The organism is Cutibacterium nasicola, assembly GCF_051303185.1.
Lineage (GTDB): Bacteria > Actinomycetota > Actinomycetes > Propionibacteriales > Propionibacteriaceae > Cutibacterium.
On record NZ_JBPPGE010000001.1, the window covers coordinates 401,804 to 517,146 of the forward strand.

The 115,343-nt window shown below is 63.4% G+C and carries 100 protein-coding genes, 2 tRNA genes and 4 pseudogenes (1 of these 106 cut by a window edge); 45 read left to right on the top strand and 61 right to left on the bottom strand.

The annotated features are described in order from the left end of the window. The 3 genes from pyrR to ACSJJT_RS01895 all read right to left on the bottom strand — a co-directional run. Positions 1 to 98 carry the beginning of a bifunctional pyr operon transcriptional regulator/uracil phosphoribosyltransferase PyrR gene (gene pyrR / locus ACSJJT_RS01885; protein WP_435916677.1) on the bottom strand. The gene continues 478 nt to the left of window position 1, outside the view, so the window shows 98 of its 576 coding nt (coding positions 1-98); it begins with the start codon at positions 96 to 98; its stop codon lies off the left edge, out of view. A 156-nt stretch (positions 99 to 254) separates the two neighbouring features. Continuing rightward, positions 255 to 1,268, bottom strand: a complete 1,014-nt coding sequence (gene mgrA / locus ACSJJT_RS01890; RefSeq protein ID WP_435916678.1) for an L-glyceraldehyde 3-phosphate reductase — start codon at positions 1,266 to 1,268, stop codon at positions 255 to 257. A 174-nt stretch (positions 1,269 to 1,442) separates the two neighbouring features. Continuing rightward, entirely contained in the window at positions 1,443 to 3,053 is a 1,611-nt protein-coding gene (locus tag ACSJJT_RS01895) for a glycoside hydrolase family 13 protein (RefSeq protein ID WP_435916679.1), read from the bottom strand. A gap of 156 nt (positions 3,054 to 3,209) precedes the next feature. Between ACSJJT_RS01895 and ACSJJT_RS01900 the strand changes: the two genes are divergently transcribed. Next, the gene (locus tag ACSJJT_RS01900; protein WP_435916681.1) at positions 3,210 to 5,447 is read left to right on the top strand and encodes a glycoside hydrolase family 3 C-terminal domain-containing protein; all 2,238 of its coding nucleotides are present in this window, start codon (positions 3,210 to 3,212) and stop codon (positions 5,445 to 5,447) included. 99 nt (positions 5,448 to 5,546) lie between these two features. On the opposite strand, the gene ACSJJT_RS01905 is transcribed toward ACSJJT_RS01900, so the two are convergent. Continuing rightward, entirely contained in the window at positions 5,547 to 5,951 is a 405-nt protein-coding gene (locus ACSJJT_RS01905) for a DUF3052 domain-containing protein (RefSeq protein WP_435916682.1), read from the bottom strand. A 116-nt stretch (positions 5,952 to 6,067) separates the two neighbouring features. Beyond that, complete coding sequence (aceE, locus tag ACSJJT_RS01910) at positions 6,068 to 8,821, bottom strand: pyruvate dehydrogenase (acetyl-transferring), homodimeric type (protein WP_435916683.1); 2,754 nt, start codon at positions 8,819 to 8,821, stop codon at positions 6,068 to 6,070. 365 nt (positions 8,822 to 9,186) lie between these two features. Here aceE and ACSJJT_RS01915 point away from each other — a divergent pair, with 365 nt between their 5' ends. From ACSJJT_RS01915 to ACSJJT_RS01945, 7 genes are all read left to right on the top strand, one after another. After that, complete coding sequence (locus tag ACSJJT_RS01915; protein ID WP_435916684.1) at positions 9,187 to 10,308, top strand: PucR family transcriptional regulator; 1,122 nt, start codon at positions 9,187 to 9,189, stop codon at positions 10,306 to 10,308. 42 nt (positions 10,309 to 10,350) lie between these two features. Beyond that, a complete protein-coding gene (locus ACSJJT_RS01920) occupies positions 10,351 to 10,716 on the top strand; it encodes a NifB/NifX family molybdenum-iron cluster-binding protein (protein ID WP_435916685.1) in 366 nt (121 codons plus the stop codon). After that, positions 10,713 to 11,627: a 2-dehydropantoate 2-reductase gene (locus ACSJJT_RS01925; RefSeq protein WP_435916686.1), complete on the top strand. Its 915-nt coding sequence runs from the start codon at positions 10,713 to 10,715 to the stop codon at positions 11,625 to 11,627. Before ACSJJT_RS01920 ends, ACSJJT_RS01925 begins: the two co-directional genes overlap by 4 nt. Before the next feature lie 188 nt (positions 11,628 to 11,815). Continuing rightward, positions 11,816 to 12,688 carry an ACP S-malonyltransferase gene (locus tag ACSJJT_RS01930; protein WP_435917023.1) on the top strand — a complete coding sequence of 291 codons (873 nt, stop codon included), beginning with the start codon at positions 11,816 to 11,818 and terminating at the stop codon, positions 12,686 to 12,688. After that, a complete protein-coding gene (locus ACSJJT_RS01935) occupies positions 12,685 to 13,683 on the top strand; it encodes a beta-ketoacyl-ACP synthase III (protein WP_435916687.1) in 999 nt (332 codons plus the stop codon). Before ACSJJT_RS01930 ends, ACSJJT_RS01935 begins: the two co-directional genes overlap by 4 nt. 82 nt (positions 13,684 to 13,765) lie before the next feature. Next, entirely contained in the window at positions 13,766 to 14,011 is a 246-nt protein-coding gene (locus ACSJJT_RS01940; RefSeq protein WP_435916688.1) for an acyl carrier protein, read from the top strand. A 72-nt stretch (positions 14,012 to 14,083) separates the two neighbouring features. Next, positions 14,084 to 15,358: a beta-ketoacyl-[acyl-carrier-protein] synthase family protein gene (locus tag ACSJJT_RS01945; protein ID WP_435916689.1), complete on the top strand. Its 1,275-nt coding sequence runs from the start codon at positions 14,084 to 14,086 to the stop codon at positions 15,356 to 15,358. A 54-nt stretch (positions 15,359 to 15,412) separates the two neighbouring features. Here the strand turns inward: ACSJJT_RS01945 and ACSJJT_RS01950 are convergent, their stop codons facing one another. The 6 genes from ACSJJT_RS01950 to ACSJJT_RS01975 form a co-directional block, all read right to left on the bottom strand. Next, complete coding sequence (locus ACSJJT_RS01950) at positions 15,413 to 15,916, bottom strand: DUF3145 family protein (protein WP_435916690.1); 504 nt, start codon at positions 15,914 to 15,916, stop codon at positions 15,413 to 15,415. A gap of 74 nt (positions 15,917 to 15,990) precedes the next feature. Next, positions 15,991 to 16,710 (bottom strand): YggS family pyridoxal phosphate-dependent enzyme, encoded by a 720-nt coding sequence (locus tag ACSJJT_RS01955; RefSeq protein WP_435916691.1) that lies wholly within the window; start codon positions 16,708 to 16,710, stop codon positions 15,991 to 15,993. Between the two features lie 54 nt (positions 16,711 to 16,764). Continuing rightward, the gene (locus ACSJJT_RS01960) at positions 16,765 to 17,727 is read right to left on the bottom strand and encodes a VWA domain-containing protein (protein ID WP_435916692.1); all 963 of its coding nucleotides are present in this window, start codon (positions 17,725 to 17,727) and stop codon (positions 16,765 to 16,767) included. Beyond that, positions 17,718 to 18,692, bottom strand: coding sequence for a VWA domain-containing protein (locus tag ACSJJT_RS01965; RefSeq protein ID WP_435916693.1), 975 nt, complete (start codon positions 18,690 to 18,692; stop codon positions 17,718 to 17,720). Before ACSJJT_RS01965 ends, ACSJJT_RS01960 begins: the two co-directional genes overlap by 10 nt. Next, positions 18,689 to 19,693, bottom strand: coding sequence for a DUF58 domain-containing protein (locus tag ACSJJT_RS01970; protein ID WP_435917024.1), 1,005 nt, complete (start codon positions 19,691 to 19,693; stop codon positions 18,689 to 18,691). Before ACSJJT_RS01970 ends, ACSJJT_RS01965 begins: the two co-directional genes overlap by 4 nt. Positions 19,694 to 19,741: 48 nt before the next feature. Further along, entirely contained in the window at positions 19,742 to 20,863 is a 1,122-nt protein-coding gene (locus ACSJJT_RS01975) for an AAA family ATPase (RefSeq protein ID WP_435916694.1), read from the bottom strand. 151 nt (positions 20,864 to 21,014) lie between these two features. Here ACSJJT_RS01975 and ACSJJT_RS01980 point away from each other — a divergent pair, with 151 nt between their 5' ends. Together ACSJJT_RS01980 and ACSJJT_RS01985 are read left to right on the top strand one after the other, a co-directional pair. Then, complete coding sequence (locus ACSJJT_RS01980; protein WP_435916695.1) at positions 21,015 to 21,929, top strand: hypothetical protein; 915 nt, start codon at positions 21,015 to 21,017, stop codon at positions 21,927 to 21,929. Next, a complete protein-coding gene (locus ACSJJT_RS01985) occupies positions 21,929 to 22,726 on the top strand; it encodes an HAD family hydrolase (RefSeq protein WP_435916696.1) in 798 nt (265 codons plus the stop codon). Before ACSJJT_RS01980 ends, ACSJJT_RS01985 begins: the two co-directional genes overlap by 1 nt. Positions 22,727 to 22,871: 145 nt before the next feature. Here the strand turns inward: ACSJJT_RS01985 and ACSJJT_RS01990 are convergent, their stop codons facing one another. After that, on the bottom strand, positions 22,872 to 23,840 hold the full coding sequence (locus ACSJJT_RS01990; protein ID WP_435917025.1) for an esterase/lipase family protein: 969 nt from the start codon (positions 23,838 to 23,840) through the stop codon (positions 22,872 to 22,874). A 415-nt stretch (positions 23,841 to 24,255) separates the two neighbouring features. Further along, positions 24,256 to 24,329 (bottom strand) — tRNA-Ile (locus ACSJJT_RS01995). 182 nt (positions 24,330 to 24,511) lie between these two features. On the opposite strand from ACSJJT_RS01995, the gene ACSJJT_RS02000 reads away from it, so the two are divergent. Beyond that, entirely contained in the window at positions 24,512 to 24,709 is a 198-nt protein-coding gene (locus ACSJJT_RS02000; protein ID WP_435916697.1) for a hypothetical protein, read from the top strand. Positions 24,710 to 24,782: 73 nt separating this feature from the next. Further along, a complete protein-coding gene (locus tag ACSJJT_RS02005) occupies positions 24,783 to 25,133 on the top strand; it encodes a hypothetical protein (protein ID WP_435916698.1) in 351 nt (116 codons plus the stop codon). Here the strand turns inward: ACSJJT_RS02005 and ACSJJT_RS02010 are convergent. Genes ACSJJT_RS02010 through pdxS form a run of 5 tightly spaced genes read right to left on the bottom strand, consistent with a single transcriptional unit; the run spans position 25,119 to position 30,101 of the window. Continuing rightward, entirely contained in the window at positions 25,119 to 26,489 is a 1,371-nt protein-coding gene (locus ACSJJT_RS02010; protein ID WP_435916699.1) for an APC family permease, read from the bottom strand. The two genes, ACSJJT_RS02005 and ACSJJT_RS02010, sit on opposite strands and share 15 nt — an antisense overlap. Further along, positions 26,486 to 27,190 (bottom strand): dethiobiotin synthase, encoded by a 705-nt coding sequence (gene bioD / locus ACSJJT_RS02015; RefSeq protein ID WP_435916700.1) that lies wholly within the window; start codon positions 27,188 to 27,190, stop codon positions 26,486 to 26,488. Before bioD ends, ACSJJT_RS02010 begins: the two co-directional genes overlap by 4 nt. Then, positions 27,187 to 28,524: an adenosylmethionine--8-amino-7-oxononanoate transaminase gene (gene bioA / locus ACSJJT_RS02020; RefSeq protein WP_435916701.1), complete on the bottom strand. Its 1,338-nt coding sequence runs from the start codon at positions 28,522 to 28,524 to the stop codon at positions 27,187 to 27,189. Before bioA ends, bioD begins: the two co-directional genes overlap by 4 nt. A 58-nt stretch (positions 28,525 to 28,582) precedes the next feature. Further along, positions 28,583 to 29,200 (bottom strand): pyridoxal 5'-phosphate synthase glutaminase subunit PdxT, encoded by a 618-nt coding sequence (gene pdxT, locus ACSJJT_RS02025; RefSeq protein ID WP_435916703.1) that lies wholly within the window; start codon positions 29,198 to 29,200, stop codon positions 28,583 to 28,585. A 1-nt stretch (position 29,201) separates the two neighbouring features. Next, the gene (gene pdxS, locus ACSJJT_RS02030; protein ID WP_500861876.1) at positions 29,202 to 30,101 is read right to left on the bottom strand and encodes a pyridoxal 5'-phosphate synthase lyase subunit PdxS; all 900 of its coding nucleotides are present in this window, start codon (positions 30,099 to 30,101) and stop codon (positions 29,202 to 29,204) included. A gap of 83 nt (positions 30,102 to 30,184) precedes the next feature. On the opposite strand from pdxS, the gene pdxR reads away from it, so the two are divergent. Then, complete coding sequence (gene pdxR / locus ACSJJT_RS02035) at positions 30,185 to 31,591, top strand: MocR-like pyridoxine biosynthesis transcription factor PdxR (RefSeq protein WP_435916704.1); 1,407 nt, start codon at positions 30,185 to 30,187, stop codon at positions 31,589 to 31,591. Positions 31,592 to 31,642: 51 nt separating this feature from the next. Here the strand turns inward: pdxR and cysK are convergent, their stop codons facing one another. The 4 genes from cysK to otsB all read right to left on the bottom strand — a co-directional run bounded on the left by cysK (position 31,643) and on the right by otsB (position 35,264). Further along, entirely contained in the window at positions 31,643 to 32,578 is a 936-nt protein-coding gene (gene cysK, locus ACSJJT_RS02040) for a cysteine synthase A (protein ID WP_435916705.1), read from the bottom strand. Positions 32,579 to 32,648: 70 nt separating this feature from the next. Beyond that, positions 32,649 to 32,876 carry a sulfurtransferase TusA family protein gene (locus tag ACSJJT_RS02045; RefSeq protein WP_435916706.1) on the bottom strand — a complete coding sequence of 76 codons (228 nt, stop codon included), beginning with the start codon at positions 32,874 to 32,876 and terminating at the stop codon, positions 32,649 to 32,651. After that, the gene (locus tag ACSJJT_RS02050) at positions 32,873 to 33,877 is read right to left on the bottom strand and encodes a YeeE/YedE family protein (protein WP_435916707.1); all 1,005 of its coding nucleotides are present in this window, start codon (positions 33,875 to 33,877) and stop codon (positions 32,873 to 32,875) included. Before ACSJJT_RS02050 ends, ACSJJT_RS02045 begins: the two co-directional genes overlap by 4 nt. 493 nt (positions 33,878 to 34,370) lie before the next feature. Next, positions 34,371 to 35,264, bottom strand: a complete 894-nt coding sequence (gene otsB, locus ACSJJT_RS02055) for a trehalose-phosphatase (RefSeq protein ID WP_435917028.1) — start codon at positions 35,262 to 35,264, stop codon at positions 34,371 to 34,373. Between the two features lie 124 nt (positions 35,265 to 35,388). Here otsB and ACSJJT_RS02060 point away from each other — a divergent pair, with 124 nt between their 5' ends. Beyond that, the gene (locus ACSJJT_RS02060; RefSeq protein ID WP_435916708.1) at positions 35,389 to 36,792 is read left to right on the top strand and encodes an alpha,alpha-trehalose-phosphate synthase (UDP-forming); all 1,404 of its coding nucleotides are present in this window, start codon (positions 35,389 to 35,391) and stop codon (positions 36,790 to 36,792) included. 124 nt (positions 36,793 to 36,916) lie between these two features. Here ACSJJT_RS02060 and ACSJJT_RS02065 read toward each other — a convergent pair. From ACSJJT_RS02065 to dnaG, 4 genes are all read right to left on the bottom strand, one after another. Further along, positions 36,917 to 36,989 (bottom strand) — tRNA-Asn (locus ACSJJT_RS02065). A gap of 103 nt (positions 36,990 to 37,092) precedes the next feature. Then, positions 37,093 to 37,608: a hypothetical protein gene (locus ACSJJT_RS02070; protein ID WP_435916709.1), complete on the bottom strand. Its 516-nt coding sequence runs from the start codon at positions 37,606 to 37,608 to the stop codon at positions 37,093 to 37,095. Positions 37,609 to 37,612: 4 nt separating this feature from the next. Then, positions 37,613 to 38,425 carry a sigma-70 family RNA polymerase sigma factor gene (locus ACSJJT_RS02075; protein ID WP_435916710.1) on the bottom strand — a complete coding sequence of 271 codons (813 nt, stop codon included), beginning with the start codon at positions 38,423 to 38,425 and terminating at the stop codon, positions 37,613 to 37,615. Between the two features lie 87 nt (positions 38,426 to 38,512). Beyond that, the gene (gene dnaG, locus ACSJJT_RS02080) at positions 38,513 to 40,366 is read right to left on the bottom strand and encodes a DNA primase (RefSeq protein WP_500861877.1); all 1,854 of its coding nucleotides are present in this window, start codon (positions 40,364 to 40,366) and stop codon (positions 38,513 to 38,515) included. An 83-nt stretch (positions 40,367 to 40,449) separates the two neighbouring features. On the opposite strand from dnaG, the gene ACSJJT_RS02085 reads away from it, so the two are divergent. Next, entirely contained in the window at positions 40,450 to 41,208 is a 759-nt protein-coding gene (locus ACSJJT_RS02085; protein ID WP_435916711.1) for an ABC transporter permease, read from the top strand. A 21-nt stretch (positions 41,209 to 41,229) separates the two neighbouring features. On the opposite strand, the gene ACSJJT_RS02090 is transcribed toward ACSJJT_RS02085, so the two are convergent. Together ACSJJT_RS02090 and dusB are read right to left on the bottom strand one after the other, a co-directional pair. Beyond that, positions 41,230 to 42,348 (bottom strand): HD domain-containing protein, encoded by a 1,119-nt coding sequence (locus ACSJJT_RS02090; RefSeq protein ID WP_435916712.1) that lies wholly within the window; start codon positions 42,346 to 42,348, stop codon positions 41,230 to 41,232. 48 nt (positions 42,349 to 42,396) lie between these two features. After that, on the bottom strand, positions 42,397 to 43,614 hold the full coding sequence (gene dusB, locus ACSJJT_RS02095) for a tRNA dihydrouridine synthase DusB (RefSeq protein ID WP_435917030.1): 1,218 nt from the start codon (positions 43,612 to 43,614) through the stop codon (positions 42,397 to 42,399). 65 nt (positions 43,615 to 43,679) lie between these two features. Between dusB and bluB the strand changes: the two are divergent. Beyond that, positions 43,680 to 45,414, top strand: a pseudogene (gene bluB, locus ACSJJT_RS02100) (5,6-dimethylbenzimidazole synthase). Between the two features lie 3 nt (positions 45,415 to 45,417). Here bluB and ACSJJT_RS02105 read toward each other — a convergent pair. Next, complete coding sequence (locus ACSJJT_RS02105) at positions 45,418 to 46,164, bottom strand: NUDIX hydrolase (RefSeq protein WP_435917031.1); 747 nt, start codon at positions 46,162 to 46,164, stop codon at positions 45,418 to 45,420. Between the two features lie 98 nt (positions 46,165 to 46,262). Here ACSJJT_RS02105 and nadA point away from each other — a divergent pair, with 98 nt between their 5' ends. The 3 genes from nadA to nadC are packed head-to-tail and all read left to right on the top strand — an operon-like array spanning position 46,263 to position 49,730. Then, complete coding sequence (gene nadA, locus ACSJJT_RS02110; RefSeq protein ID WP_435916713.1) at positions 46,263 to 47,270, top strand: quinolinate synthase NadA; 1,008 nt, start codon at positions 46,263 to 46,265, stop codon at positions 47,268 to 47,270. After that, on the top strand, positions 47,263 to 48,843 hold the full coding sequence (gene nadB, locus ACSJJT_RS02115; protein WP_435916714.1) for an L-aspartate oxidase: 1,581 nt from the start codon (positions 47,263 to 47,265) through the stop codon (positions 48,841 to 48,843). Before nadA ends, nadB begins: the two co-directional genes overlap by 8 nt. Then, positions 48,840 to 49,730 carry a carboxylating nicotinate-nucleotide diphosphorylase gene (gene nadC, locus ACSJJT_RS02120; RefSeq protein ID WP_435916715.1) on the top strand — a complete coding sequence of 297 codons (891 nt, stop codon included), beginning with the start codon at positions 48,840 to 48,842 and terminating at the stop codon, positions 49,728 to 49,730. The genes nadB and nadC overlap by 4 nt, the downstream gene beginning before the upstream one ends. Before the next feature lie 82 nt (positions 49,731 to 49,812). Here nadC and ACSJJT_RS02125 read toward each other — a convergent pair whose 3' ends face one another. The 4 genes from ACSJJT_RS02125 to ACSJJT_RS02140 all read right to left on the bottom strand — a co-directional run bounded on the left by ACSJJT_RS02125 (position 49,813) and on the right by ACSJJT_RS02140 (position 55,021). After that, the gene (locus ACSJJT_RS02125; RefSeq protein WP_435916716.1) at positions 49,813 to 50,571 is read right to left on the bottom strand and encodes a succinate dehydrogenase/fumarate reductase iron-sulfur subunit; all 759 of its coding nucleotides are present in this window, start codon (positions 50,569 to 50,571) and stop codon (positions 49,813 to 49,815) included. After that, the gene (locus ACSJJT_RS02130; protein WP_435916717.1) at positions 50,568 to 52,700 is read right to left on the bottom strand and encodes a fumarate reductase/succinate dehydrogenase flavoprotein subunit; all 2,133 of its coding nucleotides are present in this window, start codon (positions 52,698 to 52,700) and stop codon (positions 50,568 to 50,570) included. Before ACSJJT_RS02130 ends, ACSJJT_RS02125 begins: the two co-directional genes overlap by 4 nt. Then, positions 52,697 to 53,467, bottom strand: coding sequence for a succinate dehydrogenase cytochrome b subunit (locus tag ACSJJT_RS02135; protein WP_435916718.1), 771 nt, complete (start codon positions 53,465 to 53,467; stop codon positions 52,697 to 52,699). The genes ACSJJT_RS02130 and ACSJJT_RS02135 overlap by 4 nt, the downstream gene beginning before the upstream one ends. Before the next feature lie 135 nt (positions 53,468 to 53,602). After that, on the bottom strand, positions 53,603 to 55,021 hold the full coding sequence (locus ACSJJT_RS02140) for a glycine--tRNA ligase (protein WP_435916719.1): 1,419 nt from the start codon (positions 55,019 to 55,021) through the stop codon (positions 53,603 to 53,605). A gap of 213 nt (positions 55,022 to 55,234) precedes the next feature. Between ACSJJT_RS02140 and ACSJJT_RS02145 the strand changes: the two genes are divergently transcribed. Continuing rightward, positions 55,235 to 55,645, top strand: coding sequence for a Fur family transcriptional regulator (locus ACSJJT_RS02145; RefSeq protein WP_435916720.1), 411 nt, complete (start codon positions 55,235 to 55,237; stop codon positions 55,643 to 55,645). On the opposite strand, the gene ACSJJT_RS02150 is transcribed toward ACSJJT_RS02145, so the two are convergent. Continuing rightward, positions 55,646 to 56,320, bottom strand: a complete 675-nt coding sequence (locus tag ACSJJT_RS02150; protein WP_435916721.1) for a response regulator — start codon at positions 56,318 to 56,320, stop codon at positions 55,646 to 55,648. 338 nt (positions 56,321 to 56,658) lie between these two features. Here ACSJJT_RS02150 and ACSJJT_RS02155 point away from each other — a divergent pair, with 338 nt between their 5' ends. Both ACSJJT_RS02155 and ACSJJT_RS02160 read left to right on the top strand, forming a co-directional pair. Continuing rightward, positions 56,659 to 56,847, top strand: a complete 189-nt coding sequence (locus tag ACSJJT_RS02155) for a hypothetical protein (protein ID WP_435916722.1) — start codon at positions 56,659 to 56,661, stop codon at positions 56,845 to 56,847. 52 nt (positions 56,848 to 56,899) lie between these two features. Then, a complete protein-coding gene (locus tag ACSJJT_RS02160) occupies positions 56,900 to 58,063 on the top strand; it encodes a sensor histidine kinase (protein WP_435917032.1) in 1,164 nt (387 codons plus the stop codon). 73 nt (positions 58,064 to 58,136) lie between these two features. Here the strand turns inward: ACSJJT_RS02160 and ACSJJT_RS02165 are convergent, their stop codons facing one another. The 3 genes from ACSJJT_RS02165 to recO all read right to left on the bottom strand — a co-directional run bounded on the left by ACSJJT_RS02165 (position 58,137) and on the right by recO (position 60,305). After that, on the bottom strand, positions 58,137 to 58,724 hold the full coding sequence (locus ACSJJT_RS02165; RefSeq protein ID WP_435916723.1) for a hypothetical protein: 588 nt from the start codon (positions 58,722 to 58,724) through the stop codon (positions 58,137 to 58,139). Beyond that, on the bottom strand, positions 58,724 to 59,386 hold the full coding sequence (locus tag ACSJJT_RS02170) for a hypothetical protein (RefSeq protein ID WP_016667436.1): 663 nt from the start codon (positions 59,384 to 59,386) through the stop codon (positions 58,724 to 58,726). Before ACSJJT_RS02170 ends, ACSJJT_RS02165 begins: the two co-directional genes overlap by 1 nt. A 178-nt stretch (positions 59,387 to 59,564) precedes the next feature. Further along, on the bottom strand, positions 59,565 to 60,305 hold the full coding sequence (gene recO / locus ACSJJT_RS02175) for a DNA repair protein RecO (RefSeq protein WP_279186643.1): 741 nt from the start codon (positions 60,303 to 60,305) through the stop codon (positions 59,565 to 59,567). Positions 60,306 to 60,450: 145 nt separating this feature from the next. Between recO and ACSJJT_RS02180 the strand changes: the two genes are divergently transcribed. Together ACSJJT_RS02180 and ACSJJT_RS02185 are read left to right on the top strand one after the other, a co-directional pair. Continuing rightward, positions 60,451 to 61,116: a hypothetical protein gene (locus ACSJJT_RS02180; RefSeq protein WP_435916724.1), complete on the top strand. Its 666-nt coding sequence runs from the start codon at positions 60,451 to 60,453 to the stop codon at positions 61,114 to 61,116. Positions 61,117 to 61,338: 222 nt separating this feature from the next. Beyond that, positions 61,339 to 62,034, top strand: coding sequence for an isoprenyl transferase (locus tag ACSJJT_RS02185; RefSeq protein WP_435917033.1), 696 nt, complete (start codon positions 61,339 to 61,341; stop codon positions 62,032 to 62,034). A 21-nt stretch (positions 62,035 to 62,055) separates the two neighbouring features. On the opposite strand, the gene leuA is transcribed toward ACSJJT_RS02185, so the two are convergent. After that, complete coding sequence (leuA, locus tag ACSJJT_RS02190) at positions 62,056 to 63,780, bottom strand: 2-isopropylmalate synthase (RefSeq protein ID WP_435916725.1); 1,725 nt, start codon at positions 63,778 to 63,780, stop codon at positions 62,056 to 62,058. A gap of 245 nt (positions 63,781 to 64,025) precedes the next feature. Here leuA and ACSJJT_RS02195 point away from each other — a divergent pair. Then, positions 64,026 to 64,262, top strand: a pseudogene (locus ACSJJT_RS02195) (amidohydrolase); the annotation flags it as partial. Positions 64,263 to 64,407: 145 nt separating this feature from the next. On the opposite strand, the gene era reads toward ACSJJT_RS02195, so the two are convergent. The 4 genes from era to ACSJJT_RS02215 are packed head-to-tail and all read right to left on the bottom strand — an operon-like array spanning position 64,408 to position 68,210. Beyond that, on the bottom strand, positions 64,408 to 65,430 hold the full coding sequence (era, locus tag ACSJJT_RS02200) for a GTPase Era (protein WP_435916726.1): 1,023 nt from the start codon (positions 65,428 to 65,430) through the stop codon (positions 64,408 to 64,410). Further along, positions 65,423 to 66,721, bottom strand: a complete 1,299-nt coding sequence (locus ACSJJT_RS02205) for a hemolysin family protein (RefSeq protein WP_435917034.1) — start codon at positions 66,719 to 66,721, stop codon at positions 65,423 to 65,425. The genes era and ACSJJT_RS02205 overlap by 8 nt, the downstream gene beginning before the upstream one ends. Next, positions 66,718 to 67,185, bottom strand: a complete 468-nt coding sequence (gene ybeY / locus ACSJJT_RS02210) for an rRNA maturation RNase YbeY (protein ID WP_435916727.1) — start codon at positions 67,183 to 67,185, stop codon at positions 66,718 to 66,720. The genes ACSJJT_RS02205 and ybeY overlap by 4 nt, the downstream gene beginning before the upstream one ends. After that, the gene (locus tag ACSJJT_RS02215; RefSeq protein WP_435916728.1) at positions 67,182 to 68,210 is read right to left on the bottom strand and encodes a PhoH family protein; all 1,029 of its coding nucleotides are present in this window, start codon (positions 68,208 to 68,210) and stop codon (positions 67,182 to 67,184) included. Before ACSJJT_RS02215 ends, ybeY begins: the two co-directional genes overlap by 4 nt. Before the next feature lie 36 nt (positions 68,211 to 68,246). On the opposite strand from ACSJJT_RS02215, the gene ACSJJT_RS02220 reads away from it, so the two are divergent. After that, a complete protein-coding gene (locus ACSJJT_RS02220) occupies positions 68,247 to 69,389 on the top strand; it encodes a phosphotransferase family protein (protein ID WP_435916729.1) in 1,143 nt (380 codons plus the stop codon). 191 nt (positions 69,390 to 69,580) lie between these two features. Here the strand turns inward: ACSJJT_RS02220 and pip are convergent, their stop codons facing one another. Further along, entirely contained in the window at positions 69,581 to 70,585 is a 1,005-nt protein-coding gene (gene pip, locus ACSJJT_RS02225) for a prolyl aminopeptidase (RefSeq protein ID WP_435916730.1), read from the bottom strand. A 37-nt stretch (positions 70,586 to 70,622) separates the two neighbouring features. On the opposite strand from pip, the gene ACSJJT_RS02230 reads away from it, so the two are divergent. Further along, positions 70,623 to 71,375, top strand: coding sequence for a queuosine precursor transporter (locus ACSJJT_RS02230; protein WP_036976556.1), 753 nt, complete (start codon positions 70,623 to 70,625; stop codon positions 71,373 to 71,375). Positions 71,376 to 71,501: 126 nt separating this feature from the next. Here ACSJJT_RS02230 and ACSJJT_RS02235 read toward each other — a convergent pair. The 3 genes and pseudogenes from ACSJJT_RS02235 to tgt all read right to left on the bottom strand — a co-directional run. Continuing rightward, positions 71,502 to 71,668, bottom strand: a pseudogene (locus tag ACSJJT_RS02235) (ABC transporter permease); the annotation flags it as partial. A 233-nt stretch (positions 71,669 to 71,901) separates the two neighbouring features. Next, positions 71,902 to 72,017, bottom strand: a pseudogene (locus ACSJJT_RS02240) (sensor histidine kinase); the annotation flags it as partial. A 118-nt stretch (positions 72,018 to 72,135) separates the two neighbouring features. Continuing rightward, positions 72,136 to 73,377 (bottom strand): tRNA guanosine(34) transglycosylase Tgt, encoded by a 1,242-nt coding sequence (gene tgt / locus ACSJJT_RS02245; RefSeq protein ID WP_435916731.1) that lies wholly within the window; start codon positions 73,375 to 73,377, stop codon positions 72,136 to 72,138. A gap of 148 nt (positions 73,378 to 73,525) precedes the next feature. On the opposite strand from tgt, the gene ACSJJT_RS02250 reads away from it, so the two are divergent. The 8 genes from ACSJJT_RS02250 to ACSJJT_RS02285 all read left to right on the top strand — a co-directional run bounded on the left by ACSJJT_RS02250 (position 73,526) and on the right by ACSJJT_RS02285 (position 83,703). Beyond that, positions 73,526 to 74,257 (top strand): hypothetical protein, encoded by a 732-nt coding sequence (locus ACSJJT_RS02250; protein WP_435916732.1) that lies wholly within the window; start codon positions 73,526 to 73,528, stop codon positions 74,255 to 74,257. A gap of 2 nt (positions 74,258 to 74,259) precedes the next feature. Then, a complete protein-coding gene (locus ACSJJT_RS02255) occupies positions 74,260 to 75,489 on the top strand; it encodes a hypothetical protein (protein WP_435916733.1) in 1,230 nt (409 codons plus the stop codon). Between the two features lie 102 nt (positions 75,490 to 75,591). Beyond that, positions 75,592 to 76,443 (top strand): EamA family transporter, encoded by an 852-nt coding sequence (locus tag ACSJJT_RS02260; RefSeq protein WP_435916734.1) that lies wholly within the window; start codon positions 75,592 to 75,594, stop codon positions 76,441 to 76,443. Positions 76,444 to 76,484: 41 nt separating this feature from the next. Next, positions 76,485 to 77,702, top strand: a complete 1,218-nt coding sequence (locus ACSJJT_RS02265) for a UDP-N-acetylglucosamine pyrophosphorylase (protein ID WP_435916735.1) — start codon at positions 76,485 to 76,487, stop codon at positions 77,700 to 77,702. A 61-nt stretch (positions 77,703 to 77,763) separates the two neighbouring features. Next, positions 77,764 to 79,935, top strand: a complete 2,172-nt coding sequence (locus ACSJJT_RS02270) for a RecQ family ATP-dependent DNA helicase (protein WP_435916736.1) — start codon at positions 77,764 to 77,766, stop codon at positions 79,933 to 79,935. A gap of 203 nt (positions 79,936 to 80,138) precedes the next feature. Then, entirely contained in the window at positions 80,139 to 80,540 is a 402-nt protein-coding gene (locus ACSJJT_RS02275) for a DoxX family protein (protein ID WP_435916737.1), read from the top strand. Between the two features lie 181 nt (positions 80,541 to 80,721). Continuing rightward, the gene (locus ACSJJT_RS02280) at positions 80,722 to 82,629 is read left to right on the top strand and encodes a PTS mannitol transporter subunit IICBA (protein WP_435916738.1); all 1,908 of its coding nucleotides are present in this window, start codon (positions 80,722 to 80,724) and stop codon (positions 82,627 to 82,629) included. Positions 82,630 to 82,656: 27 nt separating this feature from the next. Then, positions 82,657 to 83,703 carry a zinc-dependent dehydrogenase gene (locus ACSJJT_RS02285; RefSeq protein ID WP_435916739.1) on the top strand — a complete coding sequence of 349 codons (1,047 nt, stop codon included), beginning with the start codon at positions 82,657 to 82,659 and terminating at the stop codon, positions 83,701 to 83,703. An 18-nt stretch (positions 83,704 to 83,721) separates the two neighbouring features. Here the strand turns inward: ACSJJT_RS02285 and ACSJJT_RS02290 are convergent, their stop codons facing one another. Genes ACSJJT_RS02290 through hrcA form a run of 3 tightly spaced genes read right to left on the bottom strand, consistent with a single transcriptional unit; the run spans position 83,722 to position 86,657 of the window. After that, positions 83,722 to 84,462, bottom strand: coding sequence for a 16S rRNA (uracil(1498)-N(3))-methyltransferase (locus tag ACSJJT_RS02290; protein ID WP_435916740.1), 741 nt, complete (start codon positions 84,460 to 84,462; stop codon positions 83,722 to 83,724). Further along, positions 84,459 to 85,634 carry a molecular chaperone DnaJ gene (gene dnaJ / locus ACSJJT_RS02295; RefSeq protein WP_435916741.1) on the bottom strand — a complete coding sequence of 392 codons (1,176 nt, stop codon included), beginning with the start codon at positions 85,632 to 85,634 and terminating at the stop codon, positions 84,459 to 84,461. The genes ACSJJT_RS02290 and dnaJ overlap by 4 nt, the downstream gene beginning before the upstream one ends. Positions 85,635 to 85,637: 3 nt before the next feature. Next, positions 85,638 to 86,657, bottom strand: a complete 1,020-nt coding sequence (gene hrcA, locus ACSJJT_RS02300; protein ID WP_435916742.1) for a heat-inducible transcriptional repressor HrcA — start codon at positions 86,655 to 86,657, stop codon at positions 85,638 to 85,640. Positions 86,658 to 86,794: 137 nt separating this feature from the next. On the opposite strand from hrcA, the gene ACSJJT_RS02305 reads away from it, so the two are divergent. After that, the gene (locus ACSJJT_RS02305; RefSeq protein WP_435916743.1) at positions 86,795 to 87,523 is read left to right on the top strand and encodes an MBL fold metallo-hydrolase; all 729 of its coding nucleotides are present in this window, start codon (positions 86,795 to 86,797) and stop codon (positions 87,521 to 87,523) included. Here ACSJJT_RS02305 and ACSJJT_RS02310 read toward each other — a convergent pair. The 3 genes from ACSJJT_RS02310 to hemW form a co-directional block, all read right to left on the bottom strand. Further along, positions 87,493 to 88,254 (bottom strand): inositol monophosphatase family protein, encoded by a 762-nt coding sequence (locus ACSJJT_RS02310; RefSeq protein WP_435916744.1) that lies wholly within the window; start codon positions 88,252 to 88,254, stop codon positions 87,493 to 87,495. The two genes, ACSJJT_RS02305 and ACSJJT_RS02310, sit on opposite strands and share 31 nt — an antisense overlap. Next, a complete protein-coding gene (locus ACSJJT_RS02315; RefSeq protein ID WP_435916745.1) occupies positions 88,251 to 89,129 on the bottom strand; it encodes a DUF3097 domain-containing protein in 879 nt (292 codons plus the stop codon). Before ACSJJT_RS02315 ends, ACSJJT_RS02310 begins: the two co-directional genes overlap by 4 nt. Positions 89,130 to 89,213: 84 nt before the next feature. Continuing rightward, positions 89,214 to 90,392 carry a radical SAM family heme chaperone HemW gene (gene hemW, locus ACSJJT_RS02320; RefSeq protein ID WP_435916746.1) on the bottom strand — a complete coding sequence of 393 codons (1,179 nt, stop codon included), beginning with the start codon at positions 90,390 to 90,392 and terminating at the stop codon, positions 89,214 to 89,216. A gap of 151 nt (positions 90,393 to 90,543) precedes the next feature. Between hemW and ACSJJT_RS02325 the strand changes: the two genes are divergently transcribed. From ACSJJT_RS02325 to ACSJJT_RS02355, 7 genes are all read left to right on the top strand, one after another. Continuing rightward, positions 90,544 to 91,836 carry an ABC transporter substrate-binding protein gene (locus ACSJJT_RS02325; protein WP_435916747.1) on the top strand — a complete coding sequence of 431 codons (1,293 nt, stop codon included), beginning with the start codon at positions 90,544 to 90,546 and terminating at the stop codon, positions 91,834 to 91,836. After that, positions 91,833 to 92,837, top strand: a complete 1,005-nt coding sequence (locus ACSJJT_RS02330; RefSeq protein ID WP_435916748.1) for a carbohydrate ABC transporter permease — start codon at positions 91,833 to 91,835, stop codon at positions 92,835 to 92,837. The genes ACSJJT_RS02325 and ACSJJT_RS02330 overlap by 4 nt, the downstream gene beginning before the upstream one ends. Next, positions 92,830 to 93,684, top strand: a complete 855-nt coding sequence (locus ACSJJT_RS02335) for a carbohydrate ABC transporter permease (RefSeq protein WP_435916749.1) — start codon at positions 92,830 to 92,832, stop codon at positions 93,682 to 93,684. Before ACSJJT_RS02330 ends, ACSJJT_RS02335 begins: the two co-directional genes overlap by 8 nt. Before the next feature lie 402 nt (positions 93,685 to 94,086). Further along, the gene (locus ACSJJT_RS02340; RefSeq protein ID WP_435917035.1) at positions 94,087 to 94,608 is read left to right on the top strand and encodes a rhomboid family intramembrane serine protease; all 522 of its coding nucleotides are present in this window, start codon (positions 94,087 to 94,089) and stop codon (positions 94,606 to 94,608) included. Between the two features lie 33 nt (positions 94,609 to 94,641). Further along, a complete protein-coding gene (locus ACSJJT_RS02345) occupies positions 94,642 to 95,631 on the top strand; it encodes a 1,4-dihydroxy-2-naphthoyl-CoA synthase (RefSeq protein WP_435916750.1) in 990 nt (329 codons plus the stop codon). 39 nt (positions 95,632 to 95,670) lie between these two features. After that, complete coding sequence (locus ACSJJT_RS02350) at positions 95,671 to 96,837, top strand: AMP-binding protein (RefSeq protein WP_435916751.1); 1,167 nt, start codon at positions 95,671 to 95,673, stop codon at positions 96,835 to 96,837. A 277-nt stretch (positions 96,838 to 97,114) separates the two neighbouring features. After that, positions 97,115 to 98,305: an isochorismate synthase gene (locus tag ACSJJT_RS02355; protein WP_435916752.1), complete on the top strand. Its 1,191-nt coding sequence runs from the start codon at positions 97,115 to 97,117 to the stop codon at positions 98,303 to 98,305. Between the two features lie 6 nt (positions 98,306 to 98,311). Here ACSJJT_RS02355 and menD read toward each other — a convergent pair whose 3' ends face one another. From menD to lepA, 3 genes are all read right to left on the bottom strand, one after another. Further along, positions 98,312 to 99,862, bottom strand: coding sequence for a 2-succinyl-5-enolpyruvyl-6-hydroxy-3-cyclohexene-1-carboxylic-acid synthase (gene menD, locus ACSJJT_RS02360; protein WP_435916753.1), 1,551 nt, complete (start codon positions 99,860 to 99,862; stop codon positions 98,312 to 98,314). Then, the gene (locus tag ACSJJT_RS02365) at positions 99,859 to 100,800 is read right to left on the bottom strand and encodes an o-succinylbenzoate synthase (RefSeq protein ID WP_435917037.1); all 942 of its coding nucleotides are present in this window, start codon (positions 100,798 to 100,800) and stop codon (positions 99,859 to 99,861) included. Before ACSJJT_RS02365 ends, menD begins: the two co-directional genes overlap by 4 nt. A gap of 65 nt (positions 100,801 to 100,865) precedes the next feature. Further along, positions 100,866 to 102,713 carry a translation elongation factor 4 gene (lepA, locus tag ACSJJT_RS02370; RefSeq protein ID WP_435916754.1) on the bottom strand — a complete coding sequence of 616 codons (1,848 nt, stop codon included), beginning with the start codon at positions 102,711 to 102,713 and terminating at the stop codon, positions 100,866 to 100,868. Between the two features lie 142 nt (positions 102,714 to 102,855). Here lepA and ACSJJT_RS02375 point away from each other — a divergent pair, with 142 nt between their 5' ends. Further along, positions 102,856 to 104,769: an alpha-amylase family protein gene (locus ACSJJT_RS02375; protein ID WP_435916755.1), complete on the top strand. Its 1,914-nt coding sequence runs from the start codon at positions 102,856 to 102,858 to the stop codon at positions 104,767 to 104,769. Positions 104,770 to 104,895: 126 nt separating this feature from the next. Next, positions 104,896 to 105,162 carry a 30S ribosomal protein S20 gene (gene rpsT / locus ACSJJT_RS02380; RefSeq protein WP_435916756.1) on the top strand — a complete coding sequence of 89 codons (267 nt, stop codon included), beginning with the start codon at positions 104,896 to 104,898 and terminating at the stop codon, positions 105,160 to 105,162. 100 nt (positions 105,163 to 105,262) lie between these two features. Here rpsT and holA read toward each other — a convergent pair whose 3' ends face one another. From holA to ACSJJT_RS02410, 6 genes are all read right to left on the bottom strand, one after another. After that, a complete protein-coding gene (gene holA / locus ACSJJT_RS02385) occupies positions 105,263 to 106,276 on the bottom strand; it encodes a DNA polymerase III subunit delta (protein ID WP_435916757.1) in 1,014 nt (337 codons plus the stop codon). Positions 106,277 to 106,314: 38 nt separating this feature from the next. Then, a complete protein-coding gene (locus ACSJJT_RS02390) occupies positions 106,315 to 108,060 on the bottom strand; it encodes a DEAD/DEAH box helicase (protein ID WP_500861878.1) in 1,746 nt (581 codons plus the stop codon). A 112-nt stretch (positions 108,061 to 108,172) separates the two neighbouring features. After that, positions 108,173 to 110,455: a ComEC/Rec2 family competence protein gene (locus ACSJJT_RS02395; RefSeq protein ID WP_435917039.1), complete on the bottom strand. Its 2,283-nt coding sequence runs from the start codon at positions 110,453 to 110,455 to the stop codon at positions 108,173 to 108,175. A gap of 40 nt (positions 110,456 to 110,495) precedes the next feature. After that, entirely contained in the window at positions 110,496 to 111,344 is an 849-nt protein-coding gene (locus tag ACSJJT_RS02400; protein WP_435916758.1) for a helix-hairpin-helix domain-containing protein, read from the bottom strand. A 152-nt stretch (positions 111,345 to 111,496) separates the two neighbouring features. Continuing rightward, complete coding sequence (gene leuS / locus ACSJJT_RS02405; RefSeq protein WP_435916759.1) at positions 111,497 to 113,977, bottom strand: leucine--tRNA ligase; 2,481 nt, start codon at positions 113,975 to 113,977, stop codon at positions 111,497 to 111,499. A 233-nt stretch (positions 113,978 to 114,210) separates the two neighbouring features. Next, entirely contained in the window at positions 114,211 to 115,233 is a 1,023-nt protein-coding gene (locus ACSJJT_RS02410) for a DUF4192 domain-containing protein (RefSeq protein WP_435916760.1), read from the bottom strand. Between the last annotated feature and the right edge of the window lie 110 nt (positions 115,234 to 115,343).

A 115,343-nucleotide genomic window follows, 5' to 3' on the forward strand; every position in this document is an offset into this window, starting at 1 on the left:
TTGCGCTCGACGATTTCGTAACAGATTCTCGTCAGCGCCCGCTCCAACGCCTTGGAGTCGAGGACGGTGACTGGGCCGGATGACTGGGTGAGTTGCATAACAGGCTCCTACCGCTGGACACCGCGGGTGCGAGGGTGGAGCACACCGGATGACGCGCACATGCGCAGTCACCTGTTGGCACGACCTTCGCGACCTCACGGGATCGCCATTAAAGGGCGTCGCTAGGAGCGTAGCACGGTCCAGGCTGAGTTATCTCAGCAGGCGTGATCGGCGAGCACCGACTCGATGTTCACCCTCTCGTCGTCGGTGAACGGCGTCGCTCCCAGCGCGTCAATGTCGGAGTCCAGCTGCGGCACCGAGGAGGCGCCGACGAGGACGCTGGTGATGCGGGAGTCCCGCAGGATCCACGACAGGGCCATCTGAGCGAGGGTCTGGTCGCGGTTCTTGGCGATCTCGTTGAGGGCCGAGACGGCGGCGCGGGTGGCGTCGTCGATCTGCTCGGGGCGCAGAGACACCGCTCCCATGCCGGCACGGGACTGAGCCGGGATGCCCCGGAGGTACTTGTCGGTGAGGATTCCCTGGGCCAACGGGGAGAAACAGATGATGCCCATCCCCTCCTGCTCACAGGTGTCGACGAGGCCGTCCTCGATCCAGCGGTCGAACATGTTGTAGCGCGGTTGGTGGATGAGAAGCGGGGTGCCGAGGTCGCGGGCGATGGCGGCTGCCTTCTCGGTTTGCTCGGGATCGTAGGAGGAGATGCCGACGTAGAGGGCACGTCCGGAGCGGACGATGTGGTCGAGGGCCCCCATGGTCTCCTCGAGCGGGGTGTCCGGGTCGAAGCGGTGGGAGTAGAAGATGTCGACGTAGTCCAGACCCATGCGTTTGAGGGACTGGTCGCAGGAGGCGATGAGGTACTTGCGGGAGCCGCCGCCCTGCCCGTAGGGGCCGGGCCACATGTCGTAACCCGCCTTGGAGCTGATGATGAGTTCGTCACGGTAGGGCTTGAAGTCGGTGGCCATGATACGACCGAAGTTGATCTCTGCCTGTCCGTAGGGCGGGCCGTAGTTGTTGGCAAGGTCGAAGTGGGTGATGCCACGGTCGAAGGCGCGACGCAGTACGGCACGCTGGGTGGCCCCTGGGTGAACATCTCCGAAGTTGTGCCACAGCCCCAGGGAGATGGCAGGCAGCAGCAAGCCGCTAGTCCCACAACCTCGGTATTCCATGGTGTCGTAGCGATCCTGAGCTGCCACATAGGTACTCACTGCCATGGTCTCAGCGTACCGACAGTCAGCCGTGGTGGGAGCAAGTGTCCAGGACCTCGTCACATCGCTGCCCGCCACGATCGTTACGGGATAGTGGTCACGACTCAGGATTGGCACAGTGCAAGGACACCAGTCTCGATGCTCAGCCGCTGGGATTCGAGACGCGGTACCTGACCGATCTCAGCGACGAACCCACACCGTCGTCTCCCCCGGGAGCTCATCCGTGACGATGCCCGAGGCCAGTTCGACGGTACCCCCGGGGAGCGGGCTGGGGTCATCACCGAAATTGGAGACGATGAGCCACTCCCCTCGCCGAAAGGCCAGGACGTCGTTCTCGCCGTGACTGGTCCAGATCAGGTCATCGTTACCAATGATCTCCTTGCGCAGCCGCAGCGCGTCGCGATACATCGTCAGGGTTGAGGCGGGGTCGTTTCTCTGCGTCGAGACGGCGTAGTGGGAGAACCACAGCGGCTGCGGTAGGTGGGGCCCTGCCGGCCCGAATCCGTAGGAAGGCCCGATCGGTTCCCACGGCAGGGGGACGCGGCAACCGTCCCGCCCGACCTCCTCGTCACCGCGACGGAAGAATGTTGGGTCCTGACGCTGGTCGACCGGGATCTCAGCAACCTCCTGCAGACCCAATTCCTCACCTTGATAGAGGTAGGCCGAACCGGGCAAGGCCAGCATCACCAGAGCGGCGGCCCTCGCCCGGCGTAGGCCTTGGGCCGCATCACACATCGCCGGGTCGCCACCGGCCTGTAACCAGTCCCCGCCGTATTTGCGGATGGGCCAGCCGTTCTCACCCAGCCCCGGATAGACCGTGCCGTATCGGCTGGCCGACCTGACGGTGTCGTGGTTGTTGAGCACCCAAGTCACCGACGATCCCGATGCGGCCGTGATGCACCGGTCGATGACGTCGGCAAAGACTTCCGCATCGTACTCGGCGGACAACAGATCAAAGAAGAAGGCCTGGCCCAAGGAGGAGGGGTCGGTGTACCGGGGCAAGCGAGCCGCCGGGACCGTTGCCTCGGCCACCGCAGCGCGAGGCGGGTCGAAGGAATCCAGGAGCCGTCGCCAGGAATGGAAGATCTCGATGGTGGCGTCGCGATCCTGCAGAGGGTGGTCCTCGCCGATGGGCCATGCGTCCAGGTCCGCCTTGGAGGGGAGCGGTTCGTGGAGATCCTTGGCCAACAGGGACGCGGCATCAACACGGAAACCGTCAACCCCTCGGTCGGCCCAGAAGCGCAGGATGTCGAGGAACTCCTGCTGCACCTCGGAGTTGTCCCAGTTGAGATCTGGCTGTTCTGGTGCGAAGGAGTGGTAGTACCACTGCCCGTCAGGAACCTGCGTCCACGTCAAGCCACCAAAAATCGACACCCAGTCACTGGGAGGCTCGTCGCCGTCGTGGAAGTGATATCGCTGCCGTGCCGGTGAGCCGGGTCCGGATGCCAGAGCCTCCCGGAACCACGGATGCCGGTCACTGGTGTGGTTGGCGACGATGTCGATGATGACCTTGATGCCGTGCGCATGCAGATCGGCGATGAGGTCATCAAGGTCATCGAGGGTCCCGAAGACTGGATCGACGTCGCGCAGGTCGATGACGTCGTATCCACCGTCAACGAATCCGGATGGGTAGAAGGGGCTGAGCCACACGGCGTCGACCCCGAGCTCGACAAGGTGATCGATGTGGTCGCGGATACCGGCCAGGTCGCCAATTCCGTCACCATTGGCGTCGGCGAAGCTACGCGGATAAATCTGATAGACGGTTCCGTCGCTCCACCACTGCTGGGACATCGCACCTCCTGTTGCCGAGGGCGCCTAGCCTACTGGTCCAGTTCAATCTGGAGACACTGACCCTATGGTCCTGCCCTGACAAGCCAGAACATCGGCTCTCCCCCATCTGTCACAAACGAGGACAATAATGATCCCAAGGTTGACGAAGGAGCCACCATGATCCCATCTGAGATCCCCGACCTCATCTGCCAGCTCACCCTCGAGGAGAAGGCCTCCTTGTGTTCCGGAGGCGATTCCTGGCACCTCCAGGCCATCGAGAGGCTGGAGATTCCCGGCCCGATGGTGACCGATGGCCCACATGGTCTGCGCAAGGTCACCGATAGCTCCATGGCTGGTTTTCATGACTCCGTCCCAGCCACCTGTTTCCCGACTGCTTCTGGGCTGGCGTCGACCTGGGATCCGCAGCTCGTCCATGATGTCGGCGCGGCTCTGGGTGAGGAGACGCGAGCCGAGGCGGTGTCCGTCCTGCTCGGTCCTGGCATCAACATGAAACGCTCCCCACTGTGCGGACGCAATTTCGAGTATTTCTCGGAGGATCCGGTTCTCGCCGGGATTCTGGCCACCGAGTTGGTGCGCGGCATCCAGTCCCAGGGAGTCGGAACGTCGCTCAAGCACTTCGCCGCGAACAACCAGGAGACCGACCGACTGCGAGTCAGCGCCGGGATTGACGAACGCACTCTACGCGAGATCTACCTGCCTGCCTTCGAGATGGTCGTCAAGCACGCGAAGCCCTGGACGGTGATGTGCTCCTACAACGCCCTCAACGGGGTCTACTGCAGCCAGAATCGCTGGTTGCTGACCCAAGTACTGCGCAACGAATGGGGGTACGACGGTCTCGTCATCTCTGACTGGGGCGCCGTCGTCGATCGGGTCGAAGGGTTACGTGCCGGACTCGATCTCGAAATGCCCGGCGATGCTCCCCGCAACGATGCCCGGATCGTCGAGGCGGTACGCAACGGTGATCTTGACGAGGAGGTCCTCGACACCGCTGTGGCGCGGATTCTCACCCTCGTCGCTCAGGCGTCTGCGGCTATGGCTGATCCTGGCAGCTACGACATCGAGGCCCATCATCAGCTGGCTCGTCGGGCGGCTGCTGCCTCGGCGGTGTTGCTCAAGAATGACGGGGACGCCCTGCCACTGACCGGCCCGGACGACGTCGTCGTCATCGGAGAGTTCGCACGCACGCCACGTTTTCAGGGAGCGGGGTCATCCAAGGTCAATCCGACTCGCGTCGACACCGCGCTGGACAGTCTGCGCCATATCTGGGGCGACGTCCCCTTCGCTCCCGGATTCGCCCTCACCGGCGAGTCTGATCCCCGTCTGGCCGAAGACGCCGAGTCCTTGGCCCGGGGTAAGACAGCCGTCCTCTTCCTTGGTCTGCCTGCCGTCGCCGAGTCCGAGGGCTACGACCGCACGAACACCGATCTACCGGCCGACCAGCTCGATCTTCTGGCCTGTGTGAGCAAGATCGCGTTCCGCACCATCGTCGTCCTTTCCAATGGATCATCGGTGGGCATGGCCGAGTGGGACGACCAGGCCGACGCCATCGTCGAGTGCTGGCTGGGTGGACAGGCCAGCGGATCCGGCGTCGTCGATGTCCTGACCGGCAAGGTCAATCCCTCCGGACACCTCGCCGAGACCATCGCGGTGACGCTGTCCGACATCCCTGCCCAGTTGAACTTTCCTGGAGAGTTTCAGCACGTCACCTACGGCGAGGGCAGATACATCGGCTACCGCGGCCTTGACGTCACCGAGCGCGAGGTTGCCTATCCCTTCGGCCACGGGCTGAGTTACACGACCTTTGACTACTCCGATCTCGATCTGGCCGTCCGGCCCGTCACCGACGAGACCGCCCAGGACGAGTCGGTGCTCACCATCACCTTCACCATCTCCAACACCGGTGACCGCACTGGTTCCGCCGTCCCGCAGGTGTACCTGGGATTCCCCGACGCGACTGTCAACCGCTGTGTACGCGAACTCAAGGCCTTCCGCCGCGTGGAGTTGGCCCCCGGCAAGAGCCGATCGATCACCATTGACCTCACTCGTCGAGACCTGTCCTACTGGGACATCCTGCTGCAGTCATGGGCCGTCGAGCCAGGCACTGTCAGGGTTGAGGTGGGCAGGTCAAGTCGCGATCTTCCGTTGACCGGAGAGGTCATTGTCGGTGCCCCGACAGTTCGCCACCCGTTGCGCCGCGATTCCACCGTGGCTGAGTGGATGGCCGCCGACGAGGAGTTCGCCGCGAAGGTCCGACAGGCCACCGAGCAGATCGGCGTCGACCTTGACAGCGACCCGACAACGGCTGCCTTCATTCTTGCCATGCCGGCCTACAAGATGTTGCAGACAGCGCCGATCATGACGCCGGAGGAACTCGACGAGATGCTCGGCGACTAAGGCGCGAATCGGTGGCCCGTGCGGGGCCACCGATGCATGTCAGTGGAAGCGTGCCACGACACGCCTGTGCCGGATCGTCAGCGACTCGGTCCGAGGAGGCTAACGACGTCCACCGCGGGGCCGCACGACCTTGTGGGCCTGCCAGTCCTCGCCGGCGTCATAACTGGTCGTCAGCACCATGCCAGCGGTGTCGACCCCGTCGGAAAGATCTGCCGGATCGATGGTGCCAGGACGTCCCACCTTCGGGGTGACGAGCACAATGAAACCGTCGTCGGACAGGTCGCGCATGGCGTCCACCAGTCCATCGGCCACATCCCCGTCTTCGGCACGCAACCACAACCAGACGATGTCGACGGCATCGATCGAATCCTCGATCATGTCGCCGTCGATGATGTCCATGACCTCCTGACGGAGGTCCTCGTCAACGTCATCGTCCCAACCGAGCTCCTGGACCACCTGCCCGGCCTCGAGACCGAGCTTGTCCAAATCGGTGCCGCTTCCCACGAATCCTCAGCTTCCTCACGTATGTGCGTCTGGCGCGAAAGACGCCTTGGAACAAGCGTGCCAGATGCGAGACGCGGAGGCCACCTCAGGGGTGACCTCCGCGTCGTCAGATTCGATCAGGCGTCGCCGCCGGCATTGCCGGACGACCCGGCGTTGACGTTGAGAAGGTCGTACTTCTCAGCCGCCTTGGCCGGCCAATCCTGCGGAATCTCACCGCGCTCGGCGAGCATCTGCAGGGCTCGGACGGCCATGGACGGTCCATCGATGTGGAAGAAGCGACGGGCAGCGGCGCGAGTGTCGGAGAACCCGAACCCATCGGCGCCCAGGGACGCATAGTCTCCCGGCACCCACTGAGCGATCTGGTCGGGGACCTGACGCATGTAGTCGGTGGCCGCGACGACCGGGCCCGGGGCATCAGCCAGGCGCTGCACGATGTACGGGGTGCGCTTGTCCTGCTCAGGATGCAGGAAGGCGTGTTCCTCGGTCTCCATGGCGTCACGACGCAGCTTGTTCCACGAGGTGACCGACCAGACGTCAGCGACGACACCGAAGTCGTCCTTGAGGAGATTCTGAGCCTCAAGGGCCCACGGCACCGCAACGCCGGAAGCCAACAGCTGGACGCGACGAGCGTCCTCACCAACACCCTCGAAGGAACCCTTCGACAGCAGGTACATGCCCTTGACGATGCCCTCGGCGTCGACTCCCTCAGGCTCGGCCGGCTGGACGATCGGCTCGTTGTAGACCGTCAGGTAGTACATGACGTTCTCGGCGTTTTCGCCGTACATCTGCTCCAGACCGGCCTGGACGATGTGGGAAATCTCGTAGGAGAAGGCCGGGTCGTAGGAGACGACCGCCGGATTGGTGGCGGCCAAGACCGGCGAGTGGCCGTCCATGTGCTGGGTACCCTCACCAGTCAGGGTGGTGCGGCCAGCGGTGGCGCCGATGAGGAATCCCTTGCACATCTGGTCACCGGCGGCCCAGAAGGAGTCTCCGGTGCGCTGGAATCCGAACATCGAGTAGAACAGGTAGATCGGCACCATCGGCACACCCTGGGTGGAGTAGGCCGAGCCGGCAGCGATGAACGCAGCCGTCGAGCCGGCCTCGTTGATACCGGTGTGCAGGATCTGGCCGTTCTTGGCCTCGCGGTAGCTGAGCATGAGCTCGTGGTCCACCGGGGTGTAGTTCTGGCCGTGCGGGTTGTAGATCTTGATCGTCGGGAAGAACGAGTCCATACCGAAGGTACGGGCCTCGTCGGGGATGATCGGGACGACGTGGGGAGCGAAGTTCTTGTCACGCATGAGGTCCTTGAGCAGACGCACGAAGGCCATGGTGGTGGCGACTTCCTGCTTGCCCGATCCACGCTTGACGCCGTCGAAGGCCTGCTGCTCGGGAATCGGCAGACTGGTGAATGTGGAGCGACGCTCCGGCACGAAACCGCCCAACGCGCGACGACGCTCCATGAGGTACTGGATGCGCTCGTCGTCGGCGCCCGGGTGGAAGTACGGGGGGCGGTACGGGTCGGCTTCCAGAACCTTGTCGGAGATGGGGATCTCGAGACGATCACGAAACTGCTTGAGGTCGTCGAGGGCCAGCTTCTTCATCTGGTGGGTCGCGTTGCGGCCCGCGAAGTGGGTACCGAGGTCGTAGCCCTTGATGGTGCAGGCGAGCACCACGGTCGGGGCTCCCCTGAACTCAGTGGCCGCCTTGTAGGCGTTGTAGATCTTGCGGTAGTCGTGGCCACCACGACGCAGCGCCCAGATTTGCTCGTCGGTCCAGTTCTCGACCATCTTGGCGGTGCGCGGGTCGCGACCGAAGAAATGCTCACGGACGTAGGCTCCGTCGTTGGCCTTGAAGGTCTGGTAGTCGCCGTCACGAGTGTTGTTCATGATGTCGACGAGGGCACCGTCGCGGTCAGCTTTCAGCAGTGGATCCCAGCCGGATCCCCAGATGACCTTGATGACGTTCCAGCCGGCACCCCGGAAGACGGCCTCAAGCTCCTGGACGATCTTGCCATTGCCACGCACCGGGCCGTCCAGACGCTGCAAGTTGCAGTTGATGACGAAGGTGAGGTTGTCGAGCTCCTCGTTGGCAGCCACCTGCAGGAAGCCGCGCGACTCGGGCTCGTCCATCTCCCCGTCACCGAGGAAGGCCCACACGTGCTGGTCGGAGCAGTCCTTGACACCGCGGTTGGTGAAGTACTTGTTCATGGACGCCTGGTAGATGGCGTCCATCGGGCCCAGGCCCATCGACACCGTCGGAAACTGCCAGAAATCAGGCAACATGCGCGGGTGGGGATAGGAGGGCAAGCCCTGCCCACCCTTCGACTTCTCCTGACGGAAACCATCGAGGTCGTCCTCGCTGAGGCGTCCCTCCAGGAAGGCGCGGGCGTACATACCCGGGGCTGCGTGGCCCTGGAAGAAGACCTGGTCGCCACCGCTGGGGGCGTCCTGTCCGCGCCAGAAGTGGTTCTGGCCGACCTCGTAGAGGGTGACTGCCGAGGCATAGGTGGAGATGTGGCCACCGACGCCGACGCCCGGGCGCTGAGCACGATGCACGGTGATGGCGGAGTTCCACCGCAGCAGACGACGGATGTTCCGTTCGATCTCGGCGTCACCGGGGTACTCCTCCTCGTCATCGGCGGCGATGGTGTTGACGTAGTCGGTGGAGGTGAGCGCCGACAGACCGAGATGACCGTGGCTACGCGCCCGCTCCAGCATTTTCAGCAGCACGATCCGGGCACGGTTGGGACCGTCAGCCTCGACCATCTTGTCGAGGGATTCAATCCACTCCTGGGTTTCCTCGGGATCGATGTCAGGCAATGTTGTCGGTAGTCCGTTGAGGACTGGTCCGCGTTCTTCACGTGGGATCACGCTGGGTCCTTTCTCATCGACATTGACGCGCTACCAGCGTCGTCACCGGTGACGGTTCGGGGCGGCAGCCCGAGGGCCCACGGCCAACCCATTGTGTCGCGTTGTGGAAGAAAAGTCACTTGAAGATGCCGTAAATCGCCCCGGGGTGACATTCCTGCCTTGATGGTATCTGCGAGGAAAGGCGTCGTGGCCCAACTGCATCCCCACTAGACTGTCCGGAGTTTCACCAAGGGGAGGCTCAGGTGGCCAGGAACGACATCGTGACGACGTCCGCGCACCGGACGTCGAGTACCGGCCGCACCGTCGTGTCCTCCGACCGCACCCGCCGAGCCATCGCGAAGCGGTTGACTGCTCGCACTTCCGCCATGACGACCGCCACCCTTGAGGAGATGGGCCGTCGCCATTCCTGGTTCCGCGATCTCTCCGCCGAGGAAAGATCGTGGATCTCGATCGTGGCCCGCTCCGGTATCGACGGCTTCGTGCAGTGGTTCGCTGATGACGACGCCGAGCCCTACTCCCCGACCGACGTCTTCGACGTGGCGCCGCGATCCATGACTCGCAAGATTTCCTTGCACCAGACCGTCGAGCTGGTCCGCACCACGATCGACGTCGTCGAGGCCCAGATCGAGACCGAGATGCCACGCGGGGATCGTCAGGTCCTGCGTACCGCTATCGTCCACTACTCCCGAGAGGTCGCCTTCGCAGCCGCCGAGGTGTATGCCCGGGCTGCTGAGCGCCGCGGCACCTGGGACGAGCGACTGGAATCTCTCGTCGTCGATGCCGTCGTTCGCGCCGACGCCGACGAGCAACTCATTTCCCGCGCCTCCACCCTGGGATGGCGTCCCGGCATCAATCTGTGTGTCGTCGTGGGTCGTGCCCCGACCACTGAGCATGAACTGCACGTGCTGCGTCGAGACGGGGAGCGGATGCAGATGACCGTGCTGGCGGCCCTGCAGTCCGACCGCCTCGTCGTCATCCTCGCCAGTCAGAAACTCGTCGACGCCCCCGCTGCGGTGGCTGTCACCGAAAGTCTGGCCGAGCATTTTGCGCCCGGACCCATCGTCGTCGGGCCGGTGGTCGCCGACCTCACCCTGGCACCGTCCTCCGCCCGCGCCGCACTGTCGGGCGCTCGCGCCGCGCGTGCCTGGCCGGAAGGCCCGCGGGTCATGGCTGCCATTGACCTTCTTCCCGAGCAGGTCCTCTCCGGTGACACCGAGGCGGCCGCATGGCTCGTCAATGAGGTCTACACCCCGCTGGCCGCCGCGAGTGGGGACCTCATGGACACCACCGTCTCCTTCCTTGACCACGGCTGCTCGGTGGAGGGCACGGGGCGGGCGATGTTCATTCATCCGAACACGGTGCGCTACCGACTCAAGCGGATCCAGGACGTCACCGGCTACTCCCCCTCCGACCCGCGCGAGGCCTACGTCCTGAGGCTGGCCATCACCGTGGGCAGGTTGGTCTCCGGAGGTTCTCGGGACTCCTGATACACCGATGACGCCACGTGGAATCGGTTCTATGGTGAGCCCATGAACGTCATGATTCCGGTTCGCCCAGATGGCTCGGTGGAGCCCCGATTCGGCAAGGCGCCCATGGTGGCCGTCGCACAGGTCGACGACAACGGTCACGTCACGCAGTGGCAGACCTTCGAGGTGGAATGGGACCGCCTCCACGACGAGGGCACCGAAGGCAGTCATCACGCTCGCATTGTTCGTTTCCTGCGCGAGCACGAGGTCGTGGCGTGTGTGGCCACTCACGCCGGAATGGGGATGCAGCGCACCTTGGCAGCGATGAAGGTTCCGCTGCTGCCAGCAACCCTGCCTGACGCCCGGGAATCGGTCGAATACGCGGTGGTCTCCGCCTGCGCCGCTGCCAAGGGTGAGGAGACGTCATGAGAGCAGCTGTGATCGGCGCCGGAGCCATAGGCGCCTTCTACGGTGGGGTGCTGGCTGACGCCGGGGCCGACGTCTCCTTCGTCGCCCGTGGCAAGACCTTGGATGCCATTCGCGAGCACGGGCTGCGCATCGTCGGCACCACCGAGATGACCCTTGACGTTCCCGCCACGGACAACGCTGCCGAGATCGGTCCTGTCGACGTCGTGCTCATGTGCACCAAGACCTTCCAGGTCACCGATGCCGCTCGTACTCACCTGCCTGCTCTCATGGGGCCTGACACCCTGGTCGTCACGACCCAAAATGGCGTCATTGCACCACATGTGCTGGCAGAGATCATCGGCGCCGAGCACGTGGCCCCCGGCGTCTGCAGGGAATGGGTCAAGATTGTCGAGCCGGGCCTCGTCATGGATCTGGGCGGACCTCGCATGTTGGAGGTCTCGACGATGGACGACTCCCCCCATCCGATCATTGACGAGTTGCGAGCTGCCTGTGCGAAGGCCGGCATCGTCTCCCCCGTCATCGACGACATCACCACCACGCTGTGGGTCAAGATGTGTTCCGTTGTTCCCCATGGAGCCTGTGGAGCTGTCCTCGACGTCGCCCTGGGCGACCTGCTCGGCACCTATCGCGACATCTTCGCTCGGTGTATTGACGAAACGGTGCAGGTCGCTCACCGACATGGCGCCAAGATCTCCGACGACTTCGTCGAGAAGAATCTCAAGTTCCTCACGGGGCAGGATCCGGCTTCGACGACTTCATTCCAACGTGACATCCTTGCCGGGCGTCCCAGCGAGTATGCCGCGCAGGTCGGGGCCGTTCCCGGGCTGGGTGACGAGGTAGGCGTCGACACCCCCGTCAATGACGTCATTGCCGCCGTGCTGGGACGTCGGGAGGCCGCCAACCGGGGCTGATCCGGGACACACACCGGGTTTTGGAGGAACCCCCCTGTCTCTTTGTGGGAACCCCACAAAGGCAACCGTGGGTACTTCGTCGGTTCCATGTCTCGCGTCAGGGCCCGTCAGGGGGGCAAAGTGGGAACGTGCTTGCAATTGTCGCTCCGGGCCAGGGAGCCCAGAAACCAGGATTCCTGTCGCACTGGATGTCCGATCCCACCTTCTCTGACCACCTCGCATGGTTGTCAGCGGTGGCTGACATCGATCTGGTGACCCATGGCACGACCTCCGACGAGGCGACCATCAAGGACACTGCTGTTGCCCAGCCGCTGCTGGTCGCTGCCGCGCTGGCAACCGCGTGGTCGGTCGATCCGGAGATCTCCTCCAAGGCGGATCTGCTGGCCGGCCACTCGGTCGGCGAAATCGCTGCTGGTGCTGCTGCCGGCGCTTTCTCCGCCGAAGCCGCCATGGTTCTCGTGCGTGAGCGTGGCCGCGCCATGGCACGGGCTGCTTCTCGCACCGCGACCTCGATGACCGCCGTCATCGGTGGCCGACCTGACGAGGTGCTCGCCGCCATCGAGGCCGCTGGCCTCACCCCTGCGAACCACAACGGCAAGGGCCAGATCGTCGCCGCCGGCACCGTCGAGCAGCTCGAGGCGTTCGCCGCTGAGCCGCCGACTCGTACCCGCCTGTTCCCGCTGTCGGTTGCCGGCGCCTTCCATACTGTTCACATGGAGCCGGCAGTCGATCACCTGCGCGAGGTCGCCGCAGCCATGCCGACGACCCCCCCTTCAGTGGCTCTGTTGTCGAACCGTGACGGCGCTGTCGTCACTGATGGACGCGAGTTCGCTCATCGTCTCGTCAACCAGGTTGCCCACCCGGTGCGTTGGGATCTGTGCATGGACACGATCGCCGAGCGTGGCATCACCGGCATGCTCGAGCTCACCCCGGCTGGCACCCTGACGGGTATCGCCAAGCGCAACCTCAAGGGGGTCGAGTTGTTCAACCTCAACACCCCCGACCAGATTCCGGCTGCCCGCGAGTTCATCGCGGCTCATGCTGGCAAGGAGAATGCATGACCGCCATCAAGACCCGCCCGATAGACAGGTACTCCACGTTCCTGTCCACCGGGTCAACCCGCGGCTCGCGGGTCGTCACCAACGAGGACATGTGCACCGTGATCGACTCCACCCCGGAGTGGATCGAGCAGCGCACCGGTATCACCGAGCGTCGTTGGGGCACCGAGTCCGAGACCGTCCTGTCGATGGGTACCGAGGCGGCTCGCACCGCGCTGGAGCGCTCCGGCCTGCAGACCTCGCAGATTGACGCCATCATCGTCGCGACCGTCTCGCATCACCGTCCCTCCCCCAGCCTGGCGACCTACATCGCGCGCGAGCTCGGCCTGGGCAACGCTGCGGCCTTCGACCTCAACGGCGCCTGCGCAGGGTTCTGCTACTCGACTGCGCTGGCGGATTCGATGATCCGCACCGGCTCGGCGAATTACGTGCTCGTCGTCGGCGTCGAGAAGCTCTCCGAGATGACCAATATCGACGATCGCTCCACGGCCTTCCTGTTCTCGGACGGTGCCGGAGCCGCGGTCATCGGCGCGAGCGACGAGCCGGGAGTCGGCCCGGTCATCTGGGGATCACGCTCCGATCAGCTCAAGACCATCGAGATCGAGGACTGGGCCAGCGCGAGCGCCGATTCCGAGAAGGTCCACCCCCTCATCCACATGGAGGGTCGCGCGGTCTTCAAGTGGGCCATGACCGACGTTGCCAAGCGTGCTGCCGAGGCGGTCGCCGAGGCCGGGATCACCCCCGCGGACCTGGACGTCTTCATTCCGCACCAGGCCAATGACCGCATCACCGACGTCATCTGCCGTCACCTCAAGCTGCCCGAATCGGTGACCGTCTGCCACGACATCGCTGACATGGGGAATACCTCTGCAGCGTCCGTGCCGATCGCCATCGACCGTATGCTTCAGCGTGGAGAGGCCCACAGCGGTGATCTCGCCCTCATCATCGGATTCGGGGCCGGGCTGGTCTACGCCGGTCAGGTCATCCGACTCCCCTGATCCTCATAACCCACACCGCGGAGAACACCCACATACTTCGGGTCGACGGCCCGGGGACATCACGAGAAAAGGAACAATCATCATGGCTGACAAAGACCAGATCCTCGCCGACATGGCTGACATCGTCAACGACATCACCGGTGTCGACCAGTCCGAGGTCACCCTTGAGAAGTCCTTCGTCGACGACCTCGACGTTGACTCCCTCTCCATGGTCGAGATCATCTACGCCTGTGACGAGAAGTTCGGCGTTGAAATCCCCGACGAGGAGTCCAAGAACATCAAGACCGTTGGCGACGCCGTCACCTACATCGTCGAGCACAAGGGCTGATTCCAGGGTGTCCGGGGCGGACCTGCCCCAGACACCGGCCCATCCCAACCCATCACCGATACTGGAGTACTCATGAGCGACGTCGTCATCACAGGTTTCGGGGCCACCACACCGCTGGGACCCGATGCCCCCACCACCTGGCAGGGGCTACTGGAAGGTCGAAACGGGGTGCACACCCTCGACTTCGACTGGATGGACGACGTCCCCGTCAAGTTCGCCGCCTCGGTGGTGGATGAGCCGACGAATCACATTCCACGCCCGCAGGCTCGCCGCCTGGACCGCTCCAGCCAGTTGGCCCTCGTCGCCGCCAAGGAGGCCTGGGCCGATGCCGGTCTGGAACTTCCCGAGTCCGACGACGAAACCGGTGACTCCAACGGCATCGATCCCGAGCGTCTGGTGGTCTGCTGTGCCACCGGTATCGGCGGTCTGCACTCCCTGCTGGGACAGTGGGACATCCAGAAGGACAAGGGATTCAAGCGGGTTAGCCCGTTCACCGTCCCGATGCTCATGGCCAATGCTCCGGCCGCCAACATCGGCCTGCTGGTGCATGCCAAGGCAGGCGTCCACACCCCGGTGTCGGCCTGCGCCTCCTCGTCGGAGGCCATCTCGCTCGGCCTCGACCAGATTCGTCTGGGCCGAGCTGACATCGCCGTCGTCGGTGGCGCCGAGGCCATCATCCACCCGCTGCCGGTGGCTGCCTTCGCCCAGATGAAGGCGCTGTCGACCCGCAATGACGACCCCGAGCACGCCTCCCGTCCCTGGGATGTCGACCGTGACGGATTCGTCATCGGTGAAGGCGCGGCAATCATGGTCATCGAGACTGAGGAACACGCGAAGGCGCGCGGAGCGAAAATCTACGGCACTCTCGGCGGATCCGGCATTTCCGCCGACTCCCACGACATCGTCCAACCCGATCCGACCGGTTCGGGTCAGGCCTCCGCGATGCGCAAGGCTCTCCACTCGGTGGGCCTCTCTCCCTCTGACGTCAACCATGTCAACGCCCACGCCACCTCCACCCCGCTCGGCGACACCGCTGAGGCTCACTCCATCGCCGCGGTATTGGGGGACGCCACCGATCAGGTGCTCGTCACCGGTACCAAGTCGATGACCGGACACCTGCTCGGTGGAGCCGGTGCTCTGGAGTCCTTCGCCTCTGTGATGGCGTTGCTGGACCGCAAGGTTCCTGGCACCATCAACGCCAACCAGCTCGAGGAGGGACTCGAGGTCAACATCGCCACCAGGACGACGGATCTTCCTGACGGCGACCTCGTCGCCCTCAACAACTCCTTCGGGTTCGGCGGACACAATGTCACCCTGGCGTTCACCAACGCCAACGCCACCCGCTGACTCAACGCGCGAGGCCCCGGTCACCGTCGGTGACCGGGGCCTCGTCGTGTCTCATCAGCCAACCTCGCGGGAGAGCCAGGAAACGGCCAGGGAGGGGTCGCACGCGCGATAGGCCTCCAGCTCGACGTCCCAGGGCTCACCAAGCAGATCGCAGATCTCATCGTCAAGCCGACGCCCGGTCTTTCGTGAAGCCGTCATGGCGGTGCGCAACCTCATCTCGTCGACGAGGACCGATCCGGCTTCATCAGTGTGCGCGGAGAAGATTCCCAGGCTCGGAGTGACGCTCCAACGATGCGGAACGGCCCCGGTTTCGACCGTCATCTCGACGCGAACCCGCAGCCAGGCCGCCACGGTGGAGATGAACTTGCCGGCGTCAACGACGTCGCCACGCCACGAGGTTTCTGCCCGCCAACTTCCGGGCTCCACGGGCTGGCTTGTCCAGCGCAGCGGGGTGGGTATGGCGAAGGCGGCATCGGCGGCCCATTCAATATGGCTGCGCAATGCCGTCGGCGCCGAGTGGATGAAGAGGGTTCCACCGGCCAGCTGTGTTGTCTCCACGGTCGTCCTCCCGGTACCACGTGCCTTCCCCTGCAGTGGTGCGGTACGGACACCTCAACGATAGACGACCGGATTCAGGGACGCCAGATCTCCGCAGCATCGGTTCTGCTTCCGAAGATGTCGGTGCCGATACGCACCTGGGTGGATCCGTGCGCGACGGCGATCTCCAGGTCTCCGGACATCCCCATGGACAGTTCGGTCCAGTCAGAGACCTCGTTGGCTTCCTGGCGCAGCTTCTCCTGCACCCCGACGACGGTGTCGAAGCAGTCAGCCACCGCCTGTGGATCTGGACTGTTGAGGGCCACCGTCATGAGTCCTCGCACGTCCAAGGAGTCGAAGGCGGCCAACTCCCTCGCAAAGTCCACGGCCTCCTCGGGGGCTATACCGGACTTCTGGGGCTCGGCCGACGAGTTCACCTGCACCAGGACGCGCAGTTGTCGTCCCTCCTTGTGAAGCCTCTTGTCGAGCTCGCGAGCCACCTTGAGGGAGTCCAAGGCCTGGAACTCGGTGGCGAATCGAGCGACGTACTTGGCCTTGTTGGTCTGCAGTCCACCGATGATGGCCCACTCCAACCCAGGGTGATCGGCGTCCATGAGCTCCGACTTAGCCAGGGCATCCTGCACCTTGTTCTCCCCGAAGAGTCGGTACCCGGCATGATAGGCCTCCTCCACCATGCTCGGTGGTTTGGTCTTGGACACCGGCAATAGGGACACCTCGGCGGGGTCGCGATCACAGGCCCGGCAGGCGTCATCAAGGCGAGTACGTACAGCCGTCAGATTGTCGGCCACACTCATGAGAACTCCTTCTGCGAAGACGTCGAAGAATCTACTCCTGGTCGGGACGACTGGTCAGGGCCAGCGCGCACACAGGGTGACGACGGAGACCGCCGTCAGCACCATGAGGGCCAGGGCGACGCCGACATATTTGTCGGTGACCTCACCGAAGACCTTCTCGTAACCGACAGACTGAGCAATCGACGTGTAGACGTCAGAGAGCTGACCCAGAGACTCCGCAGAGAACTTCTCGCCTCCGGAAGCCTTCGCCACCGCGGCGAGCTCGTAGTGGTTGACCGGAACGGGCTGGCGCTGACCACCCTCGACGACATACCCGCCTGCAGTCCCATAAGCGATGGTGTACACCGGCACGTTCTCGCGTCCGGCATCCTTGGCGGCCTCCAGGGACGGACGGCCAACGTTGGTGGCGCCGTCCGACAACAAGACGATGGCCGCGGGAGGCTTGTGCCCGGGATGCTTCGGGTCGTCTGGCACCAGTGTCAAGGCGTTGAGGCCGGAGTAGATCCCCTCGCCAATGGCGGTGGACGGCAACACCTGAAGGTTGGATATCGCGGTCGACACAGCGGCCCTGTCAGTGGTGGGAGGGACGACGATCTGGGCCGAGGCGGCGAACTTCACCAGCGAAACGTTGAACCGCGGCGGCAGATTGCCGAGGAACTCCTTGGCTGCGGTCTTGGCCGCTGACAACCGGGAAGGATCGACGTCGGTGGCCACCATGGATCGCGAGACGTCAATGGCGACGACGATCGTGGCTCTGTCCCGTGGCACCTCGTGGTGGGCCTTTGGCTGGGCGAAGGCCAACACCATGGTGGCCATCGACACAACCGACAACCCCATCGCCAGATGCTGCTTCCACGGTCGGGAGCTGGGCAACAACCGCTTGAGTTCGTTGCGGCCCTGACGAGGCTGGCGACGCCACATGACGACGATGAGATAGACCACGAGGAATGCCAGGGGCACCAACAGCCACCACAGCCGTTCGGGACGTCCGAAAGCGATGAGAGTCATCATGGCCACCTCACCGCCACCGACAGTGTCGCCAACCCTGAGACGACGGCGAAGCAGAAGGCGTAGAAGGCCCAGGCCGACGTCACCTCCTTCTTGACCGGTTCATAACCCACCGAGGAGTGCACCTGCTTGTAAACCTCCTGGAGCCTGTCAGCCGAGTCGGCGGCCCAGGACTGACCGTTGGTACGGTCAGCAATGGCCGACAGGACCGTGGTGTCAGGAGCGACCCGTTCGCGGGTCCCATCAACGTCGACATACCCGGTCTCGGTGCCAAAGGCGATGGTATACACCGGCACCTTGGCGATAGCTGCGCGATTGGCGGCCACCAGCGGCGATCCACCTTGGGTGTTGCCGCCGTCGCTGAGCATGACGATCGCTGCCGGTACGGGATCCTTGGAGTCTTTGGCTCCTGGAGCCATCTTGACGGCCTGGAGGGACGTGTCGATGGCTGCTCCCAGGGCGGTGCCGTCCTGCAGGTCAATGCCGTCAACGGCACGAAGGACGGTGGGTCGGTCGGTCGAGGGCGGCATCCGAATCTCGGGATGCTCGGCGATACTGACGACCGCCACGTTGAACCCGCCCGGCAGGCTGTTGATGAAGTCCTTGGCCTTGGACTTGGCAGCTGCAAGACGAGTGGGAGAGACGTCGTCAGCCTTCATGGACAAGGACGCATCGATGGCAACGACGATGGTGGCGCGATCGCGCGGAACCTTCTCGATGCCCATCGGGCGAGCCCTTGCGAAGGTGGTCATCACGAGGCACAGCAGCGCGGCAGCAACGGCGATGTGTCTCTTCCACTGCGGCTGCCTGCTCATGACCGAACCGAGGATCGCGGTGTTGGTGAACCTCATCGCGGTCGAGCGGCTGCGGTGCAGGGCCCAGATGTAGAAACCCAGCAACACCGGGATGATGAGCAAGAGCCACAACACCCACGGGGTCTTGACCTCGGGCAGCCCGAGGACCAATGGCGTCACTTCGTCACCCCCTGCGGAGGCTGGTGCAGAATCGCCGCCGTGCGGCGATATCCGAGGACGAAACGGGCAATGTCGGTGACCCAGTCGGAGTCGGTCCGCAGTTGCAGGTGACCTGCCCCGGCTCGGCGGATCGCAGTCGCCACCCGCTCCCGCTGGGCTCGGGATGCGGCATTCATGCGCTCCCGGGTGGCCTTGTCAGCAGTGTTGACGTAGTGGGCGAAGGAGGTCTCAGGATCTCGGATCATGACATCGCCCACATCGGGGAAGTCAACCTCGGCGGCATCGACGACCTCGATGCACAGCACCTGGTTGCGCACTGACAGACGCCGCAAGGACCGTTCCCAGTCAGGACGGTCATTGGGATCGAGGGTGTTGTCTCCCGGGGAGAGGAAGTCCGAGACGACAACCTTCATGCCTCGTCGCCGCCCCGATGCCGCCAGGTTCTCGATTCCCTTGGCCAGGGTCATGCCACCGGCTGCATTGTCGGCGACGATCGGTTCGGTGAGCATCGAGCGCAACAGACCGTAGAGGGCAGTTCGACCAGAGCGTGCCGGTAGACGACGTACTGAGTCCGGGCGCATGATGAGCCCACCGAATCGATCCCCCATCCGCTGGGACAGGAAACCGATGGTGGCAATCGCCGCGATGCCCAAATCCCGCTTGGTCATGGAGACGGTTCCCCAGTTCATCGACCCGGTGACATCCAGCAGGGCCCACACCTCGAGCTCACGGTCAGCGATTGTCTCCCGAACATGGGGAACGGTGGTACGAGCCGTGACGGCCCAATCCATCATGCGCACGTCGTCCTGACCAGGCTCATAGGGACGGGCGTCGTTGACGTCGGCACCTGCACCCGGGAGCAGACCGAGGTGGTCGCCGTGCAGAAAACCCTCCAGACGGCGCACGATCGTCAGCTCAAGGCGGCGCAGAGCGGCCTCAGGGGCCAACTGGTTGAGCGGCAGGGTCGCCCCGGTGGGCGGACTCACCAAGGTCTGCGCCACCGATGGTGGCTGCGGGTCGCGGAATGTCGGTCGCGTCATGGGGCCGCCTCAGAATTGGGCAGGCGGGATCGTCGGAGCGGGGTACTGGCCCAAGCCGTCGGGATAACTGTGCTGGGCGGAGGCCTGATTCTGCTCCTCGTTCCACACCGGGGTGGGCGGCGGAACCATGGCGACGACCCGCTCGATGACGTCCGAGGCCGAGACGTTGTCGGCGATGGCGTCAAAACTGAGCACCAGACGGTGAGCCATGACGTCAACGGCGACGGCCTGGACGTCGCTGGGAAGGACGTAGTCACGGCCATGAACGAGAGCCAGCGCACGGGCAGCGGCGACCAGACCGAGGGTGGCTCGCGGGGAACAGCCGATCTGGATGACGTTGGCGAGGTCGGGTATCCCGAAGTCGCCGGGATTACGGGTCGCCAGCACCAGCCGGACCACATACTCGGCGACGAGGTTGTGGACGAAAACGTCGGAGGCCATGTCCTGCAGGGCGATGACGGCCTCGGGGGTCAGCACCTGTTGAGGCTCGGGAGCCTTGACGCTCATCCGGCCCAGAATCTCGAACTCCTCGTCGCCTCTCGGGTAAGGAACGTCGATCTTGAGAAGGAAGCGGTCTCGCTGGGCTTCCGGGAGCGGGTAGACGCCCTCGGACTCCACCGGGTTCTGGGTGGCGATGACACTGAAGGGATACGGGGCCGGGAAGGTCTGTCCCGCGATGGACACTTGTTTCTCGGCCATGAGCTCGAGCATGGCCGACTGCACCTTTGCCGGGGCTCGGTTGATCTCGTCGGCCAGCACGAAATTGACGAAGACCGGGCCGAGCTCGATGTCGAAGGTCTCCTTGGAGGCCGAGTAGATGCGGGTGCCGACGATGTCGGAGGGAACGAGGTCCGGGGTGAACTGTACTCGAGCGAAGCTGCCGCCAAGCACCGTCGCGAAGGAGCGCACCGCCAAGGTCTTGGCGACACCGGGAACACCTTCGAGGAGGATGTGGCCCTTGGCCAACACACCGACCATGAGCTGTTCAACCATGCGCTCTTGGCCGACGATGACCCGCTGGACCTGCCCGATGGCCTGGCCGATGAGGCGAGCAGCCTCGTCATTGGACATCGGGGCATCCTGATTGCCCTTACCGATGTCCTGACCATCCGAGTAGTTCTGGGTGCTCACTGACGTCTCCTGCCTGGCTAGTGCAAGACCCGCGACGGGCCCGCACTCACGATACCGTCAGAGTGCCGCAGCCCAAGAACGGTGAGAAATCACCAGGCGCGAACGCTCGTCGTTCGGAGGTCGTGGCCGGAATGTGGTGAGATGGTGGACGATGTCGAGTAACCCGTGGCCCATCAAGGCCCTGCCACTGGAACCGTGCGATCCACCCAGGGTCGACGAGTTCTGGCTCGATGTCCGTGTTCTCGCGATGCCCTCGGGAACTGTGTTCGGAGCCCATGATGACGACGGCCAGGCCGTCCTCATCATCGTGTTGTCCCATGGTGCCGCGAGTGATCCGGCGTCCTGGGACCGGTTGGCAGGGGAGGTCAATCACCTGCACTCCGAGACCGTCATTGCTCGCGGTGGCGCGGGACAGAACTCTGGACGCTTGGGCGGGCTGTACCGCCCCGTGACTGGTCCGGCCAGGGCTGGAGGTGAGCCCCTGGCCCCCTGGGTGGCCTTGATCTTTGACGGGTCGGCAGCAGCGGTGGCCGAGGCCCGACGCATTCTGAAAGCCGTCGACATGTCGGCCCTGTCGGGCTCGTCACCTGCAGGCCCGAATTTTCGGTTGCCCTGGATCGACGACACCCTTCCCGGCCAGGTGCGCGCCTGGCCGCTGCCGTGGCCGGGCCGTCGTGACAGGGCTGGCTGGTCAACGACCGTGGTCGCGTGGATGCTCACGATCTTCATCGCCCTGACCGGCCTGCTCATCGCGGTGCTGCTGTTCCAGAACGTTCCGCCCACTCCCCCTCCACCCCCGGTTCCGACCTCGGCGTCGTCGAGTAGTTCTGCCAACAGTTCCTCGAGCCCGAGCCAGGGTCAGGGTTCAGGTCAGAGTCCGTCGCCATCCAACAGCAGCGGGTCTGGTAGCCCGGCACCCAGCACGTCCCCATCGGCGGGTAACAGCACTTCACCGAGCATGTCGAGCAACCCATCACGGGATCCCTCGCGCACCCCATCGATGCAGTCGCCGGGAGCCGGCACCGGAACGTCGTCAGGATCTCCGACCGGACGAGGAAGGTTGTGATGGTCTCCCTCATTGCCACCGATTTGGACGGCACCTTTCTGGGAGCTGACAAGATGCCCAGCGCCGTGAACACCGAGGCGATACTCACCGCGGCCGAGGCAGGGGTCCACGTCGTCTTCGCCACTGGACGGCCCTACCGCTGGTTGACGGTTCTCGACCCGTTCCGCTCAGTCCACCCGACCCTGTTGGCCTCCAACGGGGCGGTAAACGTCGATGCCGCGACCGGCGAGGTCCTCCATGACGTCTTCATGAACCCCACCAGTGTCGCCGAGATCATTGCCGATGTCCGCGAGGCCCTGCCCGAGGCTCTGTTCTGCACAGAGGAGGCCACTCAGTGGTTCGCCGACGAGGGATTTGATCGCTGGCAGATCGGCGGCCCTCCCGACGGCGAGGGACCGATCGAGAACTTCTTGGGAGCCGATCGCCGCATCGTCAAGCTGTTGGTGCGCACTTTCGACTTGCCCAGTGACAAGCTCTTCGAGGTCGTCAATCCGATCGTGGGAGACCGAGGCACTGCAACATTCTCCGCCACCATGACGAACGGTCTCGTGGAGATCGCGGCTCCTGGCGTCTCGAAGGGTATGGCGCTGGCCCAGGTCTGTCAGGATCTCGGCATTGACCCGTCTGACGCCGCTGCTTTTGGTGACATGCCCAACGATCTCACCATGCTGGAACTGGTGGGGCATCCGTATGTCGTCTCAAACGCCCACCCGATATTGCGTGATCGTGGTTTCCCAATGATCGGTCACCATGACGAGTCTGCGGTAGGACGACGGATACGGATTTTGCTGGGTTGATTCGCGTCATGGCCAATCCAGTGTGGCCCTCATGCCTATGAGCCATGGCACTCGACTACCGCCATGACATCGTTAGCGCTGGCTGCCAGGATGGCAACCAGCGCTAACAGGACTCATCACACCAATGAAGCAACAGCGATAACAATCACTGGATGTATCCAGGCACGTATACGCAGCGGATGGCCTTAGCCTTGTCAGGAAGCAACGTGTTGAAGACGACCTGGAAGGCAACGGGGTCATAGGTGAACCCGAAATGATCCGTGTGGTCCTTGGCGCACACTGATTGCATGGTGATATTCGTTACTCCAGGCTCACGGATAAATGCGTTGGTGTATGGAGTCACCACATCGTCATACTTGGTACTGATGACAGTGTACCGGACACCCTGCGCGGTCATCCCACCGTCATTGAGTTCACCCAGGAAGCGAGAGCCTGCAAGTTGCTGTGGAAGCGACTCATAGTTGTGCTTGTCTGCATAGTCCTGCAAAGCCCGAGCGCTCAGGCTTCCGGGCCGGTCGAGGCCAACGAAAGTAGCCAAACCGTAGACACTGGTGCCTTTGTTGGACGGGACGAGACCAATCAGATGGTTGACGACCCGATCTCCCCCAAACCACTTGATATAGGCACGAGGGAGGGGGCCTCCACCCTGGGAATGCCCCACCAGGTCGACCTTTTCGGCTCCGGTCGCTGCCCGTACTTTCTCAACGTAGTGTGCCAGGAACGCGGCACTGGAACGAATGTCACCAGCGGTGGCAGCCCATTCGCGATCAGGATTCGTTTGAATGTTGTAGTTGAAGGTGAATACGCACAGACCGGCCAGTTTGAGCTCAGGCGCGTAATATGACCACGTGGCGAATGCGTCCTCGCCGGTGCCAGGGATGAGGACGACGGGTCGAGTACCTGGCGCAGGCTTGCACGTGAAATCGTTAGCTCCCTTTGGATTCGTACCCACATGCGCGTGTGAATACTGGGAAGCCACCGGCCAGGTGCGGAACTGTGGCCCCGTGCCACTCGACGGGACGCCATCCGGGCTGTGCGGAGCAGCGACGCCACCGGGATGATCGGGAGTGATTCCCGAATCCGCAGCCCACGATGTACCGGCTGCCATCGTCATCGGTAGCGCAGTAGCTGCCGCAGTGAGGACGGCAAGAACCGACCTACGTAGCTTGATAGATCTCATGAATGACACTCCTTGTTGATCAATAACCTGGCTCCTATGCCAAGGCGATGACCACGCTACCGAGGGGATGGTGCACTTCAGGACACCATTACTAAAACGACCAACCGTGCATCCCCTAAAGCATCTCGATGCACAGTTTTTCGCTTCACGGCAGACTCATACCCGTCATTTAACTGACATCTTAACATCCGATTGATTGATTCCTTTCATCATGCGAATGAATGACCATCCATGGCATGTTCATTCCGGGTTCGACGGACGATTTCACACCTCGACGCCGCAGACCCCATAACCGCAGTGGCGGGGGCTGACCAGGGACTACCCGGACAAATTGCAGGATCGTATGAAGTGGGGCGTGCGGGGCTCGAACCCGCGACCCAGGGATTATGAGTCCCCTGCTCTGACCGGCTGAGCTAACGCCCCGAGACGAGTGATCACCTTACCGGGTAATGCTGATGCCGGCATCCTCCTCGGCCCCGTTATGGCTATGTGATCGTGCTTCGTGCCAGCCGTCGCCAACACTTTTCACCGCCCACCGTCACCTTCCTGGCAGCGGTTTTCGCCCTGTCCGAGCCGAAGGGGTCTTCCGCTACTCCGGCGAGCTCATGGCCACTCACGCGAAATCCTCCTCGAATCGCCTTCCGTTGTGGGTCTTCACCGTCGCGTCGATGACGACGGAGGTTCTCAGCCTCGACGCCACCATCATCCTGCTGACACCGATCGTCCTGACGACGACAAGACGACTCGACGCCCGGCCCGAACCCACCTTCGGACGCCTCACCGCCGTCATGGCCCTGCCATAGCTGGCGTCCATCAGCATCGAATGGTTGGCGATGCATGTCGAGTTCCGCGAGAAACTCTCCGGAAAGGTCACTGATGGTACTGAGGTTCGTCCATCACAACGGGAGCTTCGCAGTCGGGCCGGACGCGCCCTGCGCGCCACCAAGCCCCCTCTTCCTGTCCTTCGTTCTGTGTCTGGGAATCATCGTCGAGGCCATCGTCAGCAACGGGCTGGGAGACCTCATCAACCGTCTCGTCCTCTCCGGCCAGACCTCGCTCGGCCTGCTGGCCGTCGCCGCCATCACGGCTCTGTTATCGAACCCCATCAACAACCTGCCCGCATCGGCAGATTCACCCGGCCAACCCTGCTCACCGTCCCCGCGAACATCCTCTCTCACGGTGTGGGCGATGAGCGGCCTCTTCGGGATGGAATCACGCTTGATGTGAGGTCAATTTCCCAGCCTGACGTGACCTGTGCGTCCGAGCGATGATCGCACCGATGACACCAGCCGCGAGCCAGCTGAGGCCCACGATCCGCGTCATCTCCTCGGTCTTGGCCACGGCGATGAGCAAGGTGATCGCACCCAGGATCGGCACCATGAGGTGACGCACCCATGTGTGTGACCTCTCCTTGAACACGCACTGGACAATGACGTCAGCGTGCAGGAAGACGTAGCTTGACAGCGCACCGAAGGTCACCAGGGTCGTCATCGTCTCGACGTGGGAATCGAAGGCGACAGCCAAGATCGAGGTGACGGCGGCGACGGCGACGATGGCCACCCACGGCACACCCTTGGAATTGGTACGTGAGAGCAACGAGGGCATCACCTTGTCACGAGCCATCGCGAAGACCAGGCGGGCCGTCGAGGAGTGGGCGACGACCAGACAGGCGAAGATGGCGACGAAGGCGTTGACGACGATGAAGACCAGGGTGAACCAACTCGGGCACACCTGATCGACGGCGTGGTAAAAGGCCCGGTTGGTCGCTCCTCCGGCAGCGAAATGGGTGGTGTCGGAAACCAGCCCGGCGGCCAGCACCTGTACCCCGAAGACAACAGCGAGCAAGCCAACGAGGCAGAGAGTCGCGATGCCGACGGCTCGTCCTCCCCCGCGGGCCTCCTCGTTGAGGGTGGCGACGGCGTCGAAACCGAGGTAGCTCAGGGCGGCGATGGACACTGCGGAGGCCACCGACGCCCACGACGTCCCGGGGCGCCACAGGGCATGCCAGCTCCACACCACGTCACCGCTGGCCACCGAGCTACCTACGCACACCAGGAAGATGGCGATCGTCCCCAACTGGATGGCCAGCAAGACGATGCCAACTCGGATGGTGACCGTCATTCCCTGCAAGCTGAGGGCCATGGAGGCCAGCACGAAGACCACGGCGAAGATCCCCCTCGGCACGCTGGGCCAGATGTGGGCCAGGGCGACAGCCGAGAGCACCGTCAGCAGGGCGGGCATGAGGATGTAGTCGAGCAGGATGAGCCATCCGGCGATGAACCCAGGAGTGCGACCCAGGGAGAACCGGGTGTACCCATACACCGATCCAGCGACCGGGAAGCGCAGGGACATCTCCCGGTAGCTGATCGCTGACAGCCCCATCACAGCTGCGGCCACCAGGTACACCAGCACCGGCACCCCGCCTGACCGGTTGACCACCGGGCCGAAGACGGCAACCGGGGCCATCGGGACGAAGAAGAGCAGTCCGTAGACCACCAGCGAACCAAAGGGAAGTTGACGGTTCAGACTGGGCTGGTAGCCCAGGTCCTCCAACTGGGAGTCGGGGGCGAGGGTTGCGCTCACTGAGCGTCTCCAAATGTCAGGGCGGTCTGCTGGACGGCGTCGGGGTCCTCTCCGATGCCAGCAGGAACAACTCCGGCCAGCGGGGCTCCGGCGGCATCCTCGATCTCCTCGAGGTTGCATTTCTCGGCCAGGTCAGGCTCGGCCGGCCAGGAACCGATGATGATGGCGTCGACCTGGTGCCCGCGATCGCGGATGGCGTTGCAGGTCAGTCCGGTGTGGTTGAGGGTGCCCAGCACCGAGCGGGTGGCGACGACGACGTGGGGTGCGTGGCCGCGACGCGCCAGGGAATCCATGAGGTCGAGGACACCGGCCCCGTCGTTGTCCAGACCGACGAGGATTCCCCCGGCTCCCTCAACGAGGGTTACGTCGTGACCGTCGGAGTCAACGAGGACTCGCGCCGCGACCTCCTCGATGGAGGGAATCGTCATCCCGGCGCGGGCAGCCGAGGTCGTCGGTGCCAGTGGCTCAGGACAGCGTACGTACTCCGCCAGATTGTCGGCATCAATACCTGCGAGGCGACCTGCGTCATGGACGTCGCCGGGTTCCTCAGGGGCCAACCCGGTCTGGTAAGGCTTGATGATGAGGACGTCCTTGCCTGCCTGCTTCAGGGCCGAGGCGATGACGGCGGTGGTGACGGTCTTTCCGGCGTCGGTGTCGGTTCCGGTGACGATGACAATTCCGTCGAGATCGGTGATCCTCATGAGTCCTCCTGTGATGTGTTCTCCACCTGATCTGTGACGACCGTCCGTATTCCGGCAGCCATCCTCACGAGATCGTCCTCGGTACAGATGTAGGGCGGCATGGCATAGACGAGATCACGGAAGGGACGCAGCCACACCCCGTTCTCGACCCCGGTACGGGTGGCGCGACGCATGACGATCGGGTTCTCGACCTGTACAGCTGCGATGGCACCGAAGACACGCACGTCGGTGACACCATTGAGGTCACGCAGCGGCACCAGCTCACGGGCCATCACCTTGTTGATCCGGGCGACGTCGTCCTCCCAGCCACCCTGGGCGACGATACCCAGGCTGGCCGCGGTGACTGCGCTGGCCAGCGGATTTCCCATGAAGGTCGGCCCGTGCATGAGGGATCCGCCCGGGCCTCGGCTGACCTCACTGGCCAGCTCGTTCGAGCACAGTACCGCGGACTGGGTCATGTACCCGCCGGTCATGGATTTCCCGACGACCATGATGTCGGGAACGATGTCGGCCCACTCGCAAGCGAAGAGCTTGCCGGTGCGACAGAGTCCGGTGGCGACCTCGTCTGCGATGAGGACGAGGTCAAGGTCATCGGCACGCTGGCGAAGGTGCTTCAGACATGCCGGAGACCACGGCCACATGCCGCCCGCCCCCTGCAGGACCGGCTCGACGATGATGCCGGCCAGCTCGTCGCGGTGCCCATCAAGGATCTCATCAGCCTGGACACACCAGGTCTCGACGGCCTCGGTATCGGCATCGAAGGCGGGCGGACGGGGCAGAAAGAGTTGTTGGGGAATCGAGTCGGAGAACATGGCGTGCATGCCACCAACCGGGTCACACACACTCATGGCGCCGAGGGTGTCGCCGTGGTAAGCACCGCGCAGCGCGGCGATCCGAGTACGGGTGAGGGTGCCACCACGCGCTGCAGTGCGCGCAATCTGCACCTGACGAGCCAGTTTGAGACTCACCTCGACACCCACCGAGCCAGAGTCGGCCAGGAAGACCCGATCCAGTGGCTTCGGGGCGAGATCGACGAGGGCCTTGACGGCGTCAACGGCTGCCTGATGAGTGAGACCACCGAACATCACATGGCTGAACTGGCAGCTCTGACGGTTCAGGGCCTCGTCGAGGACGGGGTTGCGATAACCATGAATCTGGCACCACCACGAGGCCATGCCATCGATGACCTCGTAGCGGCGCTCCCCGTCATGGAGCTGCAACCGAACTCCGTCAGCGGCGGTGACGGTAAGCATCGGGTCGGCCCCGACCGTCGGGGCGTAGGGGTGCCAGACATGGCGCCTGTCGTATTCGAGAAGATGCTGTTCAGGACTCACAGCGCAGAATGCTAGTCGTCTCCCTTGAACAGTGTTCAGGAGGGGTCGGACTTGGCCCTCACACAGCCTGGCGGCCCCTGCCGGACAGCTCATCCAGCCACATTCGGTGTACTCGGTCGTCGGTCGTCTCCTCGGGATGGAAGGAGAGGGCGAGGATGGCTCCCTGTCTGACCCCGACGATGGCTCCGCTGGCCTCACCAGCTTCGTCAGGCAGCCTCGAGATGACATCGACACCGGGCCCGATCCGGGTGACGATAGGGGCGCGAATGAAGGTGGCAGGAATTGCCTTGCCCACACCGTCGATGTCCAGATGTCCCTCGAACGAGTCGAGCTGGGATCCGAAGGCATTGCGCCGCACGGTGACGTCAAGCAGGCCAAGGGTCTGCTGATACGTGGCAGCGTCCTCGAGCTCCTTCGCCAGGACGACGAGACCAGCGCAGGTGGCCAGTACCGGCAGACTCCCGGCGATGGCTTCGCGCAGCGGGTCAGCGAGCCCGAAGGAGCGCATCAGCCTGTCGATGACCGTCGACTCCCCACCGGGAAGGACGATCCCGTCGAGTCCGTCGAGATCAGCCTCCCGACGGACCCGACGAGTCGTCGCGCCAAGCGATTCAAGAACCTCGACGTGCTCGGCGAATCCGCCCTGCAAGGCGACGACCCCGATGAGCGCAGCCACCTCACCAACCCCGCTCGGCGAGACGATGCGGTGCCGGGACGTCGGCAACGTTGATGCCAACCATGGCCTCGCCCAGACCACGGGAGACCTCGGCGATGGTGCCGGGATCGTCGTAGGCCGTGGTGGCCTTGACGATGGCAGCGGCACGGGCAGCAGGATTGCCGGACTTGAAAATGCCTGACCCGACGAAGACGCCCTGGGCACCCATCTGCATGACAAGGGCGGCGTCAGCCGGGGTGGACACACCACCAGCAACGAAGAGCACCACGGGAAGCTCACCGGTACGAGCCACCTCGGCGACGAGGTCATAGGGAGCCTGCAGCTCCTTCGCGGCGACGTAGAGCTCGTCAGGAGACATGCTGCTCAGACGTGCCATCTCGCCTCGAATGGTGCGCAGGTGACGGACAGCTTCGGAGACGTCACCGGTACCAGCCTCACCCTTGGAGCGGATCATGGCAGCACCCTCGGTGATCCGACGCAGAGCCTCGCCGAGAGTGGTCGCGCCACAGACGAAGGGGACGTCGAAGGCCCACTTGTCGATGTGGTTGGCGTAGTCAGCCGGGCTAAGCACCTCGGACTCATCGATGAAGTCCACCTTGAGGGACTCAAGCACCTGAGCCTCGACGAAATGACCGATTCGCGCCTTGGCCATCACGGGGATGGACACGGCGTCGATGATCCCGTCGATGAGGTCAGGATCACTCATCCGGGCCACTCCGCCCTGGGCCCGAATGTCAGCAGGGACGCGCTCGAGGGCCATGACGGCACAGGCTCCGGCGTCCTCGGCGATTCGTGCCTGCTCGGGAGTGACGACGTCCATGATGACGCCGCCCTTGAGCATGTCGGCCAGTCCGCGCTTGACCCGCGTGGTTCCAGTGGTTGCAGTGATGTTCTGAGTCATGAACCCCATCGAATCGGCAATTGTGGTTCATGACAAGATCCATATGTGACCACTTTTGTTGGACCGCTTTGCGGGTGGACGGGATGAGACCAGACCTCGTCGTCGACGTGCCGCTGGATCTTCCTCGAGATCCCCGACCGCTGCCGGTGCGGATCTGCGAAGGAATGCGCGGGCTCATCATGGACGGGGTGCTCGCCCCCGGTGACCACCTGCCGAGCACCAGGGCGTTGTCCGCACAGCTCGGGGTGTCCCGCGGTACCGTCGTCGCCTCCTACGAGCAGCTGGAGGCCGAGGGGTATCTCGTCGCAGCGAGCGGGTCGGGCACCCAGGTCAACCCTGACCTGCGAGGTCTCCACCGACGCACCGCGACGCCGATCCTTCCCCCATCTCCTCACCGTCGTCACGGAATTGACCTCACACCCGGGGCACCTGACACCGCCGGACTGGCGAACTCGGCCTGGCGATCGGCCTGGCATCGAGCCTGTGTCCGACCGCGCCGGATCACTGATCCGTTGGGGTCCCCACGGCTGCGTCATGAAATCGCCGAGCACCTGCGTCAGATGCGAAGCCTGCTCACGGACCCGCGTCAAGTCGTCGTCACCGGCGGAGCCCGCGCCGGGCTGGCCGAGCTCGTCCAGGTGCTCTGCGATGGATCTCGACACCTGACGATCGGGGTCGAGAGCCCTGGGTACCCCAGTTTGAGGAAGGTACCGACGGCACTTGGCCATCACACCGTCGGGCTGCCGACTGATGATGAAGGACTTGACCCCGATGGCCTCCCGACCGGACGTGACGCGACGGATCTGGATGCAGTGCTCATCACGCCGAGCCACCAGTACCCCTGGGGAGGATCCTTGTCGGCGAGTCGTCGTGCTGCCGTCATCGAATGGGCTGAGCGGGCGGATTGTTGGATTGTCGAGGACGACTTCGACTCCGAGCTGCGTCACGTCGGTGCTCCCCTCCCGGCGTTGGCCTCTCTGGACGAGGAACACACCATCTTGTTGGGCACCTTCTCGTCCGTCCTCACACCCACCTTGGGATGTGGCTATCTCGTGGTCCCACCCGACCTTGTTCATTCGTTCGCAGGACAGCGCCTGGCCACCGGCCAACCCGTTCCGGCCATTGTCCAGCAGGCCGTGGCGGACTACCTGTCGACCGGGGCGCTACGGCGTCGTACCCAGCGGATGCGTCAGGTGTACCGACGCCGTCGCCACACCGTCATCGAGACCCTGGGATCGGTGCCAGGAGCGACCTTGCAGCCCATCGACGGCGGACTGCACGCGGTGCTGCTCTTTGCCGGATCGGAGGAGGAGGTCGTCCGGCGGTGTCGTCGCGAGGGGGTTGGCGTCACTCCTCTCTCGACCTATTGGGGCTCGACCGATGCCCACGTGTCTGGGATCGTGCTCGGATTCGGCAGCCATGATGACGACACCTTGTCAACAGCGCTGACGACGATCGCTCGGGTGATCGCCGACCACACTGGCTCGTGACACACATCGGCCGGCACCCCGTGGGGTACCGGCCGATCCGCGAATCAGTCGTCAGCCGACGAGACCCTCGAAGAGAGCGGTCGACAGGTAGCGCTCACCAGTGTCGGCGATGACGACAACGATCGTCTTACCGGCGAACTCCGGACGAGCTGCGACCTGACCAGCGGCCTGCAAAGCGCCACCACCGGAAATACCCGTGATGACGCCCTCCTCCGCTGCGGCGCGACGAGCCAGCGCGATGGCCTCATCACCGGGGACCAACAAGATCTCGTCAATGACGGACTTGTCGAGGTTTTCCGGCACGAAGCCCGGCCCCCAGCCCTGGATCTTGTGCGGGGCCTTCTCACCCTTGGTGATGACCGGGGACTCGGCGGGCTCGGCGCCGAAGGTCTTCACCTCAGGGTTCTTCTCTTTGAGGTACTTGCCGACGCCGGTGATGGTGCCGCCAGTGCCGATGCCGGCGACGATGGCGTCAACCTTGCCCTCGGTGTCGTTCCAGATCTCCTCGCCGGTGGCGTCGTGATGGATCTGAGGGTTGGCCGGATTGTCGAACTGGCTGGCCAGGATGGCGCCAGGGGTCTCCTTGACGATCTCGGCGGCCTTGGCGTTGGCACCCGGAACGCCGTCAGCGCCCGGGGTGAGCACGAGCTCGGCACCCAGCAGACGGATGATGGCGCGACGCTCCTTGGACATCGTCTCGGGCATGGTGATGATGACCTTGTAGCCGCGAGCTGCGCCGACGAGAGCCAGACCGACGCCGGTGTTACCGGACGTGGCCTCGACGATGGTTCCACCGGCCTTGAGCTGTCCGGAGGCCTCCGCCGCGTCGATGATGGACTTGGCGATGCGGTCCTTCACGCTGGAAGCCGGGTTGAAGAACTCCAGCTTGGCCAGCACGGTGGCCTTCGACTCCGGGAAGAGTGTGTTGATCTTGACCAACGGGGTGTCGCCGATGAGTTCGGTGACGTCGTGAGCAATCTTCGCCATGGTGTCAGTCCTTTCGATTGAGGTTTGAGTCAGTCAGTGTGCGATTCTGATGTGCACAGATTCGTGTGAGTCATGCCTTTTCGACGGTGATCGTCCAGCCGGCATCACCCACCTTTCGGAAATCGGTGACCGGGTACCCGGCCGTGGCAGCCCATTCCGGGATGGACTCGGTGGCCTGAGTGCAGTCGAAGTTGATCGTCAGCCGGTCTCCGACAGGCAGTTCAGCGATAGCTTTCTGAGCCTCGACCAGCGGGAACGGGCACACCTGCCCACCGGTCTCGAGAACATGGGTGGTCATGACACTCCTTCAGTGACGGTGGCGGTTGGCAGCGTCCCCAGTCCGGGGCCGCGTCGGGTGAAGCCGAGCACGAAGACCTTCGTGCCGAGACCCACACCCAGGAACATGAAGAGGAAGGCGATCCATCCCTGGAAGCTGAACTGAGCGGTCTCGACCATCGCGTTACCGATGGTGCAGCCTCCGGCCCAGCTGGCCCCGACTCCCATTCCAAGACCTCCGACGATCGACTTGACGACCTGGGTGGAGTCAGGAACCCGGACCCGAAACTCGCCGGATACCTTGGCGGCGATGAAGGAGCCGACGAGGATGCCAAGCACGAGCAACACTCCCCAGTCGACGTAGGAGGCATCGCCGGTCACCGCCCACTCCAGCAGGTTGCCGGTCGGGGTGGTGATCCCCAGCCCGGCGTGACGACCCGCAGCCTCGCTGAGCGGGTAGGTGATGATCGCGATCACCGAGATGAGGGCCGCGGTGAGGAACGGATGCCACTTGGCCTCGAAGAGCCAGTGCGCGACACCTGTCTTCTCCGGCGGAAGGGTGGCGACCTTTCGGGTCGGCTTGCGCAGCTGACGCCACACCAGGACGCCGACGACAAGGGCCAGGACGATGGTGGGAATCCAGGGAGAGATTCCCAGAGCAGGGATCGTCGTCACCGGAGCCGTGAAGGACCGCACCGACTGGTTGAGCCCCGACAGGGCGCCATACTTCATGGCCGCCGCGCCAACTGCGTAGAACACCAGGGCAATCCAGGATCCGACAAGACCCTCACCGCTACGGAACCAGGTTCCGGTGGCGCACCCGCCGGCCAGCACGATCGACACGCCGAAAAGCAGCCCTCCAACGATGACGCCGAGCCATGGCAGCGCCTTCCAGGCGAGGTGAATGACGCCGAGTTGGGTCAACGTCGTGACACCGATGGCCTGGAGGGCGATCACGAGCAGAAAAGCTGTGATCCACGTGGTGCTCCTGGCAACCCACACCTGACGAAAGGCGTTCGTCACACAGAAGCGACCGCGTTGCATAACAAAGCCGAAAGCAATTCCAACGAGTAAGCCGGTAAGGATCATGGGGTAATTCCGTTCAGAACAATCCTGCGACATCATTGCGATCTTTTCAAAAGCACGCAGATGGGAGCGGATTCAAGGATGGACATGGTGTGCGCTGGCGTGGACACGAGGGACGTGACGTCTCTTGCCCGGGTCTCTGCGATCAACCTAAGATCAGCAACAACACCGACACATCGAACACATCATCATGATGGAGCTCATGACCGATCGACCGGCACGATGACCCCAGACACGGTGTGTGTTCACCTTTTCGTCCTTCCATTCATGAACCATGATCGATGATTTCGTCGTGACGTCCATCAGCTTTCCCGGGACTGCCCCGCAGCCGCGCCACAACGTTCATCAATGGCGTCTGAAATCAGATAATCACAGTTGACTTGAGGTTTCAAAAAAAGGGCGATTTTGTCTTATATTTCAAGACTGTGTATCACTTTGTGGGACGCACCCGGTCTGCGAGTGCTGACAGGAAGGCCGAGACCCCTTCGGTCTGGTCACAGATGATGTCGGCGTGATCGGCCATGGACGGCTGCTCGTCAGAGTAGCTCACGACGCGGGCACCAGGGTGACCCTGCGCGATCCACTCCGAGATGGCCTTAAGGGCAGGAACGTCCCCCAGGTCGTCACCACACATGATGACGACCCGCGGCGTCACCTCGTCAATGAGCTCGCGCAGGGCCTGGGCCTTGGTGACCATGGCGGACTTGAGCTCGATGATGTTGCGTCCGTCCTCGCAGTGGAGATCCAGTTCCTCGGCGATCTCACGGGCTCTCGGCACTGCGGCGGCCAAGGCGTGAGCCGGATCAGCGGCTCGGCGAGTGTGCAGGGCGACAGCACGACCCTTGTCCTCGATCCGACAGCCACGATCACGCGAATCCTGCTGGCCAAGTTCCTCGGCGAGCTGCTCGAGACGCCTCTTGGCGATGCGCACCGACTTCGGCACCTCCGGGTCCCGCAGCGCCCCGGATGCGGCGTCGTAACGCTCGACCCCGTACTGTCCCAGCACCACCAGGTGCTCCAGACCCGGAGCCTCGTCGACGGCGGTCATACGCCGCACTGCGGCCACGTCGCGTCCGGTGACGATCGCCATGGTGGCCAGCTTGCCGTCCATCCGTGACATCGCCTCTCGGGACTGTTCGGCCATGGCCGAGTCGGCGGGATCGTCGACGATGGGGGCGAGAGTACCGTCGAAGTCCAGGGCAAGCAGCACTGAGCCCGGGTCGGCGGCGACGGCGTCAAGAAGCCCCCTTCCGGCATCCGTGAGAGGGGCCCACGACTTTTCTGCTGGGGCAGGACGGTCAGTCATGGCCCCATCGTCACACACATCGGCCCCTTGGCGGACTCTCAGCCTCCAAATGGCAAGGATCATCCTCGCCGGGAACTCCTGCTTGATAGCGTGAAAGTGGGCCTGCTGTGCGGCAGGAGCTCCATGAGAGGTGTGATCAGAGATGTCGGAGACCGTCCAGGACAAGGTTGATTTCCTTGTCATCGCAAACCGCCTGCCCGTGGACCGAAAAGTCGACGATGAGGGTCACGTCAGCTGGCAGTCCTCCCCCGGTGGTCTGGTGACGGCGCTTGAGCCGGTCATGCAGCGCAAGGGCGGCGCATGGATCGGCTGGCACGGTGCTCCCGACGAGGTCGTCGAGTCCTTCCATCATGATGGCTACGACATCCACCCGATCCCTTTGAGCGCACAAGAGGTCGAGGAGTATTACGAGGGATTCTCCAACGCCACGTTGTGGCCGCTGTATCACGACTGCGTCGTCGAGCCGGTCTTCCACCGCGAGTGGTGGGAGGCCTATCAGAAAGTCAACAGGCGCTTCGCCCAGCAAGCCGCCGAGCAGGCTGCCGAGGGGGCCACGGTGTGGGTGCAGGATTATCAGCTCAACCTCGTCCCCCAGTACCTGCGCGAGATGCGCCCCGATCTGCGCATCGGGTTCTTCCTCCACATTCCATTCCCCCCAATCGAGCTCTACAGCCGTCTGCCTTGGCGCGAGGATCTCGTCGAGGGCCTATTGGGGGCTGACCTGGTCGGATTCCAGACTCCGGGTGCTGCCGCCAACTTCCTGCGTCTGGCCAAGCGTCGTCCTGGTGTCACGGCCTCTCGCGGTCGCGCGCACACCCCCGACGGACGCGACGTCGTCGCCCGTGACTTTCCGATTTCCATCGACTCGCGTGGATTCCACGATCTGGCCACGTCGGAGAAGGTCCAGGTCGAGGCCACCAAGTTGCGCGAGGATCTGGGCAACCCGGAGACGATCATCTTCGGCGTCGATCGTCTGGACTACACCAAGGGTCTTCGTCAACGCATCCGCGCCGTGGGAGAGCTGTTCAAGGAGGGCAGGCTCGATCCACATGAGGTTGTCTTCCTGCAACTGGCCACCCCGTCGCGTGAGCGCGTCGAGGAGTACAAGATCCTGCGTGATGACATCAACCAGCTCGTCGGCCAGATCAACTCCAAGGTGGGCACGATCGCCAATCGTGCGGTGGTCTACCGCAACGAGTCGGTGCCCCGTGAGGTTCTCGCCGCCATGTACCAGGTGGCTGATCTCATGCTCGTCACTCCGGTGCGCGATGGCATGAACCTCGTTGCCAAGGAGTACATCGCATGCCGGTCCAACGACGACTCAGCCCTGGTGCTCTCCGAGTTCGCAGGTGCTGCTCGTGAGCTCAAGCAGGCCTACATGGTCAATCCGTACGACATCGACGGCATGAAGGCCACGATCATGAAGGCCCTCACCGACTCGCCGAAGGTCAAGGCCCGCAAGATGCGCTCGATGCGTCGTCAGGTCTTCGACAAGACGATCGATGTGTGGGCCGATAACTTCCTCACCGAGTTGGAAGGCCGCTGACCGGATGATCAAACCGTTGACGAGGGAGCGGCCGGTCGGTAAACACTCCGCTGGCCACTTTCACGTCCATGAAAAATGGGCATGGAAAATCCCAGATCTGGAATGGGATCTGGGATAACCTGCGCTCCCCCGACTGGACTCGAACCAGTAACCCTCTGATTAACAGTCAGATGCTCTGCCAATTGAGCTACAGGGGATCAACGCCCTGGCGCGAGATAAAACACTAGCATCACCCATTGGCTGATGCCAAATCGATCGCGTCAGCCACACTCTGCGACCGGTCATGTCAGGTCGGCCCCGTCAGCCCCACTCCTTCTTCAGGGCGTCAGTAGCCTCCAACACCTTTTGCCGAGTCTCGGGATCATTGAGATCAGCGGATTCCCTGGCCATCGCCGTCCAGGTGATGGAATCCTCCGCGTCGGCCAGATGGCCGGCTGGAATGCGTCCGGCAATGAGGACATCTCCCCCACGCACCGGGACGCTACGAGTGGCTGCAATGGACTCGGTGACCCGCGCCCGGAACACCTCAGGGATCTTGCCGGGCCTCTCGAGCACCACCGAGGCGCCGGCCCCGTCCAGGAAGTCCCATGTCAACGTCGAGGTGTCACCGTTCCATCCCCCGTGGACGATCTCGTGCCAGGCCACCGCGGAGTCCATGTCGTCGGCGAGGACGACGAGTCCTTCCGTCACCGCGATGACGGTCGTGCCCTCCCCTCGCCCGCAGGCGAGCACCTTGACGTCGTCGAAACCGAGTACGGCTCGCGTCCGGGTCATCTCCTCGGAACTGGGCCCTTTCGTCCACCACATGGTGTCCATCCTGTCACGCCGCCCCAGCCTGCTGCAGACGACGACGCAGGCGACCGAGGGCTCGCTGCTCGATCCGTCTCACGCTGGACGCCGACATCCCCAGTTCCTCGCCAACCGCCTCGTAACTCATGGGATCTCCCTCGAACCCGTGGCGCAGGGACACCACATGCCGTTCTTGCCCTGGTAGAGCGGTGAGCAGATGGGAATCCAGACCCACGGGCTGGTTCTGCGGGGCCGCAACGTGTTCCAAGAGGTTGCTGTCGATTTCCCAGCACTCACCACGTCGCCGCTCAACCCACATGATGTCCTTGCCCATTCGTTCAGCAATGTCCTTACTACTCGGTACCTGATGGGATCGCACGGTCAGCTCTTCCTCGACCCGGGCAACCTCCGCCGACTCCCTCATTGCGGCCCGGGACCTCGCGCCGCGTAGGCGCACCACCTCCTCACCGATACGACGACGGATCCATGTCCAAGCCACCGTCGAGAACCGGGCGCCACGACGCTCGTCATACCTCTCGATGGCCTCCCCCAGCCCGACGCAGCCAGCCTGGACCAAGTCCTCGAGGTTGCACCGATGGGTTGAGGCCGCCTGACGGGCCTGGGTGAGCACCATCGCGAGCATCTGCCGCCAGAGCGCCTGCCTGGCTGCTGCCCCGTCAGCAGAAATCACAGTCAATTCGGTGACGGTGACCGGCGTCGTGGCCAGGAATCGTCCGGACAGGATGGCGTCAGCGATCACTCCGGCATCGAGCCTGCGAAAGAGCTCGTGCTCGTCAGTAGGGTCCAGGGCGACGACACCATCGATGAAATCCGCGTATCTCATGGTCTGACGATGACGCGCACCCGACCACGACGAAAACCTCTCATCTCCCATCTGTGGACACAGAAAAAGTTGTCCACAGATGTCACATCAGGCTGAGGTGGCCCCTCCCGCGACAATGAGGCTCTTACGTATCGCCTCGAGAGTGACGAGATCAGAGAACATGTCGTTATAGAGCTTGCGGTCCTGGTTCGGATTCGTGCGCTGTAGGCGTGATTTGAGGTTCGCGATGTCATCGGTGATCGACAACAACCGCACCCTGGCTGCGTAGGCCTCCGCGTAGTCTCGGCCGGGCTCGTCGCGCAGCACTGGCTCCACAAGCAATGCCACCTCAAGTTGCCTCACCTGCGGATCCGGTGTCGCCTCAGTGACCTTCTCCGCCCATCTGTCCTGCCCACGGGGCACAGCCATGACAGCCTCGAGCACGGCCTGGTAGGCCGGATGGCGCAGATCCTCAACCTCGACCTGGTCCCATTCCTCGTCGAAGAGGTCAGGATGTTGCAATGCGAGCTTGAGGAATCCTCGCTCTGCTGACAAGGAGACGTCTGCCGGATCCGGCCACGGGATACCTGGGCTCTGCTCAGGCTGAGGCTGCGGAACGGCGGTCAGCTGCGGCTCAGAGCGACGCCGCCGTCGGGCGCGCGAAACTTCTCGACGCACCAGGTCGATGTCAGCACCGACCACCTGGGACAGCTCCCGCAAATAGCCGTCGACGAGGGACTGATCGCGAATGCTCGTGACCAGAGGCGCTGCCGCCCTGATCGCGGCAACGCGACCATCTGCGCGGTCAAGATCAAACTGACTGACCGTGTTCTCCATGACATAGCGGTACAGCGGAACCCGACGCGCCACCAGCTCGCGAACGGCTTCTGGACCTCGCTGCATCAGGAGGTCACACGGATCTAGCCCTGTGGGCTCGACGGCAACGTAGGTCTGCGCGGAAAACTGGTTGTCGCCACGAAACACTTTGAGGGCAGCCTTCTGACCGGCGGCGTCACCGTCAAACGTGAAGATCACCTCACCATTGAGGGAGCCGCTGTTGCCCATCAGCCGCTGTATGAGTCGGGCATGGTCCTCGCCGAATGCCGTTCCACACGCTGCGACAGCTGTGTCGATGCCAGAAAGGTGTGCCGCCATGACGTCGGTGTATCCCTCGACGATGACGACCTGGCTCTTCTTGCCAATATTGGCGCGAGCCATGTCCAGGCCATAGAGAACGTGGGACTTCTTGTAGACCGGAGTCTCGGGGGTGTTGACGTACTTGGCCGGCAGTCGGTCGTCGTCATAAACCCGTCTGGCTCCGAAGCCGAGCACGGATTTACCGGAGTCCTTGATCGGCCACAGTACGCGTCCCTGGAAGAAGTCCCAGCCCTGGGAGCGCACCAAGCCGGATTCGATGAGGGCCTTGGGCGTGAATCCCTTGGCCAACAGGTGGTCACGCAGCACGTGACCACCGCGCGGTGCGTATCCCATCCCAAATTGCACCGCGGCATCGTGGGAGAATCCACGACCCGCGACGAAGTCTCGCGCGATCTGGCCCTCCTTCGTCGACATTTGGGCCTGGAAGAACTCCGCGGCCGCTTCGTTGGCGGCCAGGATCTGCATACGCAGACCTGGTTCCAGCCCGGGACGACCGTCATCAACGATGCGCAACTGGACACCGACCTTGTCGGCAAGATGCTGGACCGCCTCGACGAAGGTGAGATTGTCGATCTTCTGAACGAACGAGATGGTGTCGCCGCCCTCGCCGCAGCCGAAACAGTAGAACAGCCCGCGAGAAGGGGTCACCTGGAAACTGGGGGTCTTCTCATCGTGAAAGGGGCACAACCCTTTCAGGGAACCGCCACCAGCATTGCGCAGGGCGACGTACTCTCCAACAACCTCGTCGATCCGCGCCCGTTCCCGGACCAGCGCGATGTCCTCCTCGTTGATCCGGCCAGCCATGTCCACGATCCTACCCACCTGACCTGGCCAGGGCATGCTGCCCATGTGTGCAGCCGGATCCGATTGGTGCCAAACTGGCCGACGTGACCGTAAATCCTACTTGGCAACTCGCGTTGGCGATGGTCCTGCTCGTTGTGCTGGCCGTCGTCGCATCCCTTCTGGGCCGTCTGGGTATTGCCAAAGCCTCCGTCATTGCTTCTGTGCGCGCGGTGGTGCAGCTCGGAATCGTCTCCGTCATTCTTGTTTATGCTTTGGCTCACATGTGGGCGGCATGCCTGTTCACCGTATTCATGTTCGCCATTGCGGTACGTACGACAGTGAATCGTTCCGGAGTCGGCAAGGCCTGGACCTGGGCCACAGTCGCCATGCTCGCCGGCGTCATACCCGTTCTTCTCATCATCTTCGCGACGGGTTGCGCGCCGTTCAGCCCCGCTTCCCTCATTCCGGTGGCCGGCATCATCATCGGTAACATCATGAGCGGTCACACCTTGGCGTGTCGTCGATTCTTTGCCGATCTCCGGGAGGAAATTGGCACCTTTGAAGCAGGTTTGGCCGTCGGTTTTCCGCGCCGTGACGCCATTGCGCTGGTCACTGAACCCAGCGTCACTGAGTCAGTGCTTCCAACTGTCGATCGCACCGCGACTGTCGGCTTGGTGACCTTGCCAGGAGCCTTCGTCGGTGTGCTCCTGGGAGGCGGGTCGGCCCTGCAGGCAGGCGCTGCACAAGCCCTTGTTCTCATCGGTATCCTGGCCGGTCAGGCAGTCACTGTCGTTGTTGCTCATGAACTCGTGAAACGGGCGAAACTCTTGCCTCATGATTTGGCAGACAAACTTCATCCCTGAGGGCGGAAGGGATGGGGGTTCTCAAAAGCCCCTCCCCATACCCCTGGGGAGACGACGTCGATCCCATCCCAACAGATCCGTCGCTTGAGAGAAAGCAAATTGATCTGTCATTCCTCCCACATATGCGACGACTTGACGTATACGGTCACCCTCAGTCTTTAAAAACTCCGTAGGTACCATATTCATATGGCTTTGATAATATGTCACCAACCCATGGAGAACCTCAACGACAGCCTCGGACTGACCCAGTGACTCAGGCCTGGTGTAGATCCGCTCATAGTTAAAAGCTCGCAACGCTGCCAGGGCTTCTGCAACGTCTGCGGCCATCCCTACGTGGCCCGTGGCGCAGGTGGTGTCGATGACGCATCGGATGAAGACCGACAGCTGGGTGCGTCGATCCGTCCCGGCCACCTCGACGACGGCTTCCGGCAGGTCTGCCACGGTGACGATCCCGGCTTTGACGGCATCCTCCAGGTCATGGGCGCAATAGGCGATCCGGTCAGCGAAGGAGACGATCTCCCCCTCGACGGTGCTGGGGGCTGGACGCGACCAGGAGTGGTTCCGGATACCGTCCAGGGTCTCCGCACACAGATTGAGGCTCGCCAGGCTGACGTCGGCTCCCCACGGCCCGTGGTCGAAACCTTCCGGGATGAAGGCGTCAAAGGCCTGCTCCGACGCGTGGCCTCCCGGGCCGTGGCCGCAGTCGTGCCCCAGTGCCATGGCGTCGGCCAGCGTGACATTGGCTCCGACGCCAGCCGCAATGGACCGGGCCACCTGGGCCACCTCGAGGGCATGGGTCAACCGGGTGCGCTGGTGATCTGTGGGATGGACGACGACCTGGGTCTTGCCTGCCAAACGCCGGAAAGACGTCGAGTGGACGATCCGGTCCCGATCACGCTCGAAGCAGGTACGCTCCGGATCCGGCTCCTCCGGGATGGCGCGATTCCCCGCACCGTGCGCACGGGTGGCTCCCGGACGCAGGAGAAGGTTCTCCCTGTCCTCCCGAATCTCCCGTCCGACGACCTCCCCGGTCTCGATTCGGGCACTACCTGACGGATGGGCATGGACGATGTCGTCAAGGCCACGGTGACCCGCCATCGTCAGAGCCCAGGCCCGGGCCCGCTCCCCCACTTCGCACATATCCCCATCTTGTCCTAACCACGGTCGCATAACCAGCTCCAGGTGGAATCAGCCCCCGGACGCATCAATTTCGGCAGCGGACAAGTCATCGTCGTCAAGGGTGCGAGAGTCCAGCCACCCCTGCGGCATGACGACTTTTCGTCGAGGTGCGCCTTGACGACCCCGGGCTTTTCCAAGTTCTTTCACCGGGAAGGGGGCATCGTGGTCAAGGGTGGCCAGCAGGGCATCGAGTTCGTCGAAATTGGATATGTGCCCAAGGGCGTGACGTGTTTCTCCCCCTACCGGGAAGCCCTTGAGGTACCACGCCATGTGTTTGCGCATATCCACGAGGCCATGCATCCCTTGGTACTTCACCAACAGTTCGGCATGGCGACGGATCATGACGCAGACCTGTCCCAGGGTGGGCAGGGTCGTGGTGTCACGCCCGGCAAAGGCATCGGCCAAGTCACGAAATAGCCACGGGCGGCCCAAACACCCGCGACCAACCTCGACGCCGGAGCATCCGGTGCGCTCGACCATTGCCAGCGCGTCACCAGCCTCCCAGATGTCACCATTTCCGATGACGGGGACGTCGACGGCCTCGACGAGGTGGCCGATGGCCTCCCAGTGGGAGTGCCCGGTATAGGCCTCGGCAACGGTGCGGGCGTGCAGGCACACCGCAGCCGCCCCAGCATCGACGGCGACGCGGGCGGAGTCGAGATAGGTGATGTGGTCAGAGTCAATGCCGATGCGGGTCTTGACGGTGACGGGAACGCCAAAGGCGTCGCCGGCCTGGACGGCAGCGGAGACGACGGCTGCGAAACGGCCAAGCTTCCACGGCAAGACTCCCCCGCCGCCCTTGCGGGTAACTTTCGGCACGGGACAGCCGAAGTTGAGATCGACGTGATTGACCCCATATCTCTCACACAGGATCGACGTCGCCTCACCCACCATTCCTGGGTCGACCCCGTAGAGCTGGACTGACCGGATGTCCTCACAGTCGGCGAAGGCAAGCATGTCGTGCGTCTTGTGATCCCCGTACACCAAACCCCGTGACGTGATCATCTCGCAGACATAAAGGCCCGCGCCCTGTTCGGCACAGAGCTGGCGGAACGCCGCATTGGTGACGCCTGCCATGGGCGCCAGCACCACTGGTGTGTTCACCGACACGGTTCCACCGGAAGGCGCAGTCAAGGTCAGGGGATGGGAAAGCACCAGCCCATGGTAAACGTGGCAATCTGGTTCACCAGAAACCGTCGTGCTTGTTCCTGTGGCATGAGGAGCCATCACGACCGAGATGTCCACAGCATCCCGGCGACATGACGCTCTAGGTCGCGCACTACCCTCATGCCGTGACCAACCCTGACGAGAACCCATCCACCAGCCAGCGCTGGAACCGCCCGATTCCCCGAATCGGGGACACGACCTCCTCGGCCACCCGAGCCGCCGACCCCGCCGGTTGGTCTTTGGGCGACGAAGTGCAACGGGGGCTGGAGGCCGCCGTCGACGGGCGGCGAGACATTCGCCGATATCGCCACGATGACGTCCCCGAAGAACTCGTCAACACAGTGTTGTGGGCCGGTCACCGCGCTCCAAGTGTTGGCCACAGTCAGCCGTGGCGGTTCATCGTGGTTCGCGACGCCGACATTCGCGATCGGGCCGCCGTCATGGCCGACCGGGAGCGACTGCACCAAGCTGACGTACTGACCCCGGATCGTCGCGCCCAGCTCCTCGACCTTCAGCTCGAGGGAATCCGGGAAGCGCCAGTCGGCGTCGGGGGTTCTGGGACGCAATACGTTCACCGATGCCGACCTGTGGAGTTGCGCCTGCGCCGTGGAGAACATGTGGCTGACTGCCCGTGCCCACGGACTCGGGATGGGGTGGGTGACCCTTTTCCAGCCCGCCGAGCTTGCCGCCCTGCTTCACCTTCCCGAAAAGGTGGAGACCCTCGGTTGGTTGTGCCTGGGCTGGCCTGACGAACGTCCCCCGGCCCCGGGACTCGAGCGACGCGGCTGGTCCCGACGATTGCCGCTGGCCGACGTCACCCTGGCCGATTGCTGGCCCGACGATGGTCAGCCCAACGCCCCCGTCTCTGCTCTCCGGGAGACCCTGCACTCACCCGAGCGCAACCGGGTGGTGGCAGCCCACGACGACGCCGACGAGCTCCTCACCCCGCCTGGATCCCTCGGCCTGCTCGACCAGACCTTGGACCGTGTCGAGGCGGCGGGTGGAACTGAGATCACCGGCGGCACCCTCGTCCTGGTCGGGGCTGACCACCCGGTCGCCGACCTGGGGGTGACGGCCTTCGATCACACTGTGACCCATAACGTCATGGCTGCCTCGGTTGCCGGAACGGGGCTGGGTGTCTCAACGGCCGCAGCCGCTGGGCTCTCCCATCTCGTTGTTGACGCCGGGGTCGCCCAGCCGGTGGAAGGTGCTCGTTCCATACGCGTTCCCGGCGAGCGCGGCGACCTTCTGCATACTGACGCCATGACCCCAACCCAGGTCGAGGCCCTGCTGTGCGATGGTCGAGCCCTGGGCAAGGAGTCTGCCGAGACCGGCCTGGTGTGTCTGGGAGAGGTCGGTGTCGGCAACACCACCGTCGCCACCGCACTGGCCTGCGCCCTCACCGGTCTGGATCCCGCGGAAGCCGTCAGCCTGGGAGCCAGCAGCGACACCGCCATGGTGGAGCGCAAAGCTGAGGTCATCACAACTGCACTGGCCCGCACCCATGCCAGCCCCGACGACCTCGTGCATCTCTTGGCATCCCTCGGTGGACCGGAGTTCGTCGTCATCGCCGGGGTGTGTCTGGGGGCGGCCCAGGCTGGATCCCCCGTCGTCCTGGACGGGCTGGCCACCAGCGTCGCGGCCCTCATCGCCGCCAAACTGTCGCCAGGCCTCCACGGCTGGCTGGTCTCCTCCCACGCGTCCCGGGAGCACGCCCACCAGACCGTGCTGGCCGAGCTTGGGCTGGAACCCCTCATGGAATTGCGGATGCGAGCCGGTGAAGGCGTTGGCGCCTGTCTTGGAGCCCAGATGATCCTCACCGAATTGCAGGTTCGGCGCACCGCCGCGCGAACCCGCTGATTGTCACGAGGGCCTGTCTCGTGATCCTGGCCTGAGCACCGCAAACGGATCAGTGACCTCGTAGTCGTGCCGGGTGAAGGTCCAGGTTGCCGGTGGACGGCCTCCTCGTTCCCCCGATCCCTCCAGGTGCCCGGTCTTGACGATCTGGCCACGGCGACGCAGCACTCGCGAGAGGTTCGTGACGTCGACATCATGGCCCAGACAGGCGCAATAGATGTCGCGCAACTGGGCCAGGGTGAACTCTGCTGGCGCAAGGGCATGGGCGATGTTGGTGTAGGAGACCTTGCCACGCAGTCTGACGACAGCTTCTTCGACGGCCTGAGCGTGGTCGAACGCCATCGGTGCGGACGCCCGCACCGGTAGCCAGCGCGCTCCCCCGCGAGCTTCGACATCGGGGGCCATCAGACCGAGGTATGTCGTCGCAACCGTCCTCTCGAAGGGGTCACGTCCGGGCTCGGAGCGCGTCGACAACTGCTCGTGGTGACCCAACGACGTGACGTCCACCAGCCCCTTGAGGTGTCGGAGGACAGCCTGCTCCATGGTCTCGTCGACCTCGAGTGGTCCCCCGGGTAGAGCGGGTGTCCCGGTGAACGGTTCACGAGCACGATCCTTGACCAGCACCTCGAGATCAGCACCCGGGACCCTGACGACGACGGCCAGTACCTCGTGACGATACTTCGCCACCCCGCGCCGATCTCGATAGGTCGGACGCGGGGCGGACTCTCCGGTGCCACCGTCAGCCGTTGTCATCACGGGATCAGCTTATCCGGATACCTCGACGATCTAGTTTTCGTCTTTGTGTCGATTAGTTCTAGACTGGGCATCGATTACCTGAAAGGAGTCATTCCGTGACCACCACCTGCGCCACTACCCGCGTTTCCTCAATCTGGGCCGACGATGTCCGTCACCTCGCGAAGGAGCGCGACGCAATCATTCTCGCCCACAACTACCAGGCTCCCGAGATCCAGGATGTGGCTGATCACGTCGGCGACTCCCTGGCCCTCGCACGGCTGGCCGCCACGAGTTCGGCAAGCACCATCGTGCTGGCCGGGGTCCACTTCATGGCCGAGACCGCTGCACTGTTGTGCCCCGACAAGACCGTCCTCATCCCTGACGCCCACGCCGGCTGCTCCCTGGCCGATTCCCTCACCGTCGAGCAGCTGCGGGCCTGGAAGGCCGAGTATCCCGACGCTGCCGTCGTCACCTACGTCAACACCACCGCCGAGGTGAAGGCCGAGTCCGACGTCTGCTGCACCAGCTCCAATGCCGTCGGCGTGGTCAACTCCCTACCTGCCGACCAGGACATCCTCTTCGGTCCTGACCAGTTCCTCGGCGCCCATGTGCGTCGCATGACCGGACGCCACAACATGCACATCTGGATGGGCGAGTGCCACGTGCACGCCGACATCTCCCCCACCGAGTTGTGCGACCAGGTCAAGGCCAATCCCGAGGCCGACCTGTACATCCACCCCGAGTGCGGCTGCACGACCAGCGCCTTGTGGCTGACCAGCAACGGCGACCTTCCCCAGGACCGTACCCAGGTGTTGTCGACCGGCGGAATGCTCGATGCCGCCCGCGCCACCCGCAACAGCCACGTCCTGGTCGCCACCGAGACCGGCATGCTCCACCAGTTACGTCAGGCCAATCCCGACACCACCTTCACCGCGGTCAACCCGGATGCCGTCTGTCCCTTCATGAAGATGATCACCTCGGAGAAACTGCTGCGCTGCCTGGAGACCGGGACCGAGGTCGTCACCGTTGATCCCGCCGTGGCCGAGAATGCTCGCACAGCCGTCGAGCGCATGATCGCCATCGACGCGACGGCCACCACGGTCACGGAGTCGGCCCATGTCTGAGCATCAGTACGACGTCCTCGTCGTCGGCAGCGGGGCCGCGGGCCTATCCTGCGCCCTGGCCGCTGCTGAGGCCGGACGCTCCGTGACAATCATGACTCGCATGGGGATCGACGACTCCTCCACCGATCTGGCCCAAGGTGGCTTGGCTGCAGTCTGGAGCAAGGATGACTCCCTCTCCCTCCATCTCGACGACACCATCACGGCAGGTGCTGGGCTGTGCCAGCGCGACAACGTCGATGACTTGGTTCGACACGCCCCGCAGACCCTGCGTCATCTCATGGACCTCGGAGCTCACTTCGACGCTGGGGCCGATGGCGAGCCGGATCTCCACCTCGAGGGAGGCCACCATGCCCGTCGAGTTCTCCATGCTGAATGCGACCGATCCGGACACGAGGTCCATCGCTGCCTCAGCACTCAGGTGAGGGGAACCGGGATCACCGTCCTGACGAACACCCGTCTCATCGACCTCATCATCGGTGCAAGTGGAACGGTGCGCGGTGTGACGGCTCTGTCTGGCGGACGTACGGTGACGATTCCGGCCCGTTGCGTCGTGCTGGCGACCGGGGGTATCGGTGCGCTGTGGTCGACCACGTCCAACCCCTCGGTGTGTCACGGCGACGGGATGGCGGCTGCCTTGCGCGCCGGGCTGACGATCCGCGACCCCGAGTTCATGCAGTTCCACCCCACCGTTCTCTTCCTCCCCGGGCAGCAGGGCCGGTCTCCCCTTGTCTCGGAGGCGGTGCGCGGCGAGGGTGCCGTCCTCCTGGACATCACCGGTCGTCCCATCATGACCAGGGTCCACCCGCTCGCCGATCTCGCACCCCGCGACGTCGTCTCTGCGGCCGAGCACGAGGCCATGGTCGCCACCGGGTCTGACCACGTGCTCCTCGACGCGACTGGTTTCGGCGAGCAGATGTGGCGGCATCGCTTCCCCACGATTCTGGCGAGCTGTCGAAAACACGGTATCGACCCCTGTACCGAGCCAATCCCGGTCGCTCCTGGAGCGCATTACCACTGCGGTGGCATCGCCGCCGGCATGGACGGACGCACCTCGGTTGCCGGCCTGCTGGCCGTCGGGGAGGCTGCCTGCACAGGGGTTCACGGGGCCAATCGTCTGGCCTCGAACTCCTTGACCGAAGCCCTCATCACCGGCGAGCGCAGCGGGCGCTGCTCCATCAGTCCCACTGGCCCAGTCTCCTCGACGACCCACCTCCCTGAGCACCCGCGTCATCATCGCTGGCTGCCGGGCGAGCAGTTGGAGTCCGTGCGGGCCATCATGGACCGCGACGTCTTCATCAGTCGCAATGCCACCGGTCTGCAACGGGCCCTCCGAAACCTGCACCGGATGACTCCCACCGAGGATCTAGAAGATGCCACCCTCACCGCGACCAATGCCGCTCTGGTAGCGACGGTCTTGGCGACTGCGGCCCTGTGGCGCACGGAATCCCGGGGAGCTCATCGCCGCAGCGATCATCCGCGACAGAACCCGTCCTTCCAGCTGCACACTGACCTGCGCCTCGTTGATGGACGACCCACGGTCATCACGCGCGCGCAGGAGGGGAGGGTCGCATGACTGCGCTGCCCGACAATCTGGCCCGCACCCTCTCGGGACGGGGGCTCGATCCCGACCTCGTCGTCAGAACCATCGAGACCTGTCTGGACGAGGACCTGCGCGGCGGCACTGACGTCACCACCGAGTCGATCTTCGGTACGTCCACCGGACGAGCCGACATCAGATCTCGTCAGAAAGGCTGCCTGGGCGGGGTTCCGGTCGCCGCCGCCGTACTGCACGTCCTGGCCGACCGCACCGGAACTAGTGTCGAGTTCACCACCCACCTCGACGACGGCGCCCGGGTCTCCCTCGGCGACACCGTGGCGACCGTTTCGGGACCGCTGCGCACTGTGTTGGTGGCAGAGCGCACCATGCTCAACCTGGCAAGTCATCTTTCCGGGGTGGCGACGGCCACCTCCCAGTGGGTTGATGCCCTGGCAGGCACCGACACCAAGGTACGCGACACCCGCAAGACCCTCCCCGGTCTGCGTGACCTCGACAAGTACGCGGTGCGCTGCGGAGGTGGGCTCAACCATCGCATGGGATTGTCGGATGCTGCCCTCATCAAGGACAACCACATTGCCGCTGTCGGGTCTGTGACCGCCGCTGTCAACGTGGTGCGCTCCCACCAGCCCGACATCGTCTGCGAAGTGGAGTGTGACACCGTCGACCAGGTGCGCGAGGCCGTCATGGCAGGGGTGACGGCGATCCTGCTCGACAACATGGACGACGCCCGCATGACGGAGTCAGTCGGCATCTGTCGGCCTCGCGGCGTCGTCACCGAGGCGTCCGGTGGCCTGACACTCGAACGAGCCAAGGACGTGGCCGCAACCGGGGTCGATTACATCGCAGTGGGTGCCATCACTCATTCCGCACCGGCGCTTGACCTGGGCCTGGACTTCGACTGAGCCGTATCCGTACGAATCACGCGAGAGGGCTGGTCCCCGTGACGGATACCAGCCCTCTCATCGTCTCAGCTGACTTTTCCACTCAGTTGTCCTTGCTGCGCGCTCCTCGGAACCCAGCACGCCAGCGCTCACGGTTAACCCGGGCGACGGCCACCAGAGGAATGCTCACCGGGCAGGCCTCAACGCACTCCCCGTAGAGGGAGCAGGGCCCGAAGTTCTCGTCGAGGGCGTTGACCATGCGACGGGCTCGCTTCGAGCGTTCCTGACGCCCCTGTGGCATCATCGCCAGGTGCGAAAGTTTCGCGCCCGCGAACAGCATCGCCGCGCCATTCGGGCACGCCGCCACGCACGCTCCACACCCGATACACGACGCGAAGTCGAGAGCCTGCTCAGCCTCGGCATGCGGCTGTGGCACCGAATCAGCATCGGGCGCCGTACCCGTCATGACATCGACCGTTCCACCGGCCTGAATCAGGTGGTCCAGGCTCGTGCGGTCGATGGCGAGGTCACGGATGACCGGGAAAGCCGACGAACGGAATGGCTCAATCTTGAAATGAGTGATGTCGGGGAACGCCCGCAAATGCTGACGGCAGGCCGGAGTATTCGGCAGCGGCCCATGGGGTTTGCCATTGACGACAAACCCACAGCACCCGCACACTCCCTCACGACAATCAGACTCGAAAACAATCGGGTCCCCGCCGTTCTCGACAATCTGATCATTGAGTCGGTCGAGCAACTCGAGGATGCTCCACTCCGGCTCGGCGTCCTCGACGACGTGGTGCTCATAATGTCCCTTGGCGTCCGGGCCGTTCTGACGCCAGATGTCCAGTTCCACCCTCATCGGTAATCCCTCACCTGTAGATCGATCAACGAGAACGACAGCGGCTCGCTGTGGCGCACCTTGGTGCCGTCAGGTCGTGTCTCCCACGCTGAAACCGCACACCAGTCATCGTCATTGCGTTGGGCCTCGCCGCCCTCGGTGGCGTACTCGGTGCGGAAATGCGCACCGGCCGATTCCCGGCGGTCCAGAGCGTCAAGAATCATGACTTCACCAAGCTCGATGAAGTCGGCCACTCGACCAGCCTTCTCGAGTTCTTGGTTGAGCCGATTTCCCGTTCCAACCACCTTGACGTCCCGCCAGAACTCTTCGCGCAAGTCGCGCACCTTCGTCAGGGCGTCAAGCAACCCAGCCTCATCGCGGGAGACCCCGCATCCCTCGTACAGGATGTCACCAAGTTTGCGGTGGAACCACTCCGGCCGATGCGTTCCGCCGCAGTTGAGCAAGGCATCGGTGCGCTTCTGCACCTTCTCGATGGCTGCTTGAACTTCAGGGGCATCGAGGGGAAGCACAGGCTTGCCGACGAATCCGGCCAGGTAGTTCGGCACGGTCAGAGGCAAGGTGAACCACCCGTCGACGCTGGCCGACAGCAGGGAGTTGGCTCCCAGCCGGTTGGCGCCGTGGTAGTTGTTCGAGGCCTCACCACCGACGAACAGACCCGGGATGGTGCTCATCTGGTCGTAATCGACCCACAGGCCACCCATTGTGAAGTGGGCTCCCGGGGCGATACGCATCGGCACCTCGTAGGGGTTCTCCCCGGTGGCATCGAGGTACATGTCGAAGAGGTTTCCGTAACGCTCCGCAATGGTCTTCTTGCCCAGACGCTGGATGGCATCCCGGAAGTCCAGGTACACCGAGTTCTTCAGCGGACCGACGCCGTGCCCGGTGTCGATCTGGGTCCGGGCGTTACGGGAGGCCACGTCACGGGGCGTCAGGTTGCCGAAGGCCGGGTACTTGCGCTCCAGGTAGTAGTCGCGCTCGTCTTCCGGGATGTCATTGGCAGGACGGTCGTCACCGGCCTTCTTCGGCACCCAGATTCGGCCGTCATTGCGCAACGACTCACTCATGAGGGTCGTCTTGGACTGCCAGTACGAGCTGACCGGCAGGGCGGTCGGGTGGAACTGCACGAAGCAGGGGCTGGCGAAGTAGGCCCCCTGACGGTGCGCCCGCCAGGTCGCGGTGGCGTTGGATCCCTTGGCCAGGGTTGACCAGTGGTAGACCGACCCGTATCCGCCGGTGCACAGGATGACGACGTGGGCCGTCCATGCCTTGATCTCACCGGTGAGCAGGTCACGAGTGACGATGCCCTGGGCCTTGCCGTCGGCGACGATGAGGTCGAGCATCTCGGTGCGGTCGTGCATCGCCACCGAACCGGCGTCAATCTGGGCCTGCAGGGCCTGGGAACAGGCAACCTCGAGCTGCTGACCAGTCTCACCGCGGGTGTAGTAGGTACGGGAGACCTGCACGCCGCCAAAGGATCGGGTGGCCAGCTGACCACCGTACTCGCGAGCGAACGGAGCACCGATGGCATACATGTGGTCGATGACCCGGACTGACTCGGTACCGAGTCGAACGACGTCAGCCTCACGTCCTCGGTAGTCCCCACCCTTGACGGTGTCCTTGACGAATCTCTTGAGGGAGTCGCCGTCAACCTTGCGGGAGCGAGCGGCGTTGATACCGCCCTGCGCGGCCACCGAGTGGGCCCGGCGCGGGGAGTCGTGGAAGCAGAAGGCGTCCACGTGGTAGCCAAGCTGGCCCAGGGTCGCGGCGACACCGGAGCCCGACAGCCCCGTTCCCACCACGATGACGTTCATCTTGCGACGGTTGGCGGGGTTGACCAGCTTGTACTCGCTCTGACGACGAGCCCACGCGGTCAGCGGGTCGCCCTCGGGAGCCTTGCCGTCCAGCTCGTCACCGACACGGTATCCGGCCTTCTTCTGAGCCGGTCCGAGCGTGTCACGGGCCTTGGAACCCTTGCGGACCGACCGCTTCGACACACTCACCTCAGCCCGACGCGGCTGGGGCTGCTCAGACGTGGCCAACTCCTTGGTCAGCTCGTCGCCGGCCTCCTCACCGTGGCGACCGACAATCATCCCGAGAGGCTTCTTGATGGCATCAATGACGTTTTTCATGAGATCACCCCGGCGAGAATAAGCATGGGAAGTGCGCCGTTGCACACCACGATGGCCAGTGCGATGAGCAGGCCGATCACCGTCCAAACGGCGCGGAGACGACGACCGGTTCCGCCGAAGTCATTGATGGTGTTGCGCACGCCTTGGCAGATGTGCAACCCGATGATGATCATGACGATGGTGTAGAAAATCGCCATCCACGGACGCGACAGACTGGCAATGAGATTCTGGTACGCGGTGATCTGGATGTCGGGGGTTCCCTCATTGACCGGACCCCGGAAGGATGCGGACGCAACACCCATGCCCAAGGTCAGGTCGAGGATGTGCACCACGATGAAGGCCAGGATGACGATGCCCGACAGCACCATCGTGCGGGCCCCCCATCCCAACGCCTTCATGTTGTGTCGGGAGAACTTTCCGCGGGCTCGTCGACCCCGTGCCCAGATCGTCAGAGCGGCCCACACATGCAGGACCAGACAGACGAGCAGCATGATCCGGAAGCACCACAGCACCCCACCTATGGGGAACAGTGGGTACAGGACCGTGCGGAGGAACTCCGCGTAGGCGTTGTAATCACCTGGGCCCATGAAGGCCTTGAGGTTTCCGACCATGTGCACGAAGACGAACAACGCGAAGATCGTCCCCGTGATGGCCATGATCAATTTCAGTGTGACGTTGGAGGGACGCGCTGCGCTGTGTGCGCGAGTGGACACGGCATCCCCCCTGCGTTCAAGTTCACGTCGCTCTCGAACGTCAGGCACGCTCATGGAGTCATCACCCTTTCGCTGATATTCGATCAGCTTAAAGGACGACGTATTCACCAGGCACACCGGGGTCGGGGTACCCGCAATCGATACCCCGACCCCGATGTCAGAACGTGCCGGATTGGTCCGACCAAGCGATCAGCAGCCAAGCAGCTTTCCGGCGAGGTAGTCCTCGACCTTGTCCACCGCGATACGCTCCTGACCCATGGTGTCACGGTCCCGCACCGTCACAGCATTGTCGTCAAGACTGTCAAAGTCCACAGTGACGCAGAACGGAGTACCAATCTCATCCTGACGACGGTACCGCTTACCAATGGCCTGAGCGTCGTCGAAGTCGACGTTCCAGTGCTGACGCAGGCGAGCCGCCAGATCGCGAGCCTTCGGAGACAAATCAGAGTTACGGCTGAGCGGCAGCACAGCAGCCTTGACCGGCGAGAGACGCGGATCCAGCTTCAGGACAGTACGCTTGTCAACACCACCCTTGGCATTCGGAGCCACATCCTCAGTGTAAGCCTCAACCATGAACGCCATGAGAGAACGCGTAAGACCAGCCGCCGGCTCAATGACGTAAGGCAGGTAGCGCTTGTTGTTGGCCTGGTCGTAGTAGGACAGGTCCTTGCCAGAGTGCCTCGAGTGGGTACCCAGGTCGAAATCGGTGCGATTGGCGATGCCCTCGAGCTCGCCCCAGTCGGAACCGACGAACCCGAACTTGTACTCGATGTCGACGGTACGCTTCGAGTAGTGGGAGAGCTTCTCCTTGGGGTGCTCGTAGTGACGCAGATTGTCCGGGTTGATACCGAGGTCGGTGTACCAGGCAGTGCGGTTGTCAATCCAGTACTGATGCCACTCCTCGTCGGTACCGGGCTCGACGAAGAACTCCATCTCCATCTGCTCAAACTCACGGGTGCGGAAGATGAAATTTCCGGGGGTGATCTCGTTGCGGAAGGACTTACCGGTCTGAGCGATGCCGAACGGTGGCTTCTTACGAGCGCTGGTGAGCACGTTCTGGAAGTTCACGAAGATGCCCTGGGCGGTCTCAGGACGCAGATAGTGCAGACCAGACTCGTCCTCAACCGGGCCGAGGTAAGTCTTGAGCATCATATTGAAGTCGCGAGGCTCGGTCCACTGGCCCCTGTTGCCACAATTAGGACAGTTGATCTCCCCCAGAGAGACGGAATCCGGATCGTCGATCCCGTGCTTGACAGCGTGGCCCTCCTGAAGATGGTCAGCACGCATACGCTTGTGACACGACAGACACTCGGTCAACGGGTCATTGAAAACACCGACATGACCGGACGCGACCCACACCTCGCGAGGCAGGACGACCGACGAGTCAAGGCCGACGACGTCGTCACGACAGGTGACCATGTAACGCCACCACTGCCTCTTGATGTTCTCCTTGAGCTCGACGCCGAACGGGCCGTAATCCCAGGCCGCCCGAGTGCCACCGTAGATCTCACCACAGGGGAACACGAATCCGCGACGCTTGCAAAGGTTGATGACGTTGTCGAGTGTGCTGATGGAGGCCACAGCCGTCCCCTTCTTCCAAGTCCTCATTGGAGTGGACACCCGGATGGCGCCCACGCGGGCAGCGCCACCTACAAATTTGCATATCCAGGCAGCGAGACCGTTGACCAGCCTACCGGTAACCGCACGGCAGCGATGACCACCGGCGCCGCCTCGGAACCGTCCCAGCCGGGTGCACGTGAGGTGATCCACAGGACACTGGGGTAGATTTGGGCCAGTCCCAGACCCAGTAGTGAGGTGATCATGGTGGAGAACCGGCGGCGCACGACAAAACAGCGCCTTGCCATTCGTGCTCTGTTTGACGATGAGTCGTTCTTCCTCACTGCTCAGCAGGTCCACGACCAGCTGAAAGAACGCGGGGATCAGGTCGGCCTGGCCACGGTCTACCGAAACTTGCAGACGATGGCCGAGGACGGCGAGCTCGATGTCCTTCGCTCCGAGGATGGCGAGATGACCTACCGGCGTTGCTCCTCAGCTCACCACCATCACCTGGTGTGCCGCAATTGCGGCAAGGCCGTCGAGATTGACCCGGAGAAGATCCTGGAGGACTGGGCACGCGACCTCGCGGCCAAGCACGGGTTCAGCGAGACCGGACACGAACTGGAGTTGTTCGGGATCTGCTCGGAGTGCTCAGCAAAGCGCGAAAACTCCTGATCAGCGGCGCAACCGCGGGGCGACGAGACCAAGCTCGCAGGCTCGCACCAACACCTCAAGACGGCTGCGCACTCCCAGCTTCTTTGCCAGATGGCCAAGACGCTGTTTGACGGCAGACTCGCTGAGGCACAATTCCTCCGCGATCGCAGCATTCGACAATCCCTCGGCGAGAAGCTTGAGGACATCGTCGTCGGCATCGGAGAGTTCCACCGGTGCCATGTCGACCTGACGAGGTGTCGCTGTGCCCCCGGCTTGGGCCGAGAAGGCCTCAACGACCCCCCGGGCGATCTCCGGCGAGACAGTCACCTGGCCGGCCATGACGGCGCGTACTCCGGCGATGACAGCTTCGGGCTCGGACTCCTTGAGGAGGTACCCGGCCGCACCGGCAAGGATGGCCTCGACGACGATGTCCCGGCGGGCGAACGTGGTCAGGGCGACGACGCGGACACCAGGATGACGGGAAGTGATCACTCGGGTCGCCGTCAGACCGTCCATCTCAGGCATCTTGAGGTCCATGAGGACGACGTCGGGCACCAGTTGATCAACAAGATCGACGGCTTCACGACCGTTGGAGGCCTGACCAACAACCTCCATCTCCTCCACGCGGGAGAAATAGCCCGCGAGGGCCTGCCTCATGATCGGATGATCGTCAGTCACGACGAGTCGAACTGACATCAAACCTCCCTGTGTCTTCGCTGGATGCCATCGTCCCGGGCCCGGGGAATGACCACACGAACGAATGCCTCCAGCGCTCAATCATCTGTCGCCATCAGCGCGAGACCTCCAGGCGGTCGCGCGCAGTCACCATCCTCGCACGTGTGATCGGTTCCACCGCAGTGCGGTACCAGAATCGACCCCACGGTGGTCAAACGTCCACAATCTGAACGCGACCATGCCCATGAGGCCAGGAAAACCCCATCTCACGCGGCTTGTGGCACTCAATACACCCCTATCGTGACATCAGTTGCTGGTCGATCGTTGTAGGTGACCCCGTTCGGGGATAGATTGCTGCCATGAAGAAACTCATCGCCACTGCGTTGGCTGCCCTAGCAGTTAGCTCCTTCTCGATCACCACCATTCCTGCCCAGGCCTCCACCGGGTCCACCCCGGTTCAGAACGCCGTCAATACACAGCCAAAGGCGCATGCCGAGGGAGTCATCGACGGCCTGTGCAGCATCTACCCCAATTGGTGTTGGGACTGATCCAGTACCCGTGCCCAATGTCTAGACCGTCTGGGCCATGGGAACACATCAAATGAATAGTGGTTCGCCTGAACGACGCCTCATTCCCAAAGGGAGTAGTCAGAGTTCTGCTGTCACGGCTACCGTCATCACCGTGCTGGTACTTTCCGGCGTGGACGATCTGCGTGTGGCTGTTGTCACACACCGGTGCAGCAGCGCAATGATCTGGATGATGGCCACTTACATCTTTGTCACGGTGGCCCTGCTGTGCTGGCAGCGTCCTACACTACAGGATTTGCTACTCCTTGCGGGATTGGGCAGTAGTGTCGTCGCAGGAAAGATCGCATTCAGCATTCCCCTGTTGGTCGTGCTTGCATTCTTTGCCAGCCAACACGGCATAAGACGCCATTTCATTCCGATAATTGTCGGGGCCGGTGTCGTCATAGCTCGGGCGACCATTCATGGAACGCGATGGGCTTCCATTTTGTTGGTCACAGGCCTCGCATGCGCAATCGGTGTCGGATTCGGCTCCGCATTTCGCTGGCTCGATCACCGCCGCGAACAGGCGGAGGAACAAGCAGCTGGCGCCCTCGAACAGGCAGCGCATGCCCGTGAGGAGGAGCGTCAACAGCTGGCTGCTGAGCTCCACGACGTCGTGGCCAAGGACCTCACCGTCATCACCATGCTGGCGGGATCCCTTCGTCTCAATACTGCTGATGAAGACGTCATCAGGGCGTCGAAATCGATTGAAACGACGTCCCGAACGGCCCTTGACGACCTTCAGCGCCTGCTCTTGGTGCTACGTAACCAGAATCTTCCGCTAGCTTCCTCCCCCACCCACGAGGAATCTGTCGAGGCCACCGTGGCAGCCGTGGTGACGCGTCTTGAAACCTTGGGATGGCACGTCGATTGGTCGGTTGATTGTGAGCCGATGCCTGTGAGTGTGTCCGACGCCGTCAACCGAATCCTCGATGAGTCGACCGCGAACGCGATCAAACACAATGGCCCAAGCAGGGCAAAGATCATTGTCCACGAAGATGGCGATGACGTCGTCGTCACCGTCTCCAATCCGGTTACCGAATCCGAGATTGAACCCGTCCGTTCCACCGGAATGGGTATTGCACGACTCAAGGAGCGCGTCTCCCTGCTCCGTGGCGAGATCACCATTGGCCTGCGCAATGGTTGGTGGGTCGTCAATGCGCGAATCCCCCGAGCGAAGCCCATTCGCGAAACCTGACAACTACTTTCACACACATGGAAGGGGAGGCCGGTAGGATGCCGGCCTCCTCTTTTTTGTTGTGTCTGGAATCTCAGAAGAGTCCGGCGTTCTGACGGTGATTCATGTCGTTCCAGGTCCACTTCTGGGAATTTATGTCCTGGTCATTCCGCGTGGTGGTATCATTTGGAAGACGACCAACCTGCGAGGTGGTGATCTCCTGGACGATGCGACCCTCGTGGTGCCGGGTCTGGCCATCGGCGAAGTTGAAGTTGGCGACGACCTGGTTCTCGCCCGAGCGAAGTCCGTTGGCGAGGATCACTCGGAAGGTGCGTGTGGAGGTCGACTCGTCGAACCCGAGATCCGTCACGGTGGCACCGTTGTAGCCCTTGGGAGTGATGACACGGTTGACGTCGGTTGGCCCGGAGACGGTGTGGACCTTGACGATGAACTGTACGACCGGCAAGGGGGCGTAGTAGTTCTTCGTACCGACATTGCTCACGTGCAGCGCTACCAGACCGGGATGCCCCGGCTTCTTGAGCGGGGACACGCTGTACATGACGCTGAGGTCGTGGTCAGGACGAGCCGGAGGCTCGGTATCTGCGGCCTGGGCTGCCAGCGGAGCCGATGCCAACAGTCCAGTGGCGACCAAAGACGCACCGAGTGCACGGAACTTCTTCATCAGTTGTCACCTCCGTTGACGAAGCCATCTCCGCCGGGGACGAGCTCGGTCGGATCGTTGTAGACCTTCACCTGAACAGAGGTCGTGCGAGGAGCGTGACCCTTGAAGGTCCAGGCATTTCCCCAGGTGCCATTCATGAGGCAGCGCTGTTGAGTGCCGGAGAACTGGACGACATGGAAGCCGTAGGTGGCACGGGCAGTCTTGTGAGCCGGCACCTTGTACGGGCCGATGGCCTGACCGGTGTGCCAAGACATCTCCCAAGCTATCGTCGAGCTGATCTTGGCCGTCACGCCGGAGAACTGTCCACCGACGTCACCAGTGACGCTGGCCTTGATGCTCTCGTCCTTGCCCACAGTCTGGGTGAGCGTCAACTCCTCGTCCGTGGTGTTCGTCATCTCGAAGGCCCCGTAGGGCTTGAAGGTGTCACTCACCTGCGAGATCACGGTGCGGTAGTCGCCCCGGTTGCACACCGGATGGTTGTTGCGCCGATTGGCCTTCACCGGTCCACTGGTACTGGTGTGGACGATCGGGACGTTGTAATTGATCGTCGAAGTGTCGTCGTTGTAGCCGCTGTGGGCATGAGCTTGGGAAGCAAAGGACCCAGCAAGGGTGATCCCCGCTCCCACGACACCCAGGGCGCGGCGCATCCCGTGACCCATCATGTCCGTCTCCTTCTGGTTCGTTGTATCCAGATCCCCATTGGGATCTGATCCGAACGTTATCCAGAGCGGTGATGTAGTACGCCCCACGAGAGCCAACGGAATACTTCGGTACACAACAGTGTGAACAAAGGTCTGTCCTCGCCACCCCAGATGGCCAAAAGTTGGGCCCCGGGACGGGTCAGCGTTCCAGGAACGGCATCGATCGTAGTCCTCGGTCCATGTGCCAGGACACGAATGCGGCGACAAGCCCCGACCCTTCCCGGATCCTGGGCCACGTCACCTCCCGAGTCGCGGGCCAGTCCCCCACCAGCAGCGCCCGCAGGTAGACGATCGTCTCCTCATGAGGATGCGGGGTGCCAGGGGGCTGACAATTGATGCAGACCACCCCGCCCAGGCTGGGCGAGAACCCAGGATGCGGTCCGGGCTCTCCGCAGCGGACACAATCGACCAGGTCAGGTGCATAACCCGAGGCCGACAAGGATCGCAACAGGTAGGAGTCCAACACCATCTCAGGTGGCCGTGGACCGTCAGCCGTCCCCCACCCAAGGACCCGCAACGCACCTGCAAGCAACCGATACTGGGCCGGAGCCGGCTCCCGATCCACCGGGACCAGGTGATCGGCGGCCTCGACCATGACCTCTGCGGCTGTGAAAAGCCCGTAGTCCTGACGCAGTGGCGCGGAATATGGGTGCAGGCATTCCACTTGGGCGACGACGTCGAGGTTTCGCCCCTGCACGAGCTGCAGATCGACGAGGTTGAAAGGATCCAGCCGGGCCCCGAACTTGCTGGAGGTGCGTCGGACACCTCTGGCCACTGCGCGAATCTTGCCGTGCTCCCGCGACAGCATGGAGACGATGCGATCAGCCTCGCCCAGCTTGTGCGTACGTAGGACGACAGCTTGATCGCGGTAGGTGGGCATGACACCCATTGTCTCCCAGCCGCGGTGCGCAACCGAAAATGCTCTGCGCAAAACTGCCATGCCCCGGCCTTTCAGGGTGTCCGCCTGCCCTGACGATGCTCCCACCCAGTACCGTTGTCGAGAACCCCACACCAGGAGAAGCCCCATGGACACCTTTGTCGCACTGCTCGGCAGCGTGTGGTACTTGGTGCTTGTGGCAGCCGTCAGTCCGGTCATGATCCTCAATGCCAGCGCCGCCGTGCATGGCCAGAAACAGAACCATGGCTGGGCCTTCGTGTCCGGGGCGGGGTTGGTGCTCGGCGCCATTGGCATCACGAGCTTTGGCTTGCTCGGAAGTGCCGCCACAGATTTCGCGTCCCGTCAGCTGGCCTCCCACGCGGTCGACCGCGTACTGGGTATTCTGCTCTTCCTCTTCGGCTGCTATCTGGCGTGGAAGAAATGGGGATCCCATCGAGTCCAGGAATTCCGACGCAAGACATCGTCAGGTCCACGATCCACAGGCGCACACGGCATGTTCACCTGGGGTGCTCTCGGCATGGCCACGAACTTCACCACGATCCCACTGTTCATCTCGTCAAGCCAACGCATCGGAACAGCCGACCTGCCACTCATCGTGCGCATCCTGACCTTCATCGTCTCGTGGTGGATCGTCCTCGTTCCGGCATGGCTGCCGGTCATTGTCGATCGTCTGCGACCCAATTCTTCGGGTATCTCCGGACGAACTCGAGAACGCATCAGCCATTGGACCAGCGTTGCCTCAGTCATCGCCTGCCTCGGCTCGGGAATCATCATCGTCTGGACGACCCTGTGAGGGTCGAAGCACGCTTGCCAGCAGCTGCTGGCCTGCCTGTGCCACTTGGGACGTCGGCTGTACCAAGACTGTCGGATCCCTGACGAGCGCAACGCCACTACGCTGTAACCCATGGCTCACACCACACCGCGCCCCCCGAAGCGCAGCCCGCTGCCGCATCCGTCCGGAGCCCGTCCTCCGGAACTGCCTCCGGAGCTCATCCCCCGACATGTCGCCATCGTCATGGACGGCAACGGGCGGTGGGCCAAGCAGCGCGGCCTCAAGCGAACCGAGGGGCATGCCCGTGGCGAGGACGCTCTGTTCGACGTCATAGAGGGGGCCATCGAGATGGGTATCCCGTATCTGAGCGCCTACGCCTTCTCCACCGAGAACTGGAAGCGCTCCCCCGACGAAGTGCGTTGGCTGATGGGATTCAACCGCGACGTCATCCATCGCCGTCGCGACCAACTCGACGCGATGGGGGTGCGTATCCGCTGGGCAGGACGCCGCCCCAAGCTGTGGAAGTCGGTCATCAAGGAGTTGGAGTCGGCTGAGGAGCAGTCAGCTGGCAACACCGTCCTGACGCTGCAGTTCTGCGTGAACTACGGCGGTCGTGCCGAGATCATCGACGCGGTGCGCGACATCGCCAGGCTTGCGGCTGAGGGCAGGACCGACCCGGGCCACATCACGGAGAAGACTTTCCGCACCCACCTCGACGAGCCGGAGATTCCCGACGTCGACCTGTTCTGGCGCACGTCAGGAGAGCAGCGGACCTCGAATTTCCTGCTGTGGCAGTCGGCCTATGCCGAAATGGTGTTCTCGGACGTGTTGTGGCCCGACGTTGACCGTCGAGACCTGTGGGACGCCATCCTCGAGTACGCCAAGCGGGACCGCAGATTCGGTGGGGCCATCCCCAACGAGGTCAGCCCCACCGCCTGATCTTCTGGTGCCCGGTCCGAGTCAGCGCCGGGAACGATTCACCGCACTGACAACAGCCTTCAAAGACGCCTGAGTGATGTCGGGATCGACTCCGACACCCCAGAGGATCTGCGAGGTCTCGCCGTCTCCGATCTCGCACTCAACGTAGGCGGCTGCCTTCGCGGTGCCGCCAGAGGTCATGGCGTGCTCGGAGTAGTCGAGCACCTGGACGGCGACGTCGAGGGAGGCCAGGGCGTCGATGAATGCCGAGACCGCACCGTTGCCCTCACCATGGACCTGGGTGTCCTCGTCATTGTTTCGCAGGTTGGCGGTGAGCTGGTACGTGCCGGACTCCGTTGAGGTCGTACGGCTGACCAGCTCGATACCGGGCACCTGCAGGTACTCGCGGTTGAACAGGTCCCAGATCTCGTCGTGGGAGATCTCGCGGGCCTGGTCGTCGGTGTAGTTCTGCACCGCGCGGGAGAACTCGATCTGCAGACGACGCGGCAGGTCAACCTGGTGCTCGGTCTTCATGAGGTAGGCCATGCCACCCTTGCCGGACTGGCTGTTGACGCGGATGACGGCCTCGTAGCTGCGGCCCACATCATGCGGGTCGACAGGCAAGTACGGGGCCTCCCAGGCGGTCTCGTTGACGTCAATGCCCTTCTCCTCGGCGCGAAGGGTCAAGTCTTCCAGCCCCTTCTTGATGGCGTCCTGGTGGGAGCCGGAGAACGCGGTGAAGACCAGATCGCCAGAATAGGGCTGGCGAGCTGGAACCGGCAGACCGGTGCAGTACTCGACGGTGCGGCGGATCTTCGGCATGTCGGAGAAATCAATGCCAGCGTCAGCTCCCTGGCTGACGAGGTTCATGCCCAAGGTGACCAGGTCGACGTTGCCGGTGCGCTCACCGTGGCCAAAGAGGCAGCCCTCAACGCGATCGGCACCGGCCATCTGAGCGAACTCGGCGGCCGCGACAGCGGTGCCACGGTCATTGTGCGGGTGCACGGAGACACAGACGTTCTCGCGACCGCGGATGTTGCGGCAGAAGTACTCGATCTGGTCGGCGTAGGTGTTCGGGGTGCTCATCTCGACGGTGGCCGGCAGATTGAGGATGATCTCGCGGTCTGGACCGGGCTGCCAGACGTCCATGACGGAATGGCAGACCTCGATCGCGAAGTCGGTGGGAGTCTGGCTGAAGATCTCCGGGGAGTACTCGTACCCGAACTCGACGTCATCCAGGTACTTCTCGGCGTACCTGACGACCCACTCGGTGCCGCGGTGGGCCAGGTCGATGCACTGCTTCTCGTCGATCTTGAACACGACGCGACGGAAGAGTTCGGCGACCGCGTTGTACATGTGGATGGTGGCGCGGTGAGCGCCGACCAAGCTCTGCGCGGTGCGTTCGATGAGGTCCTCGCGAGCCTGGGTCAGGACAGAGATGGTGACGTCGTCAGGAACGATGCCTGACCCGATGACCTCACGGACGAAGTCGAAGTCGGTCTGGGAGGCTGAGGGGAAACCGATCTCGATCTCCTTGTAGCCCATCTCGACGAGCAGCTCGAACATCCTCATCTTGCGGGCTGGCGTCATGGGGTCGATGAGTGCCTGGTTGCCGTCACGCAGATCGGTGGACAGCCAGCGCGGAGCGTGGTCGAGAGTCTTGTCGGGCCAGGTGCGTTCAGACAGCTTCTGTGGGACGAAGGGCTTGTAGCGACCGATGGGCATGGGGCTGGTCAGCTGGCACGGGCGGGGCTGAATTCGCGTCATCAGTAGTGGTCTCTCCGAAAGTGTGTGACTTCTCGGGCAGCCCGATCACCCGCAGCGAGGAGGCCACCCTTTCAACGGGCCTCGCTGCGGCACACAAGCAGGAACGCGCGCGACCGCGACATGGATCTGAGGGTACACCGCCGTCGCGAAGCCACGGTATCCTTCTCAAATCCGTCCGAAGCGTGACATCGACCGCCGCCGGCCCGAAAGCCTGACAGGGTGCCGCTGATTCCTCGGAGGCGGACAGTACCGAGCCCATCCCGCACGGGTTTGGCTTCCGGTCCTCGGTATGGGGCTCGAGCCCGGATGCCCCACAGCTCGATGCCGTGGCCGGCGACCGTGCGGTCGTCCTCGTCTCGGCTGACCTGTACTCGATGTGGTGCAATACTGCGGCGATGCGCAAACTTGGCGTCCACGGTGAGGGATTCTTCCGTGAGAAGGCCAGCTTCGACGTCCAGACCCCGCTCTCCGACGTCGATCCATGGGGTCCCGTGAGGGTAGCCGTCGAAGGGACCGTAACCCCTCGACCTGCCCGGGGAGGAACTGGCAGGGCTGACCAACGACCTGCCGATCGCCGGCGGTGAGGTGACGGCCTCAGCAATGTGAGACCGTCATCGGCCCCAGACCTCAGAATCCCAGTCGATTGAGATACCTGGGGTCGGACTGCCAGTTCGGCAGCACCTTGACTTGAAGGTCCAAGTGGATCGGCGTGCCCAGCAGAGCAGAGATCTGCTGCCTGGCCTGGGTGCCGACCTCCTTGATGTGGGATCCGTGGTGGCCGATCATGATTCCCTTCTGGGAGTCACGTTCGACGATGAGGGAGGCGTGAACGTCAAGCAGCGGACGGTCCTCCGGTCGTCCCTCACGCAGTCCCATCTCCACGATCTCCACGGCCAGGGAGTGTGGGAGCTCCTCGCGCACACCCTCCAGGGCCGCCTCGCGGATGAGTTCGGCAACGAGGGTCTCGGTCGGCTCATCGGTGACCTCGCCGTCCGGGTAGTAGGCGGGTCCCTCGGGTAGCAGGGAGGCGATGACGTCGTGGACCTCGTCGACCTGCTCACCGGAGACCGCCGAGCAGGGGATGATCTCGGCGAACTCGATGCCGACCTCCTCCTGCAGCTTGTCGATGGCGGTGAGGTGCTCAGCCATCCGCGCCGAGGAGACCAGGTCCGACTTCGTCGCCAGGGCGATGAGTGCGGGCTTCCTGGGAAGGTCAGCGATCTGCTTGACGAGGTAGGTGTCTCCCGGCCCGACCCGCTGATTGGAGGGCAGGCACACGCCGATGACGTCGACCTGGGTCCAGGTGTCGAAGACGAGGTCGTTGAGCCGCTGCCCCAACAGAGTGCGCGGCTTGTGGAGTCCGGGGGTGTCGATGACGACGATCTGGGAGTCCTCGTCGGTGACGACGCCACGGATGACGTGACGAGTCGTCTGCGGCTTCGAGGAAGCAATCGCAATCTTCGAGCCGACCAGAGCATTCGTCAGGGTCGACTTGCCTGCATTCGGACGTCCGACGAAGCACACGAACCCGGAGTGGAACCCGGCCCGGGTGGACTCGGCCACCCGGGCTGCCACGTAGTCGACGTCGGAGATCTCCTCGTCGTCGCTGTCCATGAGATCGGCCAGCGAGGGCATCTCGTCGTCACTCATCGTCGTCCTCCTCCTCTGGAGTTTCCTCGGGGGCCCGCTTCACCAGGCAGGTGTCCACCTGGTGACGTCGACCGGTCGCCTTCTCGGCAGTGATCTCGAGCCCCTCCCAGATGATGACAGATCCGGGGATCGGGACGACGGACAATTCCTTGGCCATCAAGCCACCGACGGTCTCGACATCATCATCGTCAAGCTTGAGGTCGAACAGCTCGCCCAGGTCGTCAACCGGTAGTCGGGAGGAGATTCGGAAGACTCCGTCCTCGATCTCCTCGGTGAGGGCTGGTTCGGCGTCGTACTCGTCAACGATCTCGCCGACGATCTCCTCGACGATGTCCTCGATCGTCACCAGGCCCGCGGTACCACCGAACTCGTCGACGACGACGACGAGATGGTTACGGTCGCGCTGCATCTCGCGCAGCGCCTCGTCGACCGGTTTGGAATCGGGAACGACGACTGCGGGACGCATGATCGACTCGACGGTCTCGGACGCGTAGCCCTCCGGGTTGTCAAGAACTCGACGGGAGAGGTCCTTGAGGTAGACGACGCCCCGAACGTCGTCGAGGCTCTCACCAATGACCGGCACTCGGGAGAATCCGGAACGCAGAGCCAGGGACATGGCCTGACGCAGGTTCTTGGACTGCGGGATGAAGACGACGTCAGTACGCGGGACCATGACCTCCTTGGCGAGGGTGTCGCCCAGTTCGAAGACCGAGTGGATCATCTCGCGCTCGTCGGCCTCGATGAGGTCGGAGGCCTCGGCGTAGTCGACCATCTCACGCAGCTCGGCCTCGGAGGTGAACGGGCCTTCGGCGTATCCCTTGCCAGGGGTCAGCGCATTGCCGATGAGGATGAGCAGGGCCGCGATCGGGCCCAGGACCTGCGCCACCACACCCCACGGACGCGACCAGAAGGTGCAGATCGCGGTGTCATGCTGGCGACCCAGGGTACGTGGGGCCACTCCCCAGGCCAGGAAATCGACGAAAACCATGATGGCCACGACGACGAGTACCTGCTGCCAGGGCAGATCGAAATGACCGAAGATGAGGAGCGCAACGAGAGCCGTCGCAGTCACCTCGGACAGGACTCTCACCAGCATCGCGGTGTTGATGAAGGGAGCTGGATCGGCCACCATGTCCTGCACCCGCAGATGGGGCTTCCGCCCGTCGGCGGCCAACTCCTCGGCCTTGGAATGGGACATGTGCTGAAGGGCCGTCTCCATGGCCACGTTGAGGCTTGCCAACACTGTGAAGATGAAGGCGATCGCCAGAACGACCCACTCCTGCTGCGTCACCGCTGACCTGCCTGACCTCGATGATCGTCCCATGCGGCGATGATCTCGTCGTTGAGCCCGAACATGATGCGCTTCTCCTCTGGCTCGGCGTGGTCGTGGCCGAGCAGATGAAGCAAACCGTGAATGAGGAGGTATTCCGCCTCGCCGTCAGGGGTACGGCCATTCTCGGCAGCCTGACGAGCGGTGACGCTCGGGCACAGAACGATGTCGCCGAGCAGACCGGACGGCGCATCCTCGTCGTCGCCGGGAGCGCGCATCTCGTCCATGGGAAAACTCAGCACGTCGGTCGGCCCGGGCAGGCCCATGAACCTTTCGTGGTAGGCCTCCATCGTGTCCTCGTCGACAAGGATGATCGACAGCTCCGAGGACGGATGGATGCGAAGCCGATCCAGGGCGAAGGTCGCCAGTCCGACCAGCCCCTCCTCATCGGCCGGGGAGCCGGACTCATTGGTGATGTCGATCATCGGGTCTTCCTGTTCTTGCGCGGGTTTCTGGGGCCGTGTGGCTCGACTACGGTGTCGTAACGGTCGTAGGCGGCAACGATCTTGCTGACGAGGCGATGGCGGACAACGTCACGGCTGGTGAGGTTGCAGAAGGCGATGTCGTCGATGCCGTCGAGGATGCCCTGCACCACTCGCAGACCGGAGTTCACCCCGCCGGGAAGGTCGACCTGGGTGATGTCACCGGTGACGACAATCTTGGAGCCGAACCCCAGACGGGTGAGGAACATTTTCATCTGTTGCGGTGAGGTGTTCTGGGCCTCGTCAAGGATGACGAAGGCATCGTTGAGGGTGCGACCACGCATGTAGGCCAGCGGCGCCACCTCGACGGTTCCGGCGCCGATGAGACGCGGGATGGAGTCCGGATCGACCATGTCACGCAGCGCGTCATAGAGCGGGCGCAGGTATGGGTCGATCTTTTCGGACAGTGTGCCCGGGAGGAAGCCGATCTTCTCCCCCGCCTCCACGGCCGGACGGGTGAGGATGATCCGGCTCACTTGCTTGGTCTGCAGGGCCTGAACCGCCTTGGCCATCGCCAGGTAGGTCTTGCCTGTACCAGCGGGGCCTATGCCAAAGGTGACGGTGTTGGCGTCAATGGCGTCGACATAGTGCTTCTGGTTGAGGGTCTTCGGACGAACCGTCTTGCCACGATTGCTGAGGATGTCAGCCGTCATGATTTCGGCTGGCCCCTCTCCGTTGCGGGTCATCGCGACGATCCGGTCGACGTCGTCGACCGACAGCCCCTGCCCAGTACGGATGATGGTGGTCATCTCCGTGAGGATGTCGTTGGCGTCGGCAAGATCGGCGGGATGCCCGGCGAGGTGAATCTCGTTGCCTCGCACCAGGATGTCGGCACCGAGGGCATCCTCGAGATGCTTGAGAAACTCGTCGTTGGGACCGACCAGCGTGACCATGGGAATCGATGCCGGCACCGTCACGACTCGGCGCGCTGGGCCGTGTTTGCCGGTATCGGTGTTGTGGGGGTGCAAGGTGGTGGTCAGGGCTCTCTCCGCTATGACGTGAATGTGTACTCTCTCACTGTAGACGTAGCCAACGACTGTATTGATCGCCGCGGTAGCCAGGAGGTGGAGATGGGACTGGGCTGGCTCGACGACGCCGCGTTCGTCCTGGGCACGGAGTTGTCCCTTGACGAGGTCTTGCGCGACGGGGTGCGCACCAGCGTCGCTCGGTGCTGGGTGGACGGTTCCACCGTGGCCAGCGAGGGAGCCCACACCGTCATTGCCAAGTGTTTTCGCTCCAAAGCCATGGCCCACAACTCCGGCGGTTTCGGGATCGTGCGGGAATGGGCTGGACTGGCGACGATCCCCGAGGCGCCACGGCTGCTGGCCGCTGACCTGGATCTTGGAGTCATCGTCATGGCAGATCTCGCAGCGGTGCGAACTCTCGGCGACGTGCTGTCCGGGTCTGATCCTGATGCCGCTATGGAGGCGGGCCGCGCATGGGGACGCGGTCTGGGGGCGACGATGCGCCACGCCGATGTGGCGACCTTCCGACAGCTCATCAGGAAGGCCGATCCGGAAACGCTGTCCGCAGGTGGCCCGGCCTCCCCTCGGCTATCGGGGCGCGGGGCGGTTAGGCTCGCTGAGCTGTTGGACGACGAGATGCTCAGCCCGGAGGCGTCTGCCGAGGTCAGACTGTTCGCCGAGCTCGCAGGCGGGGATGACGCCGTCCTCACCCAGGCTGATCCGTGTCCGGGAAACGTCGTCATTCCCGCGGATGGGGGTGACGCCACCTTCATCGACTTCGAGGCCAGCAGCGTCCATCACCCCGCAGTCGACGTGGCTCATCTGCAGGTACCGTGGGTCAGTTGTGACGACTCCGGGCAGGTGAATAGGGCCTTCCGAGAAGCTGCCCTGGCCGGGTACGTGGAAATCGGACCCGAGGTCAGTGATGACATGGTCGCCCTCGCTGCAACTGCAGCCACCCTTCAAACCACCGAGTTGTCCGTGGGTCCATTGCAACGTCGAGAGGTTTCCGGACGATTCGGCACTGGGCGTCAACGTCTGGTCTCGCGGTGGCGATGGGTCGCCGAACACCCTGGAAGGACGCCGGAGTTGGCGTCCCTGTGCCGCCGGGCAGCTGATCTGGCCGTCCAGGAGTGGGGTTGGCCCGGGGAATTGGAGACGGTCCCCTGCTTCCGCGGGTGATCAGTCCCGGGACAGGCCCAGGAGCGCTACGTGGTGCGAATGGATCGAGCGTCTTGGCAGGATTCCAGGGCTGTGACGGTCTCAGAATGGGTGGTGTCACCCTTGTCCTCCCGCACGACCGCACTGGTCGACGTCCTCGGACGCGGAAGAGGGCCGACACCTCTCGACGCCGGCCCTCCGAGATCCAGACCTCAGCCGCGAAACTGATCGGTGGCCTTCACCAGCTCGGAGGCGACGAGCGGCTCGAAGGCCGAGTGACCAGCCAGCACGATGCGCAGATCGGCGCTCGGCAGCACCTTGGACAGACAGAGGGCGGTGACGTCTGGGCAGCACATGTCGTAGCGGCCCTGGACGATGATCGTCGGGATGCCGGCAAGCTTGTGGGCATCACGCAACAGCTGTCCTTCCACCATGAACCCGTGATTGACGAAGTAGTGGTTCTCGATGCGGGCGAAGGCCAGCGCGAACTCCGGATCGGAGAACTCCTTGACGTGGGATGGGTCGAAGGAAAGCGAGGTGGTCGCTCCCTCCCAGGTCGTCCAGGCCACGGCCGCAGGACCGTGGACATCGGGGTCGTCGTCCCAGAGCAGGTCGTAGTAGGCGGCGATGTTGTCGCGGGAGAAGTCATGCCCGGCTCGACGCAGCGGCTCGCAGAACTTCTCCCACAGCTCAGGGAAGACCTCGGAAGCACCGAAGTTGTAGTACCAGTTCAGCTCTTGCTCGCGCAGAGTGAAGATGCCGCGCAGCACGAGTTCGGTCACCCGCTCGGGATGACTCTCGGCGTAGGCCAGGGACAGACATGATCCCCAGGACCCGCCGAAGACCTGCCAGCGCTCGATGCCGAGTAGCTCCCGGATGGTCTCGAGATCCTCGACGAGCTTCCAGGTGGTGTTGGTGGTCATCTCCTCCGGAGTGCGAGCCTTGGCAATGTGCGGGGTCGACAGACCGCAACCGCGTTGGTCGAGGACGACGATGCGGTAGGCCTCGGGGTCGAAGAAACGACGGCGCTCGACACCGCCACCGCCGCCAGGGCCACCATGCAGGAAGACCACCGGCTTGCCATTGGGGTTGCCATACTGCTCGACGTAAAGCTGTTGACCATCACCCACATCGACCATCCGGGTGTCATAAGGCTCGATCGGCGGGTAAAGATCTCGCTGTGGGCTGATGCTGAGTTCCGAGCTTGCAAGGGTCACGGAAACCTCCTTTGGTTGTGGTCGTCACCTCGATGGTATTTCTCAACACGGATACCATTTCGCCGTGACATCAGACTCCTCCAGCCGCAGATCATCTGCCACCATCCGCCCGACGTATGCCGATCGCGGGTCTGGGCACTACGACATCCTTCTAACCCTCATGTGTGTCGTGGTCATCCTGTCGAACATCGGCGGATCGAAGGGAGTCCAGCTCGGCCCCATCACCACCGACGGCGGGTTCTTCCTCTTCCCGCTCGCCTACGTCATGGGAGACATCACCACTGAGATCTACGGGATCAAGGCTGCTCGCCGGGCCATCGTCATGGGGTTCATATGTGCAATCCTCTCGGTGCTGTGCTTCTGGGCGATCATTGCCCTTCCGGGGTTCACCGATCCCTACTCTGTGGCTCATGACGCCGCCCTCGAGATGTCGCTGGGACCGCTGTGGCAGATGGTGCTGGCCGGTGCGTGCGGATTCCTCGCCGGGCAGTTCACGAATTCGGTCATCATGGTTCGTCTCAAGGCCAAGTGGTTGGAGCGCGGCCTGGTCGGTCGACTGATGGGGTCCACCGGCGCTGGTGAGGCCGTCGACACCGTCATCTTCTGCGCCATCGCGGCACCAGTCGTCGGAATCACCAGCTTCGGCCAGTGGTGTAACTACGCCTTCTTCGGATTCTTGTGGAAGACCCTCGTTGAGTACGCCTGCATCCCGATCACGACTCGCATCATCGCGTGGATCAAGAAGCGTGAGCCGACCTACCAGGAGAGGCTGGCAGCAGCTCAGCACTGACGCTGTGCCTCGAAATACCGGCGAAATCTGCCAATAAACGCCGATGGTGACGTTGCCATCATGGTGTCGGGCCGATTTTTGGCAGATTTCGCTGACAGTCCCGTACACCAGCACCTTCGAACGTCGCGCCACGAATTCGTTCGGCCTCCAAGCGTTCTCGACGCTGACCCGGCCGTTCGTCCGCAAGATCGAGTGTCGATAGATCCTTTCTCCTGCGAGCACGGAGAACGCCATGAGGACAAGGGCCACCGCCGCGCGCGATGACCGAGCATGCGCAGCGGAATGAAGACCAGCCGTCACCCTGAAACTTGCGATCGGCCTCGGCCTCATCGGCAGCCCGAACCACCTCGATCTTGTCCATTACCTCGCTGACGGCCAGGTCCCACTGGGACACCTCTCGGTAGATCTCGCTCAAGCTCGAGCGAAGATGGTCCAGCTTGATCAGTCCGCCACGGTTCATCGGCTCGGTGACGATGATCTCGAGGAGACGGTCGATCTGAGTGGAACCACGGAATTCGACGAGGGCGATGGTGCCGCCCAGGACCTCGACCCGCTCGGGCATCCCGTCGATCATCACCCTGGTCGAGGGAGCCGATCGAATCGACCGACCATTATCAGTGACCCCACCTCGACGTCGTCATCGACGTCAAGGGCGTCCATCGCCACGAAGGCCACGATCGACTCTCGCGTTCGCGAGCGTCACGAGTGGCGCCTTCAGTCTCTTCCGTCGCGAGGCCGAGGATGAGGGAGAACAGGCATATCAGTTGGCCTTGACCAACCTTCCACCGTTGATATTCCAACGACCCATGAAATCGGTCTCGAGAGCGTCGAGCTCTCCATGCCGCATGGCAGCGCGAATCTGATCGACGAGCCGAACCGTCCAGCGTTCGTTGTGGATCGTCGCCAGGGTGTTGGCTAGCATCTCCCTCGCCTTGAACAGGTGGTGGAGGTAGGCACGGGAGTAATGGGTGCAGGTGTAGCAGTCACAGCCCTCCTCCAACGGACCGAAGTCACGCCGGAATCGGGCGGTGTTGACGTTGTAGCGCCCATCGACGGTGTAGATGGCGGCGTTGCGGGCCACCCGGGAGGGGTTGACGCAGTCGAAGGTGTCGACACCCGCACGGCAGGCGGCGAAGAGGTCGTCAGGCTCGGAGATGCCCAGCAGGTGACGGGGACGATCTTCCGGCAGTTCCTCGGCACACCAGGTGACGATCCGCCCAAGATTGACCTTCTCGATGGCACCTCCCAGGCCAAAGCCGTCGAATCGCTGGCCGTCAATCTCCATCTGCGACAGATCCCGGCAGGCCTTGCGGCGCAGGTCCTCGTACTGAGCACCCTGGACGACCCCGAAGAGGGCTTGGTAGGGCTTGCCGACCCGGGCCTCGGTGAGGCGACGATGCTCGGCCAGGCAGCGTTCGGCCCACCGTCGCGTACGCTCCAACGCCTCCTCCTGGTAGGAGCGGGTGTTCATGAGCGTGGTCAGCTCGTCGAAGGCGAACATGATGTCCGCACCGAGACAGTGCTGAATCCCCATCGACACCTCAGGGGTGAAGCGATGAAGGTCACCGTTGAGGGGGCTGCGGAAGGTGACGCCGTTCTCGTCGACCATGGCCTTACGGTCGGCGTCGGCAGCCATGACGTCATCCTCGGTCAGCTCGGAGATGTCCATCGCCAGAGTCTTCTTGAACCCGGCGCCGAGGCTGAGCACCTGGAAGCCACCGGAATCGGTGAAAGTAGGGCCGCTCCAGTTCATGAACTGGCCCAGTCCTCCGGCCTCATCGACAAGTTCTGGTCCTGGCTGCAGGAAAAGGTGGTAGGCGTTGGCCAGCACGGCCTGAGCCCCCAGTGCCGCCACGGATTCAGGTAGCAGGGACTTGACGGTCGCCTTGGTCCCGACGACAACGAAGGCCGGGGTCTCGACGGAGCCGTGTGGTGTGTGGATGATGCCGGTGCGCCCGCAGGCGTCGTCAAGACGTGAGGTGACCTCGAAGCCGAATGACATGGGCGCCATTGTATTGGCGAGTCCAACCCAGGTACGCCGAACCAGAGGGGACCAATACCCTACCCTGCCCTTCTCCGGTACGGGCCTGTTGCTAGCGTGTAGCTACGCTGTGAGCAATGTGGCTCACCTCCGAGAAGGAAAGATACCCATGAAAGCTGTTCATACTCTGGGGATGGCCGTCGTCGGCGCATTGCTCACCGCGACGACCTCCGTAGCACCAGTACATGCGACTGCGTGGGATAGTGACATCGACACGTTGATGCGGTTCACGCCTGAATCGACGAGAACGGATGTGATCAAAGGCGTTGAGTCCTTGGCTGGTCAACGCAACGAGTCACCGGAACAGACTGCTGAGTTCCTCGTTGCAGAAGTCACTCGCGAAGCCCGCGAGTCGGGTTTCGGCGGCTTCGCGACGAGATCGTCATCGAGCGGTTCCGAAGACTGCCCCGCCCATCCTCTTGAGGCCAAGCATCGTGGTGACATCATGTGGACAGCTGCCGGACCTGCTGGCATATCGACGTGGAATCATGTTGCTCTGTACGCCGATCCTAATCGCCTCGCGGAAGCCCCCGGATTAAGGAAAACTACTCGAACGATTTACGCAAGATCGAAATGTGTATCTCGCAATTGGGGGCGATATGGCCTCAAAGGCATACCCTGGTCGGCGCGAGAAAACGCAAAGACCTGGGCATATGCCCACCTCGGTAGACCATACAAGAAAGAATTCTGGAACAATAAGAAGGTTGAGGACTCCCATTACAATTGTTCCCAGTTCGTGTGGGCAGCATACAAGACCTCCGGATATGACCTTGATTCCGATGGCGGACCAGGTGTTTACCCTGATGACATTCGAGACAGTCATTATCTCGTGCATTACTGAAGATGAAAACCGCATCAACCATCATGAAATCAGCACATGAAGGTCGCAAGCGCACGAGGCTTGCGACCTTCATGGTGGCGGTGATCTGTGTCATCACGACCACCGCCTGCGCAACGGTCCAGACGACGCCCATCGGTGAAACCGATACGCTTCCCGCCGATGTCAGGATCGCGACAGCTTGGAGCCAACCAGATGACCCCATCTTCAATCGTCCGGGGCTCTTGTCCCTCGACGGCGACACCACCCATGCAGTCAAAAAACTGGACAACGCACCCCGATACACTAGCGTCGGCTCCGATACTGACGGGAACGTTGCCTTCATCGACTTCTCCAACATGTACGTCATAGGGAAATCAGGAACCAGGATCATACCCCGGACAGATCCTTACGTATCGGATTCAGCCTTCACCCAGCCTTATCCCCTCAGAGACGGAGAATTCGCATTCTTGTCAAATTGGGGTGACGATCCATCAAATCCCGACAAATACACATTCCTCCTCGAATTCACCGATGGCACATCAATGCACATACCACACTGGGTTTCCGACCTTGCCATGTGCAACAATCAAATCTACGGGATGGCGTGGGACACGAACCGAGATCCCACGAGAGTGCAACTATTCCGCATCGACCAACAACACCGCAAGACAATAGACTTAGGACCCTTTCTGACAACAGAGTGGGGTTTGCACCCCGAAAGCGGCCTCACATGTCGCGGCGGGGAACTCGTCGTGCGACTGGGGGCAACATCATGGAACAAGAAGGCGACATATCCTCAAACCACCCTGGCATTCTTCAACCTGAAAACAGGATCAGCCCGGCAAATCCCGATCACCGATGAACACGGAAAACCCCTCAATACGATCGACGGCGGAGGAGTCCGTGAAGACAGCAGCGGTGGCGGCTCAGACGCGGTCATCATGGGACATGAATTCATCTGGACCCTCCTGTCCGGACAGGTCGTGGCCACTGACCTGACCACTGGAAAATCCCGCCTCATCGTGAACACCCACCTGGCCACAGACCAGGGAAAACCACCTCGAATCCAAGGCAAAACCGTCGGAGTGATCGACACCTCCACCGACACCCCCACCATCCGCCTTTACGATCTGGAAACCGGAGCCATGATCAAAGAAGTGGACTCATCAGCAGCCAAGGAAGCCCACGAACGCTCCGGAGGTGCATTTTCTGACCTAACCCTGTCAGGATTCGCCCTGGTGGTGCCGCGCTGAGGTCAGCCACAGAACCGATACACCGAGTGTGGGGCATCGATCCAGACCCTCCAGGGCGCGACGAGCCGACAGCAGCGCCATGATCGTGGCAGGTGCGCCACTATGGTGGGCCCCGTGCGCGGAGTTCTTTTCATGTTAGGAGCTGTCCTCTCAGTTCAAATCGGGGGAGCTTTGGCTGCCACCCTCATCCCTCAGGTGGGACCGCTGGGAACCGTTGCGTTGCGAATGTCGCTGGCCGCCCTTCTCATGGCCCCTGTCGTCAGACCTCATCTACACGACCACACCCGCGACGACTGGATGAGGGTGCTGGCTCTGGTCATCGCCCTGGGCGGCTTAAACACCGCCTTCTACTTCTCCCTGGAGCGATTGCCGCTGGGTGTGGCAGTGACCGTCGAGTTCCTCGGGCCACTGGGGATGGCCGCCCTGGGAAGCCACTCAGTGCGTGACTGGTTGGCGATCCTGCTCGCTCTGGGCGGTGTCGTCGGGGTCTCCGGGGCCCTCAATGCCGATTGGGCCAGCATCAGCATTCTCGGCCTCCTGCTGGCCTTCACCGCCGGTATCTTCTGGGCCCTCTACGCCAAGTCAGCACAACTCGTCGGGGCGAGTTGGTCGAAGCTCGAGGGGTTGTGGTGGGCCATCGCGCTGAACTCGGTCGTCCTGCTGCCGATCGGATTCGTTGCCCAGGAGGCTGACCTCGTCCAGCCCCGCCACCTCCTCATTGGTCTCGTGGTAGCCCTGATGTCCTCCGCCCTGCCCTACAGCCTGGAGATGTACGCCCTGCGCCACATTGACACCACGGTCTATGGCGTCTTCACCGGTATGGAACCGGCCGTGGCCGCAACCGCAGGATTCTTCATCCTGGGCCAGACCCTCACCCCGGTGCAGATGGTTGGCATGGCTTTCGTCGTCGCAGCGGCCTGGCTCGTCATGGCCCGCGGCCGTCAACACGACTGACTACGCTGGTCGGTACGAACCGCCACCCGAAAGGACCATCGATGGACGTCAACTCCCCTGCGCTGCAACCGCGTGGCCTGGAGAAAGTGGCCACGCTCATCGACAAGGGGGTGCGCATCCCCAATCCGTTGACCGTCGACATTGACGACGACGTCGACGTCGACAACATCAGCGGTGACGGTGTCGTCATTGGCCCCGGATGTCGGATTCGTGGCCGTCGCACGGTCATCTCCGCCGGGTGTGTGCTCGGCGATGAAGCACCCATGACGATCCAGGACTGCCAGCTCGGCACCGGGGTCAAGCTCAAGGGCGGCTTCGCCCAGGACGCCGTCTTCTTGGCTGGTTCGAACATGGGGTCGGGAGCCCACGTCCGAGCGGGCACGATTCTCGAGGAGGAAGCCGGCGGGGCTCACACTGTCGGCCTCAAACAGACCGTCCTCATGCCCTTCGTCACCTTGGGCAGTCTCATCAATTTCTGCGACGTTCTCATGACCGGTGGCACCTCGCGTTCCAACCATTCCGAGGTCGGTTCCTCATATATTCACTTCAACTTCACTCCCGACGGCGACAAGACGACGGCATCCCTCTTCGGTGACGTCCCGCATGGGGTGTTGCTCAATCAGCACCCGATCTTCCTCGGCGGTCAGGGCGGGACGGTCGGGCCGGTGGTGACCGGATTCGGAACAGTGGTCGGGGCTGGGTCTATCCTTCGTGACGACATCACTGACGACGACCAGCTCGTCCTCACTCCTCCGCCCGCCGGTAGGCAGCGTCCGGTGACCCCGGCCAGCTACGCCAAGCTCGATCGCATCATCGCTCATAACGTCACTTATCTGGGCAACCTTTCTGCTCTACAAGCCTGGTACCACCAGATTCGTCGTCTCTTCATGTCCCGTGACCGCCTCTCAGGACTGGTCTGGCAAGGCGCTCTCGACAACCTCACCTCAGCACGAAAGGAGCGAGTCAAGCGGCTCAAGTCCCTCATCGGCAAGGTTCAGCCGACCGATGCCGGGCGTGCTCAGCTGGTCGAGAATGGTGAGGCATTCCTCACGTCCCTCAACGCGGTAGACTCCCCCGCCCCAGCGGAGGTTGTACGCCGCTGCGGCGCGGCTGCCAATGCTGGTGCCGAATACCTCGACGTTGTCCAAGCTCTCGACGAGACCGCCCGAGACCAGGTCGTCGCATGGCTGACGGGAGTCGTCACTGCCCAGCAAGACCAGGCACAAGCAGCCATTGAGCACCTACCTCTGCCGTTCTGACAACGCTGTTCTCCTGTTGCGCCGGAGCTGTCCCACGAAACTGTCATGCGTCCCGGAAAGAATGACGACAGAAGGAGGGGCCATGACGGCAGACACCGAAGCAGTACAGAATACACAGAATTTGCGAGCCCAAGGACTGGCCATCCTTCGCCGTCTCGTCGGTCGCGACGATGCTGATTTCCACCCCGGACAGTGGGAGGCCATCGAAGCTCTCGTCGCCCATCATCGTCGAGCGCTCGTCGTCCAGCGCACCGGCTGGGGAAAGTCGGCGGTTTACTTTGTCGCCACCCTGCTTCAGCGTGCCACGGGTTCAGGGCCAACCCTCATCGTCTCCCCTCTCATCGCTCTTATGCGCGATCAAGTGGCTTCCGCGACACGGGCCGGAGTGCGGGCGGCAGCGATCTCGTCGGCGAATGCCACCGAATGGGCCGAGATCATCCGCCGCCTCGACACCGACGATCTCGATGTCCTCTTGATATCCCCCGAGCGCCTCGTCAATCCCACATTCGCCAGTCGGCAACTGCCCGAGTTGGTGCGGAGAATGGGCATGCTGGTTATTGACGAGGCCCATTGCATCTCAGACTGGGGACACGACTTTCGTCCTGATTATCGACGCATTCGCACACTGGTCTCCGCCTTGTCGCTCACGATCCCCGTACTCGCAACGACGGCAACCGCGAATTCCCGTGTGGTCCAGGATGTGGCCGAGCAGATTGCCCCCAGCGCTGATGATGTGTTCATCCTGCGTGGGCCACTAGCCCGGGCATCATTACGACTCGGGGTCCTCAATTTGTCTGATTCTTCCAGCCGGCTCGGTTGGCTCGTCCAGCACCTCGGTGAGCTCCCCGGGTCGGGAATCATCTACTGCTTGACGGTGCCAACGGCCGAAGATACCGCCCGCGCCCTGGCCATGGCCGGTCACAATGTGAAGGCATACACCGGACGCACCGATGCCGAAGCACGGGGCGAGCTTGAGGAAGCGCTGCGCAATAATCAGGTCAAGGCCTTGGTGGCAACAAGTGCCCTAGGCATGGGCTTCGACAAGCCAGACCTCGGTTTCGTCGTGCACCTGGGAGCACCGAGCTCCCCGATTGCGTATTACCAGCAGGTAGGGCGTGCTGGTCGCGCCACCGACAACGCCGATGTCTTGTTGCTTCCCGGCCCAGAGGATCCCGACATCTGGAGCTACTTCGCCACCGCTTCGATGCCGACCCAGGAACGCGCCGATGGCGTACTCGCAGCACTAGCCGGCGGCCAAGTGCTGTCCATCCCGGCGCTGGAGACGCGAGTCAACATGAGGCGTGGCCAGTTGGGTTTACTGCTGAAGGTCATGGCCGTTGACGGCTCGGTTACGAAAGTTCGAGATGGGTGGCAGGCCACTGGCAAGCCGTGGACGCTCGATACTGAACGTTACGAGCGTATCTTCCTGTCACGTCTTGGGGAGCAGCAGGCCATGCTCGCCTATGAGCGCTCACAGACCTGTCGTATGGCCTTTCTCACTGGGCAGCTTGACGATCCGTTGACGGCCCCATGTGGACGCTGCGACGTTTGCGCTGGGCAGTGGTACCCAACCGGCGTCGATCCGTCAGCCTCTGAAACGGCCATTGAGTCCCTGCGGAGGGTGGGGGTACCGGTAGAGCCACGCACCACCTGGCCATCGGGGATGGAGGCTCTCCAGGTTGGGCTGAAAGGGCGTATCCCTGCCGACGAAATTGCTGAAGAGGGTCGGGGCATTGCCAGGCTCACCGATCTTGGTTGGGGAGAGGCACTGCGCACGCTACTGCGCTCCGACGCCGATGGGGTCCCCATCGATGCCGAGATCACCTCGGCGTTGGCACAGGCGTGCTTACAGGTGTTGGCTGAATGGGACTGGGAGCAGCGCCCAGCCGCGGTCGTGCGCGTCCCGTCACTTACCCGTCCGCGTCTCATTGATTCACTGGCTTCGGGGATCGCCCGGGTTGGCCAGCTGCAAGACCTTGGCTGGCTCGATCTGGCGGACGGAGCTACCCGCCTTCAGTCATCCACCAACTCGGCCTACCGACTCCGTGACGTCCATGACCGCTTTGGTGTCGGGCCGGAACTGATGTCTCGACTATCCCATCTTGGCGGGGCATCGGTCCTCCTTGTCGACGACGTCATCTCTAGCCGATGGACTATGACAGTCGCTGCACGATCGTTGCGACGAGCTGGAGCCGGGCACGTCCTTCCACTGGCTCTCGCCCTGTCTGCTTGACCCTCGTCTCCGCCGCCGCGACCGAATGTTGCCCCCATCGAGGTGTCACGGACGTGAAACGGCAACCCGACGTGAGCTCGACGGTCGAGAGCGGGTTCACGTCACCTACACGCGAACGTCACCGCACCAACAAGCCCCTCACGGCGCACGGCGAGCCGTCATGAGCCACGATAGAAGTAGCGTCAACCTAATCAGGAGGATCAATGTCTTTTGCCAAATTCACCGCCCGTGCCCTGCTGTCGACCATCTTCGTCACCGGCGGCCTTGGGGAATTCAAGAATGCCGATCAGCTTTCCGGGGCCGTCAACGAACGGCTCGCCAAGCTCCCGGGGTCGACCCGCTCCCAGATCCCTGAGGTCGATTCTGAGTTGCTGGTCAAGATCAATGGAGGCACCATGCTGACCGCTGGTTCCTTGCTGGCCCTCGGCATCAAGCCGCGCCTGGCCGCCACCATTCTGGCCGCCCAGCTCGTCCCGGTCACCGCTGCTGGACACGCTTTCTGGGAGAAGGAAGGCGCCGAGAAGCAAGGCGACCAGATCCAGTTCTTCAAGAATCTTGGCCTTGTTGGCGGCCTACTCGCTGTCGCCCTTGATGGCGCCAAGTAATCTCTCGCCCCAACGACGCATACGGGGTCGGACAGATGGCATCTGTCCGACCCCGTTGTTTTTCACCCCGGAAAACCAACACAACGCAACTCCTTGACAACATACACAAACAGATTCAGACTTGTTCACAGATCAATGAGGATCCTGCCGACGATCGGCAGACGAGCACACTGGAGTTGCGATGTCACTACCCGACGCGACGGTCAACAAGGACCTGCAGGGGCACGGCGTACGTGCCTCCGTCCAACGCTTCGGCGGCTTCCTGGCCGGCATGATCATGCCGAATATCGGCGCCTTCATTGCCTGGGGCCTGCTCACGGCTCTCTTCATCGAAACAGGGTGGGCCCCCAACGCGGCCCTCGCCAAGCTCGTCGATCCAACGCTGACCTATCTGCTACCCGTCCTCATCGGCTACACCGGTGGAAAGATCGTCAATGGGACCCGCGGCGGGGTCATCGGCGCGATCGCCACGATGGGCGTCGTCGTCGGCGCCGACATTACGATGTTCCTGGGCGCCATGGTGATGGGCCCGCTTGCCGCATGGCTCCTCAAGCAAGTCGACAAGCTGCTCGAGGGCCGAGTCCATTCCGGATTCGAGATGCTCGTCGACAACTTCGAGGTCGGCATCCTCGGTATGATCCTCGCGATCATTGGACATCTGGGCGTCGAACCTATCGTGTCGACTCTCATGGATTGGATGGCAGCTGGGGTCGGTTTCCTCGTCCACCACAGCTTGCTTCCGCTCGCGTCTGTCCTCGTCGAACCGGCAAAGGTGCTCTTCCTCAACAACGCCGTCAATCATGGTATCTTCACTCCGCTCGGCACCCAGGAGGCTCACACCACCGGGCGTTCAATCCTCTTCATGGTTGAGTCGAATCCCGGTCCCGGATTCGGGCTACTGCTCGCCTACCAATTCTTTGGTTCCCGCCAGATCCGTCAATCCACTCCCGGTGCCATCATCATCCACCTCTTCGGCGGCATCCACGAGATCTTCTTCCCATACGTGCTCATGAAGCCCAAGACGATCCTTGCCACCATTGCTGGTGCCACGAGTGGTCTGGCCGTTGGCATCGCGCTTCATGCCGGCCTCGTCGCTCCAGCCTCCCCAGGATCGATCATCGCGTGGTTCCTGATGTGTCAGCCTGGTCACTATCTGGCCATGATTGCTGACTTCCTCGTCGCAACCGCTGTCTCCTTCATCGTGGCAATGCTGCTCATTCGCACGGATCACGACAAGGACGACGCAGCCGTCGAAGCTGCAGACCACAATGCCACGAGCACTGCTGCCGCGCCCCACGCCGAGGCTCCGCTGACTGACGTTTCCAAGGTCGTCATCGCCTGTGACGCTGGCATGGGCTCGTCGGTGATGGTCGCATCTGCCATGAAGAAGAGGTTGTCCCCTTACGGGGTTGAGGTCGCGCACACAGCAGTCGATCACATCCCCGCAGATGCATCCCTCATCCTCACCCAGGAAGGACTCGTCGACCGCGCCCACAAGCGTGTGCCCGGTGCCCGCATCGTGCCTTTTAGGAACTACATGAACGATCCGGCTTTCGACCAGGTCGAGGCCGAGGTTCGCGCTGCACATGATGGAACCAAGCCTGTCGACGAGGCACTCCCCCACTCGTCGACTACCAACACCACCACTCGCGTGGCCACCAGCGTATTGCCTCGTGACGCCATCCGTTTGGGACAGCGCGCTGCCAGCAAGGAGGAAGCCATCACCATGGCTGGCCAGGTGCTCGTTGATGAAGGTGCCGCAGACGAGGTCTACGTCAAGGGCATGCTCGCCCGGGAACATGAGATTTCCACCTATATGGGCGAGGGGATTGCGATCCCCCACGGTGTCAATGAGGTCCGCACTCACATCAGTAAGGCCACCCTGGGATTCCTCCAATTCCCCGAGGGAGTTGACTGGGACGGGAACACGTGCACCATCGTTATTCCCATCGCGTCGTCCAGCGACGAGCACCTCGACATCATGACGGCCCTCGCAAGAGTCTTGTCCAATCCCGACACCGCTCGACACCTTCGTGAGGCGATGTCCGCCGACCAGGTCCTTGACCTTCTCGGCTCTCAGCAGGCATAACCACCGGATCACAGAAAGGCACACATCATGAAGGCATTGAGGTTCCACGCCCCCGAGGATGTTCGACTGGAGGACGTCCCCGAACCGGAGTGCAAACCCGACGAGATTAAGATCAAGGTTCGCAACTGCTCCACCTGTGGCACTGACGTCAAGATCCTCCACAATGGCCACCAGAACATCACCGGCGTTACGACGATGGGCCACGAGGTTGCCGGTGAGATCGTTGAGATCGGCTCCGAGGCGGCTGGGGACTGGAAGATCGGGGACAGAGTCCAGTCGATCGCGGCCGTCCCATGCGGGGAGTGCCACGAGTGTCGCAAGGGGTGGATGCAGGTCTGTCAGAACCAGACCAGCGTCGGCTACCAGTACGACGGCGGATTCGCCGAATACATGATCGTCCCGCCCCAGGTGCTCAAGGTGGACGGCCTCAATCGGGTCCCCGACGCCGTCGATTTTGACGAAGCGAGCGCTGCTGAGCCCTTCGCGTGCGCCATCAATGCCCAGGAACAGCTCGGTATCGACGACGGTGATGTCGTCGTCATCTTCGGCGCCGGACCGATTGGGTGTATGCACACCCGCATTGCGCGTGGCGTGCATAAGGCCGGCACCATCGTCATGGTCGACATCAACGCCGAGCGCCTCGCGATGTCCGCCGCTGCCGTCAAACCTGACATCACTATCGACGCCTCTCAAGCCGATGCCGTTGCTAAGGTCATGGAGCTTACGAACGGTCGCGGTGCCGACGTCATCATTACCGCAACCCCGGCCAACATCACCCAGGAGCAGGCCTTGGCCATGGCCGCCCGCAATGGCCGTATCTCATTCTTCGGCGGGCTGCCGAAGGCGAATCCGACGATCACGTGCGACTCGAACCTGGTCCACTACCGTCAGCTCCATATTCATGGCGCCAACGGCTCGGCCCCCGAGCACAACAAGCGTGCCCTGCAGTACATCGCGTCGGGGCAGGTGCCGGTCAAGGACCTCATTACGCGCCATGTGAAGCTTGACGACGTCATGACAGTCTTCGACATCGTCGCGAAGGGCGAGGCCATCAAAGTAACGGTCGAGCCCTGATCCCAACCCACGACGTTCTCAACGGCAGGCGGTGAGGTTGGCCATGGCCCGCAACTGGGCTAAGCCAACCACGCCGGCGGTCGAAGTTCTCAACACCCCATCCGATACCGTCACAGGGCATGCACCAGCCGCGACGAGAGCGTCCACTTCTTGGTCGGTGATGCCCCCCTCTGGGCCGACAATGAAGATCACCTCACCGAATGCCGGCAATTCCTGATGCACCAGTGGTTCGGTGGCCGACTCATGCAAAATATAAGCGGCTTCGGCACTGCGAATCCGCTCAACAACCTCACGAGTCTGCGCCAATTCTACCTGCGGTATACGAAAACGTCGAGACTGTTTGGTGGCCTCTCGGGCAGCCGCCTGCCATCTCGCGACACCCTTGGTCTGCTTGTCGCCCTTCCAGCGCACAATGCTCCGATCTGCCTGCCAGGCCAAGATCTCGTGAACTCCCATCTCGGTGAGGGTCGCCACCGCGAGCTCGGCACGGTCTGATTTCGGCAAGGCCTGGACGGCAACCCAGCGGTGGGCAGTGACAGGTGCCTCAAACACCTCGATCACCTTGACGCTCACGGACGCCTTCGTCACCTCGACGGCAGGTCCGCGCACCGCATGGCCCTCACCGTCGGTAACGAGGACGGTCTCCCCCACCCGAATGCGGCGCACCGAACCAGCATGGTGCCCTTCCGCCCCGGTGATCTCGACCACCGACTCGAGGGTGGCCCCAGCAATCTTTCCGAGGAAGCAGGCGTCGCTCATCCGCCGAAGGCTTCCTTGATGCGGGAGAACATGCCGCGTCCACCCGACTTCTCGACGGACGCCGACACCTTGGTCTCTCCGCGGGCCTCGGCCAGCTGGCACAGCAGGTCCTTCTGGTGGGAGTCGAGCTTGGTCGGGGTCTGAACGATGAAGGTGACGCCTAGGTCACCGCGTCCACCACGCCGCAGCCGCGGCACTCCACGCTCGGACACGACGATGCGGGTTCCCGACTGGGTTCCTGCCGGCACCTCGACGTTGACCGACTTCTCGGACTCCTCGAAGTCCTCGCGATCGGCCTCCAGGGTGTGCACCGCGACATTGGTTCCCAGTGCAGCCGCGGTCATCGGGATCGTGACGACCATCTCGAGGTTGTCTCCCTCGCGGGTGAAGACCTCGTGCGGGCTGACCGTCATCTCGATGTACAGGTCTCCGGCCGGGCCGCCACCGGGCCCCACCTCTCCCTGGGAATCCAGGTGGATCCGGTTGCCGTCAGCAACTCCGGCAGGGATCTTGACGTTGATGGTGCGGGTGGTGCGCACCCGCCCCTCACCGGAGCACTCCTGGCACGGATCGGGGATCACCGTGCCGTAGCCACGACAGGTCGGGCAGGGCTGGCTCGTGCGAATGTCACCAAGGAGGGACCGCTGCACCGTGATGACCTCGCCGCGCCCTTGGCAGGTGTGGCAGGTCACCGGCTCCGAGCCGGACTGTGCTCCCTTACCTTGACACTTCGGACACACCACCGCGGTGTCGACGTCCAGCGGTTTGGTGACGCCGAACACCGCCTCAGCCAAGCTCAGGCGCATCCGCACCAAGGCGTCCTGGCCGCGTCGGGTCCGGGAGCGGGGCCCACGTCCGCCACCGCCGAAGGAGGTTCCGCCACCGAACATGGCGTCCACGAGGTTGGTGAAGTCGAATCCGGCAGTGCTGAATCCGCCCTCGCCGAATCCACCCATGCGGGCGTTCGGGTCTCCGCCACGGTCGAAGACGGCGCGCTTCTGCGGGTCCTGGAGCACCTCATAGGCTTCCTGGACCTTCTTGAACTCGTCCTCCGATCCCGGCCCAGCGACATCGGGGTGAAGTTTCATGGCCTTGCGGCGATAAGCCTTCTTGATCTCGTCGGCGCTCGCATCACGGGAAACGCCAAGAATCTCGTAGTAGTCGTTGCTCAAGAATCATCCTTCTGCCAGGAACCGGCCCACATAGCGGGCCACGGCTCGCACAGCTGCCATGGTTGAGGGGTAGTCCATTCGGGTGGGCCCGACGACGCCAAGACCCGACAAGGCGTCCTCAGGACCATAGGTGCTCGCCACCAGCGAGGTCGATTGGAAGGGCACATCAGTGTTCTCAGCGCCAATACGCACCGTGATTTCGCCAGCCTCCCCCGCAGTCGCCTCGCCGAGCAGTCGCATCAGGACAACCTGCTCCTCAAGGGCTTCCAGGACGGGACGCACCGTCGTCTCCCACTGTGCACCGAACGCGGTGAGATTGGGAACTCCAGCAACGACCACCCGGGCGGACGGGTCAATGGCGAGGATCTCGACAATGGCGGCGATCACCGAGGCCGCTTGTCGGCCTTCGCCCGGCCCCAGATCTTCCACGAGCCGAGTAAGGGAGTCGGCCGCCTCAGTAACTGTCAATCCGACGAGAGACTCATTCAGCCGGGTGCGAAGAACGGCGAGATTCTCCTCGTCATGACCAGGAAGCTCGACAACCTGCTGTTCCACCGATCCCGACGACATGATGAGCACGATGAGAACGCGGTCGGTCGACAAGCTCACCAATTCGAGGTGACGGATCGTCGCCGTCGTCGCCACCGGGTACTGCATGATGGCGACCTGGTGGGTGATCTGGGCGAGCAGTCGCACCGTGCGACGCACGATATCGTCGAGGTCGACAGCTCCGGTCATGAAGGCCCGGATGGCTCGACGCTCAGGCTCGGACAGCGGTTTGAGGGTGGCAATCCGGTCGACGAAGAGGCGATACCCCTTGTCAGTCGGAATACGACCGGCGCTGGTGTGGGGGTGGGTGATGTACCCCTCCTCCTCCAGCACGGCCATGTCATTGCGCACGGTTGCCGGGGACACTCGAAGTCCGTGACGTTCCACCAATGCCTTGGAACCCACCGGCTCCTTGCTGGAGACGAAATCGGTGACGATGGCCTTGAGCACGTCGAGCTTGCGGTCGTCGAGCACAATCCCTCCTCACGCGATCCCGTCGGCTACGAGTCCCACTTTGGCACTCTCAGGTGCCGAGTGCCACCTTATCGCGTTCGCCCGTAGTGCTTCGGTCTCTCTCGCTGGTAGCACATTCCCGTGCCACACTGGTGGCCATGTCGACGAACCCCGAGACTCCCCAGTGGTCCGCTCTCACTGCCCGGGTGTGGACGACCGTCGTCGAATCGGAAACCGTCACCTGCGGACTGGTCGCCGGCGACGATCACGTCCTCCTCATCGACACCGGGTCGACTCCCGAGCAGGGACACGCCCTGGCGATGTCGGCGGCACGCATGCTGGGTCGTCCGGTTGATCGGGTCGTCGTCACCCACCACCACTATGACCACAGCGGCGGGCTTCCCGGAATTGACGGGGTTGAGGCCTGGATGCACGAGGCCGCCCTGGCCCACTGTCCTGGTCTCGACGTCGATCACCCCATCTCACTGATGGCCTATGTCGATCTGGGTGGGATCGGCGCTGAGGTCATCCATCCCGGCCCGGCCCACACCGACGGGGACCTCGTCGTCATCATCTGCGACGAGAGGGTGACCTTCGTCGGAGACCTGGTGGAGACCGCTGGCCAGCCACAGTCCGACGAGACGACCGACCTCCGGGGCTGGCCGCGAGCCATCGACTCGGTCATCACCGGTACTGGTGGTGCAGGCATCTACGTGCCTGGCCACGGGCACCCCGTTGACGCCACCGCCGTCATGACACAGAGGGGTGAGCTCGCCGCGAGGATCCCCGTCGACATCCCGCTCACCCCGGTGGGCCGGCACATTCCCCCCAGCTGGCCTGCCGCCAGTCCGACACATCAGCGCAACAGTTCAGCAATCACCCGGTAGGCCTCTTCGTCGGCTGCGACGACGAGTCTCCCCGACATCTCGCGAGGCCCGTACTCGGCCCCGTCCACGGTGCGAACGACTCCGCCGAGCTCGCGCACCATGAGGGCACCAGGCAGGTGATCCCACGGGTAGGAGTGCTGATAGACGGTGACGTCGTTCTCCCCCAGGCAGATCAGGGGGTAGTCGACCGCACAGCACCACTTCGACATCAGCCACTTCACCTGTGGGGAGCCGACCTTGTAGGCCTCGTGGGTGGTCGCGGCACGAATCGGGGTGCGGGCCCCTCCCCGGGTCACCGCCTCACCGTCACAGGTGACCCCGGCACCCTGCTCGGAGCACCACATGTGACCGTGCTGAGGCTGCCAGATCCAGGCCCTCACCGTTTCTCCACGCTTGAGCTGAGCGAGCATGACCCCGTGGTCCACCGACCCGTGGACGAAATTCTTCGTACCGTCGATGGGATCAATGACCCAAGCCAGGTCAGCGTCCGGGACGGCATCAAGGATGGTCGGGTCGGCGAAGGCTGATTCCTCCCCGACGACGACCCCGCCGGCGTGCTCGGTCAACGCCGCACCAAGCGCCTTCTCAGCCTGGCGATCGGCGTCGGTGACGAAGTCTCCGGGCTTCTTCTGGTGGATCTGGTGATCCTGGAGCGACCGGAACCGCGGATCAACGATCCTGGCGCTGACGTCCCGGATGAGGTCGCAGACCGTCTCGACGTCGATGCTCATGCCATCTCCTCATCTTCCAACTCGTCGACGTGGTCGCAGGTGACGAAGTCGATGAGTTTCTCCATCTCGGTGTTGAACCGTGGATCCAGGTCGTGCCAGTCACGCACTCTGCTCAGCATGGCCTGCCAGGCCTTGCCGACATCAGACTGGGTGGAGTGTGGCACACCGAGGCGTTTCAGGGTGCCGAGCTTGAAATCCTCGTCCATCGGGACCTCCGGCCACTCTTGACGACCGATCCGCTCGGGCTTGATGGCCTGCCAGATGTCGATGAAGCGATGTCCGGTGATCATGACGTACTCGCCATATCCGCCACGTCGCACCTCGTCCGCCACGCGAGATTCTTTGGTCCCGGCGACAAGGTGGTCGACGAGAACTCCCAGTCGATGCCCTGGACCTGGCTTGAACTCGGCGACGATCCCGACCAGGTCATCCATGCCGCCCATGTATTCCACGACGACCCCGACATGACGCAGGTCGTCTCCCCAGATCTTCTCGACGAGTTCGGCGTCGTGGCGCCCCTCGACATAGATGCGGCTGGGAAGGGCAACGCGAGCAGGCTCAGCATCTCCGGCGATGGACCCCGACGCGGTGTGCGTGCTGCTCGCACTGCCTTGACGAGGGGGAATACACAGATTGACGGGCTTGCCATCCACCCAGAAACCCGGACCGATGGGGAAGGACTTGCGCTTGCCCATGCGATCCTCGAGCACGACCAGACCGTTCTGCCACGCGACGACGGCCCCGACGTACCCGCTCGACGGATCCTCGACAACCATGTCGAGTTCCAACGGCATGTCGACGCTCTTCTTCATGTGAGAGGTGCGCCAGCCGCTTGCGAGGACGTCGTGGGAGTACCGGTCGATCACAGTAGCCACTGTATTGCCACGCATGACCATGCCGACAAGCCGCGCATCACCAGCTGAAACAACGCACTCGGCATGAGCATCCGCACTATGACCTCACACCAGCAGATCGGTGATGATCCGATCGGCCACCATTCGCCCGGACAGATTGAGCATCAGGCGACCGTTCTGGATCGCCCCGAGCCCTTGCTCCTCGACGTGGTAGGCCCGGTGACGTTCCACCTCCGTCAGCTGGGACAACGGCAACCCGTCAACCAGACGCAGCCGCAACAGCACCGTCTCCTCGTGGCGCTGCCGCGCATTGAGGACCTCGTGGTCCTCAACAGGTAGACGACCCTCGGTCAGCCTGCTCCGGTACGTGGCCGGATGCTTGACGTTCCACCATCTCGTCCCGTTCACGTGCGAGTGGGCTCCAGGACCAATTCCCCACCAGTCATGTCCCAGCCAGTACGCCATGTTGTGGCGACACCGGTGGTCATGACCGTCGCGGGCTCGGCCCCAGTTCGACACCTCGTAGTTGACGTAACCGGCTTCAGTGAGGACCTTCTCGGCGATGAGGTACTTGTCGGCAAGGTCGTCCTCATCGGTCATCGGCAGTTCACCACGCCGGATGCGCGCTGCCAGCCTGGTGCCCTCCTCGACGATGAGGGAGTAGGCGGAAATGTGATCGGGCTCAGCCTCCAGCGCGGCGCCGAGAGTGCGTCGCCAGGAGCCGAGGTCCTCGCCGGGAGCACCGAAGATGAGATCGAGGCTGACGTCGTCGAATCCCACCTGACGGGCCAGCTTCGCCATCTTCACGGCATGACCAGGACGGTGACGACGATCCAGAATCGTCAGGACGGCCTCGTCGGAGGACTGCATCCCCATGGACAACCGGTTGATCCCGGCTTCGAGCAGCCCGGAGAGCACGTCCTCGTCAAGGGTTTCCGGGTTGGCCTCCGTGGTGATCTCGGCGGCATCGTCGACCCCCCACACGGTACGAACGTGATCGACGAGCTCCCCCAGTTGACCTGGGGCGAGCATCGTCGGAGTGCCTCCCCCGAAGAAGATGGTCGACGCCTCCGGACGCCGTCCCAACGTCTGCCCAGCAAGGTCCAACTCGCGATGAGCCGCCTCCAGGTAGCTGGAGATGGCGTCGTGGTCCATGGCTGAGAGGACATAAGTGTTGAAGTCGCAGTACCCACACCGGGAGGCGCAGAACGGAACGTGCAGATAGATGCTCCACGGTCCGTCGGTCGGACTAAGTTGCGGCCGGTCGCCATCTGCGTGCGTCATGATCCTCCTGGGTCACAAGGTACGAATGTCGCTCCTGGATGATGCCACCTGAGTCAGTTACGGCTGGGCCACGACAGGTCACAGCTATTCGGATGGCGAACACCAGGTTCAACGTGTGAAGTTTCAATAGTTTGAGGTTTAAGCTGCCACCATGACTATCTCTCGCCGTCACTTCCTCACCGCATCCGCCGGTTTGGCCACTGCCGCAGTTCTGACCGCATGCGGATCGAACACCGGCGGCGTCTCCACCAATTCGAAGTCGAGCGCCCCTTCGAGTGGCTCCGGAAAGATCGTCCAGTGGTACCACGAGTACGGTGAGAAGGGCGTCCAGCAGGCCGTCAGTCGCTATGCCAAGAATTACAAGGACGCGACGGTCACCGTGAAGTGGAACCCCGGCACCGACTACATGAAGCTGCTGGCCACCACCCTGCTGTCCGGATCAGGTATTCCTGACGTCTTCGAGTCAGAGTACGGGGCCACCCTCGACATGATCCAGAAGGGTCAGGTCGTTGACCTCACCGACACCATCGGTGACGCCAAGTCCAAGTTCTCGCAGCCGGTACTGGATCGCATGACCCTCGACGGCAAGATCTACGCGATCCCGCAGGTCGTCGACATGCAGCTGCTCTACTACCGCAAGTCGGCCCTGGAAAAGGCCAAGCTGTCGGCCCCGACCACCTTCGAGCAGCTCGTCGAGGCTGCCAGAGCCGTCACAACCAAGGAGATGGGCGGATTCTTCGCCGGCAACGACGGTGGCATCGGTGTGCTCGGCAACCTCCTCATCTGGGCCTCCGGCTTCGACCAGCTCAACGACGACCACACTGACGTCGCCTTCATGGAGCAGGCCTTCTTCGACGCCGTCGCCGCTTACCGCGACTTCTACAAGTCCGGCGCCCTGTTGACCGCCGCCTCCAAGGACTGGTTCGACGCCTCCCCATTCGTCAACGGCGAGACCGCCATGCAGTGGGGTGGTTTGTGGTCGCTGGGCGACATCTCCAAGAAGTGGAAGGACGACTTCGACGTCATCCCGTTCCCGGCCATCGGCACGTCCGGCGAGCAGACCGTGCCCTTCGGTGCCTACGGCTCCTGTGTCGCCGCCAAGGGGGCGAGCAACGACGTCGAGGCCGCCAAGAAGTACGCCAAGTGGCTGTGGGTCGATCAGACCGACAAGCAGGTCGACTTCGCCAACTCCTATGGCACCCACATCCCGTCGCAGCCTGACCTCACCGACAAGTGCTCCCAAATCAACAGTGGCGCTGGCAAGGACGCTGCCGAGATGGTCGACAAGCACGGCAAGGCCGCGACCCTGTTCTGGACCTCCAAGATTTCCGACGCCTACAGCGCCGCACTCACGAACGTCGTCAAGAAGGGGGCAGACCCGAAGTCGGCCTTCGCCGGGGTGCAGTCAACGGCCAAGGCCGAACTCAAGCGCGTCAACAAATGAGTTCGTCGGCAGTCTCGAAGCCCCCGACCCGCAACGTCTGGCAGCGGATCCGGGGGCACCAGGGACGCAACCTCTGGTTTGCCCTGTTCGTTGCGCCGTTCCTGATCGGGCTGCTGGTCTTCGTCTACATCCCGATCATCTGGAGCGCCTACTTGTCGTTCTTCGATGCCCGGGCAACCCTGTCCCCCACGAAGTTCATCGGTTTCGCCAACTACCAGAACTTGTTGTCGGACACCCTGTTCCGCAACTCGATGCTGGTCTTCATCGTCTTCGCGATCTTCATCATCCCGCTCACCTACGCCTGTTCTCTGGCCCTCGCGCTGGCCCTCAACAACGTCGGCACGTTCCGGGCCTTCTTCCGCTCCTCCTTCTTCATTCCAACGGCGTGTTCCTATGTCGTCGCGGCGATGGTCTGGCGGCTCAGCTTCTTCAACGGAGCACGGTTCGGTCTGGCGAACTCCCTGCTGCGCAAGATCGGTGGCAACAACATCGACTGGTTGTCCGGAGTGGGCTACTGGTACTGGATCGCGCTGATCTCACTGCGGCTATGGCTGCAAGTCGGCTACTACATGATCCTGCTCATCGCGGGTCTCAACCGCATCCCCACAGACACCTACGAAGCTGCCGCCATTGACGGCGCCGGTCGCTGGGCCACCCTGCGTCACGTCACCATGCCCCAGTTGCGCGGGGTGAGCGCGGCCATTCTCATGTTGTTGCTCATCGGTGCTTTCCAGGCCTTCGACGAGTTCTACAACTTGTTGTCCTCCTCGGGCACCTACCCGCCCTACGCTCGTCCCCCGCTGGTGCACCTGTACCTCATCAGTGTCGGCGGGGCAGATCAGGATCTCGGCATGGGCGGTGCCGGAACCGTCATCCTCACCGCCATCATCGCACTGTTCGGACTGGCCCAGAACTGGCTCATGAGCGGCCACGAGCGCCGCGAGAAGACAGCCGCCAGGCAAGCTGCCAAGGCTCGTCGCAGGGAGGTGTCCCATGGCTGAGGAACATTCCCACATGGTCACGGGCCGCTCCGGGAGATTCCTGCACGGTCTCAAGATCGTCGTGCTGTTCATCCTGGCCCTGCTGTTCCTGCTGCCCTTCTACGTCATCTTTCGCAATGCCTTCAGCAGCTCGGAGGCATTCGTCGCCGCGGACTGGAAGTGGTTGCCCGATAACCTCGACTTCTCGGTGCTGCGGGATCTCTTCTCAGACACTGACCTCGATTTGCCCGGGGCGATGGTCCACTCGGCCATCCAGGCGATCGGACAGACAGTGCTGACGGTCATCGTCAGTTTCATGGCTGGCTACGGGCTGGCAAGGTTCCGCAACAAGGCTGCGACGGTGGTGCTGCGTCTGACAATCCTCACCCTCATGGTGCCGACCGCCGTCACCTTTGTGCCGAGTTTCATCATGACGACCCAGTTCGGGTGGATCGACTCCTACCGAGGCCTCATCATCCCGATGATGTTCTCGGCCTTCGCGACCTACATGTTCCGGCAGTCCCTGCTGGAGTTTCCCAAGGAGTTGGAGGAGGCGTCGAACCTCGACGGAGCCAACCCGTGGACGACGATGTGGCGCATTGTCGTCCCCAATTCCAGGGGAATCATCGCAGCCATCTCGACGATCACCTTCATCGGCGCCTGGAACTCCTTCCTGTGGCCACTGCTGGTTGCTCGAGACAACACCACAACCGTCCAGCTCACGCTGAGTCGATTCATGACGAGCCAGGGAGTCAACTATTCCGAACTCTTCGCCGGTGCCCTGGTGGCAATCGTTCCGGTCGTCATCGTCTTCCTCGTTCTACAGCGCTACTTGGTGCAGGGCCTGGAGACCTCCGGCATGGACTGAGTCCTGGACGCCACCGTCCCCTGCCGACGCCGTCGACAAACATCATGAGGGCCGAGTGGCAGATGAGGGCGGACGTGTGACAACGGACGGTGTTGAGACAGCGGTTCACCGCGTTGGTGACGATGTTCGTCCTGACACCGGTGAACCACGTGAAGACGTCCGGATGATCCGTCATGCGGTCTCCCTCGGCCTTCTGTCGCTCTTGGAAACCTGCTTCGTATGTTGGGCACGGCAGAACCACACTGCCGAGTCTTTTGTGATAAAACTCACAAACGTTTCCGGATTCTTCTTTGCCACACTGGATACATGACTTCCTACCTGCCTCCGTCGTCCACCCCTGTCCGCCGACGTCAGGCCGAACCGCCGAGCCGCACGAACTCCATCGCCAGCAGCGCCAGGGTGATGGCCGTCGTTGTCGCGATGATGTGGGTCCTCGAGATCGTCGACACCATGCTCGGCAACACCCTCGATCAGTTCGGGATCCACTCCTGGACCGGTCAGGGACTGTGGGAGATCTTCACCGCCCCGTGGCTGCACTACGGCTGGGCCCATCTGGCGGGCAACTGCGTGCCACTCTTCGCTCTCGGCATGCTCGTCTACATGGAGTCGACGCGGACCTGGGTCGTCTCGGGGCTCATGATCACGGTGTGCTCGGGGCTCTTCGCGTGGTTCTTCAGCGCGCCGGGAACCATCACGCTCGGCGCCTCCGGAATCGTCTTCGGTTGGTTGGCCTATCTTCTGGTCCGAGGCCTGTTCACCAAGAGACTGCGCGACATCCTGGTGGCCATAGTCGTCTTCCTCATCTACGGGTCAGTGCTGTGGGGTGTGCTTCCGGGACAAGCCGGGGTGTCCTGGCAAGCGCATCTGGGCGGTGCGATGGGCGGCGTCATCGCGGCGTCGTGGCTGGCTCGTCGTCCCAGGTGAGGCAGCGCTGCCTGGAGTGGTAGCTTCCATCGGGTGAGCACCCTTCCTTTCGTCTCCGACACCTTCGACGCGGACCGCTGGCGCGAGATCAGCCTTCCCAGCGATCCGCTGACCGACATGACCTTCCACCGCCTCATCTCACGAGGTGAGGTCGATCACGCCCCGGCTGGCGAGGACCTTCCGGTGGTACGGATCGCCTTCGACCGTCCTGCCATCCGCAATGCCTTCCGCCCACACACCGTCGACGAGCTGTACCGCTGCATCGACGCGGCGCGCTGTACCCCTGACGTGGCAGCAATCATCCTGACCGGGAACGGCCCTTCTCCCCGCGACGGCGGATACTCCTTCTGTTCCGGTGGTGACCAGCGCATTCGTGGCGCAGCCGGTTACCAGTACGAGTCCGATGAGGCGGCCGGCGACGAGGACCTGGCCACCGACGCTCGCCGGGAGCGGATCGCCAAGGGGCGCTTGGGACGTCTCCACATTCTCGAGGTCCAGCGGCTCATGCGCGCCACTCCCAAGCCGATCATCGCCGCCATTCCTGGTTGGACGACCGGCGGTGGCCACTCCCTCATGGTGGTGGCCGACATGGCGGTGGCCAGCCGTGAGAACGCCCGGTTCAAGCAGGTTGACGCCAACGTCGGCTCCTTCGACGCCGGATACGGTTCAGCCCTGCTGGCTCGCCAGATCGGTGACAGGAAGGCCCGCGAGATCTTTTTCCTGGCAGAGACGTACACCGCCGAGCAGGCTGAGCAGTGGGGCGTCATCAACCGCGCCGTCGATCACGCCGAGCTGGAGGACACCGCCATCGAGTGGGGTCTGACGATCGCCGGCAAGTCCCCACAGGCCATCCGAATGCTCAAGTACGCCTTCAACATGGTCGACGACGGCATCGCCGGTCAGCAGGCGTTCGCCGGTGAGGCGACCCGCATGGCATACATGACCGAGGAAGCCCAGGAGGGTCGCGACGCCTTTCTCGAGCACCGCTCCCCCAACTGGTCAAGCTACCCGTACTACTTCTGATTCCTCACCTGTGGACACCACGACCCGATGGGAGGCCCGATGGCCGAGACCGCGAGAGTGCACGTCGTCAGGGTGGAACGCACCCAGGCCGACGTCGACTGGTTGACCGAGCGTTTGACACGTTTCTTGCGTGGCTCGACGCGGTCAGTTCTCGTGCCGACCGGGAGCCAGGAGAATCCAGTGGCCACCCTTGAGGACGTCGAGAGGAGGACGGTGTTCCTGCCCGATGAGGTAGGGCTCGTGATGCGGACGTCAGGCTCGACCTCTGGTCACGGGCGTCTCGTGGGTATCTCGGCGGCTCAGCTGCTGGCGTCCATCAACGCCACGGATGCCCGACTTGGCGGGGCCGGAACGTGGGTGCTCGCCCTTCCCCCCAACCACATTGCCGGTCTGCAGGTTGTCGCCAGGGCCGCAGTCGGCGATCGCTCGGTGGTCGTCGTCGAGGGAAAGGTGACCCCTCGGGCCTTGTCCGACGCCATCGACGAGGCGGTACGCAGGGATCCGGACGGTCGGGTGCATCTGTCCCTGGTGCCGACCCAGTTGACCGACTGCATGGATGATCCGGTTGCTCGTGAGGCCCTGACGCGGTGTTCCACGATCCTCGTCGGAGGTGCCGCAACCTCGTCGCAGTTGGTTGCCGAGGCTCGGGCGGCAGGAATGCCGATCGTGCTGACCTATGGCATGAGCGAGACCTGTGGCGGGTGCGTCTACGACGGGGTTCCGCTCGACGGGGTGCAGGTACGCCTGGATGAGGATGGTCGGGTGTCCCTGTCGGGCCCCATGGTGATGTCGGGGTATCTCGACGAGGGGCCAACCGGGGATTGGTGCCTCACCGGGGACATCGCCCACTGGCAGGACGGTCGGCTCGTCGTCGATGGTCGGGCCGACGACCTCATCGTCTCCGGCGGGCTCAAGATCTCCCCCGGTCAGGTGGCCCATGCCGTCACCGCAACCGGGTTGGCGAGGGACTGCGTCGCCGTCGGGCTGCCCGACGAGAGGTGGGGGCAGGTCGTCACAGCCGTCGTCACGGGTTGCCAGGAGCCCCAGCGCATCCGGGACGCCGTCGATCTGTCACGGGAACTGCGTCCGCACATCGTCGTGACGACCGAAACCATTCCCATGCTGGCTTCCGGAAAGGTGGATCGCCTCGAGGTGAGGCGACTGGCCGAGCAGGCCAGAGCTGACGGATCTGCCTGGACGCGATGACTCCGGTCGCCGCTGCTGCGCATCGGTGACAACGTCAGCGTGGCAACGAGGATTCCGGTGGGCTGCCGCCTGAGGTAGGCCACCTCGGCGACAATGCTCACCACGTCGATGAGCAGACCGAGAATGACTCCATGATGGGGCTACGACTCGCCTGGCACCAGACCCTCATTGCGAGCCCTTTCTGCAGTGGTTCGGCCAGGCGATCACCGATGCAGGATCACCTGCGAGCGTGCCGCCCCCGCGGCCTATTGACAGGCTCAAGGTAGCATCTCCCCTCGTGCACACCTTGTCCTGCGATGTCGACTTGTCCGCTGCGAGTGGGGCTCGGTGGTTGGATGCCGCGCGTCGTTGCTGCCCACCCGAGGTCGACCCGTGGATCTGGGTGGCTCCCGACACCGATGACGCCCCTGCCATGGTTGGTTGGGGCGAGCAGGCCCGCTTCACCGCAAGCGGGCCTGACGCTGCCGAGAAGGCCTTCGACACCTATTCATCGTGGGCTGCTCAGCACTCTGAGGCAGCTCCCGTGGCGTTCGGGTCGTTCCCGTTTTCCCGTGACGAGGAGGGATTCCTCGTCGTCCCCGCTGTTCTCCTCGTCCGGCGCCACTTGGGCGAAGGCACTCTCGTCTTCGGCTCGAAATCCACTCCGATTCATCGCGAGGATTCCGACCTGGCAGTCATTGACGCCCAACTTCCCGATCTTGACGCCGAACACTGGCGCCAGGCGGTCAGCGCCGCAACGACTCGACTCTCCCAGGACTCCGAGCTGGAAAAAGTGGTGCTCTCGCGGTCGGTGACCGTCCGAGCATCCGCCTCGATGAACCGTGGACTCGTCGCGTCCCGCCTCTCGGGCAAGTTCAGCGGCTGCTGGACCTACTGCCATGACGGCCTGGTTGGCGCGACTCCCGAGCTGCTCGTTGACTGCCGCGATGGCCTGTTCCGTTGCCGGGTGCTCGCCGGTACCCGCAAGCCTTCCTGGTCCCACGAGCTGTTGCAGGATCCCAAGGAGCACCGCGAGCACGAGCTGGCCGTGGCTTCAGTGACCGATCGGCTTTCTGAAGCTGGCCTGTCCGACCCTGCCGTTCGAGGACCGTTCCTTCTGGAACTGCCCAATGTCACCCACCTGGCCACGGACATCACCGCCAGGGTCGGCACGACGAATGCCGCACAGATCGTTGACGTCATCCACCCGACGGCCGCAGTGTGCGGCACTCCTCGAGAGCTCGCCTACCAGCTCATCAAGCAGACCGAGATCACGGACCGGGGACGATTCGCCGGGCCCGTCGGATGGATGTCACCGAACGGGTCGGGCCAGTGGGCGCTGGCCTTGCGCTGTGGTCAGTTCTCCGAGGACAACCGATCCGTGCGGGTGCACGCCGGTGCCGGGATCATGCCCAGCTCCGACCCGGACAAGGAGTGGATCGAGACCGGGGCCAAGATGGAGGCCTTCAAGTCGGTGTTGGAGGGCTGAGACTCCTCACACCTGGGGCAAGGTCACCTCGACGATGCTTCGTCCGCGGACGGGTTCAGTCAGGAAATCCGTGCTCTCGACGCGCTGGTAGTCAGCTCCCACCGCCTTCGCCAAACTCGCGAGATCAAGCTCCTGCGGGGCCAGGAAGAACCTCTCCAACACTGGACGAGGGGCAGCTGCGTGCTCCAGCCCGGCGAAGATCGCTCCCCCGCCGTCATTGAGGACGACGACCTGGACGTCGACGTCGCGTTCCGCAGCACCCTTGAGCAGGGCGGTCGCGTCATGGGCTGCGGTGAGGTCCCCGACGACGACTCTTACCGGCATTCCCAGACCAAGGTGCAGGCCGACACCCGTCGAGATGGTGCCGTCGATCCCCGCCAATCCGCGGTTGGCAATGGCCACCGGCCCGCGCTGCTCGGGAACGGCACAGCGATCGAAGGAGCGGATGACGGCGGAGGCGCCGAGCACGAGAAGTGGCCCGACCCCGCGGCAGGCGTCGGCCCAGACAGCCGCGCAGATCTCGTCCTTGCACGTGACGGCGGTCGGACGGTCGGCGCGTTTCCATCGAGCGAGCCAGGCCTCGTCGCGGCTGGCGGTGCGCACCGTGATGGGTCCTGGGACGGTTCGGGCACCACCGGAGACGTCGGTCCAGCGAGAGCGGTCGGCGACGACGGTGACGGGATGAGTGGCCAGGAGTCGTGTGACGGGTCGTGACAAGGTGGGATGGCCTAGGACGAGAACGGCCTCGACCTCGTCAGCCAGATCAGTGCCGAGTATTCCCTGGTAGTCGGTGAGGGCGTTCTGCCCCACTCGGGCCCCGGAACTCGGCTCGGCCAGCAGCGGCCAGCATCCTTCCTCAGCCAGGGTGACGGCGTCGCGTCCGGCACCGTCACCAGCGACGACGACGGTATGAGGAGGCATCGCAACCGGCGTCGCCGGCCTGGCGACCCCGTCGACGACGCGAGGCTTGGGAGGAACGGGATGCCACGGCTCGTCGGGGACGAGCGGGTCACGGAATCCGACATTGAGATGCACGGGTCCGGGATCCGACGACAATGCCCCCCTGGCAGCAGTGACGGCACGCAGCACAAGTGCGTCGAGACGATCGTCGGCGGGGAAACCGGCGGGAATGGCACCGAAGAACCTCGGTGCCGTCCCGTAAATCCCCTCCTGGGTGGTGGTCTGGTTGGCGCCGGTGTGCCACATCTCGTGGGGACGATCGGCAGAGCAGACGATGAGCGGGACTCCACTGGCGTCGGCCTCCAACACCGCCGGATGCAGGTTGGCCACCGCCGTTCCGGATGTCGTCACGATGACGGCCGGACGCCACAGATCCTCCATCATCGAGGCGCGTGACAGGCCGAGGGCGACGAATCCGGCCACACGCTCATCGAGGCGCACATGTACCCGCAACCATCCGGCTGCCTCTGCGTCGGCCAAGGCGTAACCGGTGGGGGCGTCGCGGGACCCGGGGCAGTAGACGACATGTTCAACCCCGGCCCCGACAAGGGCACTCACCAATCGACGGGCAACTGCGGTGGAAGGGTTCACCGTCATCTCCGTTCCAGGTCGGCCAGGGCAGCCACGGTGAGATCCAGCCGCTCGGCCCATCTCGGGCACAGGTCGTCGTCGGGATCATCGGCCTCGACATCGACGACGCCTCGTTGCGGCGTCAGGCAGCCGTCGACGGGTATGAGGGGTGAGTCGCTGACGTCACCGCGGAAGAGCCTGAGGGTCCCCAACCCGCAGGCATGGTCGAGCTCGGGCAGGGCAGCAGCCAGGTGGGTGGCCAGTCCGATGCCGACGCTGGTGTCCAGGGCCGAGGAGACGACGGCGGGCAGCCCGGCGGCGTTGATGACCTCGAGTGCACGGGAGATCCCGGCCAGTGGCTGGACCTTGACGATGATGAGGTCGGCTGCGCCAGCTCGTGCCACTGCAACCGGGTCCTCGGCGCGACGTACCGACTCATCGGCTGCCACCGGGACATCGACCCGGCGTCGCACCTGAGCAAGGTCCTCGATCTGGGGGCAGGGTTGCTCGACGTACTCCAGCCCTTCGGCTGCGGCGTCGAGCTCGATGATGGCTCGTACTGCGGTCTCGACGTCCCATGCGGCATTGGCGTCCACCCGTATCTTGCCGTCTGGCATGGCCTCGCGCACCGCAGCGACCCGACGGCAGTCCTCGCGCAGGTCGCTGCGGGGATCGGCGACCTTGACCTTGGCGGTGGTGCAGGCGGACTCGGCCATCATCGTCCGGGCGCGATCGGCGTTGACGACCGGAATGGTGACGTTGACCGGGATGCGGTCTCGCCGGAGCGGCAATACAGGTTGGGTGGCCCCCTCGATTCCGGCCCGCAACCAGGATGCGGACTCGACCGGGTCGTAGTCCCAGAACGGGGACCACTCCCCCCAGCCCTCCAAGCCGTGCAACAGGGTTCCCTCGCGCACCTCGATACCACGGAACCTCACCGTGAGCGGCACTGTGAAGGCAATCATCTGGTCGATGCCGCGATCAGCCAGCTGGGGCGGAACCTGCAACCGGTGGGCACGCAGCCGGGAGCTCACTTCTTCTCCGTCGCCTCGCCGGTGCGCAGGGCGGCCACGAAGGCCTCCTGAGGCACCTCGACCGAGCCGACGACCTTCATTCGCTTCTTTCCGGCTTTCTGCTTCTCGAGGAGCTTGCGCTTTCGGGAGATGTCACCGCCGTAGCACTTGGCCAACACGTCCTTGCGGACGGCGCGGATGGTCTCTCGGGCAATGACCCTAGCGCCGATGGCGGCCTGAATCGGCACCTCGAACTGCTGGCGCGGGATGAGTTCCTTGAGCTTGGTGGCCATCGCGACGCCATAGGAATAGGACTTGTCGCGGTGGACGATCGAGCTGAGGGCGTCAACCGGGTCACCATTGAGCAGGATGTCGACCTTGACGAGGTCAGCAGTCTGCTCGCCCGCATCGTGGTAGTCCAGCGAAGCATACCCCTTGGTGCGGGACTTGAGCTGGTCGAAGAAGTCGAAGACGATCTCCGAGAGGGGCAGTCGGTACCGAATCTCCACACGATCCGAGGAGAGGTAGTCCAGGCCCTGCTGAACCCCGCGGCGCTGCTGGCACAGCTCGAGGATGGTGCCGATGTACTCGGCGGGGCTGAGGATGGTGGCATCGACGACGGGTTCGCGCACCTCGGCGATCCGTCCAGAGGTCGGGTACTCCGAGGGGTTGGTGACGGTGACGGTCAACCCGTCCTCCATGAGGACGTGGTGCACCACCGAGGGAGCCGTGGAGATGAGGTCGAGGTCGAACTCGCGTTCCAGACGCTCGCGCACGATCTCCATGTGCAGCAACCCCAGGAAGCCGACGCGGAAACCGAATCCCAAGGCGGTCGAGGTCTCGGGCTCGTAGACCAGGGCTGCGTCGTTGAGCTGCAGTTTGTCGAGGGCGTCGCGCAGCTCTGGGAAATCCTTGGCGTCAATCGGGAAGAGTCCCGAGTACACCATCGGCTTGGGGTGCTGGTAGCCGCCGAGATCCGTTTCGGAGGGCTTGGTGGCATTGGTGACGGTGTCGCCGACTCGGGACTGGCGGACATCCTTCACACCGGTGATGAGGTAACCGACCTCGCCGGTCGACAGTCCGTCGGCGGGTACCATCTCCGGGGAGATGACGCCGATTTCGAGCACCTCGTGAGCAGCACCGGTGCTCATCATGAGGATCTTCTCGCGGTGGCGCAGGGCGCCGTCAACGACCCGAACATAGGTGACGACGCCGCGGTAGGTGTCGTAGACCGAGTCGAAGATGAGGACACGGGCAGGGGCGTCGGCCACTCCTTCGGGGGCAGGCACCTCCGCGACGATGGTGTTGAGTAGGTCGCCCACCCCGTCACCGGTCTTCGCGGATACGCGCAGCACCTCTGACTCATCGCATCCGATGATGCCGGCAATCTCAGCGGCGTGACGATCCGGTTCGGCGCCCGGGAGGTCAATCTTGTTGAGGACCGGGATGATCTCCAGGTCAGCTTCCAGGGCGAGGTACAGGTTGGCCAGGGTCTGGGCCTCGATGCCTTGGGCCGCGTCAACGAGCAGAATCGCTCCCTCGCACGCCTGCAGGGACCTGGACACCTCGTAGGAGAAGTCGACGTGACCAGGGGTGTCGATCATGTTGAGGACGTGGGTGACGCCGTCGACCTCCCACGGCATCCGCACCGCCTGGGACTTGATGGTGATGCCGCGTTCTCTCTCGATGTCCATGCGGTCCAGGTACTGAGCGCGAGCGCTACGCTCGTCCAGGACACCGGTCATCTGCAACATCCGGTCGGCCAGGGTCGACTTGCCGTGGTCAATGTGCGCAATGATGCAGAAGTTCCGAATGATGGCCGGATCTGTGCTGCCAGGCTGAGGCGCGGACATCTGCTCCCTCATGTCTCGAAGATGGTACCGGGGGATACCCGGCTCAACCCCCAGTCTCTCACGCACCAGCGACACAGCGCCTGTCCCGGTACTCACCTCGACGGCCACACCGTCAACCATGACGGTCAGTTCCGCACCCGACTAAGATCGAATCATGGTCGCCGATGACAGCCTCCGACACGCGAGCCTTGATCCGCACACCCACCAATCCTTCACTCTGCGCTGGGAGCGTTATCTGCCTGATCTGTGGATCGGTCTCAGCAGGGTTTACGACGATCGCGCCGACGAGACCTTGCAGAGGGTCCGCGACATCCTCATGGCTCGGATCGCCGAGCGTCCCGATGACCTCAAGCGTCTCGACGAGGCTCGACTCCTCCAACCCGACTGGCTACAGCAGTCGTCCATGATCGGGTACGCCACCTACACCGACCGATTCGCGGGCACCCTCAGGGGCATCAACGATCATCTGGACCATCTGTCCGAGATGGGGGTGCGATACCTGCACCTCCTGCCCCTGCTGCAACCACGACAAGGAGCCAACGACGGGGGCTACGCCGTCGCCGACCATCACGCGATCCGTACGGATCTGGGCACGATGGACGATCTCGACGATCTGACGAGCGCGCTGAGGGGTCACGGCATCTCCTTGGTCATGGACCTGGTTGTCAACCATGTGGCAGCCGAGCACGAGTGGGCTCAGCGGGCCCGCGAAGGCCAGCAGAAGTATCGTGATTACTTCCGCATCCTGAAGACTCAGGAGGAGGTCGATGCTTGGGAGAACGATCTCCCGGAGGTCTTTCCGGACTTTGCGCGTGGCAACTTCACCTGGAACGACGACTGTCAGGGATGGGTCTGGACGACCTTCAACGAGTTTCAGTGGGACCTCAACTGGGCCAACCCCGACGTCTTCTGCGAGTTCCTCGACCTCATGTGTGAACTCGCCAACCGAGGGGTCGAGGTCTTCCGCCTGGACGCCATCGCCTTCATCTGGAAGAAGCTCGGCACCAGTTGCCAGAACCTCCCCCAGGTCCACGACCTCACCCAGTCACTGCGCCAGGCAATGCGGATCGTCGCTCCTGCCGTGGCCTTCAAGGCTGAGGCGATCGTCGGCCCCAATGATCTCGTGGGATACCTGGGAGAAGGTCGCCACTGGGGCAGGCTCTCGGACATGGCGTACCACAACAGCCTCATGGTGCAGCTGTGGAGCACCCTGGCCACCCGCGATGTCCGTCTCATGGAGACGGCCTTGAGTCGGTTTCCCGACAAGCCTTCGACGACGACCTGGGCCACCTATGCCCGCTGCCATGACGACATCGGTTGGGCAGTTGACGACGCTGACGCCCGAGACACCGGGCTGGACCCCGCCGCCCACCGTCGTTTCCTCTCCGACTTCTACTCCGGTGAATTCCCCGGGTCATTCGCGCGCGGCCTGGTCTTCCAGGACAACCCGGAGACCGGGGACCGTCGCATCAGTGGGTCTCTGGCGAGCCTCGCCGGGTTGGAAAGTGCTTTGGAGGCCAAGGATCCGGCGCTCATTGACGCTGCCATCGCCCGGATCGTCATGATGCACACCGCGATCCTGGGTTACGGCGGTGTGCCGCTCATCTGGATGGGTGACGAGGTCGGGATGCTCAATGACGACTGGCAGTGCAATCCTGATCATGCTGATGACAACCGGTGGGTTCACCGTCCGGTCATGGATTGGTCGCTGGTGGAGCAGGCCCAGGCCGAGCCGCACAGCGTCCCCGGTAGGATCTGGGGCGGGGTGAGACGCGCCATCAATGCCCGTCGTCGCAGCCCCGAGTTCCACGCGTCGGTGGAGACGGTCGTGCTCCCCTCACCCAACCGCAAAGTCATCATGTGGGGACGACCGCATCCAGAGGGCAGGATGATCGAGCTGTACAACGTCAGCGAGCACGAGGTCTGGTTCCCGATGGAAACCCTACGATCCGAACTCGATGACGTCGTCACCGAGTTGCTGAGCGGGTTCGACTACGACCTCACCCCCATGAACCTGCGTCTTGCCCCGTACGAGTGCCTCTGGTTGAGCGCTCGATCTGCATCCTGACACGACGAGAAACGAGACCGCGGAACGCCCGCTGATTTGGGGCCACCGCGTTGATTTGGTAGCATGTTCTGTCGCGCCTGTCTGGCGCTTTCCACGTACATCGATCAAGGAATCAGAGGCTGCCCAGTGCCGAACATCAAGTCGCAGATGAAGCGCGTGAAGACCAACGAGAAGTCGCGCCAGCGCAACAAGGCCGTCAAGTCCGCCCTGCGCACCTACGTGCGCAACTTCCGCCGCGCCGCTGAGGCCGGAGACGTTGAGGCCGCCACCAAGGCCGCCAGGATCGCCAACCGTCAGCTCGACAAGGCCGTGTCGAAGGGCGTCATCCACAAGAACCAGGCTGCCAACCGCAAGTCGGCCATCTCCAAGAAGCTCAACTCGCTGGCCGCCTGAGTTTCCTCTCCCCGTTACGGGGATACGCACAGCACCTCGGCCCACTGGGTGGTCGGGGTGCTTGACGTGTTTGTCACAAGTATTTTAGGGCACGGTCATCCTACAAGCGGACCGGGCCCCGGTCAGGTTTGCGGGCTTTCTCGACGTCGATGAGCATCGACTCCAGGGCATAGTTGGCGTCCACCGCAGCACCCTTGACGGCGCCGTCACAGGTATTGACGAGCCGGATGGCCTTGGCCACCCCGGCCTTGCTCCAGAACCGGGCCTGCGTGTTGAGCGCCTTGAGTCTCCACGGCGAGACGCCGATCGCCTGAGCCAGCTGCTTGTCCCCCATCCGCTGGCGACGCATGTCCATGAACAGTCCCAGATATCGCAGCCCGCGAGCCATTGCAGCTGTCACCGCTGCCGGCTGGACTCCGGTAGACAGACCCCATCGCAGGGTTTCCAGCGCATCGGGGAGTCGTCCCTCGAGGCTGGCGTCAGCGACGCTGAATGCCGAGATCTCCGCCCTGCCACCGAAATAGGTCGTGACGGCCTCGGCACCGATTCTTCCGTCCGGTGAATCACTGGCCAGCTGATCAATGGCCGCTGCCAAGGTCCGAAGATCGTTTCCGAGAGCCTGGTGCAGGGCGTCGGCGGCGTCATGATCCATATCGAGATGGACGCGACGAGCCTCCTTGGCGATGAAGTCTGGGATGGCCCAGGGCTTGGGGGGATCTGCCTTGACCGTCTCGATCTTGGCCTTGGACAGCTTGGTCAGGAGCCCCTTTCCCTTCACCCCGCCGGGATGGACGAGGATGAGGCACAAGTCATCGGAGGGCTGTGCGGCAGTGTTGGCGACGAGGTCGAACAGATCCTTGTCGAGATCGGCGATGGGGTCGACGACAACGATCGTCGCCTCGCTGAACAGGGATCCTCCGGTGGCTTCCACGAAACGTCCGGCGTCAACCTCGCGGCCCGCCAGCTCAACCAGTTCAGCCTCGGGAACCTCCTGTCGGGCCGCCTTCACGCGGGCGTCAACGGCCCTGTCCGACAGCAGGGTCTCCGACCCGTGAACCACCAATGCTGTGCCGTAGACCGAACTCACCTTCCCAAGGATGCCAGAGGATGCCATCGGGATTGCGTCAGATGGTGTTCTGGCCCGTCAGAGACTCAGTGAGAATGCAGCCACTCCAATCGGGTGCGCAGCAGATCCATCGGTGCCGATTCATTCCTGGGACCCGGCACCTCCCGGTAGAGCTGTCCCCAGCCAGCCTGGGGTGTGAGGTCGTGGTGGCGGGAGTAGTCGAGCAGGGCTCGGTGAATCTCCCGACGCATCTCGCGCGGGTCACGGATGGTGTCGTAGACCGAGCCACCACGACGCTGCAGGGCGATGAGGTCGTCGCGTCGAGCCTGCCTCTCCTCGGCTGCCTTGGATGCCTTGTGAGCACGTCGGGCCGAGGCCACGCGACGCGCCTGCTCGGCGCGGATCTTCTCGTCACGGGCCAGCAGGGCGCGCTCCTGTTCAGGGCTCAAGAGACCGTCGAGGGCGAAGAGTCCACCATCAGACGTGGGAGCGTAGGTGTCGATGACCTCGCCGAGGATGGCGTCAGAAGCGACGGCCTGCCACGTTCCGACATCAGGGTCGGGCTCGGAGCGTTGCCGGGTGTCGAACTCCTCAATGAGGTCCGGTTCCTGCGGGGGTCCGATGACGTGGTCGCGAGTTTCCTCCATCTCGGCGGCCAGGTCGAGCAGACGTCCTACTGCCGGCAGGAAGACCGTGGCACGTTCGCGACGATTTCGAGCACGCACGACACGTCCCACCATCTGCGCGAAGAACAGCGGGGTGGAAGCCGTCGTCGAGTAGATCAGCACGGCGGCGTCGGGGACGTCGACCCCCTCGGTGATGAGACGCACGCACACCGCGCAGATCTTGTCCGGATCGTCGCGGTAAGCGGTGAGTTTCTTGGCCGAAGCCGAATCCTCCGACAGGATCACTGAAGGCTCGTTTCCGGTGACCTCTCGCCAGACCTCAGCATATTCCTTGGCCACCTTCTGGTTCGAGGCCGGGACGAGCACCTTGGCGTGCGGGATCGTCCCGGAATCGCGCAGCTGGTTCACCCGCGCCCATGCCGCGGCCATGACGTGGGCGATCCACTCGCCGTCCGAGTCCAGAGCCGTACGCCAGGCCATCTCCTCGTTGACCTTGGTGAGCTCGGAGTCACCGAGGATGGCGGTGTGGGTCTCCCCAAGCGCGTCGGTCCAGGTGGATCGTCCGGTGTAGGTGGCGAACGTGACGGGACGCACGACTCCGTCGCGCAGGGCGTCACCGTAACCATAGGTGTAGTCGGCCACCGACTCGAAGGCGCCGTCACCGACCTCCTCGTAGCGGACGTGGGCGATCCTGGCCTCGTCGGACCGGAAGGGGGTTCCGGTGACGCCGAGGCGTCGCACCGCACCCGAGAAGGCCTCGATGACGCCAGATCCCCAGCTCATGACGTCGCCGGCGTGGTGGATCTCGTCGAAGATGACGAGCGTGCGCATATTGGTCGCCCGGGCAGCGTGGAGAGCTGGTTTCTGGGCGACCTGGGCATAGGTGACCACACATCCGTGGCAGTCGGGCGGCAGTGCCTCCGCATTCGCTGTGTCGCGCAGGTCGAAGCCAAGTCCGCGTGCCGCACCCATCCACTGGGTGCGCAAATGGTCGGTCGGGCAGACGACGATGACGCGGTTGATGACATGGTCCTGCCACAGGTGAGCTGCGACGGCCAGGGTGAACGTTGTCTTTCCAGCGCCAGGAGTGGCGCACACCAGCCAGTCACGTGGGCTGGAAGACAGGTACGAGTCCAGGGCCTCTCGCTGCCATGTGCGCAACCGCATCGGCATGCGAGGCCCTTTGGTCGTGAACCGTGACGCCACCTGTTCTCCTTCCCGCGAGGGCCCACTTGGGATGAACCGACCGCTCAGGTTAGCGCGCTCGTCCGACACCTCCACATCGATGAATCTCCCTGCGACGCGGAACACGAATCAGTCACGATCGCGTCTGCACCAGGACCGTACCGCCACTACGAGCCAGCAGGACCGTGCCTTCCTCGTCGGTGCGACGGACTTGCATCCCCATCTTCTTGGCCAGGGACATGGCCTTGTGAGAGGGATGTCCGAAGGGGTTTGCCTTCCCGGCCGAGACCACCGCGACGCTCGCACCGGTTGCGGCCCAGAAGTCCTCGTCCTGATGGGCAGATCCGTGATGAGCAACGACGAGGACATCACTCGACAGATCTGCGTGGTCTGCCAGGACATGGCGCTGCTCACCCGGCTCGGCGTCTCCTGGAAGGAGGACTCTCAGACCGTCGACCGTGGCCTTGACGACGACGCAGGAGTTGTTCTCGACAGCTGGCTCCTCCTGCGATTCGCCAGCGTCGGACAACTGGATTCCGCCGAACAGCTCGAGCCTCGCCGTGCCAACCGTCATGACCTCGCCCGAGTGTGCCAGGAGCACCCGTGCCCCCATCCGTGCGACGGCCTGCCTCACCCTCCTGGCTGCCCGTTCCGGAGACGCCAACTGGGACACGACGACAGCCGTCGTCGGCCCATGATCACGAACGGCGTCGAGCCCGTCGATGTGATCGGCGTGGTAATGGCTGAGGACCACCATCGGCACCTGGTCGACGTCAAGGTCATCAAGGCACCGACCCAACGGACTCGGATCAGGACCAGTGTCGACGACGACAGCGGCATGGGGGCCCGCACGCACCAGCGCAGCGCTGCCCTGCCCGACGTCACAGATGGCAACTTGCCACACTCCCGGCCAACCAGGAACGGGAGGCCGGACCACGGTGGCCGAAACCACCGCGAGGCCGGCCACCACTGTCAGCCAGGGCCGTGCCAGGACACCAGGTGTGATCAAGGCCAGACCCAGGCACAGCCCGCCGAGAACGACAAGAGCCACTCCTCCCGACGGCCAGGTCAGCAGACCAGCCGGCGCCTTGCCTCCCAGGTGAGCGATCCAGATGATCGGCTGGACGCACCATCCCGCCAGGCGTCCCAACGGCACGGCCAAGGGTGGCCAGATGAGGGCCACGAGCCCAGCCACCATTCCCAACGCCGAGGCTGGCGGGACGAAGGGAGCCGCAGCCAGGTTGGCAACCAGACCGACGGTGGATACCGTTCCGGCCATCCAGGTGACAACAGGTTGGGTGGCGAGCTGGGCAGCCCATGGCACGGTGACAGCAGCTGCCAACCAGGTCGGCGCCCATGACATCGCAGCCGTCCAGGGTTGTGCCCACCACAGGATCCCGGCAGTGGCACAGGCGGACAGCCAGAATCCCACTGATCGCACCAGCCACGGATCAACGATCATGAGGCCTGTCACCGCGACTGCCAACGTCCGTACTCCCCCGCGGCGGTCGAAGGACACTCCGGTCGCCGCCATGGCGACTGCTCCCATGGCGGCTGCACGCACCACGGATGCCTCTGCCCGACACACCACGACGAAGCCGACGACTCCGATCACTGAGAGCACTCGCAACCCACGTCTCCTCATGCCGCACCGTGCCCCGATCCACCACAGCAGAGCAGTCGTGGAGGCCAGGTTGGCTCCCGAGACGGCCATGAGGTGAGTCAATGCGGTGACGCGAAAGTCCTCCGACATCTCCTCGGAGACCGTAGAGGTATCCCCGACGACCAAGGACGGCACGATGGCCCGCTGCCCGTCGGGGCACCCTTCCACCGCCACCACGAGGCCAGCGCGAAAACGATTGACGGACCGGTCCAGCGGGCCCGCGGGAGTGACCACCTTGGGCGGGGAGCGCAGCTTCATGACGGCGGCTTCCGACCGTCCCTGCCGTGGCGGGGTCAGCAACCCTCGAACCTGGATCTGTTCCCCGACGGACAGCTTCGCAGCGGTGGCCGCTCTGGCTCCCGTTGCCATGACGACGACCTGTGCAGACTGCGTGATGACCCGTTCCTCGGTGGCGACACGACTGACGGCGACGGTGACGGTGACCGTCGATCCGCCCGACCCGTTGCCGTCAAAGGTCCGTGGCTCAACGGCCACACGTCCAATCAGGGTCGCCATGGCCTCCTCGTCGGCGAGCTGTGCCACTCCCACACCGTGGACGATGTGATCGCGCATTCCGGAAGTGACGAGGACGCTGAGACCCACGAGGGCCGTGACGACCACCAACCATCCCCTGCGCCGGGCTGCGATCATGCCGGTGACAAGGCATCCCGCTACAGCGAGGAGGATGAGCCGAGGACGACCACTGATCCCCAGTGCAGCCGCCACACTGGCCGTCAGGGCGACCGGAACCATGCGGACGTCTGGTGTGGCGACCTGCTCGCCAAGGGCGGACTCAGACCATGACATGGGGCTTGATCTTCTCGAAGGTCTTGGGACCGACCCCGGAGATTTCACGCAACTGATCGACCGAGGTGAAACGACCGTGTTCCTGCCGCCACGCCATGATCCGACCGGCCATGACAGGCCCCACGCCATCGATCGACTCGAGCTCACCCTGGCTCGCGGTGTTGAGATTGATCGTTGCGCCAGCCGCCGACGTCCCGCCCGCAGCGCCACCAGTACCACTCGGTCCGGCCTCCTGGGCCGCAATCGCGCTGCCAGTCTGACCAGGCGGGGTCACCGTGCCGTCCCCACGTGCCGGGATCCATATCTGGCAGCCATCACAGACAGGCGCGGCAAGGTTGAGCCGTCCCGGATGAGCTCCCGATGCCATGCCTCCTGCGGCTTCGACGGCGTCAGCCACCCGGGCATCGGAGGGCACCGTGTAGACCCCCGGATGCGTCACCCGTCCTGCCACGTGCACCTGGACACTCTGAGCCTCACTCGGAGTCGGCAACGGGCCCGACGATGCTGAGACAGGCGCAGCCTCAGGCGTCTCCGCATCGCTGCTGGTCGCGCCCGGTAGGGTCGCACCTTCTGGCACCGTTGAGACGACCACTGCCCCGGCGGGTACTTCAGTGGGCTTGGACCTCAGCAGACCGACGGCCACCACCGACAGCACCAGCACGAGCAGGATTCCCACGGCTGAGGCGTGGACCCGGGTCACTGTTCGTCTCGGCCTCACGGGCTCTTCCTCGTCGGGTTCCTCTGCCACGGGGGTTGCGGACCGCCTTGGCCCCAGATTTCGGGCAGGCAGCCGCGCCATGAGACTCTCAAGACGCTCTCGGTACTCGTCGCTCATACCTTCAGTTGTCGTCGCGCGCCGTCGGCATCCGCCATCTTTTTCACATCTGTGGACAACGAGATGCGGCGGCGAGTCTGCTGTCCACAGGCTCGCCGCCGCATCGTCGGGATGTCAGCTCATGACTGTCATGATCACGAGAGTTCAGCGGGTCACTTCGCGACGATGGAGATCATCTTCGGCAACCGGGCAATGACCTTGACGATCTCCTTGCCCTCGGTGAACCGCTGGACGTTGGGGTCAGCCAGTGCCAGCTCGCGGGCCGCGGCCTCGGTGATGTCAGGGCTCACCTGGATCTTGGCGCGGACCTTGCCCGTCACCTGGACGACCATGGTCACCTCCTCGGCAACGAGCAGCTTCTCGTCAGGAGTCGGCCACTGGGAGTTGGCGACGGACGGCTCGAGGCCGAGCATCTCCCACATCTCCTCAGCCAGATACGGGGCCACCAGGGAGAGCGCCTGGGCGGTGAAGGTGACAGCCTCACGCACCGCGGGGTCAGCCGAGCCGCAACCGGAGTCGATCGCCTTGCGGGTGGCGTTGACGAGCTCCATGATGCGCGCCACGACGACGTTGTACCGGCCACCGTCGAGCAGCTCGGTGATGTCGGCGATACTGCGGTGAGTCACGCGGCGAAGGTCGCCGTTGCCCTTACCCAGGTCGACGTCGGGGTCGCTGGTGACCTCGGAGGCAACGCGCCAGGCACGCTGCAGGAACTTCAGGGTCGAGGCCGGGGAGACGTCGGCCCAGTCGATGTCCTCGTCCGGCGGGCCGGCGAAGATGACGGTGGTGCGCACCGCGTCGACACCGAACTGGTCGATCTGCCTGCCGAGGTCGACACCGTTACCCAGCGACTTCGACATCGCCCGGCCCTCGTTGATGACCTGGCCCTGGTTCATGAGCCGCTGGAAGGGCTCGGTGAAGTCAACCATGCCAAGATCATGCAACACCTTGGTGAAGAACCGCGAGTACAGCAGGTGCATGGTGGCGTGCTCGACGCCGCCGATGTACTGGGCCACCGGCATCCAGCGTCGCACGGCGTCGGTGTCGAACGGGCCTTGGTCGAAGTGCGGGGAGCAGTAACGCATGAAGTACCAGGACGAGTCCACGAAGGTATCCATGGTGTCGGTGTCACGCTGGGCGGCCTCGCCACACGTGGGGCAGGGCACCTCGCGCCACTCGCGAGCCTCCTGCCCGGCGAGCGGGGACTTGCCCTTGGGGGCCAACTCGTCACCGCGCAGATCCGGCAGCTTGACCGGCAGTTGGTCATCAGGGACCGGGACGTCCCCGCAGGTGCCGCAGTGGATGATCGGAATGGGGCATCCCCAGAAACGCTGACGGCTCAACAGCCAGTCGCGCAGGCGGTAGGTGATCGTCGGCTCACCAATGCCCTTGTCATCAAGGAAATCACACATCTTCTCGATGGCCTCGGCCTTGGTGGTGACGCCGTCAAGGAATCCGGAGTTCTGGTAGGCGCCGTCACCGGTGGTGGCGGTGCCGGATTCGCGAGGATCGGCCTCGCCGGTGTCGATGACCGGGATGACGTCAATGCCGTACTTGCGGGCAAAATCGAGGTCACGCTGGTCGTGGGCAGGCACGGCCATGACGGCACCGGTGCCGTAGTCAGCCAGCACATAGTCGCCGGCCCACACCGGGACCTTGGCCCCGTTGACGGGGTTGGTGGCCTCGACCCCGAGAGGCACACCGGTCTTCTCGTGCTCGGTGGACTGACGCTCGATCTCGGACTTCTTCTTGACCTCGTCGAGGTAGGCCTCGAAGTCAGGACGGGCCTGGTTGGAGACGATCTCCTGGGCCAGAGCGGAGTCCGGGGCGACGACCATGAAGGTCGCTCCGTAGAGGGTGTCAGGACGGGTGGTGAACACTCGCACCGGCTCCTCGCGACCGTCAATGATGAAGTCGACGTAGGCGCCCTCGGAACGTCCGATCCAGTTGCGCTGCATCGACAGCACACGATCGGGCCACTTGTCCTCGATCTGTACCATGTCATCGAGCAGACGCTGGGCGTAGTCAGTGATACGGAAGTACCACTGGTTGAGCTGACGTTTGGTGACGACGGCGCCGCAGCGCTCGCAGCAACCGTCCTTGACCTGCTCGTTGGCGAGCACGGTCTGGTCGTTGGGGCACCAGTTGGCCCAGGAGTCCTTGCGGTAGGCCAGTCCCTTTTCGAAGAAGCGGTTGAACAGCCACTGAGTCCAGCGATAGTACTCCTCGTCGGAGGTGTGCAGTCTCATCGACCAGTCGAAGGAGACGGCATAACGCTTGAAGGAGGCCGCCTGGGTGTCAATGTTGCTGTAGGTCCACTCAGCGGGGTGGGTGCCGTGCTTGATGGCGGCGTTCTCAGCTGGCAGACCGAAGGAGTCCCAGCCGACCGGGTGCAGGACGTCGAACCCGCGCAGCCGCCAATAGCGCGCCAGCACGTCGCCAATGGCGAACGCCTCGGCATGACCCATGTGGAGGTCACCGGAGGGGTAGGCAAACATGTCGAGCACGTAACGACGTTCCTTGGAGCCGTCGTCAAGGGCTGCGAAGGTGCGGTTCTCCTCCCAGTACTTGGACCACTTCTCCTGGGCTGCGGCTGCGTCGTAGCCCGTCGTCTCGCGCACCTGGTCGCTCACGTCACACCTCTCGGATCTACTACGGGTCTCACCGACCCGCGACACATATGGGCCAGAGTTTAGCGAAAGCGCCCCACACCTACCGTCAGGGTTCTCTGTCATGCCTTGTGAGCATTCGTTGAGCAAGAGCACAGCTGATGTCGTGGGCTCCGAGGCGCACCGCGCGAACACGCCCGACGAGTACACCGTACCGTGACATGCTGCCGTCGTCTCGTCGGTGCCCACGTGTAGCGCTATGCCGACAGGTTCAGCTCTTCGCCATAGGGTCCTTCCAGAAGCCGGTGGGCAATCACAGTCGGGTCATGATCCATGACGTCCCACAGTGTGGGCGGAATGAAGGCATCGACGATGACTGCCAGCGCAGACGGCAGGTCGGCTGTTCCCGCCATGGATCCACACCGACGGGCGCACACGGCTGCGACTGCCCCGTCACCACTCAACCATCCCGCCAGCCCGCACAGCGACAGCGGAGCTGGCGCCATCCGGTCTGGGATGATCTCGACTGCTCGGCTCCATATCGACAGCCACCGCGACGCATCGTCTCGTGTCACCGACATCCACAGCGTGCGCGCTATGGCGGGGCGCTGGGCGGCGACCGCCAACTCTGTCACAACGACATCGCTGCGCTCATGCTCAGAAGCGACAATGGCCTGACACCTGGCTGACACGGCCTCATCATCCTTGCAGGCAAGCCGCCGCCGAGCGTTCGTGAGAAGTCTGCGAGTATCTGGATCGCATGTCCGCCCGGGGCCCGAGAGGGCGTCGACCAGAGTAGTGCGACTGGGAAGCGCGCTCAGACCGCGATAGACCGCTTCGGCTGCAATGGCTGGATCAGGAACAAAACGGTGGTTCTCGCCACAGCCCTGCTCGGCGCAAAAGATACTGCGCCAATGCTCGCCATCGGTCCATGCGGCGTCAGCAATGTTCATGCCTTTCATCGCTTGAACAGCCGATGTCAGCGTGGCCATGGCGCGATCTTGATGAGTACTGAATGCCAGGACCACCGTTCGGCCTTGCCCTGCGAGGGGAACGACCCGTGAGGCGAACGCATCCACAGCTGTACCGGCCTCCAGACCGTCCAGATCAGCTCGAGCGACAAAGCCCTGACATGCGGCGCCATCGTCAGCGACGATAAGAAGCAAACTCTCAGTAGGTTGAAACCCCAAAAGGTAGGGCGCCAAGGTCGCCGCTTGTTCGACGGTCCTGACGGTCAGCGGGTCACGGGCATCTGTATTGGAGGAATGTAGTGATGTCATACCCCCAGTTGTCGTCTCACCCTGCCCACATCTGCCAAGCAATGTCGAATCTGTGGACAACTCCCACCGGCATGGTCTCATCTCGAGAGCATACTGTGGACAACATCATC

Excerpts from the sequence above, each read along its gene's own strand:
- holA (WP_435916757.1), bottom strand. The coding sequence starts at position 106,276 with ATGGCATCCTCTGGCATCCTTGGGAAGGTGAGTTCGGTCTACGGCACA.
- ACSJJT_RS01920 (WP_435916685.1), top strand. The coding sequence starts at position 10,351 with ATGAACGTCATGATTCCGGTTCGCCCAGATGGCTCGGTGGAGCCCCGA.
- ACSJJT_RS01945 (WP_435916689.1), top strand. The coding sequence starts at position 14,084 with ATGAGCGACGTCGTCATCACAGGTTTCGGGGCCACCACACCGCTGGGA.
- ACSJJT_RS02005 (WP_435916698.1), top strand. The coding sequence starts at position 24,783 with ATGGTACTGAGGTTCGTCCATCACAACGGGAGCTTCGCAGTCGGGCCG.
- ACSJJT_RS02160 (WP_435917032.1), top strand. The coding sequence starts at position 56,900 with ATGAATAGTGGTTCGCCTGAACGACGCCTCATTCCCAAAGGGAGTAGT.
- ACSJJT_RS02400 (WP_435916758.1), bottom strand. The coding sequence starts at position 111,344 with ATGAGCGACGAGTACCGAGAGCGTCTTGAGAGTCTCATGGCGCGGCTG.
- ACSJJT_RS02280 (WP_435916738.1), top strand. The coding sequence starts at position 80,722 with ATGTCACTACCCGACGCGACGGTCAACAAGGACCTGCAGGGGCACGGC.
- menD (WP_435916753.1), bottom strand. The coding sequence starts at position 99,862 with ATGACGGTGAACCCTTCCACCGCAGTTGCCCGTCGATTGGTGAGTGCC.
- cysK (WP_435916705.1), bottom strand. The coding sequence starts at position 32,578 with ATGGCGAAGATTGCTCACGACGTCACCGAACTCATCGGCGACACCCCG.
- mgrA (WP_435916678.1), bottom strand. The coding sequence starts at position 1,268 with ATGGCAGTGAGTACCTATGTGGCAGCTCAGGATCGCTACGACACCATG.
- ACSJJT_RS02255 (WP_435916733.1), top strand. The coding sequence starts at position 74,260 with ATGAAAACCGCATCAACCATCATGAAATCAGCACATGAAGGTCGCAAG.
- pdxR (WP_435916704.1), top strand. The coding sequence starts at position 30,185 with ATGAGACCAGACCTCGTCGTCGACGTGCCGCTGGATCTTCCTCGAGAT.
- ACSJJT_RS01895 (WP_435916679.1), bottom strand. The coding sequence starts at position 3,053 with ATGTCCCAGCAGTGGTGGAGCGACGGAACCGTCTATCAGATTTATCCG.
- ACSJJT_RS02135 (WP_435916718.1), bottom strand. The coding sequence starts at position 53,467 with ATGAGCGTGCCTGACGTTCGAGAGCGACGTGAACTTGAACGCAGGGGG.
- ACSJJT_RS02180 (WP_435916724.1), top strand. The coding sequence starts at position 60,451 with ATGGACACCTTTGTCGCACTGCTCGGCAGCGTGTGGTACTTGGTGCTT.
- ACSJJT_RS02150 (WP_435916721.1), bottom strand. The coding sequence starts at position 56,320 with ATGTCAGTTCGACTCGTCGTGACTGACGATCATCCGATCATGAGGCAG.
- ACSJJT_RS02395 (WP_435917039.1), bottom strand. The coding sequence starts at position 110,455 with ATGGTTCCGGTCGCCCTGACGGCCAGTGTGGCGGCTGCACTGGGGATC.
- ACSJJT_RS01915 (WP_435916684.1), top strand. The coding sequence starts at position 9,187 with ATGACGACCGCCACCCTTGAGGAGATGGGCCGTCGCCATTCCTGGTTC.
- ACSJJT_RS02260 (WP_435916734.1), top strand. The coding sequence starts at position 75,592 with ATGGTGGGCCCCGTGCGCGGAGTTCTTTTCATGTTAGGAGCTGTCCTC.
- ACSJJT_RS02070 (WP_435916709.1), bottom strand. The coding sequence starts at position 37,608 with ATGGACACCATGTGGTGGACGAAAGGGCCCAGTTCCGAGGAGATGACC.
- ACSJJT_RS02060 (WP_435916708.1), top strand. The coding sequence starts at position 35,389 with ATGTCGGAGACCGTCCAGGACAAGGTTGATTTCCTTGTCATCGCAAAC.
- ACSJJT_RS01925 (WP_435916686.1), top strand. The coding sequence starts at position 10,713 with ATGAGAGCAGCTGTGATCGGCGCCGGAGCCATAGGCGCCTTCTACGGT.
- ACSJJT_RS01900 (WP_435916681.1), top strand. The coding sequence starts at position 3,210 with ATGATCCCATCTGAGATCCCCGACCTCATCTGCCAGCTCACCCTCGAG.
- ACSJJT_RS02045 (WP_435916706.1), bottom strand. The coding sequence starts at position 32,876 with ATGACCACCCATGTTCTCGAGACCGGTGGGCAGGTGTGCCCGTTCCCG.
- ACSJJT_RS02335 (WP_435916749.1), top strand. The coding sequence starts at position 92,830 with ATGGCTGAGGAACATTCCCACATGGTCACGGGCCGCTCCGGGAGATTC.
- ACSJJT_RS02155 (WP_435916722.1), top strand. The coding sequence starts at position 56,659 with ATGAAGAAACTCATCGCCACTGCGTTGGCTGCCCTAGCAGTTAGCTCC.
- ACSJJT_RS02265 (WP_435916735.1), top strand. The coding sequence starts at position 76,485 with ATGGACGTCAACTCCCCTGCGCTGCAACCGCGTGGCCTGGAGAAAGTG.
- tgt (WP_435916731.1), bottom strand. The coding sequence starts at position 73,377 with ATGTCATTCGGCTTCGAGGTCACCTCACGTCTTGACGACGCCTGCGGG.
- ACSJJT_RS02075 (WP_435916710.1), bottom strand. The coding sequence starts at position 38,425 with ATGAGATACGCGGATTTCATCGATGGTGTCGTCGCCCTGGACCCTACT.
- ACSJJT_RS02275 (WP_435916737.1), top strand. The coding sequence starts at position 80,139 with ATGTCTTTTGCCAAATTCACCGCCCGTGCCCTGCTGTCGACCATCTTC.
- ACSJJT_RS02325 (WP_435916747.1), top strand. The coding sequence starts at position 90,544 with ATGACTATCTCTCGCCGTCACTTCCTCACCGCATCCGCCGGTTTGGCC.
- ACSJJT_RS01985 (WP_435916696.1), top strand. The coding sequence starts at position 21,929 with ATGGTCTCCCTCATTGCCACCGATTTGGACGGCACCTTTCTGGGAGCT.
- ACSJJT_RS02105 (WP_435917031.1), bottom strand. The coding sequence starts at position 46,164 with ATGACAACGGCTGACGGTGGCACCGGAGAGTCCGCCCCGCGTCCGACC.
- ACSJJT_RS02375 (WP_435916755.1), top strand. The coding sequence starts at position 102,856 with ATGGTCGCCGATGACAGCCTCCGACACGCGAGCCTTGATCCGCACACC.
- ACSJJT_RS01980 (WP_435916695.1), top strand. The coding sequence starts at position 21,015 with ATGTCGAGTAACCCGTGGCCCATCAAGGCCCTGCCACTGGAACCGTGC.
- ACSJJT_RS02290 (WP_435916740.1), bottom strand. The coding sequence starts at position 84,462 with ATGAGCGACGCCTGCTTCCTCGGAAAGATTGCTGGGGCCACCCTCGAG.
- leuA (WP_435916725.1), bottom strand. The coding sequence starts at position 63,780 with ATGACGCGAATTCAGCCCCGCCCGTGCCAGCTGACCAGCCCCATGCCC.
- era (WP_435916726.1), bottom strand. The coding sequence starts at position 65,430 with ATGAGTGACGACGAGATGCCCTCGCTGGCCGATCTCATGGACAGCGAC.
- nadB (WP_435916714.1), top strand. The coding sequence starts at position 47,263 with ATGTCTGAGCATCAGTACGACGTCCTCGTCGTCGGCAGCGGGGCCGCG.
- ACSJJT_RS02365 (WP_435917037.1), bottom strand. The coding sequence starts at position 100,800 with ATGATTGCCTTCACAGTGCCGCTCACGGTGAGGTTCCGTGGTATCGAG.
- ACSJJT_RS01940 (WP_435916688.1), top strand. The coding sequence starts at position 13,766 with ATGGCTGACAAAGACCAGATCCTCGCCGACATGGCTGACATCGTCAAC.
- ACSJJT_RS02185 (WP_435917033.1), top strand. The coding sequence starts at position 61,339 with ATGGACGGCAACGGGCGGTGGGCCAAGCAGCGCGGCCTCAAGCGAACC.
- ACSJJT_RS02145 (WP_435916720.1), top strand. The coding sequence starts at position 55,235 with ATGGTGGAGAACCGGCGGCGCACGACAAAACAGCGCCTTGCCATTCGT.
- dnaG (WP_500861877.1), bottom strand. The coding sequence starts at position 40,366 with ATGGCTGGCCGGATCAACGAGGAGGACATCGCGCTGGTCCGGGAACGG.
- ACSJJT_RS01935 (WP_435916687.1), top strand. The coding sequence starts at position 12,685 with ATGACCGCCATCAAGACCCGCCCGATAGACAGGTACTCCACGTTCCTG.
- ACSJJT_RS02350 (WP_435916751.1), top strand. The coding sequence starts at position 95,671 with ATGGCCGAGACCGCGAGAGTGCACGTCGTCAGGGTGGAACGCACCCAG.
- ACSJJT_RS02140 (WP_435916719.1), bottom strand. The coding sequence starts at position 55,021 with ATGAGGACTTGGAAGAAGGGGACGGCTGTGGCCTCCATCAGCACACTC.
- ACSJJT_RS02250 (WP_435916732.1), top strand. The coding sequence starts at position 73,526 with ATGAAAGCTGTTCATACTCTGGGGATGGCCGTCGTCGGCGCATTGCTC.
- ACSJJT_RS02000 (WP_435916697.1), top strand. The coding sequence starts at position 24,512 with ATGGCCACTCACGCGAAATCCTCCTCGAATCGCCTTCCGTTGTGGGTC.
- ACSJJT_RS02270 (WP_435916736.1), top strand. The coding sequence starts at position 77,764 with ATGACGACAGAAGGAGGGGCCATGACGGCAGACACCGAAGCAGTACAG.
- ACSJJT_RS01955 (WP_435916691.1), bottom strand. The coding sequence starts at position 16,710 with ATGAGTGTGGCCGACAATCTGACGGCTGTACGTACTCGCCTTGATGAC.
- ACSJJT_RS02090 (WP_435916712.1), bottom strand. The coding sequence starts at position 42,348 with ATGTGCGAAGTGGGGGAGCGGGCCCGGGCCTGGGCTCTGACGATGGCG.
- ACSJJT_RS02410 (WP_435916760.1), bottom strand. The coding sequence starts at position 115,233 with ATGACATCACTACATTCCTCCAATACAGATGCCCGTGACCCGCTGACC.
- ACSJJT_RS02340 (WP_435917035.1), top strand. The coding sequence starts at position 94,087 with ATGGCCGTCGTTGTCGCGATGATGTGGGTCCTCGAGATCGTCGACACC.
- ACSJJT_RS01990 (WP_435917025.1), bottom strand. The coding sequence starts at position 23,840 with ATGACGATGGCAGCCGGTACATCGTGGGCTGCGGATTCGGGAATCACT.
- ACSJJT_RS02305 (WP_435916743.1), top strand. The coding sequence starts at position 86,795 with ATGTCGACGAACCCCGAGACTCCCCAGTGGTCCGCTCTCACTGCCCGG.
- recO (WP_279186643.1), bottom strand. The coding sequence starts at position 60,305 with ATGCCCACCTACCGCGATCAAGCTGTCGTCCTACGTACGCACAAGCTG.
- bioD (WP_435916700.1), bottom strand. The coding sequence starts at position 27,190 with ATGAGGATCACCGATCTCGACGGAATTGTCATCGTCACCGGAACCGAC.
- ACSJJT_RS02170 (WP_016667436.1), bottom strand. The coding sequence starts at position 59,386 with ATGATGGGTCACGGGATGCGCCGCGCCCTGGGTGTCGTGGGAGCGGGG.
- pdxS (WP_500861876.1), bottom strand. The coding sequence starts at position 30,101 with ATGACTCAGAACATCACTGCAACCACTGGAACCACGCGGGTCAAGCGC.
- nadC (WP_435916715.1), top strand. The coding sequence starts at position 48,840 with ATGACTGCGCTGCCCGACAATCTGGCCCGCACCCTCTCGGGACGGGGG.
- ACSJJT_RS01930 (WP_435917023.1), top strand. The coding sequence starts at position 11,816 with ATGTCCGATCCCACCTTCTCTGACCACCTCGCATGGTTGTCAGCGGTG.
- ACSJJT_RS02310 (WP_435916744.1), bottom strand. The coding sequence starts at position 88,254 with ATGAGCATCGACGTCGAGACGGTCTGCGACCTCATCCGGGACGTCAGC.
- ACSJJT_RS02330 (WP_435916748.1), top strand. The coding sequence starts at position 91,833 with ATGAGTTCGTCGGCAGTCTCGAAGCCCCCGACCCGCAACGTCTGGCAG.
- ACSJJT_RS02285 (WP_435916739.1), top strand. The coding sequence starts at position 82,657 with ATGAAGGCATTGAGGTTCCACGCCCCCGAGGATGTTCGACTGGAGGAC.
- hemW (WP_435916746.1), bottom strand. The coding sequence starts at position 90,392 with ATGACGCACGCAGATGGCGACCGGCCGCAACTTAGTCCGACCGACGGA.
- dusB (WP_435917030.1), bottom strand. The coding sequence starts at position 43,614 with ATGGCTCCTCATGCCACAGGAACAAGCACGACGGTTTCTGGTGAACCA.
- lepA (WP_435916754.1), bottom strand. The coding sequence starts at position 102,713 with ATGAGGGAGCAGATGTCCGCGCCTCAGCCTGGCAGCACAGATCCGGCC.
- ACSJJT_RS02125 (WP_435916716.1), bottom strand. The coding sequence starts at position 50,571 with ATGAGGGTGGAACTGGACATCTGGCGTCAGAACGGCCCGGACGCCAAG.
- ACSJJT_RS02130 (WP_435916717.1), bottom strand. The coding sequence starts at position 52,700 with ATGAAAAACGTCATTGATGCCATCAAGAAGCCTCTCGGGATGATTGTC.
- ybeY (WP_435916727.1), bottom strand. The coding sequence starts at position 67,185 with ATGATCGACATCACCAATGAGTCCGGCTCCCCGGCCGATGAGGAGGGG.
- ACSJJT_RS02165 (WP_435916723.1), bottom strand. The coding sequence starts at position 58,724 with ATGAAGAAGTTCCGTGCACTCGGTGCGTCTTTGGTCGCCACTGGACTG.